Source organism: Clostridium sp. D53t1_180928_C8 (assembly GCF_015667795.1).
In the GTDB taxonomy this organism is placed as follows: Bacteria; Bacillota; Clostridia; order Clostridiales; family Clostridiaceae; genus Clostridium.
Genome location: NZ_JADPEL010000009.1, coordinates 1 through 115,343, shown reverse-complemented (window position 1 = coordinate 115,343; position 115,343 = coordinate 1). Strand labels below are relative to the sequence as shown.

Below are 115,343 nucleotides of genomic sequence, written 5' to 3'. Positions count from 1 at the left end.
ATAGATGAATTAAAAAATATTAAAGAAGAAGAGGATTTTATTTCTATTGGAGCTATGGTAACTTTCAGTGAGTTATATGAAAGTGAAATAATAAGAAGAAATTTTACTTCTTTATATGAATGTAGCAAAGCTATGGGATCTCCTCAAATAAGAAATGCTGCTACTATAGGTGGGAATATTGCAAATGGAGCATCAGCAGCAGATTCAATTCCTTGTTTAATGTCCTTAAATAGTGAAATTGTCTTGGAATCAGCTAATGAAACTAGAGTAATAAAATTAGCAGAGTATTTTAAAAACTATAATATTGAATATTTAAGAAATGATGAAATAATAACAAAATTTATTATACCTAAAGATAATAGTATAAGTGGATATTATAAGCTTGGTAAGAGAAATTCATTAGCAATAGCTAGGATAAGTGTTGCTGTTAGTATATCAATGAATAATTCTATAATTAATGATATAAATGTAGTTATAGGCGCTGCAGGAAAAGTACCATTTAAAGTTGAAAGCATTAAAAATTTAGTTATAAATGAAAATAAGAGTGTTCTATTTGATAATAAAGTTTTAAATCTTTTAGAAGAAGCAGTTTATAATAGCATAAAAGGAAGAAGTACTGTGAATTTTAAAAAGGAAGCTGTTAAAGGTGTATATAAAAATGCTGTGTATAATGCATTAAAGATAGAAGGTGTTTAGTATTAAAGTTTCTATTAATGTAAATGGAGTTAATTATAATAAAGATATTGATCCATCATTAAGATTAATTGATTTCTTAAGAGAAGAATTAAAGTTAAAAGGAACTAAAGAAGGTTGTGGTGAGGGTGAATGTGGTGCGTGTACAGTTATTGTAGACGGTAAAACCATAAATTCATGCTTAATGTTAGCCTCTTCTGCAGATGGAAAAAATGTAATAACAATTGAAGGTGTATCAGATAATAATAAGCTACATCCAATACAAGAAGCATTTATGGAGGTTGGTGCAGTTCAATGTGGATACTGTACACCAGGTATGATACTAAGTGCAAAAGCATTATTAGATAAAAATCCAACTGCTAATGAAGAGGAAATTAAGTCTTCTTTATCAGGGAACTTGTGTAGATGTACAGGATATAAGAAGATAATTCAAGCTGTTATTTTAGCAGAAGAAAAAATAAAAAATAAATAAATCTAATGCTTTTGGAGGTTTAAGGTTGGTTGGTAAAAGTGTAATAAGGCCAGATGCATATGAAAAAGTATTAGGCAGAGCAACATTTCCAGATGATTTAGAGTTTGAAAACATGCTTTATGCAGGAGTTAAGAGAAGTTCTATTGCATATGGAAGAGTTAAATCTGTAAATACACAAGAAATTAAAATGTTAGATGGTGTAATTGATGTTATTGACTATAAAGGGATACCGGGTGAAATTAGTCATGGAGTAGTTTTTAAGGATATACCTATATTAGTTAAGGATATAATAAAAAGAATTGGTGATTGTATAGTATTAGTTATAGCTAAGGATAAGAAGAGCTTAGAAAATGCCTTAGAAAAGGTTAGTATAGAATATGAAGAATATAAAGGTATATTTACAATAGAAGATGCTTTAAAAAGTGATGCTCCTATTTTAGGTGAAAAAAGTAATATTTTATATGACATAGAAATTAAAAAAGGTAATATTGAAGAGGGATTTAAAAAATCTAAGTTCATAACTGTTAACACATATTCTACACAAATGACTGAACATGCCTTTATGCAACCTGAAGTAGCTATTGCCAATTATAAAAGTGATAACACAATAGACTTATATGTTGCAACACAATATCCACATTATGATAGGGAAGAAATAGCAAGATGTCTTAATATTAAAGAAGATAAAGTTAATGTTATTAATATGACTATTGGTGGTGCATTTGGAGGTAGAGAAGATATAAATCCACAATGTCATGCAGCTATTGCATCTTACATTACTAAAAGACCTGTTAAAGTAATTTATTCTAGGGAAGAATCTACTATTTCACATAGTAAGAGACATCCAATGAAAATGTATTATAAAACCGGTGTTGATAGTAATGGGAAATTAACCTTGTTAAAGGCTAGGATATATGCAGATACAGGTGCTTATGCATCTTGGGGTATGAATGTTGCAAGAAAAGCAGCAGTGCATGCAACAGGACCATATGAAATTCCAAATGTAGATATAAAAGCTTATGCTGTTTATACTAATAATCCTTTTTCCGGTGCAATGAGGGGATTTGGTGCTGCACAAGTGCCAGTAGCCCACGAAACTCAAATGGATATTTTAGCAAAAAAGCTTAATATCCATCCACTTAAATTTAGAAATATAAATGCTTTTAAATGTGGAAGTTATACTGCAACAGGACAAAAATTAGAAGAAAGTATAGGGATGAAAAAATGTATAGAGAAATTAGCTTCTATTGATAAGATTGATTTATAAGGAGGAATTGAAATGAAAAAGAAAGGTATTGGATATGCCTCAACTTTTTATGGTACTGGTTATGGTAATGGATTTCCTGATGAATCAAGAGCAACTGCTAAAATAGAAGATAATGGTACCATTTATATTTATGTTGAAGTGTCTGATGTAGGATCTGGTGGGAAAAGTATAATGTGGCAAATAGCATCTAAGACTTTGAATATAGATAAAGCCTTAATTAATATAATTAATACAAATACAAAAGATATGCTAGATTCAGGTACTGCAGCAGCTAGTAGACAAACTTATAATACAGGTAATGCTGTTTTAAATGCTTGTACTAAATTAAGAAATAATATAAATAAAGTAAATAATGAAACAGAAATAATTACCTCTTCTGAAAGAATAAAAGGAATACTTGAAGATATGATTAAAAGTAATATTTCAATATCAGAAGATGGATATTTTAAAGCAACTACCTCAACTATTCATACTGAAAATGGTCAAGGGAATCCTTATTGGCCATATACCTTTGGAGCACAAAGAGCTACTGTTATAGTAGATACTGAAACTGGTAAAATAGATGTGTTAGAAATTATAGCTGTTAATGATGCAGGTAAAATTATTAATCCTACTTTAGCCGAAGGTCAAGTAGAAGGTGGATGTTCTATGGGAATTGGATATGCTCTTATGGAAGAAGTTAATTTAGATAAAGGAAAAATTAAAAACACTAACTTTTCTAATTATATAATTCCAACATCTATGGATATGCCAGATGTGAAATCATATTTTGTTGAAGAAAAAGAGACTACGGGACCTTTTGGAGCAAAAGGATTAGGTGAACCAGTAATGTTACCAACTGCTCCAGCTATTTTAAATGCTATATATGATGCTATTGGTATTAGGTTTTATGAATTGCCTGTAACTTGTGAAAAAGTATTAGCAGCTTTAAAATAGTAAGGATTTATAATTTGAATATAAATTTGTTTTAATATGGATTGTATCTTTATATAAAAGTATAAAGATACAATCCATATTTTGTATTTTAAGGAGATGATTAATTTGTATATGGTATAATATAGAAAATATAAAATTTTATTAAGGATGGGGATTTTATGCTAATTGAAGTTAAAGAATTATCAGATAAAGAAGCAATATTATTGATGTCTATCTATCAAGAAAGTAATAAGAAAAATATTTCTTGCTTTTTTCCGGAGATACAAAATGATGAACAAGGCTTGAAGATGGTTGAAGAATCATATACTAAATGGTTACGTGATGATTTTCTAAAAAGTAAAAATACCTTTTGTTATGTTTGGGAGGAAAATAACGTATGGATAAGTTCACTAAGGTTTCATTGTATAGATAGTAAGGTTTATTTTATAGAAGCACTTGAAACACATCCGGAATATAGAAGAAAAGGATATGCAGAAAAAATGATTAATAGTATTATAGAGGGATTAAAAGAAAATGGTGATTTTGATATTTATAGTTATACTTCAATAACTAATATAGCATCGCAAAAAACTCATAAAAGGTGCGGTTTTTTGACAGTTGAGGAAAAGCCATTTGATTATATAACTCAAGAATATGTTGATAATGCAGTTGGATTTTTATATAAATATAGAATAAGCAAATAAGAATTTAATTAAAATAAAGCAATAAGTGTTAAATGGTATAGATATGCTTTAGAAATATCAATTTAAATGGGGGAAGAATTTATGAAAAATGAAGTCAAAGAATATTATAATGAAAACTTTATAGGGGAATGGGATAGACTTATCAATCCTTATTCAGCTATAGAATTTAAAAGCAATATGTATTTAATAGACAAGTATTTTCCTAAAGCGGGAAGAGTTTGTGATATAGGTGCTGGACCTGGGAGATACTCTATAGAATTATTAAAGAAGGGGTATAATGTTACTTTATTTGAACTATCTGATAATGAGTTAAAATTAGCAGAAGATAAGATAAAAGATTTAGGTCTTAAGGCAGATGCTCTAATTTGTGAAAATGCATTAAATCTACATTTATTAGAAAGTGAATCTTATGATGCAATACTTTTAATGGGACCAATGTATCATTTATTAGAATCTGAAGACAGAGCTAGGGTATTAAAAGAAACATATAGAATACTAAAAAAAGATGGTGTTGCAATAATTGCTTATATTAATTCATGGGGAGTTTTAAAGGCTGGAGTTACTGAATTTAGTGAAGAATTTAATGATATTAAACATGTTTATAATTATCTAGGAACTCAAAGCTTTACTACGGAGACAAGCTTTACTAACTTATATATGTCTACACCACCATCAGCTTTAGAAGAGGTTAAAGGTGCAGGGTTTGAAGTTATTTCTTATGCAGGAGTTGAAGGTTTCTTAGCAGGTATTGAGCTAAGAATAAATCAATTAGCAAAAGAAAATAAGAAAGTATATGATAATTTTGTAAAGGTTGCATCAGAAACTTGTGAGTTACCACAGTATAGAGATTCTACGGAACATATGCATATTGTAGTTAAGAAGTAGGTTATATATTAAAATGAATTGGGAGAAGAATATATTTTAAGTATGGGGATATTGTTTTAACATTAGCTAACTATAAAATAAGTTATATGTAATGCATTAAGGGAGAGTTTATGAGTAAGGAATTAAAATTAAAGAAGATTGATGAAAGTAATTTTATTGAATGTTTCAATTTAAAACTTGGAGAAGGACAAGATAAGTTTGTATCACATCCTATCCGTAGTTTAGCACAAGCATATGTGTATTATAATCAATGTACTCCATTTGGAATTTACAGCAATAATGAAATTGTTGGATATGTTATGGTTATTTATGATTACGATGAAGAAACATATAATATTTGGCATATGATGATTGATGAACAATACCAGGGCAAAGGATACGGAAGTATAGCAATAGAATTATGTATAGATTATATAAAATCAAAACCATTTGACTTATCAAATAATGTTATATTAACATTCAATATAGATAATTCAATTGCAATTCATATTTATGAAAAGATAGGTTTTAAAGCTACAGGAGAAAGTGATGAGGACGAGTTGGTAATGAAGTTAGTAGTTTAATTTAAAGAAAACTTTTTATAAAAAAGCTTATTAAGTTATAAAAGGTAAGGGGGAATTTAAAGTGAAAGCCTATGAGAGATTATCTAAATTTTATAAAAAAGATTGGGGTAAAGATAGTGTTAGATATGTAGACTTAGTTATTAATGTAATTGATAAATTGAGTTTAGATATAAGCTCCATATTAGATGTTGGTTGTGGTACTGGTATACTTGTAAATGAATTAAAAAATATGAATTTTGATGTTAGTGGAATTGATATTTCAAAAGATATGATTGATATAGCAAAAGAAATTACAAAAGGAATTGAATTTTTTGTATCTGATATGAAAAATTTTAAATTAAACAAAGAATTTGATATGATTACCAGAGAGTTTGATGGTATAAAATTTAAACAAGTTTTAGAATATGATAGAAAAAACCAAATAGGTACAACAATTTTTGATTTTGGTAAGGAAGGTATAGAGACTCATATTCAAAGAGCATACTCAGTAGAAGATATGAACAAGTATCTTTTAAATTCAGGATTTCATATAGTTGGAAGATATAAGAATTTTAAAATGGCTCCAATAGAGGATAGAACTTATAAAGTTTTTTATGTAGCAATTAAGAAGTAAATGTAAATAGTTCATTTAGAGGAACTGGTTTATTAGAATATTTAAAAGAAAAAATGAAAAAAGTATAGTTGTTGTTGGACTTCAAACTGATAAATGCATGGATGCTACAATAAAATGTGGTTTTGAACATGGATTTAATATGATAGTACCAAGTCAGACTAATTCAACTATTAATAATGAGTATTTTAGTGGAGAAGAGAGTTACAAATACTATAATCAATTTATATGGAAGGATAGATATGCTGAATGTACTGATATAGATAAAGTAATTAATATGTTAAGTAGTAAAGACTATTAGATATGTTTATATTTGGTATTATAATAAATCCAATTGCTATAATAAATAAAATACAATCAAATAATGATAACTAAGTTTTCGGAGATCTAAAGGGTTTCCTTTTTATTTTGTAAATTTTAGGATATAATTATTAATAAACAGAAAATTTGAGAATATTATAGATATTTGTCGAGGTGAAAAGATAATGAATAGATTAAAATTAGTTTTACCAATACCGGAGCATAAAGAAATGATTATGAATTATAAAAGAGAATTTATTGAAAATGGGGATAGTATGGATGGTACTGCAGGGTTGAAAAATACTGAAACTTTTGAAGAGTGGTATAGTAACTTTTGTGATAATTTAAAAGAAGAAACTGTAAGAGAGGGATTAGTTCCAGCAACAACATATATGGCTATTTCAACTGAAGATAATCGCTTAATTGGAATGATCGATATTAGACATAGCTTAAATGAGTATTTATTAAATTTTGGTGGTCATATAGGATACAGTATTAGAAAGTCAGAGAGACAACAGGGATATGCAACTGAAATGTTATCATTAGCTTTAATAGAATGTTTAAAAATTAATATAAAGAAAGTATTAATCACTTGTAATAAAGATAATGTTGCATCTGCAAAGACTATTGTTAGAAATGGTGGTATATTAGAAAATGAAGTTCTAGATGGAAATCGAATTACACAAAGGTATTGGGTAACTTTAGATTAGGGTTATATTGTAAAAGATATTCAAGAGGTAAGTAAATTGATTAGATTTTATGAGAAGCATGGCTTTGTTTTAAGTAAGTTTACAAATTTTAAAATATAATTATTGTATAAACCAGAAATGAAAGGGAGGAATAAATGTGAGTATTATAAAAAATGAAATTCCAATTTTAGAATTTGATACGGATTATCAATCTGTTATTATGCCAAATCATGAAAAGCTTGATTTACATTTACCACGAAAAGCTGTTTTTGCTTTTTTAGGTGAACATATAGATAAATATGCAAAAAATAATAAATGTGTACAAGTATCTAATTTTATTTCAGCAACAAAAATATATCCTATATATGTAACTAACTATAGAGGAGAAAATATTTGTTTGTGTCAAGCTCCAGTAGGTTCAGCACCAGCAACACAATTATTGGATTGGTTAATAGGTTATGGTGTTAAAGAAATTATTTCGGCTGGCTCTTGTGGAGCATTAGAGAATTTTCCGGAAAATACTTTCCTTATTCCTAAAAAAGCTCTAAGAGATGAAGGTACATCTTATCACTATATGATACCATCACGCTATGTTGATATTAATAAATCTGCATTAAGAGCAATTGAAAAAACATTAAAAGAGCATTCGCTAAAATATACTGAGGTTATATCCTGGTCTACGGATGGATTTTATCGAGAAACAAAAGAAAAGGTATTATATAGAAAAGAAGAAGGTTGCTCAGTTGTTGAAATGGAATGTTCTGCATTAGCTGCTTGTGCGCAAATGAGAGGAGTAATATGGGGAGAAATTTTGTTTACAGCTGACAGTCTAGCTGATATTGAGAAATATGATGCAAGAAATTGGGGAGGAGATTCATTTCAATATGCATTAAAACTTTGCTTGGATACTTTAATCAATATAGAATAGTTTAACATACAAATAATTTTTTATATAATCCAATATCAAAAAGAATAGAAAATAATGCTTTAATATATAAAATTGCGGAAAGATTAAATTATAATTCTACGTACTATTACACATGTCCTTGTACTGGAGAAAAAGCATTTAATAAGATGAAGGAAGTTCTTTCTAAAAGGCTTATTTACTTATCCACTGGCAGTGAAATAGAAGTGCAAATTACAATTATTATTAGAGTAATAATAGTGGTATTCTTCAAAATGAAATTAAAGTTAAAGGGAATATAGTGAAAATGTATTATTAAATTAAAGAATGAAATAAGGTAAGATATAGTCTAGTTAAATATAGACTATATCTTACCTTGTTTTATATATTATCCTATGCTTAGGGTAATATATTATAAGCTTTTATTGAACTAGAAATAATATCGTAACTTTTTAAATGTTCAAAGTTTAAAACTTTCGTTTCAGTTAAAGCACTTATCTCTATAGTGATATTATCAATTCCAATAGTTTTATGTGCACCAACAAATGGAGTTACTTGAATTTTTACAATAAAATTAAATGTACTATCTCCTTCGGGTCTTTGTATATTTTTCTTATTCAAATAATCATCTCATAAATACTTTTTATTAGTATTTACTAACTTTTTTCATTGATTCATATAAAGAGGTATTATTATGTAGAACTAAAAAAATACGTTTTTACTATATTTATAGTGTACAGAATGAATATTAAGTTTGGTAAAACAATATATGGTATAATAAAACAAGTAATACTTATATTAGCATATTAACTAGAAAGATTTTAAGTTGCATAAATAAATTTATTATAATTAGATTTAACATAGGTAGGAGGGAATTATGAGATATAGTATTATGAAAGAAACTGATATTGAAAAGGTTATTCCTATATACATTGATTATTATAATAATCAAGAAGGTAGTATGTGGACAACGGAAACAACTTATAAGCGTATTCATCAAGTATGGAGTAGAGAAGATTCATATTGTTTAATATTAGAAGAAGATGATAATATTTTAGGATTTGTTATTGGATATTTTGAACAATATGATGATATAAAAGCGTATGATTTAATTGAAATTGTTGTTAATCATAAATATCAGAATAAGGGAATTGGTACTGAATTTATGATGGAACTTGAGAGGTAAGTTAAGGTGCTAGGAGCATCAATGATACAATTACAAGCTGTTAATGATAAAATGCATAATCATTTTTATGAAAAGTTTAATTACAAAAATGCTGGAAATTTAATTTTAAAATCAAAGTGGCTATAAAATTAAAGAAATGGAGAAGTATATGGTAAATGGGGAATTAGAGAAACTAAATATTGAACATATTAGAATTTATGAGAGCTTTGAAAAGAAAGAAAAGTGTGCTTTATGTAGATGTATAGAGGATTTTGAAAACCAAGTACTAAATGCTATATCTACAGATTTAGTTATGGATTTAGAATTCTTCCCTAAGTTTGGGAACGAGTATACATTTTGTGATTATCATATGAGTAAAATCGAAGATATGCAAGATAAGTTAGGAATGGCTATAATGCTTAAAAAGCTTATTACATTAGAAATAAGAAAAATGGAAAGCGGACAAATTGAAAATAAAAAAACAAAACTGTTTATGAAAAAATCAAATGACAAAAAGTGCTTTGTGTGTGAGAAGGTAAATCTTAAAGCTATGAATATGGATATTGATATTACTTTAGATTTATGGAAGAATACAAACTCTTTTAGAGAGAATTTTAGATCACAACAATGTTTTTGTTTTAAGCATAATAAGTTACTTCTTAATGGTGCTAAAGATAAATTCAATAAAAATGATTTTGAAATATTTAAAGACGAAATAACTGCAGTTCAACTTAAATATTGTAAAGAGTTAGAAAATGATTTAGAATGGTTCATTAATAAATTTGACTATAGATATCAAAATGAACCCTGGTATAATTCTAAAGATTCTTTATATAGAGCAAGAGAAATATTAAAGAGAGACAATATTTAAAAATGATTGAATAGAAACTAAAGCATCGTATAGAGTAAAAAATATTTTTAAAAATGGTAAAAAATATATTGAAAAGTAGTAATTAATAACTTATAATTAACTTAAGGAAAATTGTGGGGTGAAAATTATGAACGAAAAAATCAACTTGTTTTTAGAAAATGATAATGCTTTAAAAGATATTAAGGGCTCTTGGAATATGTATGAGGTCCAAAAGAAGTGTAGTGCTTTAGCAGTTACTATTAAAAATAATAAAATTGATTCAGATAGAATTAATTTAGCTTTACAAAAAATAAAAGAAAACACATCTGTATTTTCGAATTTTAGGGGCACAAATAGATTAACTACAGCTATAGCTATTTCTCTAGAAGAGGATATGGAAAGTAGTTTAAGGGATATAATTTTTATTTACAATAAATTAAAAGAAGAATTTTCAAGTAGTGAGTACTTAATTATAGCAGCTCAAATAATTTTTAATTCTAAAGATAGAATTAATACTGATGATGCAGTAAGAAATACAAAAATTGCTTATGATTATATGAAGAAAAATCATAGATTCTTAACTGGAAGAGAGGATATTTCTTCAGCAGCTATAATTGCTACTACATCTTCAGATATTGAAAAAACATTTACTGATATTGAAGAATGTTATGAGTTAATAAAAAGAGAAAAGATTTCTTCAAGTAATAATATTCAAGCTTTATCACATATATTATCATTAATAAATTTATCTTCAAAAGATAAGTGTAAAAAAGTAATAGAAATGTATTATGTTTTAAAGGAAAATAAAGTTCCATTAAAGGATTTTTATTTACCTCTATTAGGAATTGTTAGCTTTTTAACTGACAATAAAGAAGGCTTTGCAAAGAATGTAGTTGAATTAAGTAAGGAGTTAAAAACTCATAAGGGATTTGGAAATTTTGCATTAGGAAGTCAATTAAGAAACATGCTTTCTACAGTTTTAGTATCTATGGAGTATTTAGATAATTTAGATAATGATTTAAAAGATAGTCTTATAGATAGTACAAATAATGTAGCATTAACAGTTGTTATAGCTATGCAAACAGCTATAATAGCCGCTTCTTCAGCGGCGGCAGCATCAGCAGCAGCTTCAAGTGGATCATCATCTTAATATATTGATAGTTTTCGGTTATTTATAAAGAGTAGATAGAATTTTAATATATATGATTCTATCTACTCTTTAAATTTTTAGAAGATTTTATAGAGTTATCTGTAAAACGCCATAGTATTGTACCAAATATATAAGTATTTTAAATATCAAGATATTTTTAAGAATCCTTGTATCATTATTGTCTAGATGGATTTTAAATTAAGTATATATGTTTAAAATCATATAAACCTGTTAATAATTACGATTGGTGATAATATGGATAATATTTATAAGAACTTAATTAAAAATATCTCTAAATATAAAGTAATTAATTCTAATATAAATGATAGTAATTTTATAATGTTAAAAAGTAAAACTATAGATAAATGCCCGTACTGTAAAAATAAAGAATTTATTAAATATGGTAATTATAATAAAGCCCAAAGATATAAATGTAAGAATATTAATTGTGGCAAAACTTTTACAAGTGAAATTTATAATGTATTTAGATACTCTAAAAAATTTAAACAAAAGTTTCAAGAGTATTTTTCTTTATTGAATGAAGGACTTACAATAAGGCAATGTGCAGAAAAATTAAATATAACAATTGTTACATCTTTTTTCTGGAGGCATAGATGTTTATTTGATTTAAAAATGAAATATTATATTGAAAAAATAAATAATCATGTTGAATTAAGTAAGATGATAATAACTGAGAATTTTAAAGGCTCTAGAGAACTTGAAAATAAAAAAAGAGACAAAATAGTAGTTGTAAATGCAATAAATAATATTTCAGATTCAATTCCCATTTTTGCAGCACGAAATATTTTTGGTATATATGAAGTGCGTGATAATATAATTCCTAGACTGGAGAAAGGTTCCTATGTTGTAGGACATTTTGATGGAAAGTTAAAAGCTTTTTCTGAAGCGTTTAATGAGATTTATAAAACAAAATTAAAACCACAATGTAATAATATTATAGATAAGTGTTATTCTAATAATACAAAAAGATGGCTTGTTAAATTTAGAGGAGTTGCAACTAAATATCTGGATCACTATTTATATTTTAGATTGTTCAATTATAAAAATAATAGGGAACTAATTGAAGAAAATGATGTTGATTATAAATCAATATATGAAGTGAATAGTTATATATCATGGAAGAATATAAAGTTAAAGAAGCTAAATATATAAATTTTTAAATATATAGTAGGGGTTTAATATTATATAAAATATTAAAAATAACTTGGCCAGTATTTTAAGCGTGTAGTGGCTTGTTTATTATATCTTAATTTACATGAATATAAAATTTTATTAAAAATTTTATATGAAATTAATTATTTCTTTATAAATACCTATTGTAAGAAGTATTCATATTGACTATTATACAAAACTGTTATATTAAATTGTTGTTACCAATATTTTAATATAACAGTTTTGTATAGATAAGAATTAAATAGTTTATATAAGCATCTCAATAAAGATATCAAAATATTGTTCTTGGAAATGTACTAATTCTTGAATTTGTTTTTCGGATAGTTTAGTGCCTGTAGGTACAACAACCCATTTATTTTCAATATCATTTTTTCTATGTATTATAGCAATAACTTCTCCTTCAAACTCTTGTAGGGGGATGTCTACACCCAAAACATAAGCATCTTGTTCTTCAAGATCTCCAGCCATAACTTCTGGAATATAGCCGTAATTTACAGTGTAGTAAATATATTTATGAGTAGGATGATAACTCCCTAAAGGCCTATCTATAATTACTTTTACAAATTTATTCATATAGCACTTCCTCTTAATAATATTAGATAATATATAAATTTAAGCTTATAGTTTATAATTTTTATTGGCTCCCTCTGTTTTATAGTGCATAAGAGAAGTCAATTTTACTACTCATCTCTTTTAACTTCTTCATACTTACACCTAAATATCTCATAGTTGTTTTTATATCAGAATGATTTAGTACATGTCTAACTAATTCGATATCGTGTCCTGATTCTTCATATAATGTATGAGCAAAAAGTTTTCTAAATGAGTGTGTACCAATATTTTTGTATCCTAAATAATCAGTAATAATTTTTAATTGTTGCTGCATGTTTCTTACTTTGTTTGGATAAATAAAATCATCCTTATCTAATTTGTTATTTACTGCATATTCTAATAACTTGTTATACATTGAATCATTTAAATCTCTATTTTGCCACTTACCTGTTTTTATTTCTTTTATGGCAAATTTACTTCTATTAAAATCTGAAACCTTTAAATTAACTATATCTGAAGCTCTAAATCCTAAAGTTGCTTGAAGTGCTAAAGCAAATGCCAAAGATGGATTTGGTCTAAATTTTCTTTCTCTCCCTGTGTTTTTATCATAATAACTAAAGCCTTCCTTACATAATTTGATTATTGTTTCATATTCTTCTACCTCTAATGGTCTTGTTGCTTTATAATTTTTCTTTTTACCTTCTTCTTTTATATTTTCACCAAATTTACTTGAAATTTTATCATTTAAAATTGCTCCCTCTGTTTTTTGAGCTATTTTTTTAGAAATATTGTTTGCTCCCTCTGTTTTGGGTAGATTTTCTTTAGTTTTATTAGTAAACTCATTATTTTCTTCATGTGCTTTCATTTGTTTATAAAATTCGTAGAATTTCATCATCTCTAGCATTTCATTATTTAAATTCATTTAAAATTTCCTTTCTCGTACAAATCGATTTTTACTCAAAATAAAACTGCGTGTTTTGTTTTTAAAAACTGCGTATTTTGTATTTTTATATATTTATGATACCATATAAATGGCTTAATATCAACGCTTCTATAAAAAACTGCGCACATTCGGGAATGTGCGCAGTTTTTTCTCTAGACAATATTGCTAAATTTTTATAGAAATTCATTTTTTTCTATGTTATAATTGAAGTACAAAGTTAACTAAAGTTAACTTAGTTAACTTCAGTTAACTACAATGAAATGAAAGAGGTTTTAGTATGACGAAAAATAATGATAAAATTAGCGAAAATGAAGATAAAATAGATGAAAATAATAGTGAAATAATTATTGAGAATGATGTAAATAGTATTGACTTACGACAAGAAGATAAAGAAAAAATAGAAACTAAAGGGTTAAAATTAAAAAAATCTACAAAAGAAAGATTAAATTTGCTTCAAACAAGTTTTGAAGACGCTGAAAGTATGGTAATTGCATTACTAAATCAGTATGAAATCTTTAAATTAGAGAGTAATGATAAATTTTCAGATAGAAAAGCTGAAATTGAAAGATTTAATTTCCTTATGGAGTCCATAAAAGGTTGTTTTGTTAATTCATTGGAGATGGCTACATATATAGAAGATAAATGTACAGAGAAAATTAAGGGTGAAATAAAGAAAAAGGATAGAGTTATATCTTTATTGCAGGACGAAAACAATTCTTTATTAAAAAGAATAAAAGAAAATGAGATAGAAACCCATAATAAAAGTAAAGAATTAGAAGATACAAAAGAAAGTTTTAGTAGAGTTAACTTAGCGTTAACTACAGTTGAAAAAGAATTGAATGAAAAGTCTAAAATTATTGAAAATCTACAGTTGCATATATCATCTCTTTCAGATGTAACTGCAGAAAATAGATCTTTTAAAGAAGAAAACTCTAATTTAAAGGAAAAGCTAAGAATATTAGAATCACAGTTAACTGAATCTAAAATAGATTCTCAAAGTTTTGAATATTTAAAGAAGGATAATGAAAGATATACTGTTGAAATTGCTGAATTAAGAAAGGAAAGAAATGAGTATAAAGAGTATAGCAATGGATTAAATAAACAAATACAGGAAATATTGCTTGAAAAAGCTAACGAAATAGCAAAAATTAACTTTGAAAAGGATAAAGCTTTAAAGGAATATGATGAAATTAATACTAAGGAATTAAAGGAAGCAAACGATATTATTAATAAATTAAAAGATGAATTATATGAGATGAAGTTAACTATGAATCAAATAAAAAATGGAAAATAGTTTTAATATAAAAACACTAGGGGATTAGCCTAGTGTTTTTTTGTTAACTATACTAGAAAGTCGTAGTTCACCATTATCTAAAACTCTTATAAACCATTTAAAATCTGTATTATTTATACTATTTTCAAAGGTTATTATATTTTTTTGTGGTAATATAGGGATTAGTATTGTTTCGCTTGTACTATTTTGAGCATTTATAAAAATAGAACCTTCATAATCGGTAAAATAAGACCAAAGAGTACTTAAATCAAGGGTTAATGTATTTGGTAAATCAGTTGAAAATGGACAAATTAATTCCTCTCTATTTTTAGTGTTTTTTATTATTATCATAGAAAAGCTTACTTTATCGTAATCTTTAGATGAAAAATAAAGAACTAATTTATTATTATTCTTAATACATTTTTCTAATGAGATTTTTTTAATATATGATGACTTCATATAATTACTCATTGCAAAAGACAAGTTTATTCCTCCTTTTATAATTGTTATTAATAAATATATTATGCAAAAGTTTAAAAATAGACATAAAATATTAAAATTATAAAAATAATATTTATGTGGCAATTATATTGCATAATATTATGTGTAAGGAGTGATTTTTTTGCCTATTGCACTTGTTACGGCTTTAATATCCGCTGGAGGATTAGTGTTAGGTTCGGCAATTGGAGCTATTTGTAGTTGGTTTATAAGCAAATTTTCCTTGCATGAACAAAAGAGGCTTCAAAAAGAAAATTTAAATTATCAACAACAATGTAAATGTGAAGAAAAGTATGTTAATGCAAATATTATTAGATTGGATTTTTGTAATGCAATATACCAAAGTATAAGATATTTACAAAAAGAAGATAATTATTCTTTTTATAACTCTATACCTATTTATAAAGAATACCACAAAATAGTTGCATCTTTATGTGGAGAGTATTCTTTAAAGGAGTTAAGCTATATATATCAACTATATGGAATTTTAGAAGAATGTTCTAAGAAGGTTGAGTTTTACTGGAACAATGGTTCTGTAGATGGTATTATTGTTAGAAATGCCTATAAAAATGTTTTGGAAAAAATTTATGGAAGTAATTATTTAAAAGTTTTATCTAAGAATATTGACTATATAAGTTATAAGGAGCTATATAATGATTCTTTGATGAAAGAGGGATATAGAAATGTTCTTAAGTCTTTAGATGAAATTTGCAACTCGGAACATGAAAAATAAAAGATGATGAATATACTCATCATCTTTTATTTTATTTCAACATCTCAATCATCAAATCTAAAGTGTTTTTTGTTCTTTTTAAATTATCTATATAGTCAGCTATGTGATGCTTATAATAATAAACACCGTCATCAGTAATAGAATAGATTTTTTTACTTCTTTTATTTAAGAAATCATCACCTGTCCATTTACTTATGACATAACCTTTGCTTTCAAGATCGTATAATGTCTCATAAATTGTACTAGAGGATACTGGAAATGGTAAATTTGAACTTTGAAATACATCTTTAAATGCTTCAAGCACCTTATTACCAAATATAACTTCTCCTTTTGATAATTCTTTTAATATATAAAATGAATATAGCATTTTTGTATTAACAACATTTCTAGGTGCTATAAGTCTATTTCGATTGGTATTCATACTTGTATCACTCCTTAGATTACAATATATGATTATAATAACAAAAAATATAAATGATGTCTAATTATAAAGAATATATTCAGATTAGTGAACATAAAAAAGTAAAGTTGAATATTATATATTAAAGTACCAATGATAGGAGATGGGAAACATGTCAAAGAAGTGTTGTTGCAGAAGAAACAATTGCTGCCAAAATAATTGTTGTTGCACTTGTTGTACTCCTTGCAATTATAACAATTGCGGATGCGGCGGTTACGGAGGTTGTGGCGGCTATGGCGGCTATGGTAATTGTGGCGGCTGGGGCGGCTGCGGAGGCTGTGGCTGTGGCGGCTGGGCTTGGTGGATAATTTTATTATTATTCTTCGGTGGCGGTTGCTGGTAATTTATAGCTTAGTGTACCAAAAAGTGTATCAAATTTTTGGTGCACTTTTTTATTTATAATAAATTTATTTGCAATATTAGGGGAAAACTATTTTAGAAAGAAACTCTAGAGGTGTTGTATGATGAAAAAAAATACAGTTCTATTTAGCTTAATTTTAATTATTTTAATAGCTTTAAATTGTAGTATGGCATATTCAGAACCAGCTGACGTTAAAGAAGAAAACGAAAGTGCAGAACAGAATGAAAATATAGAAAATGAGCCATATAAAACTTTAGAAGAGTTGAAAAAGGAATTAAAAGAGGAAAGGAGACAAATAGACCAACAAAGGCTAGAGGAAATTAGGAAAAAAGAACAAGAAAAGAGAGAAGAGTTAGGAGAGAATGAAAGTGAAAATGTAGAAAAAAAGGATGAGGATAATAAGGATGATAAGAAAGAAAAGAAAAGTAAAGAAAGTGAGTATATACCTTCTTTAATAGTAAGATTGAGGGGAAAGCACTCAACTAAATATTTATGCTCATATCATTTTGTTATAGAAAATGAAAATACTGAGAGTGAGCTAGATAAAACTAACTTTGACGATTATCAACTGCTTTTAAAAAAGCCTTCTTTAAAAGTTAGAGCTGGAGAGGTGATAAACTTTGAATTTAGTGAAGAGCCTATAAAAGTTAGAGCTTACATATGGGATGATGAAATTAAAGAATTAGAAATGAAGAGAGGAACTATAAGAGTTCCGGAGTTAGATAAAAAAATAGTAGTTGGAGTTGAAGGGACTTATAAAAATGGGAAAATACTTTATGCTGTTGTTTTAGATATTAGAGGATAAAATCATATTTAAAATACAGTGAAAAATAAATATCTATATGGAGGTAACTAAAGAATTATGAGTAATGAAAATTATGGAAAAGATATTGATCAACAATTAAAATGTATAAGTGTAACTGAAGAAGAAAAACAAGGAGATAATGAAGAAGAAAAACTAAAAAAAGAGCAAGCAAAAGTTTCTGAAATTAAAGAATTAGGAACAAATAATATGACAGGTCCTGATCAAAGCATTCAAATATTACCGATAATAGGTCAAATAGAAGGGCATGTAGTTTTACCACCTCAAACTAAAGCTACAAAATATGAACATATAATACCACAATTAATTTCAATGGAGCAAAATGATAAGGTAAAAGGTATACTAATTGTATTAAATACAGTAGGTGGTGATGTTGAGGCTGGTTTAGCAATAGCAGAAATGATATGTTCTTTATCAAAACCAACAGTTTCAATTGTAATTGGAGGCGGACATTCTATAGGCGTTCCATTAGCAACATCTGCAGATTATTCATTTATTACTCCGTCAGCTACAATGATAGTTCATCCTGTTAGAATGAATGGGTTTGTTATTGGTGTTGCTCAAACATTCCATTATTTTAAGAAAATGCAAGAGCGAATAAATAATTTTATTGTTAGGACATCAAAAATAGATAAAGATGAGTTAGAACGTATGATGTTAAAATCAGATGAATTACTAAACGATATGGGAACAATTTTAATTGGTCAACAAGCTGTTGAATGTGGTTTAATAGATAATGTTGGTGGCATAAAAGATGCCTTAGATAAATTAGATGAACTTATAAGAGAAGATCAATAAAAGATAAATAAAATAAAAGAAAAAGAAATTCCTGTAAAAGGAGTTTCTTTTTTAGTTGAAATGTGTTTAAAATATTTATAAGCTATAATATAATAAAATTTGCTAAAAATGATGTTTTTTTAATATAGAGGTGATTTGATGGGAACAGGGAGTAAAAAAAGAAATTTGAAAAAGAAAGGTAGTGAATCTACTGAAAAGAAGGGCGATGTTAAAGCGGTATTATATATAGCTATAGGAATATTATTAGCATTTTCAACTTATACAGATTTAGCAGGTATTTTATCTGTATTATCCAGAAGAACTATGTATAACGTTTTTGGGGTGGTAGTATATCTTATACCAGTGTATCTTATTTATTTTGGAATAGATACAATAAGGTCTAAGGGGACGATAAAATATTCTAGGAGATTTTTTAGTATTACTTTATTAGCTATTGTTATTTGGTTATTTTGTAGTACAATGTCCATTCAGTTTATGAGTGGATCTGCATATAATAATGAAGGTTTTTTAGAAATGATTAAAAAAATGCATTTTTCGGATAATTATTCTCTTCATGGAGGATTTTTTGGTTTTTTAATTACATATCCGTTATCGAAGCTTATTGGGTATATAGGAAGTTATATACTGTATAGCACCTTGATTTTAATAGGTATGATATTGCTAATGGATATAACTTTATATGATGTTTATATAAAGGTTAAGAAGATGATAACTACATTTATAGGTATTGGATTCTCGAAAAACGAAAATAAGGAAAATAATAAAGTAAATACTAAAAGGAAAAGAGAAAAGGTTATTAGTAATGATACTATTGAAGTTGTTGTTCCGGATGTTGCAAATGAAAAGGAAGAATTTATAAAGGGAATAAATAATAAAATACAAATACTAGACTTTATGAAAAATTCAGAGCTTCAAGATTCTAATCCTCTTCAGGATTTTAATTTAGAAAATACTGAAGTTTATAACAAAAATAATTTTGTAGAAAATGAAAATAATAATTTAAAGAAGCATAATAAAAATTTATCTCATGAAGATAAAGAAGTTTTAAGTAAAGAGATAGAACATTCAATAAATCAAGTAGGTGAAAGTATTAAAAAGGATTATTTGTTTCCTACTATGGATTTATTAAATGTAAATTCTAAACTTAAATTAAAAAATGAAGATAAAAAAGATTTAATTGAAAATGCAAATAAATTAGAAGAAACACTTTCTAATTTTGGAGTAGAAGCTAAAGTAGTACAAGTTACTAAAGGACCTTCTGTAACAAGATTCGAATTACAACCAAGTCCAGGAGTTAAAGTATCTAAAATAGTAAATTTACAAGATGATATTGCTTTGGGGTTAGCTGCTGATGGAGTTAGAATGGAAGCACCAATTCCAGGAAAAGCAGCTATTGGTATTGAAGTGCCTAATAAGAAGCAATCTCCAGTATTTTTAAGAGAAGTTCTTGATTCTAAGGAATTTACAAGTACTAATAAAAATTTAGCTTTTGCATTAGGTAAGGATATCACTGGAAAATGTATTGTTGGTGATTTAAGTAAAATGCCACATATGTTAATAGCTGGGGCAACAGGCTCTGGAAAATCTGTTTGTATAAACTCTCTTATAATAAGTTTGTTATATAAATATTCACCTGAACAAGTTAAGCTTCTTATGGTTGATCCAAAAGTTGTTGAATTAAGTGTTTATAATGGAATACCACATTTATTAATTCCTGTAGTAACAGATCCTAAAAAAGCTGCTGGAGCTTTGAATTGGGCAGTTAATGAGATGAATAAAAGATATAACTTATTTTCACAAATGAAAGTTAAAAATATAGGATCCTATAATAATTTATTTGAAAAAGGTGAAATACAAGAAAAGTTACCTTATATAGTAGTTATTGTAGATGAACTTGCAGATTTAATGATGGCATGTCCAAATGATGTAGAAGATTATATTTGTAGATTAGCACAGATGGCTAGAGCGGCAGGTATGCATTTGATTATAGCTACTCAAAGACCATCAGTAGATGTTATAACAGGGGTTATAAAGGCCAATATACCATCAAGGGTTTCTTTTGCTGTTTCTTCTGGAACAGACTCAAGAACTATACTTGATCAAGTTGGAGCAGAGAAGTTGCTAGGAAGAGGGGATATGCTTTACTATCCTATTGGTGAAAACAAGCCAGTTAGAGTTCAAGGGGCATTCATTTCTGAAGAAGAGGTTGAAAATGTAGTTGAATTTATAAAGCAGGCTGATGAAGATATGGATTATTCAGAAGATATATTAAATCATATAAACAATGAAGTTAATACTGAAGCTGTAATAACTAATGAGGGTGATGAGTTATTGGAAGAAGCAATGAAGATAGTTATTGAATATCAGCAAGCTTCAACATCATTTATCCAAAGAAAACTAAGAGTTGGATTTAATAGGGCGTCTAGGATAATGGATGAATTAGAAGAGCGTGGGGTTATTTCAGAGAAAGATGGAAGTAAACCAAGACAGGTGTTAATTGAAAAAGAAGATGTGTATGATAATCAATAGTATAAAATACTTGTAAATATAATGTAGTTAAATTACAATAAGTATTATTATTTGAACTTAGGAGGAAATTATTTTGGAAAAATATAAAGTTGGAATGGTTAGCTTAGGGTGTGATAAAAATAGAGTTGATTCTGAATTAATATTAGGATCTATAAACAAATATTATGAGATAACTAATGATGCAAAAGAAGCTGACATAATTATTGTTAATACATGTGGATTTATAGAAAGTGCAAAGCAAGAATCTATAGATACAATTTTAGAAATGGCAGAATATAAAAATAAATATAATTGTAAGATGCTTATTGCTACAGGATGTTTAACTCAAAGATATGGAGATGAGTTATTAGAGTTAATTCCAGAAATAGATATATTAATTGGTGTTAATGATTATATGAAATTACACAAGTTAATATTAGATTTTATAAAGGATCACAAAAGAATTTCATCAGCTTCATATAGTGATGAAGGGATAAATGAAGGTATTAGATTATTAACAACTAAAAATCATACTGCTTATGTAAGGATTGCTGAAGGTTGTAATAATTTTTGTACTTACTGTATAATTCCTAAAATTAGAGGGAAGTTTAGAAGTAGATTAGAAAAAAATATTTTAGATGAAATAAAAATGTTAGCTGATAATGGCGTTAAGGAAATAATCTTAATTGCTCAAGATTTAACTGATTATGGAGTTGATATTTATGGCAAAAGAATGCTTCATGATTTAGTATCTAAGATATCTAAAATTGAAGGTGTTGAATGGATAAGACTTTTATATTGTTACCCTGAAGAAATTACTGATGAATTAATTGAAGAAATAGCAAATAACGAAAAAGTTGTTAAGTATTTAGATTTACCAATTCAACATATCAGTAGTAGTGTTCTAAAACAAATGGGAAGAAGAACTAATAAAGAAGCTATTATAAATAAAATAGAGACTTTAAGAGCTAAAGTCCCAGGGATAGCGTTAAGAACATCTTTAATTGTTGGATTCCCGGGAGAAACAGAGGAAAACTTTGAAGAATTAGAGAAGTTCTTAGAGGAATATAAGTTAGAAAATGTAGGAGTTTTTGCTTACTCTCAAGAAGAAGATACTCCAGCAGCTAAAATGGAATGTCAAGTTGATGAAGAGGTTAAAATAAATCGTCAAAAGAATCTTATGGCCCTTCAAAGAAAAGTTGTTAAAGCTCAAAATCAATTGAAAATAGGAAATATTTATGATATTATTATAGATGGAAATAATGGAGAATATTACACTGGAAGAAGCTACGAAATGGCTCCAGAGATTGATGGTCTTATTTATATAAAAAAAGAAAAATCGTTAAATTTAGGTGATATAGTAAAAGTTAAGATTCATGATGTTATGGAGTACGATTTAATGGGAGAGGTTTTAGATGAATTTAGCAAATAAACTGACAATGATTAGAATATTTTTAGTTCCTGTCTTTTTGATTTTTATAACTGTAAAAGATATTCCTTATGGGTCAATAATAGCTACTGTTGTGTTTATCGTAGCATCATTAACTGATCAATTAGATGGTCATATAGCTAGAAGTAGAAATCAAATAACTAATTTCGGAAAATTTATGGATCCGTTAGCAGATAAATTATTAGTAACAGCAGCATTGGTTTCTCTAGTTGAACTTAAATTAGTGCCTGGTTGGGCTGTAGTTGTTATTCTTGCAAGAGAGTTTGCGGTATCTGGATTAAGAACATTAGCTGCTTCAGATGGTATAGTTATAGCAGCTAGCTGGTGGGGAAAAATTAAAACAGTAACACAGATGATAGCAATATTACTATTGTTAATAAAGGTAAATATTAATTCATCTTTAAGTGCAATTAATTTTGTAAATAACAATAGCTTCCTAAGTGGTTTCTTTGCTTATGTACCAGAAACTATTATGTTTATAGCTGTTTTAATAACAATTATTTCAGGTGTTGATTATTTTGTGAAAAATAAAAATGCTATTTCTATGAAATAGATGTTTAAAAGTGGAGTAAATGGATATAATTTTAAAAAAAGGTTCCTTCTATATTTTATAGTAGGAACTTTTAATATATAAAAAAAGATAATAAATGTTGACTATAAATTAAATATAAATTATAATTTATTCATAGAAGAACAAATGTTCATGAAAGGGTGGTTATTTTATGGCAAATATAGATGAAAATAAGTTAAAAGCAATTGAGAATGCGATGAGTCAAATTGAAAAGCAATTTGGTAAAGGTTCTATAATGAAATTAGGTGAGCACAGTACTTTGAATATAGATTCAATTTCAACTGGTTGCCTTGATTTAGATATAGCTTTAGGAATTGGTGGAGTTCCTAGAGGAAGAATAATAGAAGTTTACGGTCCAGAAAGTTCAGGTAAGACAACAGTTGCATTACACATTGCTGCAGAAGCTCAAAAATTAGGTGGAGCAGTAGCTTTCGTAGATGCTGAACATGCATTAGATCCTAGTTATGCACGAAATTTAGGTGTAGACACAGAAAGTCTTATTGTATCTCAGCCAGATACAGGAGAACAAGGTCTTGAGATTGCTGAAGCATTAGTTAGATCAGGAGCTATAGACGTTCTTGTAGTTGACTCGGTTGCAGCCTTAGTTCCAAGAGCCGAAATAGAAGGTGAAATGGGAGACTCTCATGTTGGTTTACAAGCTAGATTAATGTCTCAAGCATTAAGAAAGTTAACAGGTACAATTAACAAATCTAAATGTGTAGTTATCTTTATAAACCAATTAAGAGAAAAAGTTGGAGTTATGTTTGGAAATCCAGAAACAACTACTGGTGGTAGAGCTCTTAAGTTCTATTCAAGTGTAAGAATGGATGTTAGAAGAATAGATTCAATAAAACAAGGTGATGAAATTGTTGGTAACAGAACAAGAGTTAAGATAATGAAAAATAAAGTTGCTCCTCCATTTAAGCAAGCTGAATTTGATATTATGTACAATGAAGGAATTTCTAGAACAGGTAATATTGTTGATGTTGGTGTTAAAGAAAATATTGTTCAAAAGAGTGGAGCTTGGTTCTCTTATGGTGATATAAGATTAGGTCAAGGTAGAGAAAATGCTAAACAATATTTAAAGGAAAATCCAGAAGTTGCATTAGAAATAGAAAATAAGATAAGAGCAAAGCACGAGTTGCCTTTAATGGAAGATAAAAGTAAAAAGATAGATAAAAAAGAAAATAAATAAGTAATAATAAGGACTATATAATTAATATTAATTATATAGTCCTTTAATATATATTATTCAAATAGGAAATACTAAAAATGAAGGATATAGATGTATTTTCTTATATCTATATACCAATCAACTAATCTTGACATAATTTTGTTTTTAAGGTAAAATAATAACAAATACTGGTTTATCATATTCAAAGGGACAGTGAGAATAATATGACACCTAGACGTTCTCTATTCAAATATAAATAGAGATTTTACGAGGAGGTGTTAGTTTGGATAATATATTACCAATGATATTGGTCGATATTTTATTATTAGTAGTATTCGGTTTTATCGTATACAAAGCTATACAAAAAGCCACACAAAAGAAGGTTTTATTTTTAGAAAAAGAAGCAGATGATTTAGTAGAAAAAGCTAAGAAAGAAGCAGAAGCAACTAAAAAAGAAGCTATTTTAGAGGCTAAAGAAGAGGTTCACAGACTAAGAAATGATTTAGACAGAGATTCTCGAGAGAGAAGAAATGAAATTCAAAGGCTTGAAAGAAGAATTCTTCAAAGAGAAGAATCTTTAGACAAAAAGAGTGATCTTTTAGAAAAGAAAGAAGAAACTATCAATAAGAGATTGCAAGAAATTGATCAAATGGAAGAAAACGTTCAGCAGTTATACGTAAAAAGAAGAGAAGAATTGGAAAGGATTTCCAATTTAACAACGGAAGAAGCGAAAGAAATTCTTCTAGGAGAAGTTAGAAAAGAAGTTTCTCACGATGCAGCTTTATTGATTAAAGAAATTGAGTCAAAAGCTAAAGAAGAGGCTGATAAAAAGTCTAGAGAAATTATAACTACTGCGATTCAAAGATGTGCAGCGGATCATGTATCTGAATCAACAGTTCATGTGGTTGCATTGCCAAATGATGAAATGAAAGGCAGAATTATTGGAAGAGAAGGTAGAAACATAAGAACACTCGAAACATTAACAGGAGTAGATTTAATAATTGATGATACTCCAGAAGCTGTTATTTTATCTAGCTTTGATCCTATAAGAAGAGAGGTAGCTAGAATAGCACTTGAAAAATTAATTGTAGATGGAAGAATACATCCAGCTAGAATTGAAGAAATGGTTGAAAGAGCCAAAAAAGATGTTGAAAATGATATTAAAGAAGAAGGCGAACAAGCGACTTTAGAAACAGGAGTACATGGTTTACATCCTGAAATTATAAGACTTTTAGGAAGATTGAAGTATAGAACTAGCTATGGTCAAAATGTTTTAAAACATTCAATAGAAGTTGCATACTTAGCAAGCGTTATGGCTTCAGAACTAGGTCTTGATGTAAATTTAGCTAAAAGAGCAGGTTTATTGCATGACATTGGTAAGGCAATAGATCAAGAGCAAGAAGGTCCTCACGCTTTAATAGGAGGAGATTTTGCTAAAAAGTATCATGAATCACCTTTAGTGGTAAACGCTATTGCAGCTCACCATGGCGATGTAGAAATGATGTCTTTAGAAGCTGTTTTAGTTCAAGCGGCTGATGCAATATCAGCAGCAAGACCAGGAGCAAGAAGAGAAACGCTAGAAGCTTATATTAAGAGATTAGAGAAACTTGAAGAAATTGCAAATTCTTATGAGGGCGTAGATAAGTCATATGCCATTCAAGCTGGAAGAGAAATTAGAATTATGGTTAAACCAGAACAATTAGACGATGCTGGTTCAATAGAGTTAGCTCGTAATTTAGCTAAGAGTGTTGAAGAACAATTAGAGTATCCAGGGCAAATTAAGATCAATGTAATAAGAGAAATAAGAGCTGTGGATTTTGCTAAATAAATAAATAAAAAATACATTTTGTATGAGTACAAAATGTATTTTTTTTATTTATAAAAATTTTTTTGAAATTAAAGAAGGAGATTTAAGTATTTTGTAGAATATATAATCATATAAGTAACTATATGTTATTAGATGTAAACGATTTTAAAATCAGGAGGTAGAAATACAAATGGAAGTATTAAAAGTATCAACAAAATCTAATCCAAATTCAGTGGCAGGTGCGTTAGCAGCAATAATTAAAGAAAAGAATATTGTAGAAATACAAGCTGTAGGTGCAGGTGCAATAAATCAAGCGGTAAAGGCTATAGCAATTGCAAGGGGCTTTGTAGCACCAAGCGGAAGAGACATAGTATGTGTGCCTGCCTTTACAGATATAGAAATTGATGGAGAGGAAAGAACTGCTATAAAACTAATAGTTCAACCTAGATAAACATATAAGAAAACGATTTGAGAATAAAAAATGCTTAACTTTTTTATTAAAAAGTATTTTAGTATTGAAATTCTTTGAAAGACGTTATATAATGTAATCGTTAGATATATAATATATTATACGTAAAGAGGTGTGTTTAATGGTATCTAAAGAAGTAATAGTAAACAATGGAACTGGTTTACATGCAAGACCAGCGACTTTATTAGTTAAAAAGGCTTCATCTTTCAAATCAGATGTAAGCATTGAGTTTAACGGAAAGAAAGCTAATGTTAAAAGCTTAATCGGTGTTTTATCTTTAGGAGTTACTAAAGGAGCTAACATCACAGTTACTGCTAGTGGTGATGATGAAACTTTAGCAGCTGAAGAAATCGCTAAATTAATCGAAACTTTAGAAGACTAAAATAAAAAAAGTGCTTTATGCACTTTTTTTTATTTTGTTAATTTTTATGTAGTGGAATTAATTATTATTTATTGTTTTAAAAATATTACATCTAAATAAAAGTGAAATCAAATCGATTGCGCCGACTAAGATTAAAATATATATTATTCTAAAAATAATAACGTTATTACCTACTAAAGAAGCGATAATATTAGTGCTGAAAAGGCCGATGCCACCACAATTAAATGAACCTAATAAAACAAGAATAGCAGAGAGTTTGTCAAAGAGATTTAATTTACACATAATAATTCCTCCGTATTATATATTTATATAAAATAATATGAAATTTTTTTTGAAATTATAACTTACAAACTAAATAAAAATATGATATAATACGAATTATATTAAATGAATGATAAAAAATATTCGGAGGTATTCAAATGACAAACTTATACAATTCGCCATTAAACTCAAGATATGCATCAAAGGAAATGAGTTATATATTTTCTGATGATATGAAATTTTCAACTTGGAGAAAGCTATGGGTTGCATTAGCTGAAGGTGAAAAAGAGTTAGGCTTAAATATTACTGATGAACAAATAAATGAATTAAAGTCTAATATAGATAATATAAATTATGAAGAAGCTATTAAGAAGGAAAAGGAAGTTAGACATGATGTTATGAGTCATGTTCATGCTTATGGATTACAATGTCCAAATGCAAAGGGAATAATACATTTAGGAGCTACAAGCTGCTATGTTGGTGATAATACTGATATAATAATAATGAGAGATGCTTTATTATTAACTAAGAAAAAAATAGTAACTGTATTATATCACCTTTCTAATTTTGCAATGAAATACAAAGATATGCCAACTTTAGGGTTTACACATTTCCAACCTGCTCAATTAACTACAGTAGGTAAAAGAGCTTCTTTATGGATGCAAGATTTAGTTTTAGATATAGAAAACATTGACTTCTTATTAACTAAATTAAAATTAAGAGGAGTAAAAGGAACAACTGGTACTCAAGCTAGTTTTATGAATTTATTTGAAGGTGATGAAGCTAAAGTTAAAGCGTTAGATACATATGTTGCTGAAAAAATGGGATTTGATAAAAGTTATGGAGTAACTGGTCAAACATATCCTAGAAAAGTAGATTCTATAGTTTTAAATACATTATCTGAGGTTGCTCAAAGTGCATACAAGTTTAGTAATGATTTAAGATTATTACAAAGTATGAAAGAGGTTGAAGAACCGTTTGAAAAGCATCAAATAGGATCATCTGCAATGGCTTATAAGAGAAACCCTATGAGAAGTGAAAGAATTGGTGCCTTAGCTAGAACTGTAATTGTAAATGCGTTAAATCCTGCTATAACAGCTTCTACACAATGGTTTGAAAGAACTTTAGATGATTCAGCTAATAAGAGAATATCTGTTGCGGAAGCGTTCTTAGCTTTAGATGGAGTATTAAACTTATATATTAATATAGCTGAAAATATGGTTGTATATGATAAAGTAATTGCTAGTCATGTTAATAATGAATTACCTTTCATGGCTACAGAAAATATAATGATGGAATCAGTTAAAAAGGGCGGAGATAGACAAGAATTACACGAAAGAGTAAGAGTTCATTCTATGGCTGCATCTCAAAGAGTTAAAGGTGAAGGTTTAAATAATGATTTAATAGAAAGAATTATAGCAGATGAATCATTTAATTTAAGTGAAGAAGAAATTTTAGCTATTATAGATCCACAAAAGTTTGTTGGAAGAGCTCCAAGCCAAGTTGTTGAATTTATAGAAGAGTATGTAGAACCGGTTATAAGAGATAATAAAGATGCTCTTGATATAAAAAGTGAAATAAATGTATAAATATTAACATAAGACTCGTTCAGGGCATAATCATATGTCAGGAACGAGTTTTTTTATTAAAATCATATTCGTAGTAATCTAATTAATTGAGAAAACATATTTATATAGTAATAAGGGTATGAGGAGAATATTACTATGAATAGTGTATATAGACTTATGTTAAATAATAAAGCTTTTGATGATATAGTAGAAAATTTAATAAACAACAAAAAGGTTGCAATAATTAAGCAAGGAAATGACTTAGAGGAACTTATTATATATTTTAAAGAATTTATAATTAATAAATTTGATAAAGATAGTTTGAATATAGAAATTGATAAAATTATAAGTGATACTAATTATAAGAATTTAGAAGTAAAAAAAATGATAGTTCTTAGAAGGCAAATTGTTAATAATGCAGAAAATATTATTAAAATATTCTCTGGATTTATTGATAAAGATTCTATAAAATACTCTTTAAATGATTTATATTCAATAACTCAGAAAAATATTGAATTTAAAGATAAGGAGTTTGAATATTATTCTTTATTAAGTAAAGCTCCTGTAATAAGTGAAAATGATAGTTTAACTATAATAAAAAAGGTAAAAGAATTAATAAAAAATAATTGTGTAAATACCTTTATAAGATATAAAAAATTTAATAGTAATAAGAGATTTGATGTGCTTAGGGATGATATTCAAGAAAATTGTATTGATGATATAATTAAAAAATTAAGTGGAGTGTTAAACAATACCTTTGCATTTATACCACCAATTTATTTTAATGATTATACCAGTGATTTTCAGGAGGATAAAGTTTATTATAAAAATTATAGTAATGATCAGATTAAGGAAATAGCTAAAAATGTGAACTATAAGCATAATAAGAATATATTGGATGATATAGAAAGGTTAAAATGGTATAAGTACATTGGAATAAAAAGATATAAGGAAATGATTAATGAGAAAAAGAAAAGATATGAGGAGTATAATGAGAAGGAAGAGTTAATATATAATCAATATATAGAAAACATAGAAAATTTAAAGCTTTTTTCTAATTCATTCTCTTTCGTAAAAAAGGTATTTAAAAATGAAGTTTTAGATAAAATAAATAATTGTATTATAAATGAAGAAGAGTTATATAATTATATTTTATATATAAAAGAAACGTTATCTATTTATAAAGATTATTTAACGTTAGAAAAGAAGGTGAAGAGGTTAGATGAGGAATTAATTAAAATTTTAGAATATATATATGAAAAAATAGATGATAAGAGAGAGTTAATCAATATATTAGAATTTATAGAAAATTACTATTTTTATAAACAGATAGAATATGTAGAAAATGAAAGAGCAGATACTATAAATTCTTATAATAAAGTATATGAAAAGATAAATAAATTAAATGAATCATTAAAATCCTATAACAAAATTCTAATACAAGCTTTAAGAGAAAGTTGTATTAAGGGGATAAAAGGTTTTTGTGAAAGAAAAAATATAAAACTTGATAGTGTTAATGTAGATAAGTTATGTGATAATAGATATAATGAAGAAAATGGTGAATTGTTATTAAATATATTTCCTATATTAATTTTAGATGAGGATCAATATAAACAATGTAAAGATAAGATAGATGAAAAATTTGATTTAATTGTAAGTCAGTCAGAATTGAATAATCAAATAGAGGAGAAGAATGTTAAAGAAAATAAAAAATGTAATGAAAGATTAGATAGAAATATTTTTAAAATGCTTAATAATTTAGGATATACTATTTTTAGGGAAGATGATGATATTTCAGTAATATATGTTAATTTTAATAAGGAAAAAAATAAAATCATATATATAAATAATAAAGAGTTTTTTGACTATGAAGAACTTATTAAAATAATAGATTTAATTAATTCGGAGGATAAAATAATTTTTGTGTGGTATAGAAATTGGTGGTTAAGTAAAAATGATGAAGTAGAAAAAATACACAAATTAATAAATGAATAATAAAAAAATAAGGGGTATCTAAAATAAGATATCTCTTATTTTTTTATTAAATTTGAACTATATCATTAAAATATGATAAAATTAGTGAATGAAATGAATAATCAAAGGAGAAAAAAATGAATTTATTAAACATTGAAAATATTAGTAAAACTTATAGTGAAAAAATACTATTAAATAATGTATCTTTTGGTATAAATGAAGGAGATAAGATTGGAGTTATAGGTTTAAATGGTAGTGGAAAATCTACTTTGTTAAAAATTGTAACTGGTAAGGATGAATTTTTTGAAGGAACTTTAACTAAGGGTAAAGGTGTTAGGATAGAGTATTTAGAACAAAACTCACCCTTTGATTTAGATGCAACTGTGCTTCAGCAAATATTTAAAGGTGATACTCCTGAAATGAAATTGTTAATGGAGTATGAAGAGTTATTGGAAAAAATGAGTTCTAATGGTTTTAATGAAGAGGATAATAATAGACTGATTAAAATTCAAGAAAAAATAGATACTTTAAATTTGTGGAACTTAGAAAGTGAAGTAAAGGTAATACTAAATAAACTTGGAATAAAGGATTATACACTGAAAATGGGTTCTTTATCAGGTGGTCAAAAGAAAAGAGTATTTTTAGCTTCTGCATTAATCAAACCTTGCGAATTATTAGTTTTAGATGAGCCTACAAACCACTTGGATTCAGATTCTATAGAGTGGTTAGAAGAATATTTAAATAATAGAAAAGGAGCTCTATTAATGATTACTCATGATAGATACTTCTTAGATCGAGTATCTAATAGGATATTGGAGTTAGATAGAGGTAATATCTATCAATATGTAGGTAATTATAGTGACTTCTTAGAGAAAAAGGCTGAAAGGTTAGAAGTAGAATCAGTATCAGAGGAGAAAAGACAAAAGTTAATTCAAAAAGAATTACAGTGGGTTAGAAGAGGTGCTAAAGCTAGAACAACAAAACAAAAAGCTAGACTTCAAAGATTTGATGAGTTAGTTAATCAAGATTATATAGCGCAAAAGCCAAGTGTTGAAATGTCTTTCATAGGTACTAGATTGGGTAAGAAGATTATTGAGATGCATAACATATGTAAGGGTTATGGAGATAAAAATCTTATAAATGATTTTAACTATACCATTTTAAAGGAAGATAGAATAGGTATAATAGGAAATAATGGTGTTGGTAAGACGACTCTCTTAAGTTTAATAAGAGGTTCAATTAATCCTGATAGAGGAGAGGTTGAGGTTGGAGAAACTGTAAAAATAGCAACATTTACTCAAGATGATTCTCATATGGATTTAACTATGAAGGCTATTGATTATATAAGGGAAGGTGGAGAGTGGATACCAACAGAGGATGGTAGTAAAATAAGTGCTTCTCAATTGGCGGAAAGATTCTTATTTGATGGAACAATGCAGTATACTATGATTGAAAAACTATCAGGAGGAGAGAGAAGAAGATTACACTTAATGAGGGTTCTAATGGAGGCTCCTAATGTTCTTATACTAGATGAGCCTACAAATGATCTTGATATAGAAACTCTAAAAATATTAGAGGATTTTATTGATGAATTTGTTGGTGTTGTAATAGTTGTATCTCATGATAGATATTTCTTAGATAGAATTTGTAATAAGATTTTTTCTTTTGAGAATAAAGGATTAATTAATATATATAATGGAAATTATAGTGATTATTTAATAAATAGAGAAATAAAGTTCTTGAAGGAAAAAGGTGAACAGGGGAATAAGGTAGAATCTACTAAGAAAAAAGAGTACGTTAAGAATAAAGATGAAAGACCTAAGTTTACTTTTAAGGAACAAAAAGAATTTGAAAATATTTATAATGATATTGAGGCTATAGAATTAAAAATAGCAGGGATAGAAGAGGAAATGGAGAAAAACTCTAGTAGTTATGGTTTGTTAAATGAATTGGATCAGGAAAAGGGAAAATTAGAAGAGGAGCTGCTAGAAAAATATGAGCGTCAAGAATATTTAGAGGAGATTGCTAAAAGAATAGAGGAATATAATAATAATAGAGTATAAATCGTTGACAAGATAAGCAGTTTCTGATAATCTTGATTAGGTCATAATAAATGTTTCTTAGGAGGAAAAAATGGAAAACACGCAAAAGATAAAAATTGTTACTGCTGATCCGTCAGCATTAGGTTTATTTGGACTAGCTATAATTACTTTAGTTGCTTCATCTCAAAAATTAGGGTGGACTTCAGGAGTATCTTTAGTATTGCCATGGGCTATATTCTTAGGAGCAACAGCTCAATTATTTGCTTGTATTAACGATTTTAAACATGATAATACTTTTGGAGCAACAGCATTTGGTGCTTATGCATTCTTCTGGTACTCAATGGGATTCACATGGTTAATTCAAAATAGAGTATTTGGAGAAAAGTTAGCTCAAGCTACAGATACTAAGCAATTAGGATTTGCTTTCTTAGGTTACTTAATATTTACTGCATTTATGACAATAGGTGCAATGGAAACTCACAAAGTATTATTTATAATATTTGTTTTAATTGATTTCTTATTCATAGGTTTATCATTAAATTCTTTTGGTATTATGCCTGAGTTTTCACATGGGTTAGCTGCATGGTCTGAATTATTAATAGCAATAATGTCATTCTATGGTTCTGCAGCAGCTGTATTAAATAAACATTTTGGAAGAGTATTTGTACCAGTAGGAAAACCGTTTGGGATTTTCAAAAAGTAAATTAAATTCATAAAGATAAGGAAAGGTTTATATAAACTTTTCCTTTTTTCTTTATAAATTTAAAATCATGATGTATACTAAAGGTATAATTGAAACAAAGGAGTAAGTTATGAAAATTAAGATTAATATTAAAGGGCAAAAGGATCCTATAATATATAGTGGTGATCGTATTGATGTTCTTGATTTTGAAATGAATGGAGAAAAATATAAACAAATAAGATGTTTTAGAAAAGGTTTTTCTAAATCAGAATTATTAAAAAGTGATTTAGTTATTAAAATTGTAGAGATTGAAAAATAAAACGTATTTTTATATACGTTTTATTTTTTTTTGTATAGATAAAGATGGCAATTTAAAAAAATAATAAATTTTTTATTTTTCATTGAAGTAAAAATACTAAAGTTAATAAAAAGTTGAAATTAAAAATTTGTACAAATCGAAGTGAGAAATAAAGTAAAAATTGAATAATAATGTTAAGTGAAAAAATAGTGGGTTTATAGATAAGAGAGTTTTGTAAAATATATAAGAATAATAGAGAATAGAATAAAAATAAGAGTAAAAAATCAAAAAAACACCAAAAAAACTCTAAAATTTATTTCGCTAAATAACCATTTAGCGAAATAAAATGTATTGTTAGCATAAAATACCTATGATATAATGAAATTAATGTTAAAGTAGGATTTTAGGGGGATTTAAATGTCTGAAATAGAAAATTCAAATAATAAGAAAACAAAAAGTAAAATTAATATAAATTCAATTATAAATGATGATGAAAAGTATATTAATAATATTAAAAATAGATTTGGTATTGAAGTTCAACAAATAAATAAATTACCTAAAGTTATAATGGATTTTTTAAATTATTTAGAAACCATTAAAGGTAAGTCAAATAATACTATAGAAGCATATAAAATTGATCTATGCTTGTTGTTCAAATATTTAAAGGTCTATAAAGGTTATCATATACCAGATGATATAGAGTTTGAAGATATACCTATAAATGATTTAGGTGAAGAATTTGTAAGGAGTATTGTTTTGACAGATCTTTATGCATTTTTATCTTTTGTTGAAAAGCAAAGGAGTAATGGAAACTATGCTAGAGCTAGAAAGGTAGCTACTTTTAAGTCGTTCTTTAATTATTTACAAGGAAAGGCTAAAATAGTAACATCTAATCCAGCAGCAGAATTGGAATCACCTAAGATAAATAAAAGACATCCAATATATCTTACATTAGATGAAAGTGTTTCACTACTCTCCTCCTTAGATACAAGTAATTGTAATTATTTAAGAGATTATTGTATATTAACTTTATTTCTAAACTGTGGAATGCGTTTATCGGAGTTGTGCTCAATAAAAATAGATAAAATTAAAGAGGATACTTTAACTATAATAGGAAAAGGTAATAAAGAACGAACTGTATATTTAAATGAAGCGTGTATATCAGCCATAAGTAATTACTTAGCTAAACGAAATGATTCTAAAGCTACAGATGAAAATAAAAAGTATTTGTTCTTATCATCTAGAAATACACCAATAAATAAGAGGACTGTAGAATTGTTAGTTAAAAAGCATGTTAAAAATGCGGGATTAACCAATGCTAAGTATACACCTCATAAACTTAGGCATACTGCTGCTACTTTAATGTATAAGCATGGAAATGTTGATATTAGAAGTTTGCAAAGTATTTTAGGTCATGAGAATATATCTACAACTCAAATTTATACACATGTAGATGAAGAAATCTTAAGAGAGGCTGCTAATTCAAATCCTTTAGCTAACATAAAAAATGTTTAAAGAACATATGTTCTGTACTCGTAAAAATAGCATTTTGATATTAAAAAATCAAAAAAATATATAAAAAATTAAAAGAAACTCAAAAATAAAATGAGTTTCTTTTTAATTTTATATTTTCTATTTTTTTATTTTTCTTATACCTGGATAAATTTCTTCTGTTAATTCTTCTAATTCTGTATCGTTATCTACTCCAAGTTCATCAAAGTAAACTATATTATCAAAGGCATCAACATAATCTTCGTTATTATCTAAGTTATTTAAAATATCATTATAATTTTCTAAAGTAAGCCCTTCTTCTTCTGAAGAGTTTTCAGAATCTTGTTTCTCTTCTTTTAAAGCTTCTAAAGCGTTTTTTAACTCTTCTTCAATAAATGCATTTTCTTCAACAGTTTTAGCTATATCATCAATATTGATGGCTCTAATATCGATACCATCTTCCTCTAAGCATTTTCCACAATTATCACAGATTTTCTTAGAAAATAAATCACAATAATCGTCTTCAGTATATTTATAAGTCATAAAATCACCACCTAGTTTTATTAACCTTATTATTCTATCAGTTATTTAATAATATTTCAATAATAAATATTATTATTATAAAGAACATAAGTTTGATATTGTATTTTGTATATGGTATAATATATTTAAATAAGTGAGGTGTTGAAAATGCGTGAAGTAAGCGAAAAACAAAATGAAATATATGAATTCTTAAAAACTTACACCGATAACAAAGGATACCCTCCTTCAGTAAGAGAAATTTGCGAAGCTGTAGGATTAAAATCTACATCATCAGTTCATGGCCATCTTAAACGTTTAGAAAGTAGAGGTTTAATAAAAAGAGATCCTACTAAACCAAGAGCGTTAGAGATAATAGATAATTCAGTAAAAAAAGAGATGGTTAACATTCCTATTATAGGAAAAGTAACTGCTGGTTTGCCGATATTAGCAAATGAAAATGTAGAGGATATATTCCCTATTCCACTTGATTATGTTAGTCATAATAAAGAATTATTTATGCTTAATATAAGTGGTGATAGTATGATTAATGCTGGAATATTTGATGGAGATTTAGCTATAATAGAAGAATGTAAAACAGCAAATAACGGTGAAATAGTTGTTGCATTAATAGAAAATGAAGCTACTATTAAAAGATTTTATAAAGAAAAAAATCATATTAGATTACAACCTGAAAATGATAACATGGAAGCTATCATAGTTGATGATTGCAAAATTTTAGGTAAATTAGTTGGGTTATTTAGGACATATTAATACTTAAGGAGTCATACAATATTGTATGACTCTTTTTATTTTAATTTAAGGTGTGTGATTATATGAAAATAGATTTAGGTAGATTCATAAAAAGAAAGGAAGACTATGATAGTGAAAATATAATATCCCCTATAAAAGATTACAATAGAGACAAATATCTAAATAGAAGGGTTTTTATACGAATACTCTTTACTTTAATTTATGGTTATGGATTTGGATATATGTTAGCTATAGAAGCTACTAATATACAAGAAATTAAAATAACTATCATAAATTTTATTGTTTTTTATATTTTAAGCTTTTATTTAATTCAAATTCCACATGAGTTTATTCATACTTTGTTTTATAAGAAACCATTTAAAAATAGAGGTAATACTTTAGTTTTTTTTAATAAAAAAAGAATTGTAACCTCTGAATTAAATGAAGAAATTCACTCTACTCTTCTATGTATTAGTTTAATTATACCATTTGTATTATTTTCTATTATGCCGTTAATAATAATGCAATATTTAGGACAATTTGATTTATACTTATATTCACTTTCATTTGCTAATGCAATACTATCATCAGATGATTTGCTTAATATAATTTTACAGTTTTTTGTTAAACCTAATGAACATGGATTAAAAAGATTATATGTTATACCTAATAATTATGATTATCTTATTGAAGTTAGTGATAACTTTGATGTTGATGTTAAAGAGGAAAATTTGCCTGAAGAGATTGCAGAAAGTAATTTAGATATTATTGTAAATGATAATTTGATAGATGAACAAGAGTCTATCATTAATACGGTTACTAATGAATTGACTGATGTTAATATTGATAATGAATTAGTTGATATTAATGAAAATGATAATAATCTTAAAGAGGAAATGGAGAATCATGATATTACTGAAATAGATAATAAAGATATTTCTATTGAAATGAATGGCTTACAAATAAATAATACAGATGAAATAAATGAGTTGCAAATAGATAGTACAGATAATGATGATAACTCTATAAATATTAATGTTGTTGATTTAGATCCTAGCAATAATAGTATATAAAAAAATAGGCTATATTTTTTATATAGCCTATTTTTAATAATTAAAGTATGTTATTTAATGAAATTAATATACCTATTTTAGCATGATCGAATGTTAAACCACCTTGTAGATATGCTATATAAGGTTCTCTTATAGGAGCATCAGCAGATAGTTCAATAGAAGAACCTTGAATAAAAGCACCTGCTGCCATTATAACTTCATCATTATATCCAGGCATTGCCCATGGTTCACATTCAACATAAGAATCAATTGGAGATCCTTTTTGAATTCCCTTACAGAATTTTATTAAATTTTCTCTATCATTAAACTTAATAGCTTGAATTATATCACTTCTCTTATCAGTATACTTAGGTAAAACTTCAAATCCAGCAATTTCCATTATCCTAGAACAGAATATAGCTCCTTTAAGGGCTTCCATAACGATATGAGGTGCTAGGAATAGTCCTTGATAAAGTTGTCTCATAACGCCAAATGTAGAGCCGCACTCCCCTCCTATTCCTGGAGTTGTTAATCTGTAAGCAGCTTGTTCTACATATTTTGCTTTACCAGCTACATATCCACCAGTTGGTGCTATTCCACCACCTAGATTTTTTATAAGAGATCCAGCAACTAAATCAGCTCCAACATCTGTAGGTTCAATTTTATCTATTAATTCTCCATAACAGTTATCTACGAAAACACATACATCACTTCTAATTTCTTTTATTTTAGAAATTATTTCTCCAATTTCAGAAACTAAGAATGATTTTCTCCAACCGTATCCAGTACTTCTTTGTATATGTACTAATTTAATTGTTAAATCTTCTTTAAGAACTTCAATAATTTTCTCAGTATCAAAAGTACCATTTTTTAAATCTACTTGTTTATAATTAACACCATACTCTTTTAATGAGCCTATGTTTTCTTTACCACTTATGCCAATTATGTTATGTAAAGTATCATAAGGAGCACCAGTAATACATACCATAGTATCTCCTGTTTTTAAATTACCCATTAGAGCACAACCAATGGCATGAGTACCATTTACGAAGTGAGGTCTAACTAATGCACTTTCTGTGTTGAAAATTCTTGCATATACTTTATCTAAAGTATCTCTACCAATATCATCATATCCATATCCAGATGAATTTGTAAAATGCATATCACTTATTCTTTCTTCTTGGAATGCACTTAGTACCTTTAATTGATTATACTCTCTTATTTCATCATAAATTTTAAATTGTTCTTCTACATCATTTAAAGCCTTCTTATATAATTCAAATACGTGTGGTTTAATGTTGTATGACTCCATCATTAACTTTTCTGTTTCTTTTAACATTAAAGTTCCTCCATTTTATAATATTTCATAATTATTATATATAATTATATATCAAATATAAAGTTTTTTATATCTAAAAATTAGAAAATTAAAAAAACTAGAGAAAAGGAACTGCTATATGCAGTTCCTAAAATGATTCATTATCTGTAAAAGATATAGGTTTTGATGGGGTTATTGTTGTAATTGAATGTTTATATACTAGCATTTGTTTTCCTTCACAATCTAAAACAACAGTAAAGTTATCGAAACATTTAACTGTTCCACGCAGTTGAAAACCATTAACTAAATAAATAGATACTAATGTTTTACTTTTTCTAGCGTTATTTAAGAAAATATCTTGTATATTATTGCTTTGTTTATTCATAATAACCACCTCCATGGCTAATAATTTATTTAAATATAATTATAAACCGTATTATTTATTTAAATCATCCACTATTATTTGAAGTATCTCATCATCAGATAATATATCTTTGTTTAAAAATTTAGCTCTTGGATCCTTTCTAAACCACGTTAATTGACGCTTTGCATAATTTCTAGAACCCTGTTTTATCATTTCTGTAGCCTCTTCTAAAGTTATGGAGTTTTCAAGATACAAAAGAACCTCTTTATAGCCTATTCCTTGCATTGCCTGCATAGAAGAATTATACCCATTTTCCTTTAATTTAATACATTCCTCTAGTAGTCCATTTTCGAACATTATATCTACTCTTCTATTTATTCGTTCATAAAGTTTTTCTCTATTCATATCTAAAACATAATAATGAACGTCATATTTGCCTTTGTAGAAATCTTCACCAGCATTAAAAGAACTAAAAGGTTTATTAGTTACTTTGTAAACTTCAAGAGCTCTAATTACCCTCTTCCTATTATTAGGATGAATTGAATTATAACTGATAGGATCAATTTCTTTTAACATATTGTGAATATAGTCATCACCATTAGATATTGCAAGTTCCTCTAATTCTTTTCTATACTCTTCATCATTTGTTGCATCAGTAAAGTTCATATTGCAAGTTAATGAATTAATATAAAGCCCTGTACCACCAGTTAAAATAGGAAGTTTATCTTCCAATAATAAAGTATCTATTATTGGAAGTGCTAAATCTTTAAAATCTACAACTGAAAATGGTTTATCAGGTGTTGTTACATCTAACATGTGATGCTTTACTCCATCCATTTCATCAAGAGTTATTTTTGCTGAACCAATGTCCATATATTTATATATTTGCATAGAATCAGTTGATACTATTTCTCCATTTAAATTCTTAGCTAATTCTATAGATAAAGCTGTTTTTCCTACTGCTGTAGGCCCAGCTAAAACTAGTATTTTATTTTTCATATTATAAACCTTTCTATACTATTCTTCTAAACTTTTTATCTAATTCATATTCAGTAAATTTAATTATTATAGGTCTTCCATGTGGACAGTTAAAAGGATTATCTATATATCTTAAATCAGATATAAGTTTCTCCATTTCTATTTGTGTTAAATAATCATTTGCTTTTACAGCAGCTTTGCAAGCCATTGTAGCAATTTTATTTAACTTAACTTCTACAGTTCTACCACTACCTAAGTTTTTTAAGTTATCAATTATACTTAATAAGAAGTTCTTAGCATCAAGTTTTCCTAAAAAATAAGGAACCTCTTTTAATGCTATTGTATTCCCTCCGAATTCTTCTATAACAAAACCTGAATTAGTAAATATCTCTATATTTTCTTTATAACACTCATAGTCATCTAAAGATAAATCAATTATACAAGGAATAAGTAATTGTTGTATTATTATCTCTTTAGTTTCAATATCTTTTACATACTTTTCATATAGTATTTTTTCATGAGCAGCATGCTGATCTATTATATAAAGTGTATCTAAATATTCAGCTAAAATATAGGTTTTGCTAAATTGGCCAATAATTCGCAAATCGGGAAACTTAGCTTTTTTCACTTCAGTTCCTTCAATAAATTCATTAGATGATTTTGTTGAAGATATAGATGAATTTGAATTACTAATATTTTCTGTAACAGGTAAAGTAGCTTTATAAGGGGTAAAACTATCTGTTGAGTAAGAATTATTAGTAGTATTTTCATTAATATTTGCATTATTTAATGATAACGGATTAGTATATTTTAAATCTTCTTTATCTATCTTATCATTAGAAGCGTTAATAATTTTATTCTTGTTTAATTCTTTTAATCTATTATATAAATCCTCTTCTTTAGCGACGTCCTGTATAGTAACATTATTATATATATCATTTATAGATGGTTCAATCTTGTTGGAAATAATCGGTTCATCTATAGTTTTACTATTATAAGGGGTATCTAAATCTAATTTTATTTCTTCAACTATATCTTCAACTACAAATCTATCTTCAGCTGAAAATGAATTGAAAATATCCTCTTTTAATGCACCGTGAACAGCATCAAATACTCTCTTATAAATAACCCTTTCATCTTTGAATTTTATCTCTGCTTTTGTAGGATGTATATTTACATCTATAGAGTCTGGCGATAAATCTATAAAAAGTACAAAGAAAGGAAATTTATTTACTGTAGAAAATGATTTAAATGCATTTTCTACAGCTGCTACGATTGTTTTATTTTTTATATATCTATTATTAACAAATATGCTTTCGTTGTTTCTAGAGCCTCTAGCGATGATTTCTTTACCTATATATCCATGAATCTTTAAAGTTTCATCTTCATATTCAAATGGTAATACATGTTCAGATATATTTTTCCCATAAATGGTTCTTATTACATTATTTAAATTACCATCTCCGTAAGTATGAAGTGTCTTTTTACCATTGTTAAATAGTTTAAAAGATATATTAGGATTCGATAAGGCTATTCTTAAAATAATATCATTAATTAAGCTACCTTCTCTTGAAGTAGATTTTAAAAATTTTCTTCTAGCTGGAACATTAAAAAATAAATCTTTAACTTCCATAACAGAACCGTTATTCATACCGATATCACTTAAAGATATTTTTTCTCCTGCTTCTAAAACTATTTCCTTACCAAAGTCACAATCTGAAGGCTTACTTCTAAATGTTAATTTAGACACAGAGGCTATAGATGGAAGAGCTTCACCTCTAAAGCCTAAGGTACTTATTGAATATATATCTTCAACAGTACTAATTTTAGAGGTAGCATGAGGTAGAAAAGCTTTTTCTATATCTAAATTGTGAACTCCAGATCCATCATCAATAACTCTTATAAGAGATATTCCACCCTCTTCTATCTCAATAGTTATATTTTTAGAGCTAGCATCTATAGAGTTTTCTAAAAGTTCTTTAACTACAGAGGAAGGACGCTCTACAACTTCCCCTGCAGCTATTTTATTAGATGTATGTTCATCTAATAGATTAATTCTTTTCATAGAGCACCTCCTATTTTAGCTTTTTTGCATCTTGGACTATTTTAAATAGTTTATTCATTGCATCTAAAGGTGTCATTGTCATAACTTCAATATCAGAAATTTCGTTAAGTAAAGCTTCTTTTTCAAGCATAGTGAAATCAATTTGTAAAATTTCATTGCTTTCCTTAACATGTATAGGATCATTAACTACTTTAATTTCTTCTTTAACTTTTTCTTCAATAATAGGTTTACTTATTGGTTCTTCTTTTGTTTCAACGACTTTACTTTTACTTTGTTCTGTTACTGCAGCTTCAAGAACTTTTTCACTTTCTTTATAATTATTGAATAATTTATCTATTTCAATTGATTTTTCATTTTCTAATTTAGCTAAAATATGCTTTGCCCTCTCTATTACTTCTAACGGTAATCCAGCAAGTTTAGCAACTTCGATACCATAAGATTGGTCTGCTCCACCTTCAACTATTTTTCTTAAGAAGATAACTTGCTCATCTGTTTCTTTAACAGCAACTGAGTAGTTTTTAACACCTTCAATAATTCCTTCTAATTTAGTTAATTCATGATAGTGAGTAGCAAATAAAGTTTTGCATTTTAAATCATTATTTTTAGATATATACTCTATAACAGACCAAGCAATACTTAATCCATCATAAGTTGAAGTACCTCTTCCTACTTCATCTAATAAAACTAAACTATTAGGTGTAGCATTTTTTAATATATTTGATACTTCCCACATTTCAACCATAAATGTTGATTTACCACCAGCTAAATCATCTGATGCACCTATTCTTGTAAATATTTTATCACAAACAGAGATATTAGCCTTTTTAGCGGGTACAAATGAACCTATTTGAGCCATAAGAGTTATTAAAGCAACCTGTCTCATATAAGTTGATTTACCAGCCATATTAGGACCTGTTATTAAAAGTAATCTATTATCTTGTTTATTAATACAAGTATTATTAGATACGAATTCACCGTTACCTATTACTTTTTCTACTACAGGATGTCTACCATCCTCTATTTCTATTACACCTTCATTGTTTATAGCAGGTCTAATATAATCATTATCAACAGCAACCTTAGCTAAAGTGGTAAGAGCATCTAATGATGATATTATATTAGCACTGTTTTTTAATCTTGGAATTTGAGCTTCTACCTTATCTCTTAATTCTACGAATAGTTCATATTCAAGAGCCATTAAGTGTTCATCAGCACCAAGAATTTTTTCTTCTACTACTTTAAGTTCTTCTGTAATATAACGTTCTGCATTAGCTAAAGTTTGCTTTCTTATATATCTTCCTTCTGGTATTAGATTATAATTTGCTTTAGATATTTCTATATAGTATCCAAATACTTTATTGTAGCCTATTTTTAAAGATTTAATTCCAGTAAACTCTCTTTCTTTACTTTCTAAAGAAGCAATCCATTGTTTACCGTTTAATTTGGCTTCTCTTAGCTCATCTACTTTGTCAGAATAACCAGTTCTTATGATATTACCTTCTTTAATAGAAGTGGCAGGATCGTCTAATAATGACTTTGAAAGCAATGTGCTTATATCTTCTAATACATCTAAGTTTTTATACCAATTACTTAATAAATTAGATTTACAAACAGACAATCTTTCTTTTATTTCGGGTAATTTTTTTAATGATATATTTAAAGATACTAAATCTTTAGCATTTACATTTTTATTAGATATTTTTCCTACTATTCTTTCAATATCATAAATATCTCTTAAAGCTTCTCTTAATTCTTCTGTAAAATAGATATTGTTAAATAATTCATCTACAGAATTTAATCTATTATCTATTTCATCTATATTAATTAAAGGTTCTTCTATCCATTTTCTTAATGCTCTTCCACCCATTGTAGTAGATGTTTTATCTAAAACCCAAATTAAGCTACCCTTTTTAGATTTTTCTTTAAGGTTTTCTGTTAATTCTAAATTTCTTCTAGAACTACTATCTATAGTCATATAATTAACTATGTCATAAGTCTCAAGAACATTTATATTAGAAAGGCTCATTTTTTGAGTATCTAATATATATTTTAATAATATAGAAGAGGCTGCTTTACTTCTTAAGTCTAATCCAACAACTTCTACTTCGCTAAATTGATTTATTAGTTCTTCATCAGTACAGTTGAAATTAAGAATATTTTTCTTTGTTATTAAAGCATTACTTATGTTATGAATTTCACTTAGTAATTCTTCATCAAAATTAATATCAACAATTACTTCTTTAGGTAATATTTTAGAAACTTCATCTAACAGTGTTGTTTTTAAATCCTTAAAGAAAGTTGTTTTAAATTCTCCAGTTGATATATCAGATGATGCAATTCCATAATATCCATCTTGATTATATATAGACATTATGTATGTATTTTTATATTCCTCATCTCCATTTCCTTCTGCAAATGTTCCGGGAGTAATAACCTTTATTACGTCTCTTTTAACTATTCCTTTAGCTTGAGCAGGATCTTCAACTTGCTCGCATATTCCAACTTTATAGCCTTTAGAAACTAGTCTAGATATATAATTTGCAGCAGCGTGAAAAGGAATTCCACACATAGGGGCTCTTTCTTCTAGGCCACATTCTCTACCAGTTAGAACTAATTCTAATTCTTTTGAAGCAGTTTTAGCATCTTCAAAGAACATTTCATAAAAGTCACCTAATCTATAGAAAAGGATACAATCTTGATATTTATCCTTTATATCCATATATTGTCTCATCATTGGGGTTAAACCCATGTTAATCACCTCAGTTGTATTTTTAATCTAACAATATAGCATTTTAGCCACTTTAAAGTACTTTTTTAATAATATACTATGAAAATATAGGGAATAAAATGAATATATTTTTTGACGTTTTGTGACGAAATCAAATTATTTTTGACGAATTTCTGACGAATTCAAAATATTAAGAACCAAGGAATAGCCTCAGTTCTTAACTAATAATATAAATATAAAATATATTAATACTAATAAAAATAATTTTTCTATATATCCATCTGTTTTTATTATTCTTATTCCATATCTTATTTTGATAAATGAATATAAAAACGAAACCTTATTTTAGTAAAACTATCTGCTGCAGTATATTTCCTATAAAATAGCCAATGCTTAAATTTAAATATATTATAGCAAAAAATATGCCACTAATAAATAAAAATAATAAACTATGAGCAATGGTTCTATGTTTGAATTTAAATTTAAAATCAAAATCTGGTGTAATTGACTCTAGGAAGGAGCCTATAATGCAAGTTATAGGCTCTAAATAAAATAGTTTAATTATTAATATTACACTTATTACTCTTATGCGTATATGTGTTCTTTTCATCTAAGCTTTCTAATATAGAATCTCTAAAATCATAATGTATATATATTTATCATCTTTTAGTATTGTTGAAATATCTAATTATGGATAATGGAAATTAATTTTAAATATTTTATTATTTTATGGTAAATAATAAAATGAGGTGATTTTTATACTTAAAAATAAATTGTTCAATTTAATAAAAGCATTATCCAAAATTGATTCAGAATCATCAGACTTTAATGAATTACAGGGTACATATACGATACGGTATTCCTTGTTTGATTCAATTGAGTATATATCATTAACCTATAAAGATATAATTATTACGTTTTATGAAGAAAATAAAAGAATTACTGTAAATTTAACTCCTGTAGAAAAAAATATTGTATTAGAAGAAGATCTAATTAAAAATTTATCTAAGCTAGGAATTATTAATTTAGATGATTATGATAAAGAAAGGTACTATGCACGTAAAGATTATTACATTTATGACTATGATATTTACTGTGATTACTGCATTTTAAGTGATTCTAATTATTGTGAAATTCTTAACTTTAAATATACAATAAAAAAAGGATATGAAGATTTAGTAAAAGTTTTAACTACTATTTTTAAAGGCTCAGAATTAGGTACTTTATTAAAAAATACTTAATAAAATATTTTTTTATGTTTATTTTTAATTTTATTGGTCATAATTAAGATATCCATTCCGGTGATACAATAAAATAATTAACAATAGAGCTAGTTACAAATTGTAGCTAGTTTTATTTTGAATTTTGTAGAGCGGATCTTTGGTTGGTTGTAAAAACATGCTATAATTATAAAAACAAACGTTTGAAATTACTATAAATATTAGAAAGTATGTAGTATATAAAATAAAAAATATATTATTCAATAGAAAGATTCTAATGAAAATTATAATTGATGGTGTTATAGTAGTTGATATTATAAATGGTCTACTAAAGATTTAAGACGTGATAATAGTTGTAAGGGTTCTATTTGTAGATAGAAGTTAATGTGTGTTATAAATATATTTACTCCCAAAAAGCTAGATACCAATTAATAGTATCTAGCTTTTTTATTTTTTAGGTATTTTAATAACGAATTCAGTAAATAACTCATCACTATATACTTCTATAGTTCCACCATTCTTTTCTACAATATCTTTCACTATTGGAAGCCCAAAGCCGTTATCCTTATTTTTATTCGCTTTAGTTGAAACTCCTACTTGAAATATTTTATCAATTATATTTTCTTCAATCTTAGGACCATCGTTTTTAATCTTTATTATACTAAAATTTGAACTAAAGTTTGTTTTAATTTCTATAGTTCCAATTCCATTCATAGCTGTAACAGCATTTCTTAATATATTAGATATAATTCTTTGATAATCTAATTCTGATACATCAATATCATTAAAATCTATTTCATCATTAATAATAACATTAATTCCTCTATGCTCTATTCCATTAACTATATCTAATATAATAGAATTAGAATTATTCATTCTTTCAACTTCTGATAATATAATATTATTACCATTAATTATCCCCTTCAAATAATCGCTTAATTTCTCATATTCATTCATAAGATATAATCTATATAAATAAGAAATTTCAGCTTTACAATTATCATTAAATTTCTTAAGTTCATTAATTCTTTCTTCTAAAGAATTATTTAACTTAAGAATTTCTCTAGCTTTTTTATCTATATGTATGAAATAAATGGTAATTGTCAATATAAATATACCTAGTAAAATAAATATTATTTCTTTAAATAGAGGATTGTCTAAATCATGTATAATACCGTTATATGACATTATAAAATCAATTACTATAGAAATAATAATTAACGAAAATATTGAAAAACTTCTACTTCTAATATTTCTATAAACTTTATAGATTTTACTTTTATATTTTAATATAAAATATGTCATTATATATTGTGGTAAATACATAACTAGTACATTTGCTATTTCAGTATAATTTTCGAATATATTATAATTAACATACGTAAAAAAACTGTTGCTACATATTATAAGATTTGATATTATGCATACTTGAACTATATTGAATGCAATTATTGCTCCTAATGAATCTTCATTAAAAATTATTGAAACAGTTATTAATAATATCGCATGCAAGAATATGGCTCCTAAACTTGAATTTCCCATGATATTGGTTGTAATTTGTATTATAATCCATAGTATAAATATACTTCTAATTATTTCTTTTTTGCTTTTTCTATATCGTGGTATAATACAATAGTTTGGAACTAATATAAACATAAAACACTGTAAAATTGAATTTATTGAGTCTACTATATTAAAATTCACTTTAATAAAAACCTATTTATCTTATTTTTTTTATTGATTCAGGCATATCTTCATTTCCTATCATAAATGCTGATGCAGTACCTACATTTACAAAAACAGTTGTTAACATAAGCAAAAACTCACCAATATATTTTTTCATTTTAACCTCTCTCCTTTTACACTTTTATACATTATATCCATAATTATATCATATTACTTTATTTTTTCAATTGTTTTTGCGTATTATTTGTTATTTTTATAATTTTTACCATAGTTATAAAGGAGAAAATAGATATTGTACTGAACTACAAAAAAGCAATAAAAACATTTTTTTTTTAATAAAAAGGCTAGTAAGTAAGATTTTTCCCATCTACTAGCCTTTTCATTATTTAATTTATTTTTATAAAATAAAAGAGGGCTATTGCCTCTAAAGATTACTCTGATTTAATTGACTCTTCCATTGTAGAATATATGGGAAATGAAATCATATTAGAAGATAAAATTACATATTGTGCCAATTCCCATCATATAATTACTTTATTTCTTTTATCTCCCAAAACAGATGAGATTCAAAGATGACATTAAGCATATTGCTTTATAAATTCATAAATTTTATAAGCAATTATTTCGTGACCCTTTTCGTTAGGATGTATTCCATCACCCTCAAGAGACTGTTTACAACTAAAAAACTCCTTATTATTTGACGATATCCAAGGTCTTAAACCACTATTATGATATAAGTCTAAAAATGGTATTGAATAGTTTTCACAAACTTCTTTTGAGGCTTTTAGCCAATCTTCATACCAACCATTTTTACCCCAACAAATTCCTAAATCACTTGTTTGATTTCTAGGTGTAGAGGAACACACTATTATAGGCTTATTAGGGTATTTTTTAATTAATCCCTCAATAAATAATTTCCAAGCGCCATATACAGTATTTCTAGTGGAATCTCCAAAAGTACCCAGTTCTGTCAAGGAACCATTTCCACCAGTACCATCATTCATATTTCCCATATATAAAATATAATCACAGTCAACAGTGAATTCATTTAATCTATCTAAAGCACCAAGATTTCCATCTCTTGGTCTAACTAAACCAGTTCCACTTTTACCTTCGTTTATTACTGCTCCAAATTTTAGCCATTCTTGAATATAACTATGATAGTTTCTAGTGGTTCTAAAATTAACTTCTGTTATGCTATCTCCAATTACTAATAATTTTTTACCCTCAAATCGTGTAAATGGAGTTTCAAAATTTAAGTTAGGGGATTTTATACATCTATTAAAACAAATTTTCCTAATTTCACTAAATACAGTAGGAATAATATCACCTTCAATCATCATATATTCTTTATAATCTATTGTTAATTTAGTTTTTTTATACTATTCTTTCTTTACTTTTAACACTTTTTCCTTGTGCTTTTCTCTATATTTTTTACCTTCTATACTTGTCCCTTCTTTTCTAAAAAAATCTCTTATAAAAGAATAGGTGTAAAATTTCTCCATTTTAAATACCCCAAAATCTATTATAATTGGATTAGATCTATATTTTTATTAATATACTTTAATACATTTCATTCATAGATAAATTAAATTATAAAAGAGGTTGTTATAGTTAATATAGGAATATTATAAAAAGGATAACTCCTATATAGAAGTTATCCTAAAAAATTATTTAATTGCTTCACCAATTAGAGAGAAGTTTTGAGCCTTAGTAACTTTAACATTTACTATGTCACCAACATTTACTCCTTCTCCAGAGAAATTAACTAATCTACCATTTCTAGTTCTACCTGAAAGCTTACTTTCATCATTTTTGCTAGTACCTTCAACTAATACTTCAACAACTTTACCATCATAAGCTTTATTCTTAGCTATAACGCCATTATTAACAGCTTCTACTAATCTATTAAATCTATGATGTTTATCCTCTTCAGAAACTTGATCTAACATCATATCAGCAGGTGTATTATTTCTTCTAGAATATATAAATGTAAAGGCTGAATCATATTGAACTTCCTTTACTAGATTTAAAGTATCTAAGAAATCTTCTTCAGTTTCTCCAGGGAATCCAACAATTATATCTGTTGTTATTGCAACATCTGGAATTTCTTGCTTAATTTTATTTACTAAAGACATATAGTATTCTCTTGTATAGTGTCTATTCATTTTCTTTAATATTCTATCAGATCCACTTTGTACAGGTAAGTGAATTTGCTCACATAGTTTACCACATTCTTTAACAGCTTTAATAACATCATCATTTAAATCTTTAGGATGAGATGTCATAAATCTAACTCTTTCTAAACCTTCTATTTCATTAATCATTCTTAAAAGCTCTGCAAATGAAACTTCTTTTTCAAGACCTTTTCCATAAGAGTTTACGTTTTGACCTAAAAGAGTTATTTCTTTATACCCAGTTGAAACTAATTCTTTTATTTCATTTATTATATCTTCAGGTTTTCTTGATCTTTCTCTACCTCTTACAAATGGTACTATACAATAAGTACAGAAATTGTTACATCCATACATTATAGTAACAAATGCTTTTACATCACTTTGTCTATCTATAGGTAGACCTTCAACTATTTCTTCTTCTTTATTGAATATTTCTTTTATTTGAACACCTTCTGTTCTTACTCTGTTTAAATATTCAGGGAATTTATATGCATTATGAGTTCCGAATATAATATTAACATATGGGAATTGCTTTAATATTTTATCTGCCATTCCCTCTTGTTGCATCATGCAACCACATATACCAATTATTAAATCAGGATTTTTTTCTTTTAATTTTTTTAATTGACCTAAGTTACCAAATACTTTATTTTCAGCATTTTCTCTAACACAACAAGTGTTGTATAAAATTATTCCAGCTTCATTTTTTTCTTCAGTTCTTGTATATCCAAGTCTTTTAAGCATGCCTGAAAGTTTTTCTGAATCCTCTTCATTCATTTGGCAGCCCCAAGTTTCTATATAATACTTTAATGATTTACTATTTAGTTCGTTAGCCATAACTATTTCCTCCATTGTTATTTATATAATCAATTCTCAATGTATTATAACATATAATTTTGTATAAAATAAAGTGTTAAGAGTTATCTATCTATATTATTTAAATTATTAACAAAAAATACCGTATTATTCAAAAATGAATAATATGGTATTTAAATAATTAATCAGTTAATTTACTTATTATGAATAATTTATTATCTCTCCCACCTATTAATTATAGATTTAGGGGTGAAGCCTATCCAATTATATAGTTTTAACGCACTATAATTAGTTTCTTCAACTCTTATAAATAATTCATCAATATTCATATCCTTTGCTTTATGAATTAAAGAATTCAACAAAATTTTACCAAAACCAAAATTTCTAAACTCTTTAATAATTCCAAAGTTAACAACAGTATACATATCCCTGTTGTAAATTATTTGACCATAGCCAATAGCTACATTATTTATTTTAATAAAAATAGATAAATCTTCTATATAATAATCTTGTTGTATATCATTTTCTATATCTTCAATTTCTAATGGAATCCTAGTAGATGCTGAAAAAATAGAGTTTTGTAATTTACATCGTAATTCTTCATCTTTATTTAAAATAACTTTTTCTATAGATATTTTAATATTAGCCATATTAGAATTATATAATATATTTATTTTCTCTAATAAATAAGAATTACCTTTTAATGAAGATAATAGTTTATCTGTTTGTTGTTCTTTAGTATAGTTCTTTAAATCCATACTCATCAAAATTGAAGGTTTAACCTTTTTAAAGCCTAATTTTGAAAGCATTTCATTATTAGTTTCATCATCACAAGTTTCATAAGAGAGAACGCTATTATTAAAGCTATTTAAAATATCAGATGATAATAAGTTTAAATATTCTGGTTTAACATATAATGACCAGACACGGACAGGAATTTCTACAGGAACTTCATACCATATATAACCTATAACTTTTTTATTATAAATAAATAGTTTAACAAATTTTTTTAGAAAAATTTTTAAAAAGAATTTTTCATTTTCATAGTATTCAAAAAAGTTTTTATCATAGCTTTCCTTGCTGAATCTCTCTAAATTTAAAGTTTTAAAATTCTCAAAATTATTACTAGACAACCTTTCTAACAATACCATATTTAACCCCTAATTTTAATTTTCTCATAACCCTTTTATAAAAATAATAACCCTTAATACATAAAAAGATTACACTTATATATATGTGTAATCTTTTCGTTTATTGCTAAATATTATTGAGCATCTTTAATACTTAATGCAATTCTTTTGTTTTCTTTATCAATACTTAATATTATACATTTAACTTCTTCATCTATTTTTAATACTTCAGATGGATGTTTAATGTGATCGTGGCTTATTTTAGAAATATGAACTAACCCATCAATTCCTGGTTCTAATTCTATAAAAGCACCAAAATCATTAATCCTAACTACTTTACCTAAAACAGCTGAGTTAACAGCATATTTTTCTTCTACAACGCTCCATGGTTCTGGAGTTAAAGCTTTTATGCTTAAAGATAATTTCTTTTGTTCTTTGTCTAAGCTTAAGATTTTAACATCAACAATTTCACCAATTTTTAATATTTCGTCACAAGAATTAACATGTTTCCATGAAAGTTGTGATAAATGAATTAAACCATCAATACCATTGATTTCTGCAAAAGCACCAAATTTAGTGAATCTTTTAATTTCAGCTTTTACAACATCACCTTCATTTAATGCTTCCCAAGCTAATTTTTCCTTAGCTTCCTTAGCTTCTTCTAATATTATTCTTCTTGATGCAACTATTTTTGAAAGATTATCTCTAGAAAAATCTATTAATCTTACATTTAAAGTAGTTCCTACTAAACTTTCTTTATTTTCAACATATTTTGTATCTATTTGAGATGCAGGAACAAATATTCTTACACCATTATAATATGCTACTAAGCCTTTTTCTTTAGCATCTTTAATAACAACATCAAATTCAGCTTTAGTATTGAAGAAATCTTCTAATTTAGCTAAAGTTTCCTCTTTTTCATATTCTAATCTAGATAATACTACATAATTATCTTCATTTTTTAATTTAATTACTTTAGCTTTTATTGTATCTCCAACTTTTAAATTTTCTAACACTGAATTAAGTCTATCTTCAGATGTTAATTCTTTAAAAGGAATAATTCCATCAGATTTATATCCAACTAAAGATATTTGTAATTGGCCATCTTTTATTGAAAGTATTTCTCCTTCAATTTCATCACCAATTTTAAATCTTCTATCCATTTCATTCATTAATAATAATTGTTCTTCCATTTTATAATCCCTCCATAATTTTGACTACTTCCTTTATAATCCAATCTGGAGTTGAAGCTCCAGCTGTTATACCAATGTTTTTTATATTTTTATTTTCTAATAAATCTTTAGGTAATTCACTAGCGTTTTCAATATGAATTGTATTAGGACAGTTTTCTTTAGATATTTGATATAGCTTAGTTGTATTAGAACTATGCTTACCACCGACAACAATCATAAAATCAACTTTCTTAGATAAATCATATACACTTTTTTGTCTTTCTTCTGTCGCAGCGCAAATTGTATTAAAAGATTTTAATTCATCAATTGATTCTTTTGATAAATTATCTATTGTTTTGTCCCAATTTTCTTCTTTTTCTGTAGTTTGAGAAACTACACAAATTTTATTAGGAAGATTTTCATTAAAACTTCCATCTTTAGTGATAATAGCATCATCATTACACCAACCATTGATTCCAACGACTTCAGGATGTTTTTCATCACCAAGAATAACAATCTTATATCCTTCATGAGAAAACTTATTAACCTTTTGTTGGATGTTAGTTACAAATGGACATGTTGCATTTATAATAATTAAACCTTTCTCATTTAAATCATCAAAGGTTTTTTTTGATACTCCATGAGATCTTATTAGTATAACATCACCTTTATTTAAAGTATCTAAATTATTCATGTCTATTGCAAATATATTATTATCTTCTAAATATTTTACTACATCACCATTATGTATTAATGGACCTAATGTATATATTTTTTTATTATATTGTTTTTGAGTTTTTATTGCTTCATCTACTGCTCGTTTAACTCCAAAACAAAAACCAGCATTTTCCGCTAATAATACGTTCATAAATTTTCTCCTATATCTTTAGTTTTAAAAGCTATCTCTTAATCTATTGTAAAGCATTTTCTATAAAATTACAAATTATTTCAGTTACTTCGTTAATATTATAGTTTGAACTATCAATTTCTATAGCGTCATCAGCTTTTCTTAATGGATCAACAGCACGAGTACTATCAATATGATCTCTTCTTATTATATCTTCTAAAAGTTTATCATAATTAACATCTAACCCTCTATTTAAAAGCTCTGTATATCTTCTTCTCGCTCTTTCTTCTGGTGTTGCTGTTAAGAAAAATTTAAATTTTGAATTTTTTAAAACTACTGTACCAATATCTCTACCATCCATAATTACATTGTATTTTTCAGACATTTTTCTTTGTAAACTAACAAGCTTACTTCTTACTTCTGGAATAGAAGCATAATTAGAAACTATCTCACTTATTTCTGGCATTGTTATTTCATTTTGAATATTAATACCATCTAAAATTAGATCATCATTTTCAAAATGCATTTCCATATTGTCTATCATAGTCATTAATGCATCAATATTAGTAGTACTAATATCATTCTTTTTAGCTAATAAAGCTACAGCTCTATACATTGCTCCAGTATTGATATACATTAAATCAAACTTTTTTCCTACTAATTTAGCTATTGTGCTTTTACCCGCACCCGCTGGTCCATCTATCGCTACAGATATTCTCATAATAATTTTTCCACCTTTCAAATAAAACCTCTATCTTATGTTCTTATTAATTATATAATTAAATTTAATTTATAACAATATTATAGAAACTTACTGTTTATATTTACTAAATTTAAAATTTTGACTATATATTGCTTCCTGCAATATATCCAGTTGATAATGCTATTTGCACGTTATAACCACCAGTAAATGCATCTACATCTATGACTTCACCCGCAAATGATAAATTTGTAATTAGCTTAGATTTCATAGTAGATGGATCAATTTCTAAAGTGTTAACTCCTCCAGCAGTTACTATTGCTTCAGCGATTGGTCTTAATCCTTTAATCTCCATTTTAATGTTTTTAATTAAATTAACAAGATTTTTTCTTTCATCTTTAGTTATAACATTTACCTTTTTTTCTTCAGGAATGCCACTTAATCTAATTATTAAAGGAATTATCTTTTGAGGTAATAAATCATTTAAAGAATTTTTAAACTCTTTATTTTGATACTTTAAAAAATCCTTTTGTATTCTTTTATCAAGTTCATGAGTTTCAAGAGCTGGCTTTAAATCAAGCAAAGCCGTATATTTTGAGTCGTTTTTTACAAATCTAGAACCTTTTAATACTAATGGTCCAGATATTCCATAGCTTGTAAATAACATTTCTCCTTGTTCTTTATAAACAGTTTTATTATTTTTTAAAATACTTAATGAAATATTTTTAAGAGATAATCCCATTAATTCTTTTAGCCAGTTTTCATTTAATTCTATTGGAACTAATGATGGCTTTAAATCTATTATTGAATGTCCAAGCTTTTCAGCAAATTTTTGTCCTTCTCCCCTAGAACCTGTGAGAGGATAAGAAGCGCCACCAGTGGCCATAATAAAATGATCACCCATTATTTTTTCACTATCATTTATTATAACACCCGATATTTTATTGTTTTCAGATATTATATTAGTAACTTTTGAGTTAAGTTTTACTTGAACTCTACTATCTTTTAATCCGTTAGAAAGTCCTTTTATAATATCAGAAGATTTATCAGATAATGGGAATATTCTTCCGCCACGTTCTGTTTTTAATTTAATACCTTGGTTTTCAAAGAAATTTATAGTATCTTCATTTGTAAATGAATAAAGAGAACTATATAAGAAATGAGGATTTCCATAAATATAATCGAAAAACTCACTTATATCCTTGGCATTTGTAACATTACATCTTCCTTTTCCTGTTATAAATAATTTTTTACCAACTCTATCATTTCCGTCTAAAAGAATAACTTCATGATTTTTAGAGGCAGTAATTGCGGCCATTATTCCTGCAGGGCCAGCGCCTATTACAATGACTTTTGCCATTTAAAATCCTCCTAAAACTTTATTTATAATAACTAAAGGAATTAACAAATGTTAATTCCTTTTCTTGAATAAAATATCCTAATCATCTCCAACATTTCTATTATTATAAGAGTAGACATTGTATTCTTGCCATATTTCTTCAAGACTATTAAATGTAGAAGAAATATTTTCTTTTTCCCTCATTCCAACTGCTATTATTAAAGCATTTATTACTGATAAAGGTGCTACTAAAGAGTCAACGAATGAAGCCATATTACTTTGAGCAATTAGTGCATAATCAGCTCTTGTTGCAAGTGGTGATAAAAAGCTATCAGTTACGGCTACCACTCTTGCACCTCTATCTTGAGCAAAAGCTAAAGCATCTATAGTTCTACTTGCATAACGTGGGAAACCAATCCCAATTACTAAATCGCCTTCACCAACATTTATCATTTGTTCAAAAATATCAGAAATACCGTATCCTACAGTTTTTACATTTTGTAAAATGATATTTAAATAGAAACCTAAAAATTCAGCTAATGCCATTGAACTTCTAAGACCTATGATATATATTCTTTTAGCAGCAAAAATATTATTTACAACATCTTCAAAAGTATTATAGTCTATTTTTTCCATAGTAGATCTTATATTTTCCATATCTGCCTTTAAAACACCTTTTAACGCATGACCTTCAGTAATATAATCACTAGATAATTCTAATCTTTGAACTGTTGTTAGCTTATTTTTTATTAATTCTTGAAGAGATTTTTGAAGTTTAGGATATCCTGAAAAACCTAATTCTATTGCAAATCTTACTACAGTTGATTCTGATACTCCAACTGAAACACCAAGTTTAGCAGCGGTCATAAATGCTGCTTTATCATAATTTTTTAATATATATTCAGCAATTAATTTTTGTCCCTTACTTAACCTAGGAAATCTCATTTGAATTAATTTCATTAAATCCTTTGATTCATCATTGATACTTCGTTCCATTATTGTATTCTCCTAATTTAATTAACTTCAATTATTTTAGCATTATTTATAAATTTAATCAATGTTAGCATAATAAAAAATGCAAGATTTATAAATAGTAATTCAAACAGTTGTTATTTTTTCTCGACTATTACTAATAGAGGAGATGTATTAGATCTATTTATACATTCATGTAACATAACACCAAACTTATTTTTAGGTAAGCCTCTTAAATACTTAAGAATGCAACTTTCCTCTTCTTTACCTTCATTATGCCCTCTATAAATAGCTATAGACATTATTCCGTTTTGACATAACAAATCTAAAGAAAGTTGTATACTTTTAAGACTAGTTTCTGCTAGTGTTGTTACTTCTTTATTTCCACCAGGTAAATATCCAAGATTATAACATATGCAATTAATTTCTTCTTTAACAAATTCATCTATTTTATGATGTGATTCATTTATTATTATTACGTTATTATTTTTATCTATGTATTTTTCACAAGCTTCTCTTTGAATTTCAAAAGCATATACTTTTTTAAAGCAAGAAGATAAAAAGTCACAATCATATCCATTTCCTAGTGTTGCATCTACTGCAATATTTTTATCTTTAACATATTCTTTTATAATATTGTGTGATAATATACTAACATCCGAAACATATTTAAACATGGTTTACCTCACTATAAACTTCTAATATAGTTTAATTCACTATCAGTTAGGTTTCTCCATTCTCCCTTTTTTAGATAACCTAACTTTATATTACCTATTGAAACTCTTTTAAGGCTTATAACTTCATGATTTAATGAAGAGCACATTCTTCTAATTTGTCTGTTCTTACCTTCATGAATGGAAATTTCAACAGTTGATAAAATTTCATCTTTATTAGTTCTTTTATTAAATCTTTTTTCTTCAGATATTACTTCAATATCTGCTTCGGCAGTAACATAACCACCGATATCTATACCTTTTTTAAAATGCTTAATATCACTTTCGGTGAACTTACCTCTACATACAGCTATATAGTTTTTCTTGATTGATACTCTAGGGTGAATTATATTATTATAAATACTACCATCATTTGTTAATAATAGTAATCCAGAACTATCGTAATCCAATCTACCTATTGGATATATTCTTTCTTCAACATTTACTATATCTAAGACAGTTTTTCTTCCCTTCTCATCTTTAGCCGATGTTATGTAACCTTCAGGCTTATTAAGCATTATATAGATCTTTTTTTCTTCTACTTTTATAATGTTATCATTATATTCTACAATATCTTTTTCAGGATCAATTTTAGATCCAACTTCTTTTATTATATTACCATTTACTTTAATTTTTCCTTGTAAAATTATTTCTTCACACTTTCTTCTAGAAGCCACACCACATCTAGCCATATACTTTTGTAATCTTTCTTCCATTTTATTCACTCCGTCTCTTAATATTCAAAGTAATTATATAGTTTATATTTCATTAATACAACTAAATATTTATAGGTTTATGATATTAATATAAATTATTTGTATTAACATTTTTAATTTAGAAAGCAATTATAAAATTAAAATCGATAATTGTATATTTATGTGATAAAATATATATATTAGAAAATCTGCTTAAAGTTACACATTGAAAAGGGAGGCTATATTTATGTATCTAGAAAAAATAAAGGAAGCAAGAAAAAATATAAAAGATGTTGTTACTAAAACACCATTATTATATAGTAATGTATTTAGTAACAGTAGTAATAATGAAGTATACATGAAATGTGAAAATCTACAATTAACTGGTGCCTATAAGCTTAGAGGGGCTTTAAATAAAATTATTTCTTTATCTGAAGAGGAAAAAGCTAAAGGGGTTATTTGTTCATCTGCTGGTAATCATGCTCAAGGAGTTGCATATGCATCTTCTTTAATGGGGGTAAAGTCAAGTATTGTTATGCCTGAAACTACTCCATATCTGAAGGTTGAGTCAACTAAAAATTATGGGGGAAATATAATACTACATGGAAAGTGTTATGACGATGCTTTTGTTAAAGCAAAAACTATAGAGGAAGAAGAAGGAAAGGTTTTTATACACCCTTTTAACGATATTGATGTAATTTGTGGCCAAGGGACAATTGCATTAGAAATTTTTGAAGAAATTAATGATTTGGATTATATACTTGTTCCTATTGGTGGAGGAGGATTAATTTCAGGTATAAGTGTTGCTGCTAAATCTCTAAATCCAAATATAAAAATAATAGGTGTTCAAGCTGAAGGAGCACCTTCAATGGCTTTAAGTATAAAGAGGGATAAAATTTGTACATTAGATAGTGTTAATACAATTGCTGATGGTATTTCAGTTAAAACACCTGGTAGTAAAACTTTTGAAATTGTTAGAGAATATGTGGATGATATTATAACAGTTTCAGAAAATGATATTGTAAATGCATTCCTTTTACTTATTGAAAAACATAAATTAGTGGCTGAAGCATCAGGAGTTGTAACTTTAGCTGCATTAAAGAAATTAAAAGTAAAAAATAAAAAAGTATGTTGCATATTAAGTGGTGGAAATATTGATATGCTTACAATTTCAACATTAATAAATAATGGACTTGTTTCGAAAGGGAGATTATTTTGTTTCTCAATTGAACTTAAAAATGTACCAGGTGAATTGTTAAAAATATCAGAAATTTTAGCAAAAGAAAACGCTAATGTAGTGAAACTTGAACATAATCAGTTTAAGGCAATAAACAGAATTCATAATGTACTATTAGAAGTTACAGTAGAGACTAATGGTCATGAGCATATTGAAAAAGTAATTAATTCATTTGAAAGAGAAAAGTATTCTATTAGAGTTATGTATTAAAATACATTAAAAGTCGGCAATTTAACTTGCCGACTTTATTATTTTATTAAACACCATATTTTGTATAATAATCAGCTATAGCAGCTTTTATTTTATCATCAATATAAATAGTTCCATCAATTTCCCTATTATATAAATATTCAACAACTTCAGCCATTGTAACTATAGGATAAGTTGTAATTCCGAATGCTTCTTTTATTTCGGCTTGTGCAGATTGCTCTCCTCTACCCTTTTCCATTCTATCTACAGATATTACTAATCCAGCAATTTCAACATCTCCTTGAGCTTTTAAAATTGGTGCTGTTTCGTAAATTGAAGTTCCTGCAGTCATAACATCTTCAACTATAACCACTTTCTTTGTGCTATCAAGTTTAGCACCAAGTAAAATTCCACCTTCACCATGATCTTTAACTTCTTTTCTATTTGAACAATATTCAACATTTGCGCCATATAGCTTATTCATAGATATAGCTGTGGTAACAGTTAATGGAATTCCTTTGTAAGCTGGTCCGAATAATACGTCTACATCAGAGCCAATACGCTCATTTATAGTTTTAGCATAAAACTCACCTAATTTTTCAAGTTGTTCTCCTGTAGTATAGTTTCCTGTATTAATAAAAAATGGTGTTTGACGTCCGCTTTTTGTAACAAATTCTCCAAATCTTAAAACATTACTTCTTACCATAAATTCAATAAATTCTTCTTTGTATTTTTGCATAGAAAACAACTCCTCTAAATATGTATATTTTTCTTAAATATTGTAACATTATTCGGAAAAAAAAGCTAATAAATATTTCAAATTATTATTTTATATTTATGGTTATTATACTTTCAATGTGTCAATAATTTTAAAATATAAGTTTTATTATATAAATAATAATTTATTGCTTTATTTTAGGAGGTAACTATGAAAAAAAGAAAAAAAATAGGAATTATCATATGTACTATTACCTTAATATTAATTATTTCACTTACTCAAGCAAAAAAAATGAAATTTTTCTTTGAAATTATAAAATTAAGTAGTAGTTTACCTACTGTATCAAGTGATTTTTATAATGAACCAATAAAAGATATAACATATAAAGATATAGTATATAAAAAAAGGGGCAATAAAGAGTTAAAGTTAGATATATATACAAGTAAAGATTCAGATAAACCTACTCCAGTAATTATATATGTATTCGGAAATGGATGGATGTATGGAGATAAGGTAATTCCATCTGCTATTGAGTCTATTATTGAGTTGCTAAAGGATGAGGGATATGCAGTAATAAGTACATCATATGAGCTAATGGATGATGAAGTAATTTTAGAGGAACAAATATCAGATGTTAAGGATACAATAAGATGGATTTATAAAAATAAAGATAAGTATAATTTTGATGTAAATAATATAGGAATGATAGGTCCTTCAGCTGGTGCTCAACTTTCTATGATGGCAGCTTTTTCAGATGATGGGGAATTTATTGGTGATAGAACATTAAAAAATTATTCTTCTAAAGTGAAATATATAATTGATCTATTTGGTCCCGCTAGATTAAGTAAAGTAAATTTATCTGCTGGTCCAGAAGAGGTTGTTAAAAAGTTTACTGATAATGATATAGAAAGGATATCAAATGAATTTAGTCCTATTGAATACATAAGAAGTGATTTGCCAGATACACTTATAATTCATAGTTTAAAGGATGATATAGTACCCTATGAAACTTCTGTGGAATTATATGAAACTGCATTAAAATATGAAAATAACTTTGAGTTATATACCTTGCAAAATTGTACTCATTATTTAGAGAACTTATCAAGTACAGATGCTCTAAATTTATACATGAAAATTGTTGATTATATATTAAAAGAAACCTCTTGAAAATAGTTTTTAAAATAGGCTGACTTAATAATTTTATAAGTAAATATAATAATTAAAGTATCAACTAAATCTTAGATGTAGAAAATTAACCATATAAACTCCAGTAAGTAACATAATTTCTTACGATGATATCATTAAATTTTATCGAGAACTGTCTTTAAAGCTTAAGTCTACAATTTAAAGTGTACCCTAAAGTTAACGATTTGTCATATAAATTTGTAGCAGGAATCGTTAACTTTAAGGGATGGAACTAAGAAAAATAGTGATTAGTGAATTAGTTTAATTCTCTTTTCATTAGCATCTAGAATAACATTTGAACCTAAAGGAAGTGTTAAAGTTGGAAGACAATGTCCGCAAACTAATTTGCTTATAGTTGGTTTCTTTAATGGTAAAATAATTTCATTAAAAACTTCTTCTAATGATAAACTTTTTTTGTTAGCCGATGCAATACAATTGGTGAATGATCCTAAAATAATACCGCTTGCATCTTTAAATTTACCAGATTGTTTTAGATGAAGTAGCATTCTATCAATTTTGTAGGGAGTTTCGTCTACCTCTTCTAAAAATAGTATTTTATTTTTTGTATTTATTTCATACTTAGTTCCTAATGAAGAGCAAACTAATGATAAATTTCCACCTATAAGTTGCCCGTTAGCTATACCATGACTAATAACTTCAAGATTACACCCAATAGGGTTAAAGATTTCGTTTATATTTTCCTTTGAGAAAAGAAACCTTTTATAATAATCAGCACTATACTCATCTAATCCTTTTATTAGTTCGGTTGAAACCATTGGACCATGATATGTGATAAGTTTACTTTTTTGATTAATAGCAATATGAAGTGCTGTAATATCACTATATCCTACAAAAATCTTTGGATTTTTTTTTATCATCTTAAAATCTATAAGATCTAATAATCTAGCACATCCGTAACCCCCTCTAATTGCAAATATTCCTTTTATATTCTTATCTGCGAACATACGATTTATATCATTAGCTCTGATATCATCAGTACCAGATAAAAATCCGTGATCTGATAGACAGCTCGTTCCAACTACAACTTCTAATCCTAGATCTTTTAATGAGCTAACACATTTATCTATTAAAGTTTTATCAACAGGACTTGCTGGTGCTATTATAGCAACGCTATCACCTTGTTGTAATGGTTTTGGTTTAATCATTATTATCATCCTTTTATAAATAATATACTTTAGTATATTATTTATAGTTATTATTTTAGAATAAATTTAAATTAACATACTTATTGGAATTAAAAGCAGTGCCTCTCCTGGAATTTTAAATCGAGGTTGTTCTGGCAAATAAATACCTAAATTTGATATATTTTCCATAAGAGGAGAACAGCAATTAAGGAAATTTTCATAAAAATTAGGTTGTCCAGACTTCCTTAATAAATGAATACATTGGTTTGAATCACATTTTCTAATGACTTTTCCTATTATTGTACAAGGACAATCTGCACTATCATAAATATTTGCATAGGTGCTGATGAAATTGCTATTATTTACAGTTAATACAACATCCATATCACCACATTTTACAATCATATCTTGACTATTATTATTTGTTAAAAGTGATTGCAAATAACTGACTTGTTTATACATTATATCATAATTTACAAATGAACTATTAGTGCTTTTTATAGATTTACAATATGAGTTTAAATTATCTATTCCAATACATGATAATAAATTTGATAAACTATCTATATAAGAAACCATAGATTCATTAGAAATTTGTCCACTAAGTTTTACATAGTCACCGGAATTTATATTAGAGCCTAAATAACTACTATTATTAAACTCTTTGATTAAGTTTGATTCATTTAGTCCTTGAAGTAATTGTTGATGTATTTCAAAGGTTGTATATATACGAGTTAATTCTTCTTCACGTCTTACAAATCGCCTACCTTCTAAAGATTGATTATCTCTATTTATTGTTGTTACAGTATCAGCCTCTGTAAAGTTTTTACCTTTATAACCATCACGTTCATCCCTTATGCATCTATCTTCACCATAATGTTGGTTAGTTCCTTCAGTTCCTGTTTTGGCATTTAAGGTTCTATCTTCTATAAATCTAGAGGTTCTTTTTTCAATATATCCATCTATAACTAAAGAGTTTAAATTCTTAGTTAGAGCTTCATCAAGATAAATAAGTAAATCAAGAGCATCACTCAAAAGATATTACCTCCTTATAGCGTTTTAGACAATATCATAATGCCTTATAATTATATAGTTAATAAATTTTAGAAAGCTATAATACTTATATATAGTATTCTAAATACACAAATTAATTACTTTTTATTAGAGAAAATAAAATACTACTCAATAAAATAATTGCAATAATTAATAATGATACTACTGTTGAGATATTAATACCCCAAAATGCAATAAATAACTTTATACCAGTAAAAATTAAAATAAAAGCTACACCATATTTTATATAACGAAACATACTATTTAATTTTGCTAGTAAAAAATAAAGACTTCTTAATCCCAATATAGCAAAAATATTTGATGTATATACAATATAAGGATTGGTTGTTATAGAAAATATAGCAGGAATAGAATCTAAAGCAAAAATTATATCAGAACTTTCAATTAATACTAAAATTAGCAATAATGGAGTTGCATGTAGAACTCCATTAATTCTAACAAAGAATTTTTCATGATGTAATTCGTTTGTAACTGGAATTAAACGTTTCATTATATTTAGAATTTTACTTTTTGAAAAATCTACTGCTTCATCTTTATTAAATAATATTTTTAATCCACTACAGAATAAGAAAAAACCAAAAATATATAAAATCCAACTGAATTTACTGATTATTGCAACTCCTAGAAAAATAAATATGAATCTTAATATTACAGCACCTATAATACCATACGTAAGGACTCTTTTTTGATATTCCATAGGTATATTAAAGGATGTAAATATAATTAAAAATAAAAATAAGTTATCCACACTCAAACTTAATTCAATTATGTATCCACCTAAAAATTCAAGTCCATAATCTGCTCCAAAAATAAAATAAATTAATACATTAACTATAAAGGCTAGACTCGCCCACAGTATAAAATTTCTTAATGCACTTCTTGCTCTCAAAATACTTCTCCTTATATTAAATTAATTCACAGAATAATTATATGATTTGATATATAAATTTATTTATAGTTAATGATAATAAAAAAGTAAGATTAAATTTTAAATTTAATCTTACTAGTAAAATATTAGTATAAAGAATCATTTTGAGTAATTTTAACAACTAGCTTTGCTAATACATGTTTATCATGAGAATTTGCTACATTCCAAAGCTCTTTTAATAAATTTTCTTCGTTGTTAGAGGTTTGAATATTGTTAGATAAAAAATAACCTACACTTTCAGTAATTGTATTATGTAACACACCTAGCTTGCTGTTAGCATTTAGCTCTTTGTTTACTGCTTCCTTCAACGTATCGAAATTAGTATTATTCATTTAAAAATCCTCCTCTTAATTATATATTTAGTATTTAAATAACTAAATTTTATATTCACAAATAAACAATTTATATTAATGAATTAACTTTCCAGAATCATTAACTAATACTAAATCTTCAGGATATGGCATAAAAAAGGTTTGATCAACTAGATGATTAAGATCAAATCTAATAATATAACTTTTAACTAAGTATAAAGGGACAGAAAATGGTACATATCCATTTTTATATTTATCTATAGTACTCCAAATGAATTGCATTTCATCTGAAGTTATTTTATCGTTAAACTGATCTAAAGATTTTAATAAAACATTAATATTAGATGTATATCGAGGAGCTTTTTCTAATAATCTATGAAGATAAAATTCATATTCTTTAAATAATGTTTCTAAATTTTCAATATTATCTTTATAAATAAGATCATCAAGAGCTCTAGAATATTTTTGACTATATGATAAAAATAATAAACTATTTTTTAAATGAAATTTTCTTAAACTTTCAAAATTAAGAGTGTTTTTTGATATTCTAAAATCACATAATATAAAAATTCTAGCTAAAAAATGCTCACGTATTTTGAAGTTTGTTAATCTCCCATCATCTTCGATAGGAATATATGGGAAGTGTTGCATGACAGCTTCTGCAAAAATCCCCTTGTCTCTTCTTATAGCTCTACCTTTTTCAATAGTGGTATAAACTTTGGCATCTTTAACTCCACAGGATGGAGATTTGCATTTAAATATAAAACCATCTACAAACTCTAATTTATTTATAAATTTTTTGGAGAAGTTTATCATATCGTTTGTTATATATCTATTTTCATTAGGTTGAATTAACTCCTTTTTATTGTCTATTTCAACTATCCTAACAGGATTTCTTGGAGTACTTAAGCCGCATTCTACCTCTGGACAAATTGGAATAACCTCTACATACTTTTTTAGTTTATCTATAAATTCATTTTCTTCTATATTTCCGTTATATTTACAACTTTCAAACCCTAAGCATTTACTTATTACTATAATTGGTTTATCAGTATTTAGCATTAATATCTATCCTTTCTAGTGCTTGTATAAGTATTTTTTGTTTAATCTATATTATTTATACAAAAGAACATTAGAAAGAAAAGAGCACTATAAAATATTTTATAGTGCTGCTAATAAATAAATTATATATTCATTTTATTACATAGAATAATTATAGAGAATGATTTTAATTTAGGAATTTCATTTAATTTAACTTTTTTTAATATATTTAACCCAGCAGTATTATCATTAGCGATAATGTTCCAATATCCAGTTTTTGAAGGTGGTATATATGCATTAACATCATAATCATCAATACTTGTAGCATTATAAATAACAACAGCTTCACCTTTATCAAATTCACTTAGATCAATATGATTTATTATAACCCCACTGCTTTCATTATTAGCAAAAATAAATTTTGCTTTATTTTTTATAATATCTGAATTTCCTATATTAAAATATGGTAAGCTTTTTCTTATAGATATTAATCCTTTAATATAGTTAAATACTTCTATAAATTTATTTTTATCACTCCATTTTATAGAGTTTATTTCATCATTACTTTTGTAACTATTATGATCACCTTGTTTTGTTTTTAATAATTCAGCACCATATTGAATAAATGGAATTCCTTGAGCTGTAAATAGTATTGATAATCCTAATATATTTTGTCTTACATAGGAATTATTAAATGGATAAATGCTTAAATTTTTTCTATAGTTGCCTCTAGCTAGAGCTTGATTTTGACTTTTTTCTATTTGATCCCAAAGGGTATAGTTATCATGGGCATCAGCATAATTTATACTTTCATTTGGGTTTGAAGTTAAGGTATAAATAGAACCTTTTAATCCCTCAATTATATTCCAATTACAAATTGCATTATGCTGATTTCCGTTTATAAATCCATTTGATGGATTATTATCTCCTCTAATTGAATCCCTAAATGTATCATTAAAAACAGAAAAATTTTCATTTCTTTGTGAGCCTTTAAATGTACCATTCATTAAAGGTGAGCTTCCACCCTTCCATGGTTCGCCATAAATCAAAAAGTTTGAATCAAATTTACGAGATTTACGAACTATTTCTTTAGTAGTATTTATATCTAATAATTCCATTAAATCAAAACGAATTCCATCAATTTTATAATTTTTTATCCAATGCATACATGAATCAATTATAAATTTTCTTACCATTGGTCTTTCAGTTGCTAGTTCATTTCCACAACCAGAGCCATTAGTAAATCTTCCAAGATAATCAGTTCTAAAGTAATATCCAGGTACAATGTTATCCATATTCATAGTTCCCATCATATGATTATAGACCATATCCATAACAACTCTTATTCCTTTTTCATGGAATTTCATAATCATTTCTCTTAATTCAATAATTCTTGTTATTGGATTATATGGATTTGTTGAATAACTTCCTTCTGGCACATTAAAGTTTTTAGGATCATATCCCCAGTTTCTATTGTTTGAACTTGGAAAACGTTCATCTACTGACCCAAAATCAAAAACTGGCATTAAATGAACATGGGTTACGCCTAGTTCTATTAAATGATCTAGTCCGGTTTTTACAGTTTTACCAGTATAAACATCTTTGAATACTGTATTTTCCTGTACAGCACCTAAATAAGTACCTTTTAAGCTATCATTTACTCCAGAGCTTTCATCAATTGTAAAGTCTCTAATATGCATTTCATATATAATAGAGTCATCTTTTCTTTTTAATTCAGGAATATTATGATTAATAAATCCATAAGGTTTTGTAAGCTTATCATTTATATCTATTACATACCCTTTATCGCCATTTACGCAAACAGAAGTTGCATAAGGATCTATTGCATATGTTATTTTATCACATATATTTCCATTCATATCTACATCTTTAAAGTATATCTTATATAAATAATACATTTCATTTGCATCATCTTTATTTACAACAGTAGTATACACTCCTGTTTTATAGTCATATATCATAGGGTAACTAATATACTCATCCTCTTCTTTAATATACCATTCCTTATATAGTAACAGTTCAACTTTATAACTAGTTGGAGCCCAAAGTTTAAAAGAAATTGCATTATTTAAATAAACTATTCCCAAGTCTTCTTTTGAATAATAAAATTTATCTAAATAGTTTCTAAATAAAACTTTATATGGTCTATAAGCATTAGATGCAGAAACCAAAAGTAAATCATTTGCACGTATGTGTCTAGGGATATTAGTTATTATTACTTCTTTTCCTCTAATTATAGAAGAGGTACCTTCAATCTTTTCACCATTTAGATATAAGTGAAAATCAAGTCCTAATAAAGGCTCACTTGAAAGATAAACCTTTACTTTATTATGGTCGTCTATAACTGCAAATTTTATATTTGTTTGATTTGCTATTATTGCTGATTTTAGAGAAGTATATCTTCGTGGATCTCCATATATTATATATACGTCTTTGTATAGTCCTTTTAAATCATAAGTATTAGTTTGCTCAGCCCAATAGTTTATCCAGTTATTTCCCCATTGTTTTTTTCTAATAATTAAATAATCTTCTTTCACATATGATGCAAAGCCGTAATCTGTATTGAAATTAAAATCGCTTTCTTCACCAGAACAATTTTCTCCAAATAACCAACAATTCCAAATGTAATCATGACCTTGATAATTATTATCTTCTAAATAGAAATGTACTAATGTACCAACATATTTATTATCTTCCACTATTATTTTCTTTGTTGCAATTAAATCTTTATCAATAGCTTTTCCACAAATAATTATTTCAGTACCTTCTGGTATATTATTATTTACGATTAAATATCCATTTTCAATTTTTGCTCCATCAATTTCATCTTCTAAATACCATGTCATTTCTGGTAGTGACATTCTTCCGTATAATCCTGTACACACACCTATTAGCTCAACAGGTCTTTTGTAAGTCACTATATTATTTGATGAGTAAATTTTTAATGTATCATTTACCTTTTCCCACATGAAACTAAAGCTGTTTTTTTCACTTCCTTCCGAATCTATCCATATTTCATTTCCGTTACAATCAATTAATATATATTTATATCTATACTTTCCGGGTTTAAGCCCATTTGGAAATTTAATTTCTTTTATCATTTTTAAGGAGCCATCATTTGTATCTACTTGCCAGTTTAATTTATATGCTTCAGATTTTTCCCAAGCATTAAAATCTCCAACAACATATGCATAAATACAGCCATCATATTTTGCTGTGAATCGTATTGTGTTAGATATAGGACATAAATCTACAGAATAAATACCCTTATCATTATTATTTATTTCAAATTTCTCAATAAAATCTGTACTTTTCATATAAACACCCCGCCATATAATTCTAGCCTAAAATTAAATTTATAATACATCAAAAGCAAGAAAATAATATATATTTAACCATAGTATACATTTATTGTAACATTTTTTTGAGCATTTTTCATATTAAAAATCACAAAAAAAACAAGATAAGACACTAAAGGAAGTGTTTATCTTGTTTTATTTTAAAAAAGTTTTTTTAGAAATTTAAGGAAAATACGTTTATCTTTAATTTCTATATCCATAATTTCATTTTTTATTTTATCTAGAGAATATTTAAAGTCATGTTCATAAAAAAGGTTTATTATGTCATCATTATTACATAAAGCCGCATAATGAATAGCCATTAAATTTCTATCATCTTTTATATAAAGATTAGCACCTTCTTCTATAAGCAAACTACATAAATCAATATTGTGTTCTAAAACAGCATAAAATAAAGCAGTTTTACCATCCTTATCTCTATAGTCAATATTAGAAACCTTTATAAGGCTTTTTACCACTTTATAATCATTATTTTGTGTTGCTTTAATAATATCACTTGTTTTCAATTTAAACACTTTTAAACATTCCTTTAATTATTTAATATATTTTATTTACTCAACTTGAGTCAATAATCTTCTCATTACATCTTTAAGCTTATTATATCCTAGCTCTTCGTTAGCCATTACCAAAACAGCTTTTATATCATTATCAGAAGGTTCCCACTTATAAGCTTTAAAATCTATTATAGAGTCCTCTGGTAGGTATTCTTCAAGTTCAAAACCTAATTCCTCTGTAGATGCCATATATTCATCAAATAAAGCATCTTCATCTAACTCATTAATATCAACACTTTCTTCTATTTCTTCATTTAATGTATCGATGCTTACACTTAAATTAAAAGCAACTATATCTTCTCTTTTAGAGCCTTTACTCATATCTTTTACAACTTTAAATTCAGTATTTTCTTCAATTATATTTTTTATATCCTTACTATCTAAAACTCTATTTCCAAATGCAATATACATTATTATGTTTCCTCCTGGGTTTTAATTTACCTTCTACAAAAATCAAGTTGATTTTGTAGAAGGTATTAAATTTAAAAATCTTATTTATAATTTAACAAAATAAATGATAAATATCAACAACAAATGTTAATATTATCATTAATAAAAGTATAACCTGTATTTAGTGCAAGTTTATTTAGGTCATAATATTTAGGTTTTCCATGTAGCTTAATAGAATTTATTAGTGAATCTAGAGGAACTAAATTAGTTAAGTTAATTAAACTTCCTAATAAAATCATATTAGCTAGTGATTTATTTCCTATGCTAGTAGCAATATCATCACAAGGAACTTTTATTATTTTAACATCATCTCTATTAGTATTTATAGTAACTAAATTACTATCTATAATTAGTAACCCATCTTTTTTTAAATATGATTGAAATTTTTCTAATGAGGGATTATTCATTATTATAATAGCATCAGCATGAGTTATTATTGGGGATGCTACTTCATCCTTACCCAATATCACAGAACAGTTAGATGTACCACCTCTCATTTCTGGTCCATAAGAAGGCAACCATGAAACGTTTAAATTATTGTCCATAGCTGAATAGGCTAAGAATTTACTCATAGTTTGTATACCTTGACCACCAAATCCAGCAAAAATGATTTTATACATAGGATTTATTTACCTCCCCTATTAAATATTTTTTTTTATTCCTAAAGGATAAAAAGGAATCATATTATCAGTTTGCCATTTCATTGAATCTATAGGGGTTAGCCCCCAATTGGTTGGACAAATAGAAAGAACCTCTATAAATGAAAATCCTTTTTTGCTTATTGAGTTTTGAAAGGCTTTTTTTATTGCCTTTTTAGTTTTATTTATATTTGCTATACTATTTATTGCAGTTCTTTCTACATAGCAAACTCCATCAATAACTGATATTATTTCTGACATTTTTAATGGATTTCCTTGTGTTTTAACATCTCTTCCATAAGGGCTTGTTTCTGTAATTTGCCCAGGAAGAGATGTTGGCGCCATTTGTCCTCCTGTCATGCCATAAATACAATTATTAACAAATATTGTTACTATGTTTTCACCTCTTGCGGCAGCATGGATTATTTCAGCGATTCCTATAGCAGCTAAATCACCATCTCCTTGGTAGGTAAATACTACTTTGTCAGGATTAGCTCTCTTTATTCCTGTTGCAACGGCAGGAGCTCGTCCGTGAGCTGCCTCAAAAACATCACATGCAAAATAATTATATGCAAGAACGGAACAACCAACAGGTGCAACTGCAATGCTTATATCTAAAATATTTAATTCTTCGAGTGCTTCGCCAATTAATTTATGAATTATTCCATGTCCACACCCAGGACAATAATGTGTTTTTACATCTATTAAGCCTTTAGTTGGTGAATAAATTTTATTCATTTAGTACTCCCCCAATTACAATTAATATAATTTATTATTTCTTCTGGAGTAGGAACTATTCCACCTGTTCGACCGTAGAAGTTTACGTTACATTTCCCATTTACAGCTAATTGTACATCTTCAACCATTTGACCACAGGACATTTCAATGCACAAAAATCCATTTTTTGTTTTAGCAACTGTATTTCTTATTGTTTCAGTTGGAAATGGCCATAATGTAATTGGGCGGATTAAACCTAGATTTAGTCCAAGTTCCTTGGCTTCTTTAATAACTGTTTTACATATTCGTGATGTTGTTCCATAAGCTATTAGTATTAAATCGCAAATTTCATCACAATTATATAATTCAACTTTAACTTCTTTTTCTTCTATAATACTATAAGTCTTTTGAAGTTCAGTGTTTAAGTTTTCAAGCTCTAAAGGATCTAAATAAAGAGAATTTATTATATTATGAGATTTTCTTCCCTTTAAACCATTAGCCTTCCATGATTTTTCAGGAAGAGGTCTTTTAACTCTTTCCTTAAATTCTATTGGTTCCATTATTTGGCCTAGCATACCATCAGCCATAACCATAACTGGAGTTCTATAAATATCTGCTACATCAAAGGCTTCTTGAATTAAATCATAAATTTCTTGCACGCTATTTGGAGCATAAACAGGAATATTAAAATCACCATGACTTAAACCTTTAGTTACTTGAAAATAATCACTTTGAGCAGGCTGAATTCCTCCTAACCCTGGACCACCTCTAACAACATCAATAATTACGCATGGTAACCTTGCACCAACTAAGTAGGATATTCCTTCAGACATTAAGCTTATACCAGGACTAGAAGATGAAGTCATACATCTTACACCAGTTCCTGCTGCTCCATATATCATATTGATTGCAGCTATTTCACTTTCTGCTTGTAAAAAAACACGCCTTCTATTAGGCATTTCTTTGGATAAGTAAGCTAAAACTTCGGTTTGAGGAGTTATGGGATATCCAAAGAAGCATTTGCAGCCAGCTTTTAAAGCAGCTTCACCTATAACTTCATTACCTTTCATAAGAAACTTTTCACTCATTGCTATCTATCCTCCTAATTTTTCTCTATACTTATAGCAGAATCTGGACAAACTTTAGCACAACAAGAACAACCAATGCACATATTTTTATTTTCTTCTGATATTATTGGAGTATAGTAACCACTTTCGTTAACTTTTTTATTCATATCAATTATTTTTTGGGGACAAAAATTAACACAAAGCTCACAACCTTTGCATCTATCTTTTCTAAAAGTAACGTTAAACATTAAATAACCTCCTATATAATTAATCCCATGGAAATTTTACTTTTCTAGTAATTTCAAAAATATCAACAGTGATAAGGTTTTCAACGGATGGTATAAATTCTTTTAAGCAAAGTAAATATGAATAACTTATATTTAATGCTTGTGAAATTAATTTAGATTGAGAATCTCCGTAAATAATGTCAGTTATTCTAGTGTTTGAACCATAATGAGTATTAGAAACTATATCTGTTACCTTCATATTACATAAATTTTCAAATGCTTTTATTTGATAAATAGAATTATTATAGTTTTTAGTTTGAGGTCTTGCGGTATTAAAAATATAATACATTTTATAGTTATCTTTTAATTGGTTTTTTAATTGAATTAGAGCTTTAACTCCATCAAGGTCTCCTCCAACGTCTATAATAATAGAATCAAAATTAGATTTTAAACAAGTAATTATATTAAAAGGCATTATCATAAGTTCAGCGTTATTTAACTTGGGGTTTGGTGCTATAACTGTAATATTATATAAAGATGTGAGCATTTCGATATATTCTCTAGAACAAAAATAAGGATTAACAATATCTATGTCAATAAGAGCTGTCTTTTTGTTTGAAAGGGATTCTTTAATTGCTAAATTAATGGAAAATTCTGTTTTGCCGCTTCCTAAATTTCCTGTAACTATATGAATTGTACTCATAAATCACCTCACCTTATAAAAATAGTTAAGACAAAATATGTTTATATATAATATTATATGCTTAAGTTTTTATAGTGTATTTTTACATGTTTTTTATGTTGATAATACATTGTGGTAATTTTTATCTAATTAAATAAATAGTACCATTATTATTAAAAATATTAGATTTAATATATAAAAAAACACAGAATGTAATAATTTTACATTCTGTGTTTTTAAATTTTAGGCTCTTATAACTCGTTTTAATGATATATTTATTGTTTGATAAAGAATAAATCCACCAATTGTATTTATTATTAAAGCTGGAATTACTATAGTAACAAATAGTATTGAAAATTTAGCAGGTAATCCAACTATATATTGAGCTGATAGTAAAAAGGTACTTCCGCTTATTAATGTTCCAAGTGGAAAACTGATTAATACTAATAAGTTTTTCTTAATACTTTCATTAATTTTTATAGAATCTGTTATTTTATTTATAGATAGTAAAATAACATACATTAAATTTACAGTAACTATCTTATCTATCATATTAGGAAGCTGACCGCCAGGAAATTTAGTTGTTAATGCAGTAAATACACCTGTGATTATTGCAGCAATTATTGAGGCTTTATAATCATTGTTATTAATTATCATTATTATAAAAAGCATGGCTAATGCAAAATCCGGTTGCATTGGTAACCCTAGAGCTGGAGTAATTTGATGTAATATAGCACCTATAGCTAAAAGAAGAGCGTTAATAACCATTTTTTTTGTATTCATATTTCTTTTCATTTTTATTCCTCCTGAATTTAAATAATAATTATGAGTTTTAAATTTTATATTTGATTTAGCTATTGTTCATACCATATTAATCACCTCCTTAAATATTGATTTATTATTATAAATAAAAAAACTCCGTCCTATAATATAGGACGGAGTAAATAATCCGCGGTACCACCTAATTTATGAAAAATAAATAATAAATTTCATCACTTAAAACCAAGTACTATCATACTTGTCCTACTATAACGTGTAGGTTACGGTTTCCGGTACTAAGATATCTTTTCCCTTTACTTCTCTAAGGCCCATTCATATAAAGTCTTCTTGTTAAGATCTCACCATCCTTAACTCTCTTTAATAAAGCTACAATATACTACTATCCCTTGTCTAAGAATTTAAATTTCTTTTATTAATAATATAATATCCATAAATTAGGTAAAAGTCAACATTATTTTTTTATATTATTAATTGTTATATTTGATACTTGTGGAAATAAGTTTTCATAAAATTTATCAAAACCATCATCTTCTAATAATACTTCTTGTTTATCATCAACATAAAATTTATTCATAGTGCTAATTACTAAGTCAAACTTTTTAAGATTATTTTCTTCAAGTAATACTGTATAAAGATAAGCTAAATGATTTTGCATATATGCTTGAATAGTATTCATGTCCTCTTCAGAAATTTTACCATCTTTATATAAGTCTTTTATAGGACCGTTCTTTAATGCAAAGTAAGATGATGCTTTTGCTATATTTGCTATATATTCTTGTGGTTTTTGGTTATTCATATGGTGTATTTCCTTTCATTCGTAAAATAATTAGATTTTCATATAAAATATTTTATATTACTATTAATTTACTTACAATAGTTTTAGTGTATAAAAGCTTTATTTAAAAGTTTAAATTTTCTTCTATTTCTTTTATATGATTTTCTATTATATATTTAAACCAAAAAGTATAATTGTCAGGATTAGTTTTAAGATCAACTTTTATATTATCTAAGGATATCCATTTATAATCTTCAACTTCTAAAGGATTTATTGATATTTCATTAGAGTATCTACCAAAGTATACATGATCAAATTCATGTTCAATAAGATCATTATCGAACTTTATATAGTATATAAAAGAAAATACTTCTTTTAAATCACAAGAAAATCCCATTTCTTCTTGTAATCTTCTTACAGCTGCATCATCAGTATTTTCATCTTTATTTGGGTGTGTACAACAAGTATTTGTCCAAAGACCTGGAGAGTGATACTTTCCACTATATCTTTTTTGTAATAACAGTTCATTCTTTTCATTAAAAACAAATATTGATAAAGCTCTATGAAGTAGTCCTTTTATATGAGCATCCATCTTTTCTATATGCCCTACTTCATTGTCGTTTTTATCAACACAAATTATAATTTCCTTCATTTAAAAATCTCCTTAATAATTTTTTAAAATAAATAGATTTATAGGATTTAGTATATTTAGATAAAATAAGCGTCGTTAAAAATTTACGACGCTTATTTTAAAATATTTATAAATATTTTATCTTCTTTTAAGCAATTTATACAAACCAATAAATCCTATTAAAGCTCCTACTCCAGCCATAATAACAACTTTAGAATCAATGTTTTTTATTTTATCCATAAATAAATCAGAATATCCACATGCACATTCTGAATCACTATCTATAGATTCATTATAATCATCATCTAAATAATCAAAATTATTATCAGTGTTATTATCATCACAATTATATTTATAAAGATTAATATATTCTTCTTCACAATTATCTGAATCCTTATAATATGATCTTTGAGTAATAGCAGGAACTTTTATTTTTTTTGTAGCTGCATCTAATTTTTTGCTTAAGTTTATTCCTATACTTTGGTACATAAGTATCACCTCAACCTTAGTATAATCACTTTTTTAAAACTTAATTCAAAATTATAATTTTTCTATTTCTTTTATTTCATTTATATATGTTTCATTGGTGCTATCAGCATCATGTACTATATATAAATAACTCAAAGCATCATCATATTGTTTTAATGCTTTATAGCACATTGCAATACCAAAGTAAACATCTATGGTTCCTTCTTGTAAATCGATTGCTTTTTCATAATTTATTAGTGAGTTAGTGTATTCTCCAATATTAAAGTAATATTGAGCTAATCCAATATAGGCTCTACCTATATTTTCATCAATATTTATAGCTTTATTAAAGTATTTTAATGCTTCATCATTATTATTAAAGTATTTTAAATTAATCCATCCTAGATTAACTAATATATATGCAGTATCATTACTATCTAGTACATTTGAATTTAAAATATTTTCTCCTAATTTAATAGCTTCTGAGTATTTATTTAAATTAATATTTATATCAATTAAGTAAGCAGTAACAAAAAAGCTATTTGGATTTTCTAATTTTAAGCTTTCAAATATAGATTTACTTTCTTCAAATTTATTTAAATAAAATAAAGATTCACCTAATAAACTTTTAGTATATGTACTGTTAGTACAATTATTAGATAATGCCTTTTCTAATATATTTACAGCTTTATCAAATTCATCTAATGACATATAGCAATCAGCAATATAAGCATAGAAATCTGAGTTGTTACTTTCTTTTAGTGCATTTAATGAAAAGTCTAGAGCTAATTCAACATCTTCATTCATTAAATCATTATATTTTTCTAAAAACTCTTTATTTAATTCCATTAGAGTACCTCTTCTTATTAAATTTTAGTAAACATTATTAAATTTATTCAAATAACCTTAGTATTTCATCTTTTGATAATTCAAAAATATTATTAATATCTAGAGAATTATTATCTAGAATTTTATTTATTAATTGTTTTTTCTCATTTTGTAACTTAATAACTTTTTCTTCAACTGTATCCTTAGCTATAAGCTTTATAACTTCAACAATATTTTTTTGTCCTATTCTATGAGCTCTATCGCTAGCCTGTGCTTCAACAGATGGATTCCACCATGGATCAAAGTGTATAACAATATCTGCACTTTGTAGATTCAATCCAGTACCTCCAGCTTTTAAGCTTATTAGAAATATAGGTATATCACTTTCATTAAATTTGATTACCTCTTCACTTCTTTTCTTCTGTGACAGTGTACCATCTAAATAACAATATTTCAAACCTTCTATTTCCAATCGCCTTTTTATATTACTTAAAACAGATGTAAATTGAGAAAAAACTAGTATTTTATGGCCTTCATCATTTGCCTGATTTAATATTTCTATTAGAGCATCTATTTTACCACTATTTCCTTCATAGTTATCTAAAACAACACTTGGATCAAGTGCTACTTGTCTTAGTTTTGTTATATATGATAGTACTTCTATTTTCCCATTTGAAAACTCATCATCACGTATTTTTTTTTCAATTAAATCAATAACTTTATTATTATAAATACTATATATTTTTTGTTGAGACTTAGGAAGTTCTACTTCAATAATTTTTTCAATTTTAGCTGGAAGTTCTTTAAGAACATCTTTTTTTAATCTTCTTAATATAAAAGGTTTTATCAAATTCTTAAATTCTGTTGATAATTCATTATTATCCATAAAACGTCTATAATACTTTACTATAAAAGTATCTCTATCAAATAAGTATCCAGGCATTATAAAATCAAATATAGACCATAACTCTAATAAGGAATTTTCTATTGGAGTCCCTGTAAGGGCAAATCTACTTTTACATTTAAGCTTCTTTACATATACTGCATTTTGAGATGAGTAATTCTTTATATTTTGAGCTTCATCTAATATGATACAATTAAAATCAATATTTAAATATGCTTCTATATCATTTTTAAATGTTGAATAAGTAGTTATTAGAACATCCAAATTATCAATATTATTAAGTAGTTTCTTTCTATCATCCTTATGACCTGTAACTAGTTTTACATTCAATTCAGGAGCAAATTTACTAAACTCTTGTTTCCAGTTTAATACTAATGAAGAGGGCGCAATAATTAATGATGGTTTATCTTTAATAGAGGCTATAAAGGCAATAGTTTGTATAGTTTTACCTAATCCCATTTCGTCACCTAATATTCCACCAAAACCTAGTTCGTATAAAGTTTTTAAAAAACAGTATCCTGTATATTGATATTTTCTAAGTTCTCCAATAAATTCTTTTGGAATATCATATTTTAACTTATTAATATTATTAAATTGGGTCTTTAGAGTTCTTAAATAACCTAGACCTTTTAAAAACTTAATGTTATTTTCTTTTATAAATTCATTTGCATATAATCCTTTGCTTTTATGAAAATCAATAGTGTTATTTTCTATATCATTACAAGAATTAAGGTTATCTATTAGTTTTAAAAAGTTATTCAATTCTATTGATTCTAGATCAAGATAATCTCCATTTTCAAGTTTATAATATTTTAAATTATCTCTAAAAGCTCTTAAAATATTGCTTATTTCAAAAGCAGGTATATCTTTTATATCAAATTTTAATTCAAAATAGTCATATTTTCCTGCAGATATATTTCCTATTATGCCTTTAGAATCTATTTTACGAATACCTTTAAAATTCTCTGAATAATAAACTTCACCAAACTTTTGAAGTTCATGAATTTTGTTTTTAAAGAAATTATATATGTAATCATCACCTAATGTTAAATAATATTTATTGTTAATATAATCAAAGCCAAGAGCTTTTAAAGCAGACATAATTTCTTGCTCTTTATTAAAATCCCTATATATTATTTTTTCATCAAATTCATTAAATATATTGAATTCATATTTATCATATTGAACTTTTAATGTCATTAATACAAAGTTATTTTCTCTATCAAAATAAAAGTTAAACTTGGGTTTAGCTAAAACAACTTTATTTTTGATATTTGAAGATAATATTAAATTATCACTTATATTATTAAGTGTTGGTATAAGTTCTTTTAACACTCTTTCTTCTTCAGTTTTAGGAATAATAACTTTATTATCTTTTTTGAAAATTTCGTAATATGGTTTTATTTTATTAATAAAGTTTTTTTGTGGTAGATATACAGTAGCACCATTAAATAAGATATTATAATTGTTGTTTAAAATCATAGGCAGATCAGACATAAGTTGTAGCTTATACTCTTTATCTATATATTCTAAATTCATTTCTATATATGGATTATCAATTACAATCTCACAATCAACAGGTCTACTATAGAAGCCTTCATTAAAATAAGTACGGTGATCTTTTATAGTATAAAAAAAATCCTTTATTAGAAATTTAGGTGGATATATGTATTTTCCTTCTATTAATCTATCATTTGATTTTAGATATTTAGGTTTATTACCTTCCATTTCATAAAGTTCATAAATAAAATCAATTAAAGCAATGTCCTTGCTAGAGAAATACTGCTTATTCATATCAAAGGTAAAGTCATTGCTATATTTTAATGTTATATTATTTTCGTAATAAACTAAAAATTGTCTTATATCTCTAATTATATTTAGTTTATTAGATGAAGTGTTTTTTAAACCAATTTTAAATTCTATAGAAAGTTGTCCTTTATAATCTATTTTATTTAAATAGATTTCTATTTTTAACTCTTCTTTATTTCTATCTTTAAGAAGAACATCTAAAACATTTGAATTTTTATTAGTGTACATATTCCCTCTCCTTTACAATTTTTTATTATATCATAGATAAATAAGTATTTAGAAGTATCATAAATGTAAAAAAAGCTATGCTTTTAACAGAGCACAGCTTTTATGTTATTTATTTTCAATTTTATCTAATTTTTTATTATATAAAAACATATATAATGATACAGCAAATATAATTATATAACCAATTACACTTAAGTAATCTGGTAAAACACCAAACATAACTATACTTATTATTGCTGAGAATATGATATTGCTATAATCAAATATAGATATTTCTTTTGCTTTAGCATATTTATATGCAATAGTAATACCAAACTGACCAATACTAGCAAAGATACCTGCTAGAATTAAGTAAATAAACTGAATTAGGGACATTTCCTTATATACCATTAACATAAATGGTAATATTACTATTGTAGAGAAGAATGAGAAATAGAATACTATAGTATAATATTTTTCTTTACCTCCTAATACCCTTAAACAAGTATAAGCCGCTGCTGCACATATAGCACCACAGACCCCTATAAGAGATGGAATTATATCTAAATTAAATTGTGGCTTTATTATAAATAAGGCTCCTATAAAAGCAACTAGAATAGCTAGTCCTTGTTTTAGGTTTATTTTTTCTTTTAAGAAAATAGCACAGAATATTATAACAAAAAATGGACTTAATTTATTTAACATATTTGCATCTGATAATACTAATTTATCTATTGCATAAAAGTTAAATACTATTCCTAATGTACCAAATAGTGAGCGTAAAATTAGAGTTTTTTGATTTTCCAACTTTCCAAAGAAGCTTTCTTTATTAATAAGTATTAATATAAATGCAATCATACAAGATGTTATATTTCTAAAGAATGTTTTTTGAAATGAAGGTAAATCACCTGAAAGCTTAACGAATGCAGACATCATTGCAAAGCCGAATGCAGACATTATTATAAATAAAACACCTTTTGTTCTATTACTTAACTTTATATTTTTCATATATCCTCCTAAATTATTTTTTCTTTTATAGCTTACCATAAATAATAATTATCATCTATATGTAATTATCATTTGTATAATGTTTAAATATGCTATATATAACTATTATATAATAATTTACTTTAAAATAAAAAAGACCTATAATAATAGATCTTTTTTATTCTAATCTAGAATTTTATATTGGAAACTTGTCTAACCATATTTAATTCACTTTCAGATTCAACTTGAACTAATGTCTCATTCCAATCTTTATCAAATGCTATTTTAAATACCTCTACATCACTTTTATTGTTTACTGGAGCCATTGCAACATATTCAGTTTTATTAATTAATTTTTGCTCTAATATAGCATATTCAACTTTATTTCCAGATTCATCAGTAAATTTCATAGTCTTTTCAGTCATATGTAATCTCTCCTTATAAAATTAATACTATTAGTATTATAAAAAGAAGAGGAAATTATTACAGTTTTTAATAAAAATATGTTTAAAGAACACGTGTTCTTTTGTGATGAAAGTATCATTTTGTTATTAAATTAATAATAAAATATATATAAAATTGAAAAAATATTTATTATCATACTATTTCACTTTTGTTACAATAAATGTGCTTATCAATAATTATGCCAGAATCCATAGATACAATTTTATTTGAAACAAGCTTAGCAAATTCCATATCATGTGTAATTATAAGCATAGACATACCATTTTTACTTAAACTTTTAATTAAGTTTGCAATATCTTTAGTTAAAGATGGATCTAAGGCTGAAGTTGGCTCATCAAAGCACATTAACTTTGGATTTAATGCTAAGGCTCTACCTATAGCTACTCTTTGCTTTTGGCCTCCTGATAATTCACAAGGGTAATTATTAGCTTTGTCTTTTAAACCTAAAAATGATAGAATTTCTTTTGCATTATTAATAGCATTTCCCTTTTTTTCACCTAATACTCTTATAGGAGCTTCAATAATATTTTCTATAACAGACTTATGAGGAAAAAGGTTAAAATTTTGAAAAACAAGGCCAATATTTTTTCTAATATCATTAATTGATTTTTTATCAGCATATTTTCCATCTTTAAAGAATAATTTCCCATCAATCTCAATACTACCTTCTTCACATTTTTCTAAGCCAGTTATTGATCTAAGTAAAGTTGTTTTACCTCCTCCTGATGGACCTACTATTACAGTAATTTCTCCTTCATTAATATCTAAATTTATACCTTTCAATACAGTAGTATCACCAAATGATTTTTTTAACCCTCTAACCTTTAGCATAATTTCACCTCTTAATTATAGTATTGATATTTTTTTTCAAGCTTGTCTAATAATTTAGTTAGTATTCCTATAAGAATTAAATAAACTACTCCAATAACTATTAATGGTAATAAAGATGAATCTCTATTACATGCTATCTTACCTACTCTTAATAGCTCATCTAATCCTATAACATATACTAAAGCAGTATCTTTTACTAATGTTACTACTTCGTTTGCTACTGGAGGTAATACTCTTTTAAATGCCTGTGGAAGTATTATTCTAAAGAATGTATCTTTTTTTGATAATCCTAATACGTGAGAAGCTTCATATTGACCGAATTCAATAGAAGATATTCCAGATCTAAATATTTCTCCAAAATAAGCACCATAGTTTAAGGTAAATGCAATTATAGCAGCTGGAAATCTATCAATTACAATATTTAAACTAGGAAGTCCAAAAAATATAAATACTATTTGTAAAAGAAGAGGAGTTCCTCTCATTATTAAAACATAAAAACTTGTTAATTTATTAATAACCTTTATTTTTGATAATCTACCTAATGCTATTATAATTCCTAAAGGAATGGATAATATTAAAGTTAAAATAAATAGTTCAAGTGTTACCTTTAACCCTTCAAGAATTTGAGGTAATAAAGTAAAAATGTAATTTAAAAGTGTATTAATTTCAGCCATTATATTTTCCAAGTTAGTTACTCCTCTCTTTTAATTATTGAACTTTAATAGTAATATCTTCACCAAACCATTTTTCAGATATTTTTTTCAATGTACCATCTAGTTGCATTTCATTATAAGCATTATTAAAAGCATCTACCATTTCTATATCACCTTTTCTAATACCAACACCATATTCTTCTTCACCAAAGTTATCAGACAATATTTTAAATTTATCATCCCCTTTTAAACTTATATAGTATCTTATAAGGATTTCGTCTGCTACTACAGCATCAATTCTACCAGCTTCTAAATCCATTAATGCTTGATTATTATCTTCAAAAGTAACAGCGTTTCCACCATTAAAGTTATTATATAAATCGTCTTCTTTTTCCATTGCAGTAACAGCTGACGACTCACTTTGTGCACCAACTTTTTTACCGTATAAGTCCGACTTTGAATTAATATTACTATCAGATAGTGTTACTATTACTTGTTTGTTTTTTAAATATGGAACTGAAAAATCAACTTTATTTTTTCTTTCATTTGTGATTGTATATCCATTCCATATTAAATCTATATTTCCAGCTTTTAATTCTGATTCTTTCATAGTCCAGTCAATTGGTTGAAAAACAATTTCTTTATTTAACCTTTTACCTAATTCTTTTGCTAAATCAACATCGAATCCAGTTATTTCACCACTTTCATCTTTAAATCCCATTGGAGCAAATGCATCATCCATACCAACTATAAGTGTATCTTTTTTTAAAGTACCTTCTGAAGATGCGTTTGAGCAGCTAACAGTAGATATTGATAGAGATAAAAGACTTACCCCTAAAGCTATTTTTTTTATTAATTTACAGTAATTCATAAATATATCCCCCTTATATAAAAATATACAAATACTTTCCTTGTTTAACACTTTATCACATTAAAGTGTTAAAATCAATACTTTTCCAATATTTTTATAAAAAAAGAACAATGAATAATATACTCATTGTTCTTGAAGTTTTAATTTAATATTTCTGTTAAATATTTTCTAAGTTCAATATCTAAAGAATTATCTCTTAAATATAATAATTTACTGTTTATTTCTTCGTCTTTATTATGTAAAGAATAAAAACTTAATGCAGCTTTAAGTCTTAAGTCTTCAGCTACTGAAGATAAATCAAATTCACCTTTTTCATTCTTTAAAATTAAAGATAAGTCTAATACTTCATCGCTAAGAGCAACAGCTTTTAGAAATATTAATTGTTCTCTTGTAAATGTACCTACGTTATTAATTATACTTAATGTAATATCATATGCAGATTCAATATTGTTATCGTAAATATATTTTTTAAAATATATTTCTAGTGTTTTTAAAACTTTTGCATTATTTTTAACTTGTGATAAAAATCCTAATGTTGAAATTATATTCTCTTCACTAAAGTTTTCCATTATATAAATAATAGAATCTATAATTTTGTTTTCTTCAATGCCTTTAGCAGCCATTTTACATAATAAATTTACAGCTTTTATACTGTTGCTTGATTTATCGTTAGAAATCTTTAATAATTCATCAACACTATTTTCATTAAATGAATATAGTATAGTTAATACAGCATTTTTTACAGCATTTGGCCATGCACCTAAACCATTATATCTTCCCTTTAAAGCAGTTGGTTTAGAAATTCCACCATACAAATATTCTGTTAATGCTGTTATATTTTCTATGCCTATTGCTTTGGCAGCTTCTTTTGCATATATCTCCATAGAATCAAAGTTTTGAGACTTATCAACCACTTTTAATATTTCACCAGTTATTAATGTTTTTAATTCTTCTGGTGTAAGCTCTGCCATGTTATGAAACTCTTCAATATTATCTATTACAAAATTATAATTAAAACTATCATTTTCAGTATTTGTAACAGTATTATTTTCTTCTTCTTTTATTTCTTTTATCTCTAAAGCATCCTCTAAATCTATATTATCTTCATTATCTTTTTTTCGCTTGAAAAAATCAAATATCCCCATTTATACTACCTCCTAATTCTAGTTCACTTACTACATCTATAGACGATTCTTTCAATAATTGTGCTGTCAATCCCATCCCTTTAATTTTAGTTCCATCAAAATTACCATCATATATATAATTAACACCACATGATGGACTACCCTCTTTTAATATTGCCTTTGTTATGTTAAGTTTTTTAGCAATCTTTAATGTTTCTTGTGCGCCTTTAATAAATTGTGGTGTTACGTTTTTACCGTTTTTATCAATTACTAATCCATTATTATTTAATATATCTAAGGACTTACCTAGAATTTCACTTGGTATTCTTGGTGTAGGCAGTCCCCCTAATTGTTCCGGACAAACCAATATTGCTTTTCCAGAAGCAAATAAATTATCACATATTTCATTATAATTGTTTAAACCATTGTATTTACAATTTACTCCACACAAACATGCGCTTATTAAATACATAAAACCCCTCCTTAGTATGCTTTAATTATAGCATACTAGGAAAGGGTTTCAAATGAATTTAATTTATTAATTTAGCTCTATTTTAATTCTACAATCGTTACTCCGTCTCCACCTTCTCCATATACACCAAGTCTATATGATTTTACGTGAGGATGTCTTTTTAACATATCGTTAATGGCCTTTCTTAAAATACCTGTTCCTTTACCGTGAACTATTGTAACTTCACCTAAATTTCCTAAGTATGCTTCATCTAAATATTTATCTGTTCTATAACAAGCTTCTTCAGAATCCATTCCTCTTAAATCAATTCTACTATCCACAGATTTCATATTTAGTTTAACTTCTCTTTTTTTCTTTTCCTTTTTCTTTGGTTCTTCTGGAACTTTTCTTAAATCTTTTAATTTAACATTAATTTTCATTATTCCAGCTTCTACTTGAACTTCTCCTTTATTATCTGGAGTTGATACAATTATTACTCTTTGATTTAAAGAAGGTAAAAATGCTTCCATACCAAGAGTAACTTTAGTAATTATTTCACCAGTGTTTTCTCTTGATTTAACCATAGCAGCTTCTTTTTCTTCAAGACTAGCTTTAAGTTTACGTCTTTCTTCTTCTAATCTATTTCTACCACCTGAAGCTATTCCCATCTTTTCTAATTCACGCATTGCTTTAACAATTTCATCAGCTTCATCTTTTGCATTAGAAATAATTTGTTTAGCTTCCTGACGTGCTTCATCATAAACTTTATCTCTAACAGTATCTAATTTCTTTAGCTTTTCATCATATTTCTTTTTTAAATTTTCAGCCTCATCTTTGATTCTCTTGGCTTCTCTTGCATCACGATTAGCAATTATACTTTTTTCCTGAAGATCTCTAATTAAATCCTCAAACTGTAGATTTTCTTCAGACATAAAATCTTTAGCTTTAATTATAACATCGTCACTTAAACCAAGTCTTTTTGATATTTCAAAAGCATTAGATTTACCAGGAACACCTATTAATAACCTATAGGTAGGTCTTAATGTTTCTACATCAAATTCAACAGATGCATTTTCAACCCCAGGAGTTTTTAATGCATATCCTTTTAATTCACTATAATGTGTTGTTGCTATAATTCTAGATCCTCTTTTATTTAAAGTTTCTATAATTGCAACGGCCAATGCAGCACCTTCAGTAGGATCAGTTCCAGAACCTAATTCATCAAATAATACTAGTGAATCAAAAGAAGCTTCTTCTAAAATTGATACTATATTAGTCATATGTGATGAGAAAGTTGATAGCGATTGTTCTATACTTTGTTCGTCCCCTATATCTGCAAAGATATCTCTAAAGAACCCAATTGATGAACTATCTTTAGCTGGGATTAGTAATCCACTTAATCCCATTAAATGTAGTAGGCCTACAGTTTTTAATGTTACAGTTTTACCACCAGTATTAGGTCCTGTAATCATTAAGGTATTAAAATCCTTGCCTAAATAAATATCAGAAGGAACAACTACTTTAGGATCTATTAATGGATGTTTTCCTCCTAATATATCAAAGCTTCTATCATTTCTAACATTAGGCTTTATTGCATTTAGTGAAGATGCATATTTACCTTTAGCAAATATAAAGTCTAATTCCCTTAAAATATTAGAATTACTTCTTAAAATATCAATATTATCATGAACTTTTTCAGAAAGCTCACTTAGTATTCTTTCTATTTCAGCTTTTTCTTTAAGCATCAACTCTTTAATTTCATTATTTAAATTAACTAAACTTATTGGCTCTATAAAAAGAGTTGCACCAGTAGAACTTTGGTCATGTACAAGCCCAGGTACAGCCCCTTTATATTCTGCTTTAACTGGTATTACATATCTATCTCCTCTCATTGTATAAAGAGAATCTTGTAAGTATTTTGAATTTGATCTAACAATTGAGTTAATTTTTTCTCTAACAGAAGAATTCTTTTCTTTTAAGCTTCTTCTTATATTATATAAAGTGCCACTGGCTTTGTCGCTTATTTCATCTTCTGAAATAATTGCAGAGTCAATTTCATTTTCAAGATTTTTTAGAGGAACTAAAATAGATGATAAATCTTCAAGATGTCTATAGCCAACTTCCTCTTCTTTTCTTGAAATATATTCTTTAAACCTTCTAGAGCATCTAAGCATAGCTCCAATCTTCATTAATTGTCCAGGATTTAATGTTCCACCCTTACCCGCTCTTTCAAGTTCTTCTTTAGTTTCATGTAATCCCTCAAAAGGAGGTGTGCCCTTCTTTATTAGTATATCTAAAGCCTCATTAGTTTCTTCTAATTTATTTTCAACTTCATAAATAGACTTATATGGAGAAAGAGCATCAATGAGCTCTTTTCCACCACTAGTTACAGCATAGCTTCTAAGTTTATTTTTTACTTTATTAAACTCTAAAATTCGTAAAGTTCTTTCCTTCATAAATTTCTCCTATATAAACGCTATTTTTTTATATCTTTTGATAGTTTTTGATTATTAATAATTAAGAAAATTGCTACTACACCACTTACAATTAATATTGAAATATTAATAATATTTTCATAATAATGAGTTTTCCCAATAAAAGAAGAAATTAAAATTAACATTTCACAAACTAATATAGCAAGTAGAATTATACTAGTTTTCCAATTTCCTTTTACTTTTGATGTTGTTTCAAGCTTTTCGTTATAAGATAAGCTTTTAAACCAATCTGTTTTTAATATAGATGACGATTTTCGCATTTGAAAAATACCAAATACAAATACAGCAATTAACACCAAAACATTTAATATTTTCATTATTGCCCCCCTACTCTATTCCTCTTCTAAATTGCCCTTTAGTATAATTACTCTTATCATATTCTTCATTATTTTTATACATAGTAATTACTTTCTTTACTTCATCATAACTTTCATCTCTAAAATCAAATCTAAATGTTTTAACTCCAATTTCCTTTAGAGTATTTACTTCATCAAATAAATTTAATGGTACTGGATTTAAAATATAACTTCTACAGAATAAATCAGTCATTACTCTATTTCTTTCATTAACTCTATCTATAAGCGTAAACTTATCTCTAGTACATATTGCATTACATTCCACATTAGTTTTTCTACCACCAAAGGTACTTCCAATTGGACAGTACTCACTAATCATAAGCTCTGGTTTACCATAAATAACATAGGCATTATTACCTTTATTTTTACGTAGTATTTCTTTAATTTCTGATCTATTTAATTCCATACTTAATGTTGGAATTGCAATTTCTCTTTGATAAAACTCTAAACTTTGAGAGTTCATTATATTAAGCTTATAATCACCAATAATTAAAAGAGAATCTTTATATACATTAATTAATCCTATATTAGATGTTATTATTCCTTTTATATAAGGTTTTACTTTATCTATAAATTTACATACTTTATCAAATTCACCTTTTATTATAGAAGATGTTTTAATATATAGATTTATTTCACCATTTACCTTTTCAAATGTATCAATTATATCAGAAGCTCTAAGTGCACCTAATTCTCTACTAAATATATCAAATGCTATATCTTTTACATTAGAATCTAATAATGCTTTAAGTTGATCTTTTGTTATACAGCTATATATTTCTGGTATTTCAAGAGTATTTCTAATTAAATCAGAATTAGTTTTATCTTCTTTTTTAGGACGTTTTCTTCTAGCTTCTTTACAAATACTTTTAGCAATGCTTTCTAGTGCATCTCTTCTTAAATTATTTAAATCGGCAATACGTAAGAATCCATTTTCAAAATCAGTAAATTCAATTAAGTCTAGTTTATATGGAATTTCACCAGATTTTTTTAATGCTTCTTCAATTCTTTCTTTATCTAAAGGTCTTTTTTCTGCCTTCTGTACAATTTCACCAGTAAAGATATATGCTTTATTATTATGTACTATACTTAATTCTATAGGAGAATCAACAATAAACTTAACTTTTGCATTTAGAGATATTTTTTTATTATAAGGCTTAATATAATTTTCTAACTCATCAAATAATTGCTTATTTAAGCTTTTAAATAATTCATCACCTTTTTTATAATCTATAGGGAATAGTTTAACAACATCACCTCTTTTGGCAGTTGAAACTTCTTTACCATTTAAAAGAATTTTACTTACTGAAAATCCTTTATCTCTATATCTAACACCATCTCCTAGAGCTAAGCTTTCTTTAAGTTTAATTTCACCTGATTTCTCTACTATTCCTAATGGAACACCAGCATTTTTAGGAGAATTAAAACTCATCATATCTTTACCAGTATTACCTTTTAAATATGCATTAGTAAAGCCACTTCTGTTAAATAATTGAAGTAATTGACCTTTAGCCTCCTGTACATTGTATTTTTTCTTAAATAGAACTTTATCTACGGCTTTTCTATAATTATCTACAACTCCAGCTACATATTCTGGTCTTTTCATTCTACCTTCAATTTTTAATGAATGAGTACCACTTTCAACTATGTCATTAACATCATCTATAGTGCACATATCCTTTGGACTTAATAAATGCCCCTTTTGTTCACCAGATTTTTCACCTTTTAATGTGTATTCCATTCTACAAGGTTGTGCACATTTGCCTCTATTACCACTTCTTCCACCTATTATTGAACTCATAAGACATTGTCCAGAGTAGCTAACACAAATTGCTCCGTGGACAAACATTTCGGTTTCTATCATTAAATCTGATGAGATATGCTTAATCTCATCAATTGTCATTTCTCTAGATAAAACTAATCTATGAAAGCCTTTTTCCTTAAAATATATAGCTGCTTCTCCATTATGAATTGTCATTTGTGTTGAAGCATGAAGCTCTAAATCAGGATACTCTTCTTTAATCCTTTTAAAAAGACCTAAATCTTGAATTATAAGAGCATCAGCACCTATTTCATATAAATATCCAACATATCTAACAGCTTCTTCTATTTCATTTTCTTTTAGTATTGTATTTATTGTTACATAAATCTTAACACCATAGCTATGCGCGTAATCAATAGCTTTTTGCATATTTTCATTATCAAAATTTGATGCATAAGCTCTAGCAGAAAATTTGTTCCCACCAAGGTAAACTGCATCTGCTCCTTTATTTATAGCAGCATATAAGCTTTCCATACTTCCTGCTGGTGCAAGAACTTCTATTTTATTCATAAAAATCTCTCCTAAATTTATTAAGTTAATGTAATCTTTTGTTTAAAAGTTATAATGCTATAATTGTTATAGTATAAGCATTATAGCTACTTATTGTTATATCATAATTGTTATTGTTTTTCTATAGTAATTAAGATAAGTCTGTTCATGGATGAACAGACTTATCTTAATAAGGGATTCTTATCTCTTTTTTCTACCGCTAAATTAAATTGGGTATCCATAAGTTTTTTTTCTAAATCTAAAACTTTATACTTATAGTTTTGTAATTGAAAATTAATATCTTTATTACGTAATCTATAAGTTTCTTTTTTGCTTAAAGCATCTTTTAACTCTAATTCTAATGTAGCAATTTTTTTCTCAAAAGAATTTTTTTCTTCTAAAATTTGTTGTGTATTTGCTTCTTTAAATTCTTCTAATTCTGCTTCTTTAAATTTAACTATTTCTTTTAATTTAGTTTCATTTTCTTTTAATTCAGAGTTTTCAACAGAATAATTATTAACCTGACTATGATATGCTGATATTTTTTCTTTTAAATCATCATTTTCATCACTTAATATAAGATTTATTTTTTGTGTTTTTTCTAATTTTTCAACTACTTTTTCATATTCTGAACATAGAACTCTATTATTTATTTCATCATTACAGTTTTTAAGTTTAGTTTCAAGTTGTTCGTTTTTATCTTGTAATTCTAATAATTCTTTATTTAATTCTGAAACTTGTAATTCATTATTATTATTTATTTCAGTTAGATCTTTTACTTTTTCAGTTAATTCTGCGTTTAGGAGTTTAAAATTTTCTAACTCTTTTAATTTTGTTTCCATATCGAATATAATAGATTTTAGAGATTCAACTTCTGATGTCCTTGCTTTTGCAGTCTCGTCTATTTCAACTTTAAGTTCTCTTAATCTTTCTTTTAATGTTAAATGACGTTCTTCAAGAGAATTTTTTTTCTTGGTGATATTTCCAATTTCTAAATCACATTTAAAAAGCTCATCTGCAATATTAACAGCTGTAAGAACTGCTGCAGAACTTGTACTTAACTTTTTATTACTTCCTGAAATCTCTCTTATTTTAGTATCTACATAAGCGGCAACATCAGATAAATATCTTTCGTCTTCTTTTCCTCTTAAATTATATTCCACACCATTTATTATAACCGTTACCGTATTCATTTTGCACCTCTCGAATTTTCATTATGCTATAATTATACCACAATTGACCTAAAATAACTATATGTTACCTTAAATTGATTAATGTAATATATACTGTTATACTAATTTCTGCGAGGTGTTTATATGGATTGTATGAATTTGTTAGAAAGTTGCAATTTATGTATGAGGAATTGTAATGTAAATAGAAATAAAGGGGTAAAGGGTATTTGTAATAGTACTAATAATATACGAATTGCAAGAGCAGCCCTTCATTTTTGGGAGGAACCGTGCATTTCAGGAGAAAATGGCTCTGGAACTGTATTCTTTTCAAATTGTAATTTAAAATGTGTTTTTTGCCAAAATTACGAAATATCAAGTGAAGGATTTGGAAAAGAAATAACTGTTGAGAGATTAGCTGATATATTCATAGAACTACAGGAAAAAGGGGCAAATAATATTAACTTAGTTACACCAACTCATTTTGTTCCACAAATTATAGAAGCATTAAAACTAGCAAAAAATAATGGACTAGATTTACCTATAGTATATAATACCAATTCAATTGATACATTAGATACAATAAAAGCTTTAAATGGATATATAGATGTTTATTTGCCTGATTTTAAATATTTTGAAGATAAGTATGCTATGAAATATTCAAAAATAAAAGGATATTCAAAAAACGTTATTGATGTTATTAATGAAATGATAAAGCAAGTAGGTGCACCTAAATTTGATAAAGATGGTATTATAGAGAAAGGGGTTATTGTAAGACATTTATTATTACCAGGATTGTTATTTGATTCCAAAAAGGTTGTTGATACAATTTATAAAAATTTTGGAGATAATGTATATATTTCTTTAATGAATCAATATACTCCTATGCACAATGCTAAAATGTATCCAGAAATAAATAGATCTATTAATGAAAAAACTTATGATGTTTTAATAGATTATGCCCTTTCTAGAGGTGTAAAAAATGGGTTTATACAAGAGTCTGGAACTAATTCTAAAGAGTTTGTGCCTGATTTTAATAATGAAGGTGTATAAAAAGGATAGTTTAATATTAAACTATCCCCATTTTACTAATAACACCATCAATTATTTGCTTTCTTTTTTGAGTTAAGTATTCACCATAGAAAGTTTCTTGCTCTTCTAAACTTAACTTATCTAAAATTTCAGTATTGATACTATTTAATACTATTTTATTAATATCAAGTCTATACGTCTTTTTAATTTTATTAGTAATTTCATTATACTCTTCTAATGATTTACTCTTTTTATATTTTCTTATTAAACAGTCTAATGATGTATCATATTTTTTTATTTTATATACAATTGAATTAAGAGTTGTTAATTTGTTTTTTAGAAAATGAATTTCATAAGCTTGTTTACATTTAATTAATTCATTAATAGTATACTCCGTATTATTTATATTAAATTTAACAATTCCATCATTAAAAGCTTTTTCTATAATATAATTCAGAATTTCACTGTTATCATCACATAATAAAACTGATTTTCCACCAATTATTTCTAAACCCTTTTTTAGTTGATTAATTTTTTCATTTAATCCTCTATCCTTTATTTCCATGTATTTCCCTCCAGTATTATTGATAAAAGTTTTTTCTTTAGATTTAAAAAAATATGAATAAATTTATTTAGCACTGTTGATTATACAGGATTTGGGGTATCTTTGTAAAATATATTTATGAAATAATAGATTTTTTTACTAAAAAAGCACGTTAAATTTATGTAAAGTTACTATTTTAATTTTCTAAATTATGTTTTATAATGAAGAAAAAGGGTAGGGAGGAATTACCATGATTTTAAGATGTATAAATAATAATTTATGTGCTAGTTTAACTGTAAATAAGGAGTATTATGTAATTGAAGAAACTTCTGAATATTATGTAATAATAGATGATTTACAAAATGAGACAACTTGTAAAAAGTCAAGATTTGTTATTGTAGAAGATAACGATTTATCAAAGAAGTGTAAAGCAACTATTAATGAGCTTTCATTCCAATTAGAAAATGAATTCAAGGATATTAAGAATTTTTCAATTAGAAAAAATTCAAAGGGTGAAATTAAGGAGATTATTGTAAAGTTTAAATATGAATAATTATTAAAACTTTGTATAAATTAAGTAATCCCTAATATAAATGTATATTCTACATTTATATTAGGGATTTTACATTATTTATATTGTTATAATTATATATAAAATTATTTCATTAGTTTACAAATATTATTAGTAAATTCAACAGGATCTGATATTGATAAACCTTCTATTAATAATGCTTGATTATATAAAATATTAGTATATAAGTTTAATTTATCTTTATCATTCTCATATGCATCTTTTAATGAGTTAAATATATCATGATGAACATTAATTTCTAAGACTTTTTGAGCTTTTACATCTTGATTATTAGGCATTGAATTTAATACCTTTTCCATTTCAATTGAAAGCTCACCTTCATTTGATAAACAAACTGGATGATTTTTTAGTTTCTTAGATGCTTTAACAGCACTTATTTTGCCATTTAATATTTCCTTCATAGTATCAAATAATGAGTTATTTTCTATATTATTTTCTTCTTCTTTATTCTCGTCATCATTATTTTCTATGCCTAGATCACTGCTAGAAACTGATCTAAATTCTTTTTCTTTATATTTCATTAACATCTTTATAGCAAATTCATCGATATCATCTGTGAAATATAAAATTTCATATCCTTTATCTAATAAGACCTCAGTTTGTGGCATTTTTTCAATTCTTTCAATAGATTCACCAACAGCATAGTAAATATATTTTTGGTCTTCGCTCATTCTTGTAATATATTCATCTAATGTAACCATCTTCTTTTCTTTTGATGAATAGAACATTAGTAAATCTTGAAGAACTTCTTTTTCAGCCCCAAAATTATCATATACACCGAATTTTAAAGTTCTTCCAAATGCTTTATAGAATTTCTCATAACTTTCTCTTTCATTTTTAAGCATTTTTTCTAATTCGCTTTTAATTTTATTTTTTATATTTTTAGCAATAAATCTTAACTGTCTATCATGTTGAAGAATTTCTCTAGAAATATTTAAAGATAAATCTTCAGAATCAACTATTCCTTTTACAAACCCAAAATAATCTGGTAAAAGATCAGAACATTTATTCATAATCATAACACCATTTGAATATAGTTCTAACCCCTTTTCATATTCTTTAGTATAAAAATCATAAGGCATATTTTCAGGAATATATAATATTGCATTATAGCTTACAGTTCCATCAACACTTAAATGAATATGTTTTAAAGGATTATCAAATCCATAATGCTTTTCTTTATAGAAATTATTATAATCTTCTATAGTTAATTCATTTTTATTTTTTCTCCAAATAGGAACCATACTATTAACTACTTTTTCTTCTATGTAGTCTTCATAATCATTTTCAGTTCCTTCTTTAAGCTTTCTTTCAGTTATATCCATTTTAATTGGATATCTAATAAAGTCTGAATATTTTTTGATTAAAGATTTTATTTTATATTCATTTAAATACTCATCAAAACTTTCATCATCTGTATTTTCTTTTACATGTAATATAATATCAGTACCTACTGTATCTTTAGTACATGGTTCTATTGTATAACCTTCAACACCAGTAGATTCCCATTTATAAGCTTCATTATTTCCAAAAGCTTTAGTGATTACAGTTACTTTATCTGCTATTAAAAATGATGAATAAAATCCTACACCAAATTGACCTATTATGTCACAACCATCTTTAATTTCATTTTCTTTTTTAAATTGAAGAGAACCACTTTTAGCAATAACTCCTAAGTTATCATCTAACTCCTCTTTATTCATTCCAATTCCAGTATCACTTATTTTAATTATTCTATTATCCTTATCTATAGAAACCTTAATAAAAAAGTCATCTTTATTAAAGTTTATAGTGTCATCTCCTAAAGATTTATAATATATCTTATCAATAGCATCACTAGCATTAGAGATAAGCTCTCTTAGAAAGATTTCTCTATGTGTGTAAATTGAATTAATCATTAAATCTAATAGTCTTTTAGATTCTGCTTTAAATTGTTTTGTTTCCATAAAACTCTCTCCTTAATAACATTTATATTTTGTTGTTAGCACTCTATATAGATGAGTGCTAACCTTATATAATTAATTTTACTCATTTATATTTTAATGTCAACATCTTAATATGAGAATTTTTAACAAATCTTTTGTTAATGGTTTCATAAAAATTCTAGCTTAATAATACAACGAATATATTATTATATATTATTTATAATGTGGAGGGATTTTTACGGGAAGGTGGTATGGAGAAAATAAAAATATAAACGAAAAAACTATAGTAACTTCACTTTATATTTTTCCTATTTGTTTACTTTATTTTCCTAATACAAGTTATATTATATGGGCATATCCGCTAATTGTTTATTTCTTATGCATAGAAAGTAACAATGTAAGAATTAATGCAAGGAAAGCATTTATATTACAAGTAACTTATACTATTATAAATATATTATTTATTAAATCTATAAGGAAAATAGTAGGGAAACTTATTTACTATCCTTATCCACAATATGTATTAAACTTGTTTGCATCAATTGCAGGACCATTAATATTTACAGTTACATCTGTATTTATTGCTTTATCTTTAATTTTTATTATAGATAATTATTCATTTAAATAATTTGTGATTTAAAAATAAAAATTAACTCTCTTTCTTCAAAATATTAATGAGAGTTAATTTTTATTTTAGAATTTAAATTCCCTTTAATATCTTACTACTAAATGAATCAATTTTAATATTTAATCTGCTACCTTGACTTGTAACTTTATTATTTTCATCTAATAAATCTATAACTAATTTATTTTTAAATGGATTATCAAGTTCTATATACTCTTCTTTATCATCAAGATTTAATAATATTAATATCCAACTGTCATTTAAATATCGACCAAAAACAAATTGCTTATTTTTAACAATAAATTCTTTATATACTCCATAAGTAAGTTCTTTATTATTTTTTCTTATAGAAATTAAAGTAGTAATAAAATTTTCAAGTTGTTTTGAATCTTCATTTTTATCAAACTCATCTATATTAAGTTGAGGCCTTAGATTAATATCAGTAATACTTCTATCACCTTCTATCCCCCATTCACTACCATAATATATTGATGGTATTCCTGGGATTGTAAATAACAAGGTATATATATTATTTAAATATCTTTTATCATTTACAATAGTAGCTATTCTATTTACATCATGATTATCCACGAAGTTATATAATGTTAAATTTTTATATATACCATACTCTCCAAATTGTCTATTAAGTGAATAAGCTATTTCAAAATAATTTTTATCGTTATGTCCTGAATATAATCCTTTATATAACTCATAATTTGTTGCAGAATGTAACATTTCAGGTGAAACTATAGAGTTATAATCACCATGAATAATTTCACCAATTAGCCAGAAGTTGTTTTTTTTCTTGTTAGTTATAAACCTTAACTGCTTAATAAAATCTTTTTCTAATAAATATGCAACATCAAGCCTTATCCCATCAATATCAAAATAATCAATCCATTCTTCAACAACTTGAAGTAAATAATCTTTTACAGCTTTATTATATAAGTTTAGCTTAACTAAATCATAGTGACCTTCCCAACCTTCATAGTAAAAGCCATCATTATAACTACTATTTCCATTAAAATTAATATTAAACCAAGAGGAATACTTTGAGTTACTACCGTTATTTTTAACATCTAAAAATGCCCAAAATTCTCTACCGACATGATTAAAAACACCATCAATAATAACTTTTATATTATTAGCATGAAGTTTAGATACTATATCCTTAAAATCATTATTTGTTCCTAAACGCTCATCTAGCTTAAGATAATCTATTGTATCATAACCATGATAGCTTGATTGGAATATAGGTCCAAAATAAATTGCATTTATGCCTATATTTTTTAAATGATTTATCCATTTATCATCAAATTTATTAAATCCCACATTTGATGATACCACTTTTTTATTATTAAGAACACCGCAAAAACCTAATGGATAAATGTGATAAAATACTGCATCTTTTATTGAATTTAACATTTAATACCCTCCTAAAACAATTACTTTTTATCATAAATACAACTATTTCCCATATAATATATAATATAAAAAAACTCATAATATTCTCCTATAAATAAAGCCTTTTGGATTTAATTTATTATTTCATCCAAAAGGCTTACATTTTTTGTGATATAAAGTTTAATAGGCAACTCCCCATTTATTATATGCTTCTATAACTTCTTGTTGGCGTTCAAGTGCCCTTTCATAATTATTATTTAACGCATATAAACTTGGGGCTTGTGGCAAGCCGGCTAAAAGAGTTGCTTCATCTTCGGTTAAATCATTTGGTTGTTTATCAAAATATCCATTACAAGCAGCTTTTATTCCTGTAAAACCATCTCCATAATAAACAACATTAACATATACTTCTAAGATTTCTTCTTTAGAATATAGTTTTTCTAGTTCAAAGGCTAAAAAGATTTCATTTATTTTTCTTTCAAAAGTTTGATTCATATCTAAGAAGACGTTTTTTACTAACTGTTGGGTTATTGTACTTCCACCTTCTAGAATTTCCTTATTTTTCATATTAATAAGTGTTGCACGAGCTATAGAGATTAAATCTATTGCTCCATGTTCATAAAAACGATGGTCTTCAATTGCAACAATTGCATTTAAAAATGTTCTATTTATATCTTTAGCTTGTACATAATTAGAGTTTGATTGTATTTCAGTTATTATATTCTCAATTTCAACATCATCTATTACTGACTTATGAATATAAGATGTTATTAACATAAAGCTAAAAAACATTATAATAGTTAAAGCTATTATAATTTTAGGTAATTTAAATTTAACGTTCTTTGACATAGATATAGTTCCTTTTCCTTAACTTAATTATAGTTATATTATACATTAAATTTTAAAAGTATATCTATAGAATCTATTACATTTAAATTACAATTTTGTAATATAAGGATTTTTTTAATTGTATTATTGTGTATAAAATTAAAAAAATGGCAATAATCATTAATGTAAGATACATTTTGTGTATTGAGCTACACACATACCTCTGTATAATTACCTTAAATAAAGGAGCAGGTTTTACTATTTCCTGCTCCTTTATTTTAATTAAAAACTTCTATAACGTAAATAACGTTCATTTAAAAGTTCTCGTACTGTTTTATTTTTCAAAATATTTAATTCCTTTATTAAGCTTTCCTTAATTTCAGTAGCAACAAAATTAATATCACTTTGAGCGCCTCCAGCAGGCTCTTTGATAATTTTTTCAATTACTCCTTTTTCTAATAGATCATAAGAAGTAATTCCCATTATTTCAGAAACTTCTTGAGCTTTTGAGGCATCTTTTAATAGTATAGAAGCAAATCCTTCTGGTGATAAGATTGAATAGACAGAATTTTCAAGAGCCCATACTCTATCACCACAAGCTAATGCAATAGCACCACCACTACCACCTTCTCCTATAATTATAGAGATAATAGGAACAGTAATTTGAGATATTTCCATTAAATTTCTGGCTATAGCTTCTCCTTGACCCCGTTCTTCAGCCTCAATTCCACAATAAGCACCTGAGGTATTAATAAAGCAAATTATAGGTCTTTTAAATTTTTCAGCTTGCTTCATTAATCTTAGAGATTTTCTATAGCCTTCTGGATAAGGAGAACCAAAATTCCTTTCCATATTTTCTTTTAAATTTTTCCCTTTTTGTATGCCTACTACAGTTACAGGAATCTCATTTAATAATCCTATTCCACCAATGATAGATTTATCATCTCTATAGTTTCTATCTCCATGCAATTCAAAAAAGTTATCAAATATTAAATTTATATAATCTTCTGCATTGGGTCTTTCTACCATTCTAGCTAAGGTCAGTCTATCCCATGCTTTAATTTTTTTAGTCAATTGATACACCTCCTTGAGGTTTATGCAACTCTAGTAGTAAAGATAAGGTAGATTTTAATTCTTCTCTTTTCACAATATTATCTACAAACCCTTTTTCTAATAAGAATTCTGCACTTTGAAAGTCATCTGGTAACTTTTCTTTAATTGTCCCTTCAATTACTCTTCTTCCGGCAAATCCTATTAAAGCTTTAGGTTCGGCAAGAATTATATCTCCAAGCATTGCAAAACTTGCAGTGACTCCACCAGTTGTAGGATCGGTTAAGACAGTTATATAAAGTAGCCCTTTTTCACTATGTTTTGCAAGTGCTGAACTAATTTTTGCCATTTGCATTAAGGAAAGAATTCCTTCTTGCATTCTAGCACCACCTGAAGCCGTAAAAATTATTATTGGTAGATTTTCGCTTATTGCTTTTTCAATGGCAAATGTAATTTTTTCACCAACAACTGTACCCATACTTCCCATCATAAAACTTGAGTCCATTATACAAATAATTGATGCATTTCCATTTATATTACACTTTCCAGTTACAACAGCTTCATTAAGATTAGAGTTTTCCTTATTTACTTTTAATTTGCTATCGTAATCAGGAAAGTTCATTGGGTTTTTTGATTCTAGACATTTATTAAATTCAATAAATGTATTTTTATCACAAATGAGTTCTATTCTTTCACGCGCTGCTAATCTAAAATAGTAATTACAATTAGGGCACATTTTATAATTTTCATCTAAATTTTTCTTATATAAAATTTTTCCACAGTGATTACACTTTACCCATGCCCCATCAGGAACACTTGGAATATCATTGCTATCAGTAGGCGATACGTTTATGACACCGTATTGTTTTTTCTTAAAAATCCCCATAATTTCACCTACCTATAAATTGTATTCTTTGCTTATAAAACTTGTATCAAAAGTTCCTAAGCGGAATGTTTCATTATTTAAAATATCTATTTGAAATTCAATATTATTTTCTATTCCTTCAATAATAAATTCATCTAAAGCACGTAACATTTTACTTATTGCTTCTTCTCTGGTTTTTCCATGAGCAATGAGTTTTGCAATCATGGAATCGTAAGTTGGAGGAATAGTATAACCGTTATAAACAGCTGTATCAACTCTAATACCATTTCCACCAGGTATGTTTAAAAAACTAATTTTACCAGGGCAAGGAGCAAATGATTTCCTTGGATTCTCAGCATTAATTCTACATTCAATTGCATGACCTTCTATTTTTATATCATCTTGTGTTATTTGTAATTCATCTCCATTAGCAATTTTTAATTGTTCTTTTACTATATCAATAGAAGTTATCATTTCTGTTACAGGATGTTCTACTTGAATTCTAGTATTCATTTCCATAAAATAAAAATCACCATGTTTATCTACTAAAAACTCAATTGTACCAGCATTAACATAATTAACAGCTTTAGCTGCATTAATAGCTGCATTACCCATTTTTTTTCTTAGCTCATTATTTAAAATATAAGATGGAGCTTCTTCAAGAACTTTTTGATTTCTTCTTTGAATAGTACAATCTCTTTCACCAAGATGAATTATATTACCAAATGTATCTCCTAAAATTTGAAATTCTATATGTCTTGGATTTTCAATGAACTTTTCCATATATACTGAATCATCCCCAAAGTTGTTTTTAGCTTCAGATCTAGCTGTAAAAAATGCATTTTCTAATTCATCTTCATTAGAAACAATTCTTATACCTTTACCGCCACCGCCTAAAGAGGCTTTAATCATTACGGGATATCCAATTCTTTTAGCTTCTATTTTAGCATCTTCAATATTTTCAATAAGACCATCACTACCAGGAATAATAGGCACATTTGCATTTCTCATAATTTCTCTTGCAACTGACTTATTTCCCATAATATTTATAGTATCACTACTTGGTCCAATAAACTTAATGTTACATTCTTCACACATACTTGCAAAACTAGCTTTTTCTGATAAAAAACCAAATCCAGGATGAATTGCATTACACCCAGTTACTACTGCTGCACTTATGATATTACTTTCATTTAGGTAAGAATCTTTAGATTTTGAAGTTCCAACACAAATAGCTTCATCTGCAAGTTCTGTATGCATAGCATCTTTATCAACTTCCGAATAAATAGCAACAGTTTTTAATCCAAGCTCTCTACAAGCCCTTATAATTCTTACAGCAATTTCACCTCTATTAGCTATTAAAACTTTTCTAATCATAAAACACCTCTTCTTTATTAACCTACCATAAAGGTTAATTCTCCTTCACAAACCTTCTTATCATCAACGTAAGCAATTCCATATCCAACACCAGCTTTGCCACGTATTTTAGTAAGTTCAACTTCTAATCTTAACGTATCTCCAGGAACAACTTTTCTTCTAAACTTAGCATTATTTATTCCTGCAAAATATGCTATCTTACCTTTAAATTCATCCTTACTTAAAAGAGCTACAGCACCAGCTTGTGCTAATGACTCAATTATTAATACACCTGGCATAACAGGTTCAGTTGGAAAATGCCCTTGAAAGTAATGTTCATTTGCTGTAACATTTTTTATTGCAGTTATTTTATTTTCCTCAATTTTTATAACCTTATCTATTAAAAGAAAAGGATATCTATGAGGAATTATATTCATAATTTCCTTAATATCCATTTTAAAATCTCCTTAAATAATAGATATTTTAATAAGTGGCAGTAAAAATTATTTATTAAATTTTCACCACCACTAATACCTATAAGTTTATTTATTATTACGAACGAATCTTAAATAATTCCATTCCAAACTCAACAATTTCTTCATCATTTCTTAAAGCTTCAACAATTTCACCATCAACTTCAGATGTGATTTCATTCATTATCTTCATAGCTTCTACTATACATAATACATCACCTTTTTTAACCTTTGATCCAATTTCAACATATGGAGCTCCCCCTGGAGTTGAAGATGAATAATAAGTTCCAACTAATGGTGATTTAACTATAGCTAAGTCTTCTTCTATTACTTCTTCTTTTTCAACTAAAGTTTCTTCACTCAAAGATTCAGATGATTTTATAAATGTTTTTGAGTTTTCAGTTTTATTTATATTAATATCATTTTCTTTATATAAATAATTTTCTTCATTTTTACTTAGTTTTAATTTTATATCATTGTTTTCTAGTTCAAAGACTCTTAGTGAAGATGAGTCTATCTCTTTAATAAGCTCTTTTATTTGGTTATAGTCTAACATTTTAACTACCTCCATTTTTTAAATATAAGAGTTCCGTTATGTCCACCAAATCCTAAAGAGTTTGACATTGTGTATTCTACATCAGTTTCTTTTCCTTCATTCACAACAAGATTTAGATCACACTCTTCATCTTTATTTACATAATTAATTGTGGCTGGAACAAAATTATCTTCTATAGCTTTTATAGAAACAATAGCTTCAATAGCTCCAGCAGCACCTAATAAATGACCAGTCATTGATTTTGTAGAACTAACATATGAGTTCATATAATTATCGCCTAAAGCTTTTTTTATAGCTAAAGTTTCAACCTTATCATTTATTTCTGTAGATGTACCATGTGCATTAATATAAGATATTTTATCACTGCTTATATCAGCATCAATTAATGCATCTCTCATAGATCTATATGCACCATCGCCATCTAAACAAGGTGATGTTATATGATAAGCATCACAAGTTGAACCATAGCCAACTATTTCTGCATATATTTTAGCGCCTCTTTTTAGTGCACTATCTAGATCTTCTAATATTAATGCTCCAGCACCTTCCCCCATTACAAATCCATTTCTATCTTTATCAAATGGAATTGATGCCCTATTTCTATCTTCACTTCTACTTAATGCAGTAAGTGATTGGAAACCTGCAATTCCAAACTCACATATAGAAGCTTCAGCACCACCAGCTACAATAATATCAAGATACCCATCTTTAATACTTCTATAAGCCTCACCAATACAATGAGTTGAAGTAGCACAAGCAGAAGTTAAGCTTAATGTGCTTCCTAAAATTCCATGCTTTATTGCAATAGTACCTGAAGCAATATTTGAAATAGCCATTGGTATAGTAAGTGGTGATACTCTGTTAGGTCCCTTAGCTACTAAAGTTCTTATTTGGCTTTCAATTGTACAAAGGCCACCAATACCAGAACCAAACATTACTCCAATTCTTTCTTTGTTTATTGTATTTAAATCAAGTTTACTATCTTTAATAGCTTCATCTGCTGAAATAACAGCAAATTGAGTATATCTATCCATTCTTTTTGATTCTTTTTTATCTATAAAGTTGCTAGGGTCAAAATCTTTAACCTCAGCAGCCATTTTCACTTTAAAATTTTCGGCATTAAATAAAGATATTTCATCTATCCCATTCTTGTTTTCTTTAATACCGTTCCAAAAACTATCTACATTATGACCAATTGGAGTTATTGCTCCAAGTCCAGTGATTACCACTCTTCTTTTCAATTTAATGCCTCCTTTATGCCATTACCATTCCACCATCAACATTTATAACTTGACCTGTTATATAGTCTGATAAATTTGATGATAAGAACAATACTAAATTAGCAACTTCTTTTGGATCACCTATTTTTTTCATAGGTATACTTTTAATTATTTCTTCTTTAACCTTATCAGGTAGATTTTTAGTCATATCAGTATTTATATATCCTGGAGCTACTACATTAACATTTATATTTCTTGAAGAAAGTTCTCTAGCTACTGATTTAGAAAATCCAATAACACCAGCTTTTGATGCCGCATAATTACATTGACCTGCATTACCAGCTATACCAACTACAGAAGAAATATTAATTATTTTTCCATATTTTTGTCTAACCATAATAGAAGAAACTGATTTTGTAGTATTAAATGTTCCTTTTAAATTAACATCTAAAACATCATCAAAATCCTCCTCTTTCATTCTAAGTATTAATCCATCCTTAGTTATTCCAGCATTATTAATTAAAACATCTATTGTATTATAGTGAGCTTTTACTTCTTTTATAAAATTATCAACTTCATTAGTAATACTAACATCACATTTTATTGCAAATGCATCTACACCAAAGCTTTTAATTTCATTTAATAAATTTTCTACTTCACTATTTAAGTTTCTATAATTAATAGCTATATTAGCTCCATTTTGTGCTAAAGTTAATGCAATTTCTCTACCGATTCCTCTAGTAGCACCAGTCACTATTACATTTTTACCTTTTAACATATAGCTTCCATCCCTTCTAGTGTCTTATTAAGTGATTTTAAATCTTCTACATTGAAGATTTTTACATCAGTTTTCTTTTCTTTACTTATTTCACGAACAAAACTACTTAAAGTTTTTAAAGGTCCTATTTCAATAAATGTATCAATACCCTCATCAATCATTTTTTCAATTGTTTCACTCCATCTTACAGATGATTTAACTTGATTAATTAATAAAGGTTTGATTTCTGTTTTATCATTAATAAAATCAGCTGTTACATTTGTTATTGTTTTTATCTTTGGATCATTAAATTCTATATTTTTAAATTCATTTTCTAATTTAATAGATGCTTCATTTAATAATGAAGTATGGAATGGTCCTGATACCTTTAAAGGAATAACTCTTCTAGCACCGCATTCTTTCAATAAGTCAGTAGCTAATTCTACAGCAGCACATTCGCCACCTATTACTATTTGATTATTAGTATTATAGTTGGCTATCTCAACTATACCTTTTTCACTAGCAACCTTTAATACCTTTTTTATTTTACTTTCGTCTAATCCAATAACAGCAGCCATTGAACCTATACCTTGAGGTACTGCCTCTTGCATGAAACGGCCTCTCTTTTTAACTAAAGAAACTGCAGTTTCAAAATCTAAGGCTTCACTAGCAACAAGAGCAGAATATTCACCTAAACTTAGCCCAGCAACAATATCTGCTTTAATCCCCTTTTCTTTTATAGCTTCCAAAATAGCTATTGAAGTAGTTAGTATTGCTGGTTGTGTGTTTTCAGTAATATTTAAATCTTCTTTATCACCGTTAAATATTAATTCTTTCAAATCAAATCCTAAAACTTCATTAGCTTTATCATATATTTTTTGACAGTTAGGAATATTATTATATAATTCCTTTCCCATCCCTATATATTGTGAACCTTGACCTGAAAAAATAAAAGCTACCTTCATAATTCCTCCATTAATCTATTACTTATAGATTTCTTTTAATTTCTTCGTATTCATTAAACATTTCTTCAATTATATTTTTAACACTTTGAATTTTCTTTACCATTCCAGAGATTTGCCCTGCCATAAGCGAGCCATTATCAACATCACCATCAACAACAGCTTTCTTTAAAGCACCCTTACCTAATTCTTCAAGTGTTTCAAGAGATGCATTACTATTTTCAAGCTTTAAGTATTCTTTTGCAAGTTTATTTTTTAATACCTGTACAGGGTGTCCAGTACATCTTCCTGTAACAACCGTATCAATATCCTTTGATTTTATAACAGCATTTTTATAATTATCATGTATTTGACACTCTTCAGATGCTAAAAACCTTGTTCCAACTTGAACACCACTTGCTCCAAGGACAAATGCAGCGGCAATCCCTCTACCATCACCTATTCCACCTGCACCTATAACAGGTATATTTACAGCGTCAACAACTTGAGGTAATAATGCCATTGTAGTTAGCTTACCAACATGACCACCAGACTCACATCCTTCAGCTATTACTGCATCTGCCCCACATCTTTCCATTCTTTTAGCTAAAGCTACAGATGCTACTACAGGAATCACTGTAATACCAGCCTTTTTCCATTTTTCCATGTATTTCCCTGGGTTACCAGCTCCAGTAGTAATTACCTTTACACCTTCTTCAATTGCCATATCTGCTAATTCATCAGCATTTTCTGATAAAAGCATTATATTAAGTCCAAAAGGCTTATCAGTAAGTTCTTTTGTTTTTCTAATTTGTTCTCTTATATAGCTAGCAGGAGCATTAGCCCCTGCAATAATTCCAAGTCCACCTGCATTAGATACAGCTGCAACTAAAGTACTCTCTGAAACCCAAGCCATTCCGCCTTGAAAAATAGGATACTTAATACCTAAAATACTGCATATATCCTTTTTCATACATTTACCTCCAATACTATTTTGCTGTTGCTTTTTCAATGTAGTTTACAGCATCTGAAACTGTTTTTATATTTTCAACTTCCTCAACTTTTACATCAAAAGCATCTTCAAGCTCCATTATAACTTGGAATAAATCTAATGAATCTGCTTCTAAGTCTTCTATAAATCTTGTTTCTAAAGTAACATCTTCTTCATTAACCCCTAATTGATCTACTACTATTTCTTTAATTTTTTCAAATATCATTTTAATTTCCTCCTAAATTTTAACCAACGTTATTTCTATTTTTTTTACGTTTAAATTCAATTTTTTCTCTTAATTTTTATAAGATACTACCATTCAAGTAGTATTCCAGCCCAGGTTAGGCCACCACCAAAAGCAACTAAAATAATTTTATCACCTTTTTTTATTAAATTTTTTTCTACAATTTCACTAAAGGCAATAGGTACACTAGCTGCTGAAGTATTTCCATATGATTCTAGATTCACATAGAACTTGTCCTTGCTTATATTTAACTTTTTAGCAGCATCGTCTATTATTCTTAGATTTGCTTGATGTGGAATTATATATTTAATATTTGATATATCTTCCCCAGAATTTTCTAATAGCTTATTTACTACTTTAGGGATTATAGATATAGCAAATTTAAAAACCTCTCTACCATCCATTTGTATGTGTTCCTCTCTTTTAAGAGAATTTTCTGCAAATGGTGTATTAATTGTAAATTGATTAGCAGTTAATGCTTTAGCACCTGTTTTTCCATCTGAACCAAAGTAAGTACTTATGATTCTACTATTGTCTGAACTAGCTTCAAGAATAGCTGCACCTGCACCATCACCGAATAATACACAAGTATTTCTATCATTCCAATCTATTATTCTTGAAAGAACTTCACTACCGATAACTAAAGCTTTGCTCCCTTCTCCATTTTTAATTAAAGAGTTAGCAATTATAGATGCATATAAAAATCCAGAGCAAGCAGCACTTACATCAAATGCAGCTGCATTATTACATCCTAATACGCTTTGGACACTACATGCAGTAGAAGGCATAATTCTATCAGGTGAAGTTGTGGCAACTACAATTAAATCTATATCTTCTGGAGTGCAATTTGCCATTTTCATTGCATTAATTGATGCTTTAACAGCTAAATCCACTGTGTTTTCACCAGTTGAAATTTTTCTTTCACATATTCCTGTTCTTTTTACTATCCATTCATGTGATGTATCAACTAAATTAGATAATTGATCATTACTTACAGCATTTTCTGGACAGTAATGTCCAACGCCTACTATTTTTACTACATTCATTTTAACACCTTTGTTTTTAAAATATAATTATTTGATAATCAAATAATACTATTAAAAATTTGAAATATTAAATCTTTTAATATTTCTCTTTAGTTAATCTCATAATAAATAATAAGTTATTAATATATTTAATCTAATAAAATATACAATTTATTAAATAGAGTTTGTTTATAATTTTATAAATAAAAAAAATAATTCCAAAATAAAAATATAATTTTAAAGTTAAATTAATATAAAATAATTCAAATAGCGACTAAACTTCTAAAATTATCCACTCCCCTTTCAAAAATTTTGATTATCAAACATCTTTATAATAAGACTACTTTGGGATTTTGTCAATCTTTTTTTATAATATTGCCTTCCTAGAAGTATATATTACATTTTAAAAATATATTTTAAATATCAAAATATTTCATTTAAGAAAATGATTTTCAGAATTGAAAAATAGAAAAGCTACTAATAATATAAGGGGCGTCGGAGTTAGTATATTGAATTAAATAGTTAGTAAAGAAAATAGAATTCTAATATTTTAGAATTCTATTTTCCTTATATTTATAAGTTAAGTGTTGGTTTTTCTGATGGTTCTAATTCACCTAAGATAAATGGGAGTACTTCATCTACATTAATATTAAGTACTAATGCAAATTCTTCGTGTAATAATCTTTTAGCTTCAGACATTATTTTCTCATCACCTACATAAAGTTTTTTACCTTCATTTTTTTTCTTTTCTTTCTCAAGATATAAAGTTTTTATTAATTTCACTAATGCTACAGTATCTCCCTTTTTCAAAATATCAGTATATTTTTCCTTACGGAGATTTATATCATCAATCCATATAGTCTCATTATCAGGCATTGATTTTATTAATTCATATACGTCTTTTACAGTCATAATTTTTCTTGTATTAATCATAGGATTATCAATAGGAGCATAAATAGTTGAATTAGGATCATAAGCAGGTTTAAGAACGTAATACTCTCTTTCTATATTAGTATTAAACTTCTTTTTCACTATATCAGTTATTTTGCATACGCCTGTTGTTCCATAAATAATATAGTCATTTTTTGAAAACATCATATTCCTCCTTAATAAAAAAAACATGCAATTTATCGACAACTGGACTTACGTTGTATATCGACAAACTACACGTTGTATGTTAAATAATTTATATATTGAATAAATTCAATATTATTTTTCTACCATTATTATACCGTTAAAAAAAATTTTTTTCAAATGATTGTAATTTAAATTAATTACTACTTTTAATATACATAGTTAAATAATAAGTAATTTTATATTTAATGATATCTTTATTTTTCATCAATAAATCTTTATAATAGTATCATAATATACTTTAGGAGAGATTTTTATTTTATGAATAAGATATTAACAGAATCAAATATTAAAAAACTACAAGAAGAGCTAGATTATAGAATGACAGTAAGAAGAGCAGAAATAGCTAAAGAAAAATTAATTGCAGCAGCACATGGAGATAGGTCTGAAAATGCTGAATATAAAGCTGCTTGTGAAGAGTATAGGGAAAACGACAATAGAATTCAGCATCTATTAACTCTTATAACTACTGCTACAGTTATTGATGATGAAAACATAGACAAATCAACTTTAGGGATAAATACAAAAGCTAAAATTAAATTTATAGATGATGATTTTGAGGATACTATAACTTTAGTAACTACATTAGATGCTAAACCAGAAGAGATGTTAATAAGTATTGAGTCAGAACTTGGAAAAGCGTTGTCGGGTAAAAGAGTTGGAGATATAGTTGAAGTTGAAGCACCAGGTGATAATTATTCTGTGGAGATATTAGAAATATTTTAAAAAAGAAATACTTAAAAAAACTGCTATATAAAATGTGAATCTCATATAGCAGTTTTTAATTTATTATAAATATTTAGAGTTATAGTAAGTTTATTTCTTTACATAGTTCGGATATAAATAAGTTTTTATATTCTATATATTTATTTATATCATTAGGAAATAATTTAGAAGCTTTAATTTTAACTTTACTATAATTTTCAGCAGCTTCTTTATTACTATTTAAGTAATTTCTTAATAAGATCTGTTTCTTTAATTCTTTTGATTTTCGAGTATAAACATATAAGTTATGCGTCATGAAGTTTTGAGTACCAATATACTTAAATGCTTCAATTTCTTTAAGTTTCAATGAACCTTTATATGTATACCCAATTTTATCTAATCTTTTTATAACAATATTAAAACAATTATAAGTTGGAATAATAATATCTATATCAATTATAGGATTACCTACTAATCCTTTAACAGATGTACCTCCAACATGTTCAATGCCAATAATAACATCATCTAATGATTTTATTAATTCATCCTTTATTTTTTCAAACTCTAATTCCCAATTTTTATCATAAGGTAAAACTACAACTTCACTAGTCTTCATTTTTCCTCCTATATAAATTATTAAGTGGTTTATATATTATTTATATTTCATTTTATAATAACATATTCAAATTTATATAGCTTATTTTATTATCTTACATTACTTATTATTATTTAATTATCATCTTTTAAAATTGAAACAAATCGTAATAAATCAACTAATAGATTTAAGAAGCTTATAAATATAGAAAATGAAAGATTTACTATTTCTTCTTCTGATAAAAGGCCATACTTACATCTATTTTGAACAGATTTAATAATTATCAAAGCGTAAATAGAATATATAGCAATTCCAATAACTGAAATAATTAAATCATATGTTCCAAATTTGAAGAAAAATATATTTATAAATTCTAAAACTAATAAAACTAGAATACCTATTGTTACAATTGGACCTAATTTGAATATATTTTCCTCACTTTGATTTGAAGCAACTAAATAAGAGATACCAAATATTAAAATTACTCCAATTATTACAGAAATAAATGTGGCAGTTCCTAAATTATAAAAATAATATATATAAGTTGAACCTGTAAGTATTCCTAAAATAAAAGCATATATATTCATACTAGTTTTATTTCTAACAAATCCACCACGTCTACTAAAAGCCGATATTAAAACTAATATAAAAAATGCTATGTTTAAAAAATACCTAAAACTTGCTGGGATAAAATTAACACCTATGAATGCTCCTAATGCTAGAAATAATAAAGCTATAAAAAATGTTTTTAATATTTCTAGATAATTACTCTTAACTATACTTTTCATTTCACAACCTCCTACTACCTTCCATTTTTATTATATCCATATAATATTAAATAATAATATATCTTCTGTTAATTTTCTGTCAATTTTGAAAAATGCACCTATTTTATAGGTGCATTTAAGATTCTAAGATAAATTACTTTTAGTTTTTAACTCAAGGGGTTCTGATATTTCCTTCATAGCCTTTTTGAATTGAATAAAGAATAATATAGCAGTTGTAGAAACAGCTAATATATCAGCTACAGGTTCTGCCATAAATACAGCAGTTGTTTTATCAGTCATAAATAGTGGCATAATATAAATTAAAGGAACTAATAATAATATTTTTCTTAATAAAGCTAAGAATAATGATGTTTTTGCATTTCCCAATGCAATAAATGATTGTTGACAAGCAATTTGTATACCAAACACACAAGAAACAGCCATATATATTCTTAAGGCATGACTTGTAAACTCAACAAGCTCTGGATCATTATTAAATATAAGAACGAAACTTCTAGGTGTTATCATTGCTAGTCCCCATAGAACAAATGAATATACTACACATGATATAAGTAGTATTTTAAATGCCTTTTTAACACGCTCAGCATTTTTAGCACCATAATTATAACTTATAATTGGTTGACCACCTTGTGTTAATCCAGTAAGAGGAAGCATTGAGAATTGCATTACACTTGTAAGAATTGTCATTGCTCCAACTGCAACATCCCCCCCATATTTTAATAGTGATGAGTTAAAACAAACCGCTATTAAACTTTCTGTAGATTGCATTATAAATGGTGCTAGTCCTAATAATATAGAAGGAAGTATTATATCCTTAGATAAACGTAAATTTTTCTTTCTTAATTTTAATGTTGTTTTTTTGCCAGTTAAGAAGAATAATATCCAAATCATAGATAATGATTGAGAAATTATTGTTGCTAATGCAGCACCAGATACTCCCATATTGAATCCAAAAATAAATATAGGATCAAGTATAATATTAAATATTGCTCCTATTAAAACTGTCATCATACTAGTTTTTGCAAATCCTTGTGCACTAATAAATGCATTAAGTCCAAGAGTTAATTGAACAAATATTGTTCCAAGGCTATATATTTTCATATAACTTACTGCAAATTCTATTGTATTTTCACTTGCTCCAAATATTAAAAGTAAGTCCTTTGAAAATAAAGAAAAAATAACTGTAATAATAAGTGATAAAATTATTAATAATGAAAATGAATTTCCTAAAGTTTTTTCTGCATTATCCTTCTCACCTTTTCCTAAAAAAATTGAAGCCCTTGGAGCAGCACCCATACTTACAAGAGCAGCAAAGGCTGAAATAAGCATAATAAGAGGTAAACATACTCCTACCCCTGTAAGGGCTAATTTACCAACATTTTCAATATGGCCAATATACATACGGTCTACTAAATTGTACAATAAGTTAATAATTTGTGCTGCAATTGCAGGAACTGCTAATTTAAAAAGTAGTTTTCCTACACTGCAACTTCCTAATTCTTCAGTTTGATTATGTTGCATAATATCTTTCTCCTTTAATAAAATTGACAAATAATAATAATTTCTATAAAATAGTTTACAAGGAAACAGTTTATGTGTCAACTATATATGGAGGATAATAATGAAAAACAATTTTGATATTACTAAAATACTATATTCTATTAAGAATATAAATGATTTATATTATAATTTATCGGTAAAAGTTGCGGCTGAATGTGGAATTACAAAACCAGAAGCTGATGTTTTAGCCTTTCTTAATAATAATCCAACATGCGATACAGCTAAAGACATAGTTAAATTAAAAGGGTTTTCAAAAGCGTATGTTTCAAAAGCTGTAGAACCACTCTTAGAAAAAGGATTTATAAAAATTGATATTGATAAAAGTGATAGAAGATGCCAACACTTAAAGCTTACTGAAGAAGCTAAACCTATAATAAAAGAGTTATATAATATGCAAAATAAATTTGTAAGTAAAATTACAGAGGGAATAGCAAAAAAAGATATAGAAAAATATCTTGAAGTGATACAATGTTTTTCAGAAAATGCTACAAAATAATAAGAAAGAGAGCATTTGTTAACAAATGCTCTCTTTCTTATTTAATTTACAAAACCAAATTCATCAAAAGGAAATACCTTAATAAATGCCTTTCCTTTTATATCATTAAAGTCTATATATTTATTTACCCAATATCTAGAATCAAAGGAATTCCCCCTATTATCTCCTAAAAAAAAATATTTTTCAGCAGGTACAGTATAAGATCCAGTAAAATAATCTTGATTTTGGATATAATCTTCAGTTAAAACTTCACCATTTATACTTAATACACCATTATCTATTACAATATTATCATTAGGTAGGCCTATTAATCTTTTTATCATTAATTCTTTTTTTTCATCAGAATAAAAAATTATTAAATCTCCTCTATTTAAACTTTCTTCTTTATAGATTCTATTAGCAAATAATCTATCGCCTACTTCTAGAGTCGGAAGCATTGATTCACTAGGAATTTGAATTTGAAATATTAGAAATTTATTTATTAATATCGCTATAAAAATCGCACAAATAATTGGTATAATCCAATCATAAAAAACTTTCAATAAAAAATTTTTTTTCTTCGCTACCTCTGTCATAATACTCTCCCATTATTACCATTATAGATTGTCCAATAAATAAAATTATTTATTGAAATAGTTCGTTATTATTATCATCAAAATATTTAACATCTAAACGAATTCCAGAACTTTCTTCAGGGGTTAAATTTTCTTTTATTAAAACCATAGATTCTTTTCCAAGTTCTAAGTCAGCAGTATATTTATAAATATTGTTTATTGTGATTTCAACCTTCGAAACCTTTTTACCGTTAGAAATTATAACATAACCATATTTTGCATTAGATATATCATTATAATTTTCATAAATTATTCTGTAATTAGAAACACCTAATCCATCTTTAGAAATGTCTAATTTATTTGCCTGATTTAATTGATATTTTCCTTCATTATCTTTTTCATATACAAAAACTCCTTGAGTGGAATCAGTTGAAAATCCTACAATTTTTGTATCTGCAACATAAATTTCATCTATAACTGAAAGACTATATTCATTGACTATATTTTCTAATTCCTCTTTATTAATATCTTTTAATTCCTCATCATTTCTATTTAAATAAATTTTACTTTCCATACAGCTTATAAAAAGTAAATTTAATAAAATAATGGAAATTACTAATATAATTCTTTTCATAGGTTTCCTCCATTTATTATTAAGAAGATAATTAAATTATATTTTATTTCATTATGTATAATTTAATT

Annotated in this window: 117 protein-coding genes, 1 pseudogene and 1 other annotated feature (1 of these 119 running past the window's edge); of the genes and pseudogenes, 41 read left to right on the top strand and 77 right to left on the bottom strand. The window is 26.6% G+C overall.

Going from position 1 to position 115,343, the window contains the following annotated elements:
* The 11 genes and pseudogenes from I4V51_RS08615 to I4V51_RS08565 form a co-directional block, all read left to right on the top strand.
* A protein-coding gene (locus I4V51_RS08615) for an FAD binding domain-containing protein (RefSeq protein WP_195988011.1) crosses the window boundary here: on the top strand, positions 1–696 show its 3' portion. 153 nt of this gene lie to the left of the window's left edge; the window shows 696 of its 849 coding nt (coding positions 154–849); its start codon lies off the left edge, out of view; it ends in the stop codon at positions 694–696.
* Positions 689–1,165 carry a (2Fe-2S)-binding protein gene (locus I4V51_RS08610; RefSeq protein ID WP_195988008.1) on the top strand — a complete coding sequence of 159 codons (477 nt, stop codon included), beginning with the start codon at positions 689–691 and terminating at the stop codon, positions 1,163–1,165. Before I4V51_RS08615 ends, I4V51_RS08610 begins: the two co-directional genes overlap by 8 nt.
* A 25-nt stretch (positions 1,166–1,190) precedes the next feature.
* On the top strand, positions 1,191–2,432 hold the full coding sequence (locus tag I4V51_RS21500; RefSeq protein WP_195988005.1) for a molybdopterin cofactor-binding domain-containing protein: 1,242 nt from the start codon (positions 1,191–1,193) through the stop codon (positions 2,430–2,432).
* Between the two features lie 12 nt (positions 2,433–2,444).
* On the top strand, positions 2,445–3,368 hold the full coding sequence (locus I4V51_RS21495; protein WP_195988003.1) for a molybdopterin cofactor-binding domain-containing protein: 924 nt from the start codon (positions 2,445–2,447) through the stop codon (positions 3,366–3,368).
* Positions 3,369–3,526: 158 nt separating this feature from the next.
* Positions 3,527–4,051: a GNAT family N-acetyltransferase gene (locus I4V51_RS08595; protein ID WP_195988001.1), complete on the top strand. Its 525-nt coding sequence runs from the start codon at positions 3,527–3,529 to the stop codon at positions 4,049–4,051.
* Between the two features lie 81 nt (positions 4,052–4,132).
* The gene (locus I4V51_RS08590) at positions 4,133–4,936 is read left to right on the top strand and encodes a class I SAM-dependent methyltransferase (RefSeq protein WP_195987999.1); all 804 of its coding nucleotides are present in this window, start codon (positions 4,133–4,135) and stop codon (positions 4,934–4,936) included.
* Between the two features lie 110 nt (positions 4,937–5,046).
* Positions 5,047–5,499, top strand: coding sequence for a GNAT family N-acetyltransferase (locus tag I4V51_RS08585; protein ID WP_195987997.1), 453 nt, complete (start codon positions 5,047–5,049; stop codon positions 5,497–5,499).
* A gap of 61 nt (positions 5,500–5,560) precedes the next feature.
* Positions 5,561–6,112 carry a class I SAM-dependent methyltransferase gene (locus tag I4V51_RS08580; protein ID WP_195987995.1) on the top strand — a complete coding sequence of 184 codons (552 nt, stop codon included), beginning with the start codon at positions 5,561–5,563 and terminating at the stop codon, positions 6,110–6,112.
* Between the two features lie 2 nt (positions 6,113–6,114).
* A pseudogene (locus I4V51_RS08575) lies at positions 6,115–6,410 on the top strand (isochorismatase family protein); the annotation flags it as partial.
* Between the two features lie 184 nt (positions 6,411–6,594).
* Entirely contained in the window at positions 6,595–7,119 is a 525-nt protein-coding gene (locus I4V51_RS08570) for a GNAT family N-acetyltransferase (protein ID WP_195987993.1), read from the top strand.
* A gap of 136 nt (positions 7,120–7,255) precedes the next feature.
* Positions 7,256–8,026 (top strand): nucleoside phosphorylase, encoded by a 771-nt coding sequence (locus I4V51_RS08565; protein ID WP_347708651.1) that lies wholly within the window; start codon positions 7,256–7,258, stop codon positions 8,024–8,026.
* Positions 8,027–8,401: 375 nt separating this feature from the next.
* Here the strand turns inward: I4V51_RS08565 and I4V51_RS08560 are convergent, their stop codons facing one another.
* A complete protein-coding gene (locus tag I4V51_RS08560) occupies positions 8,402–8,623 on the bottom strand; it encodes a DUF3888 domain-containing protein (protein ID WP_195987990.1) in 222 nt (73 codons plus the stop codon).
* Positions 8,624–8,879: 256 nt separating this feature from the next.
* Here I4V51_RS08560 and I4V51_RS08555 point away from each other — a divergent pair, with 256 nt between their 5' ends.
* The 4 genes from I4V51_RS08555 (at position 8,880) to I4V51_RS08540 (ending at position 12,340) form a co-directional block, all read left to right on the top strand.
* The gene (locus I4V51_RS08555) at positions 8,880–9,188 is read left to right on the top strand and encodes a GNAT family N-acetyltransferase (protein WP_195987988.1); all 309 of its coding nucleotides are present in this window, start codon (positions 8,880–8,882) and stop codon (positions 9,186–9,188) included.
* Between the two features lie 148 nt (positions 9,189–9,336).
* Complete coding sequence (locus I4V51_RS08550; RefSeq protein WP_195987986.1) at positions 9,337–10,038, top strand: DUF6062 family protein; 702 nt, start codon at positions 9,337–9,339, stop codon at positions 10,036–10,038.
* 127 nt (positions 10,039–10,165) lie between these two features.
* On the top strand, positions 10,166–11,167 hold the full coding sequence (locus I4V51_RS08545; protein WP_207745927.1) for a DUF4003 family protein: 1,002 nt from the start codon (positions 10,166–10,168) through the stop codon (positions 11,165–11,167).
* Positions 11,168–11,422: 255 nt separating this feature from the next.
* Entirely contained in the window at positions 11,423–12,340 is a 918-nt protein-coding gene (locus tag I4V51_RS08540; protein ID WP_195987985.1) for an IS1 family transposase, read from the top strand.
* Positions 12,341–12,607: 267 nt separating this feature from the next.
* Here I4V51_RS08540 and I4V51_RS08535 read toward each other — a convergent pair whose 3' ends face one another.
* Positions 12,608–12,934 (bottom strand): inorganic pyrophosphatase, encoded by a 327-nt coding sequence (locus tag I4V51_RS08535; RefSeq protein ID WP_195987982.1) that lies wholly within the window; start codon positions 12,932–12,934, stop codon positions 12,608–12,610.
* A 79-nt stretch (positions 12,935–13,013) separates the two neighbouring features.
* Positions 13,014–13,835 (bottom strand): tyrosine-type recombinase/integrase, encoded by an 822-nt coding sequence (locus I4V51_RS08530; protein WP_195987980.1) that lies wholly within the window; start codon positions 13,833–13,835, stop codon positions 13,014–13,016.
* 298 nt (positions 13,836–14,133) lie between these two features.
* On the opposite strand from I4V51_RS08530, the gene I4V51_RS08525 reads away from it, so the two are divergent.
* Complete coding sequence (locus I4V51_RS08525; protein ID WP_195987977.1) at positions 14,134–15,150, top strand: hypothetical protein; 1,017 nt, start codon at positions 14,134–14,136, stop codon at positions 15,148–15,150.
* A gap of 24 nt (positions 15,151–15,174) precedes the next feature.
* Here the strand turns inward: I4V51_RS08525 and I4V51_RS08520 are convergent, their stop codons facing one another.
* Positions 15,175–15,612, bottom strand: a complete 438-nt coding sequence (locus tag I4V51_RS08520) for a hypothetical protein (RefSeq protein WP_195987975.1) — start codon at positions 15,610–15,612, stop codon at positions 15,175–15,177.
* Positions 15,613–15,751: 139 nt separating this feature from the next.
* Here I4V51_RS08520 and I4V51_RS08515 point away from each other — a divergent pair, with 139 nt between their 5' ends.
* Positions 15,752–16,360 carry a hypothetical protein gene (locus I4V51_RS08515; protein WP_195987973.1) on the top strand — a complete coding sequence of 203 codons (609 nt, stop codon included), beginning with the start codon at positions 15,752–15,754 and terminating at the stop codon, positions 16,358–16,360.
* A 31-nt stretch (positions 16,361–16,391) separates the two neighbouring features.
* On the opposite strand, the gene I4V51_RS08510 is transcribed toward I4V51_RS08515, so the two are convergent.
* Entirely contained in the window at positions 16,392–16,781 is a 390-nt protein-coding gene (locus I4V51_RS08510) for a PadR family transcriptional regulator (protein ID WP_195987971.1), read from the bottom strand.
* Positions 16,782–17,281: 500 nt separating this feature from the next.
* On the opposite strand from I4V51_RS08510, the gene I4V51_RS08505 reads away from it, so the two are divergent.
* The 9 genes from I4V51_RS08505 (at position 17,282) to I4V51_RS08465 (ending at position 27,163) form a co-directional block, all read left to right on the top strand.
* Entirely contained in the window at positions 17,282–17,986 is a 705-nt protein-coding gene (locus I4V51_RS08505) for a hypothetical protein (RefSeq protein ID WP_195987969.1), read from the top strand.
* Positions 17,987–18,043: 57 nt separating this feature from the next.
* The gene (locus I4V51_RS08500) at positions 18,044–18,802 is read left to right on the top strand and encodes an ATP-dependent Clp protease proteolytic subunit (protein WP_195987967.1); all 759 of its coding nucleotides are present in this window, start codon (positions 18,044–18,046) and stop codon (positions 18,800–18,802) included.
* 138 nt (positions 18,803–18,940) lie between these two features.
* Entirely contained in the window at positions 18,941–21,331 is a 2,391-nt protein-coding gene (locus I4V51_RS08495) for a DNA translocase FtsK (RefSeq protein WP_195987964.1), read from the top strand.
* Positions 21,332–21,404: 73 nt separating this feature from the next.
* On the top strand, positions 21,405–22,742 hold the full coding sequence (gene rimO / locus I4V51_RS08490) for a 30S ribosomal protein S12 methylthiotransferase RimO (protein WP_195987958.1): 1,338 nt from the start codon (positions 21,405–21,407) through the stop codon (positions 22,740–22,742).
* A complete protein-coding gene (gene pgsA / locus I4V51_RS08485) occupies positions 22,726–23,313 on the top strand; it encodes a CDP-diacylglycerol--glycerol-3-phosphate 3-phosphatidyltransferase (protein WP_195987956.1) in 588 nt (195 codons plus the stop codon). The genes rimO and pgsA overlap by 17 nt, the downstream gene beginning before the upstream one ends.
* 169 nt (positions 23,314–23,482) lie before the next feature.
* Entirely contained in the window at positions 23,483–24,526 is a 1,044-nt protein-coding gene (gene recA / locus I4V51_RS08480; RefSeq protein ID WP_195987955.1) for a recombinase RecA, read from the top strand.
* 280 nt (positions 24,527–24,806) lie between these two features.
* Positions 24,807–26,333 (top strand): ribonuclease Y, encoded by a 1,527-nt coding sequence (rny, locus tag I4V51_RS08475; RefSeq protein WP_195988039.1) that lies wholly within the window; start codon positions 24,807–24,809, stop codon positions 26,331–26,333.
* A 169-nt stretch (positions 26,334–26,502) separates the two neighbouring features.
* A complete protein-coding gene (locus I4V51_RS08470) occupies positions 26,503–26,763 on the top strand; it encodes a stage V sporulation protein S (RefSeq protein WP_005212907.1) in 261 nt (86 codons plus the stop codon).
* Between the two features lie 139 nt (positions 26,764–26,902).
* Entirely contained in the window at positions 26,903–27,163 is a 261-nt protein-coding gene (locus I4V51_RS08465; RefSeq protein ID WP_042398687.1) for an HPr family phosphocarrier protein, read from the top strand.
* Between the two features lie 57 nt (positions 27,164–27,220).
* Here the strand turns inward: I4V51_RS08465 and I4V51_RS08460 are convergent, their stop codons facing one another.
* Positions 27,221–27,445 (bottom strand): DUF378 domain-containing protein, encoded by a 225-nt coding sequence (locus I4V51_RS08460; RefSeq protein ID WP_195987953.1) that lies wholly within the window; start codon positions 27,443–27,445, stop codon positions 27,221–27,223.
* 137 nt (positions 27,446–27,582) lie between these two features.
* Between I4V51_RS08460 and purB the strand changes: the two genes are divergently transcribed.
* The 6 genes from purB to I4V51_RS08430 all read left to right on the top strand — a co-directional run bounded on the left by purB (position 27,583) and on the right by I4V51_RS08430 (position 35,503).
* On the top strand, positions 27,583–29,013 hold the full coding sequence (gene purB / locus I4V51_RS08455) for an adenylosuccinate lyase (protein WP_195987952.1): 1,431 nt from the start codon (positions 27,583–27,585) through the stop codon (positions 29,011–29,013).
* A gap of 135 nt (positions 29,014–29,148) precedes the next feature.
* Positions 29,149–30,987, top strand: coding sequence for a hypothetical protein (locus tag I4V51_RS08450; RefSeq protein WP_195987951.1), 1,839 nt, complete (start codon positions 29,149–29,151; stop codon positions 30,985–30,987).
* Between the two features lie 116 nt (positions 30,988–31,103).
* Entirely contained in the window at positions 31,104–33,029 is a 1,926-nt protein-coding gene (locus I4V51_RS08445) for an ABC-F family ATP-binding cassette domain-containing protein (protein ID WP_195987950.1), read from the top strand.
* A gap of 70 nt (positions 33,030–33,099) precedes the next feature.
* Complete coding sequence (locus I4V51_RS08440; RefSeq protein WP_195987949.1) at positions 33,100–33,711, top strand: acetate uptake transporter; 612 nt, start codon at positions 33,100–33,102, stop codon at positions 33,709–33,711.
* Positions 33,712–33,820: 109 nt separating this feature from the next.
* Positions 33,821–34,009 carry a hypothetical protein gene (locus tag I4V51_RS08435; protein ID WP_195987948.1) on the top strand — a complete coding sequence of 63 codons (189 nt, stop codon included), beginning with the start codon at positions 33,821–33,823 and terminating at the stop codon, positions 34,007–34,009.
* 546 nt (positions 34,010–34,555) lie between these two features.
* A complete protein-coding gene (locus tag I4V51_RS08430; protein ID WP_243281459.1) occupies positions 34,556–35,503 on the top strand; it encodes a tyrosine recombinase XerC in 948 nt (315 codons plus the stop codon).
* Positions 35,504–35,620: 117 nt separating this feature from the next.
* On the opposite strand, the gene I4V51_RS08425 is transcribed toward I4V51_RS08430, so the two are convergent.
* Positions 35,621–36,022, bottom strand: coding sequence for a hypothetical protein (locus tag I4V51_RS08425; RefSeq protein ID WP_195987946.1), 402 nt, complete (start codon positions 36,020–36,022; stop codon positions 35,621–35,623).
* Between the two features lie 141 nt (positions 36,023–36,163).
* Here I4V51_RS08425 and lexA point away from each other — a divergent pair, with 141 nt between their 5' ends.
* Both lexA and I4V51_RS08415 read left to right on the top strand, forming a co-directional pair.
* The gene (gene lexA, locus I4V51_RS08420) at positions 36,164–36,772 is read left to right on the top strand and encodes a transcriptional repressor LexA (RefSeq protein ID WP_243281454.1); all 609 of its coding nucleotides are present in this window, start codon (positions 36,164–36,166) and stop codon (positions 36,770–36,772) included.
* A gap of 62 nt (positions 36,773–36,834) precedes the next feature.
* A complete protein-coding gene (locus I4V51_RS08415; protein WP_195987943.1) occupies positions 36,835–37,824 on the top strand; it encodes a DUF3267 domain-containing protein in 990 nt (329 codons plus the stop codon).
* Positions 37,825–37,864: 40 nt separating this feature from the next.
* Here the strand turns inward: I4V51_RS08415 and I4V51_RS08410 are convergent, their stop codons facing one another.
* The 5 genes from I4V51_RS08410 to mutS all read right to left on the bottom strand — a co-directional run bounded on the left by I4V51_RS08410 (position 37,865) and on the right by mutS (position 45,277).
* Positions 37,865–39,142: a methionine gamma-lyase family protein gene (locus I4V51_RS08410; RefSeq protein WP_195987941.1), complete on the bottom strand. Its 1,278-nt coding sequence runs from the start codon at positions 39,140–39,142 to the stop codon at positions 37,865–37,867.
* A gap of 127 nt (positions 39,143–39,269) precedes the next feature.
* Positions 39,270–39,506 (bottom strand): RNA chaperone Hfq, encoded by a 237-nt coding sequence (gene hfq / locus I4V51_RS08405; protein ID WP_195987939.1) that lies wholly within the window; start codon positions 39,504–39,506, stop codon positions 39,270–39,272.
* A 51-nt stretch (positions 39,507–39,557) separates the two neighbouring features.
* A complete protein-coding gene (gene miaA / locus I4V51_RS08400) occupies positions 39,558–40,484 on the bottom strand; it encodes a tRNA (adenosine(37)-N6)-dimethylallyltransferase MiaA (RefSeq protein WP_195987933.1) in 927 nt (308 codons plus the stop codon).
* A gap of 13 nt (positions 40,485–40,497) precedes the next feature.
* Positions 40,498–42,528 (bottom strand): DNA mismatch repair endonuclease MutL, encoded by a 2,031-nt coding sequence (gene mutL / locus I4V51_RS08395; RefSeq protein ID WP_195987931.1) that lies wholly within the window; start codon positions 42,526–42,528, stop codon positions 40,498–40,500.
* Positions 42,529–42,538: 10 nt separating this feature from the next.
* Positions 42,539–45,277, bottom strand: a complete 2,739-nt coding sequence (gene mutS, locus I4V51_RS08390) for a DNA mismatch repair protein MutS (RefSeq protein ID WP_195987929.1) — start codon at positions 45,275–45,277, stop codon at positions 42,539–42,541.
* 842 nt (positions 45,278–46,119) lie between these two features.
* Between mutS and I4V51_RS08385 the strand changes: the two genes are divergently transcribed.
* Positions 46,120–46,497, top strand: coding sequence for a hypothetical protein (locus I4V51_RS08385; RefSeq protein WP_195987927.1), 378 nt, complete (start codon positions 46,120–46,122; stop codon positions 46,495–46,497).
* A gap of 426 nt (positions 46,498–46,923) precedes the next feature.
* Here the strand turns inward: I4V51_RS08385 and I4V51_RS08380 are convergent, their stop codons facing one another.
* The 13 genes from I4V51_RS08380 to I4V51_RS08330 form a co-directional block, all read right to left on the bottom strand.
* The gene (locus tag I4V51_RS08380; RefSeq protein ID WP_195987924.1) at positions 46,924–48,132 is read right to left on the bottom strand and encodes an ATP-binding protein; all 1,209 of its coding nucleotides are present in this window, start codon (positions 48,130–48,132) and stop codon (positions 46,924–46,926) included.
* 64 nt (positions 48,133–48,196) lie between these two features.
* Positions 48,197–48,319, bottom strand: coding sequence for a hypothetical protein (locus I4V51_RS21370; protein WP_279325447.1), 123 nt, complete (start codon positions 48,317–48,319; stop codon positions 48,197–48,199).
* 421 nt (positions 48,320–48,740) lie between these two features.
* A complete protein-coding gene (locus I4V51_RS08375) occupies positions 48,741–49,505 on the bottom strand; it encodes an SGNH/GDSL hydrolase family protein (RefSeq protein ID WP_195987923.1) in 765 nt (254 codons plus the stop codon).
* 39 nt (positions 49,506–49,544) lie between these two features.
* Entirely contained in the window at positions 49,545–49,667 is a 123-nt protein-coding gene (locus tag I4V51_RS21365; RefSeq protein WP_279325446.1) for a hypothetical protein, read from the bottom strand.
* 165 nt (positions 49,668–49,832) lie between these two features.
* A complete protein-coding gene (gene miaB, locus I4V51_RS08370) occupies positions 49,833–51,176 on the bottom strand; it encodes a tRNA (N6-isopentenyl adenosine(37)-C2)-methylthiotransferase MiaB (protein ID WP_195987921.1) in 1,344 nt (447 codons plus the stop codon).
* A gap of 194 nt (positions 51,177–51,370) precedes the next feature.
* A complete protein-coding gene (locus I4V51_RS08365) occupies positions 51,371–52,306 on the bottom strand; it encodes a GNAT family N-acetyltransferase (protein ID WP_195987919.1) in 936 nt (311 codons plus the stop codon).
* A gap of 113 nt (positions 52,307–52,419) precedes the next feature.
* Positions 52,420–53,478, bottom strand: coding sequence for a 30S ribosomal protein S1 (gene rpsA / locus I4V51_RS08360; protein WP_195987917.1), 1,059 nt, complete (start codon positions 53,476–53,478; stop codon positions 52,420–52,422).
* Between the two features lies 1 nt (position 53,479).
* Positions 53,480–54,325, bottom strand: coding sequence for a 4-hydroxy-3-methylbut-2-enyl diphosphate reductase (locus I4V51_RS08355; protein WP_195987915.1), 846 nt, complete (start codon positions 54,323–54,325; stop codon positions 53,480–53,482).
* A gap of 43 nt (positions 54,326–54,368) precedes the next feature.
* On the bottom strand, positions 54,369–55,031 hold the full coding sequence (cmk, locus tag I4V51_RS08350; protein WP_195988038.1) for a (d)CMP kinase: 663 nt from the start codon (positions 55,029–55,031) through the stop codon (positions 54,369–54,371).
* Between the two features lie 118 nt (positions 55,032–55,149).
* Positions 55,150–56,364 carry an NAD(P)/FAD-dependent oxidoreductase gene (locus tag I4V51_RS08345; protein ID WP_195987913.1) on the bottom strand — a complete coding sequence of 405 codons (1,215 nt, stop codon included), beginning with the start codon at positions 56,362–56,364 and terminating at the stop codon, positions 55,150–55,152.
* Positions 56,365–56,442: 78 nt separating this feature from the next.
* The gene (locus tag I4V51_RS08340; RefSeq protein ID WP_195987911.1) at positions 56,443–57,339 is read right to left on the bottom strand and encodes a MurR/RpiR family transcriptional regulator; all 897 of its coding nucleotides are present in this window, start codon (positions 57,337–57,339) and stop codon (positions 56,443–56,445) included.
* Positions 57,340–57,452: 113 nt separating this feature from the next.
* Complete coding sequence (locus I4V51_RS08335; RefSeq protein WP_195987909.1) at positions 57,453–57,992, bottom strand: class I SAM-dependent methyltransferase; 540 nt, start codon at positions 57,990–57,992, stop codon at positions 57,453–57,455.
* Positions 57,993–58,003: 11 nt separating this feature from the next.
* Positions 58,004–58,744: a pseudouridine synthase gene (locus tag I4V51_RS08330; RefSeq protein WP_195987908.1), complete on the bottom strand. Its 741-nt coding sequence runs from the start codon at positions 58,742–58,744 to the stop codon at positions 58,004–58,006.
* Between the two features lie 226 nt (positions 58,745–58,970).
* Here I4V51_RS08330 and ilvA point away from each other — a divergent pair, with 226 nt between their 5' ends.
* Positions 58,971–60,170, top strand: coding sequence for a threonine ammonia-lyase (gene ilvA, locus I4V51_RS08325; protein WP_195987907.1), 1,200 nt, complete (start codon positions 58,971–58,973; stop codon positions 60,168–60,170).
* A 46-nt stretch (positions 60,171–60,216) separates the two neighbouring features.
* On the opposite strand, the gene pyrE is transcribed toward ilvA, so the two are convergent.
* Positions 60,217–60,888: an orotate phosphoribosyltransferase gene (gene pyrE / locus I4V51_RS08320; protein ID WP_195987906.1), complete on the bottom strand. Its 672-nt coding sequence runs from the start codon at positions 60,886–60,888 to the stop codon at positions 60,217–60,219.
* Between the two features lie 189 nt (positions 60,889–61,077).
* Here pyrE and I4V51_RS08315 point away from each other — a divergent pair, with 189 nt between their 5' ends.
* Positions 61,078–62,034 carry an alpha/beta hydrolase gene (locus tag I4V51_RS08315; protein WP_195987905.1) on the top strand — a complete coding sequence of 319 codons (957 nt, stop codon included), beginning with the start codon at positions 61,078–61,080 and terminating at the stop codon, positions 62,032–62,034.
* A gap of 266 nt (positions 62,035–62,300) precedes the next feature.
* Here I4V51_RS08315 and I4V51_RS08310 read toward each other — a convergent pair whose 3' ends face one another.
* The 30 genes from I4V51_RS08310 to zapA form a co-directional block, all read right to left on the bottom strand.
* Positions 62,301–63,218 carry an LD-carboxypeptidase gene (locus tag I4V51_RS08310; protein ID WP_195987904.1) on the bottom strand — a complete coding sequence of 306 codons (918 nt, stop codon included), beginning with the start codon at positions 63,216–63,218 and terminating at the stop codon, positions 62,301–62,303.
* Positions 63,219–63,284: 66 nt separating this feature from the next.
* On the bottom strand, positions 63,285–64,232 hold the full coding sequence (locus I4V51_RS08305) for a hypothetical protein (protein WP_195987903.1): 948 nt from the start codon (positions 64,230–64,232) through the stop codon (positions 63,285–63,287).
* Between the two features lie 112 nt (positions 64,233–64,344).
* A complete protein-coding gene (locus I4V51_RS08300) occupies positions 64,345–65,160 on the bottom strand; it encodes a TerC/Alx family metal homeostasis membrane protein (protein ID WP_195987901.1) in 816 nt (271 codons plus the stop codon).
* 125 nt (positions 65,161–65,285) lie between these two features.
* Positions 65,286–65,531 carry a DUF3243 family protein gene (locus I4V51_RS08295; RefSeq protein ID WP_195987899.1) on the bottom strand — a complete coding sequence of 82 codons (246 nt, stop codon included), beginning with the start codon at positions 65,529–65,531 and terminating at the stop codon, positions 65,286–65,288.
* A 75-nt stretch (positions 65,532–65,606) separates the two neighbouring features.
* Complete coding sequence (locus I4V51_RS08290) at positions 65,607–66,572, bottom strand: DUF523 and DUF1722 domain-containing protein (RefSeq protein ID WP_195987897.1); 966 nt, start codon at positions 66,570–66,572, stop codon at positions 65,607–65,609.
* A gap of 122 nt (positions 66,573–66,694) precedes the next feature.
* On the bottom strand, positions 66,695–69,889 hold the full coding sequence (pulA, locus tag I4V51_RS08285) for a type I pullulanase (protein WP_195987896.1): 3,195 nt from the start codon (positions 69,887–69,889) through the stop codon (positions 66,695–66,697).
* A 182-nt stretch (positions 69,890–70,071) separates the two neighbouring features.
* On the bottom strand, positions 70,072–70,446 hold the full coding sequence (locus I4V51_RS08280; RefSeq protein ID WP_195987894.1) for an ankyrin repeat domain-containing protein: 375 nt from the start codon (positions 70,444–70,446) through the stop codon (positions 70,072–70,074).
* A 36-nt stretch (positions 70,447–70,482) separates the two neighbouring features.
* Positions 70,483–70,896 carry a hypothetical protein gene (locus I4V51_RS08275; protein WP_195987893.1) on the bottom strand — a complete coding sequence of 138 codons (414 nt, stop codon included), beginning with the start codon at positions 70,894–70,896 and terminating at the stop codon, positions 70,483–70,485.
* Positions 70,897–71,009: 113 nt separating this feature from the next.
* Complete coding sequence (locus I4V51_RS08270; protein WP_195987891.1) at positions 71,010–71,555, bottom strand: 2-oxoacid:acceptor oxidoreductase family protein; 546 nt, start codon at positions 71,553–71,555, stop codon at positions 71,010–71,012.
* Positions 71,556–71,576: 21 nt separating this feature from the next.
* The gene (locus I4V51_RS08265) at positions 71,577–72,311 is read right to left on the bottom strand and encodes a thiamine pyrophosphate-dependent enzyme (RefSeq protein ID WP_195987890.1); all 735 of its coding nucleotides are present in this window, start codon (positions 72,309–72,311) and stop codon (positions 71,577–71,579) included.
* On the bottom strand, positions 72,308–73,378 hold the full coding sequence (locus I4V51_RS08260) for a 3-methyl-2-oxobutanoate dehydrogenase subunit VorB (RefSeq protein WP_195987889.1): 1,071 nt from the start codon (positions 73,376–73,378) through the stop codon (positions 72,308–72,310). Before I4V51_RS08260 ends, I4V51_RS08265 begins: the two co-directional genes overlap by 4 nt.
* A 14-nt stretch (positions 73,379–73,392) precedes the next feature.
* Positions 73,393–73,605: a 4Fe-4S binding protein gene (locus I4V51_RS08255; protein WP_195987888.1), complete on the bottom strand. Its 213-nt coding sequence runs from the start codon at positions 73,603–73,605 to the stop codon at positions 73,393–73,395.
* A gap of 19 nt (positions 73,606–73,624) precedes the next feature.
* Positions 73,625–74,287: a hypothetical protein gene (locus tag I4V51_RS08250; RefSeq protein ID WP_195987887.1), complete on the bottom strand. Its 663-nt coding sequence runs from the start codon at positions 74,285–74,287 to the stop codon at positions 73,625–73,627.
* A gap of 222 nt (positions 74,288–74,509) precedes the next feature.
* Positions 74,510–75,061: a tryptophan transporter gene (locus tag I4V51_RS08245; RefSeq protein ID WP_195987886.1), complete on the bottom strand. Its 552-nt coding sequence runs from the start codon at positions 75,059–75,061 to the stop codon at positions 74,510–74,512.
* A 133-nt stretch (positions 75,062–75,194) separates the two neighbouring features.
* Positions 75,195–75,448, bottom strand: a binding site (T-box leader).
* Between the two features lie 49 nt (positions 75,449–75,497).
* On the bottom strand, positions 75,498–75,842 hold the full coding sequence (locus I4V51_RS08240; RefSeq protein ID WP_195987885.1) for a hypothetical protein: 345 nt from the start codon (positions 75,840–75,842) through the stop codon (positions 75,498–75,500).
* Between the two features lie 103 nt (positions 75,843–75,945).
* Positions 75,946–76,473, bottom strand: a complete 528-nt coding sequence (gene idi, locus I4V51_RS08235) for an isopentenyl-diphosphate Delta-isomerase (protein WP_195987884.1) — start codon at positions 76,471–76,473, stop codon at positions 75,946–75,948.
* A gap of 117 nt (positions 76,474–76,590) precedes the next feature.
* Positions 76,591–76,941: a hypothetical protein gene (locus I4V51_RS08230; protein WP_195987883.1), complete on the bottom strand. Its 351-nt coding sequence runs from the start codon at positions 76,939–76,941 to the stop codon at positions 76,591–76,593.
* A gap of 51 nt (positions 76,942–76,992) precedes the next feature.
* Complete coding sequence (locus I4V51_RS08225) at positions 76,993–77,769, bottom strand: tetratricopeptide repeat protein (RefSeq protein ID WP_195987881.1); 777 nt, start codon at positions 77,767–77,769, stop codon at positions 76,993–76,995.
* A gap of 43 nt (positions 77,770–77,812) precedes the next feature.
* Positions 77,813–80,689 carry an SNF2 helicase associated domain-containing protein gene (locus tag I4V51_RS08220; protein ID WP_195987879.1) on the bottom strand — a complete coding sequence of 959 codons (2,877 nt, stop codon included), beginning with the start codon at positions 80,687–80,689 and terminating at the stop codon, positions 77,813–77,815.
* Positions 80,690–80,794: 105 nt separating this feature from the next.
* A complete protein-coding gene (locus I4V51_RS08215) occupies positions 80,795–81,676 on the bottom strand; it encodes a DMT family transporter (RefSeq protein ID WP_195987877.1) in 882 nt (293 codons plus the stop codon).
* 167 nt (positions 81,677–81,843) lie between these two features.
* Positions 81,844–82,080, bottom strand: coding sequence for a DUF1292 domain-containing protein (locus I4V51_RS08210; protein ID WP_195987875.1), 237 nt, complete (start codon positions 82,078–82,080; stop codon positions 81,844–81,846).
* A gap of 172 nt (positions 82,081–82,252) precedes the next feature.
* Entirely contained in the window at positions 82,253–82,951 is a 699-nt protein-coding gene (locus I4V51_RS08205) for an amino acid ABC transporter ATP-binding protein (RefSeq protein WP_195987873.1), read from the bottom strand.
* 11 nt (positions 82,952–82,962) lie between these two features.
* Positions 82,963–83,625 carry an amino acid ABC transporter permease gene (locus tag I4V51_RS08200; RefSeq protein WP_195988037.1) on the bottom strand — a complete coding sequence of 221 codons (663 nt, stop codon included), beginning with the start codon at positions 83,623–83,625 and terminating at the stop codon, positions 82,963–82,965.
* Positions 83,626–83,659: 34 nt separating this feature from the next.
* Positions 83,660–84,475, bottom strand: a complete 816-nt coding sequence (locus tag I4V51_RS08195; RefSeq protein ID WP_195987871.1) for an amino acid ABC transporter substrate-binding protein — start codon at positions 84,473–84,475, stop codon at positions 83,660–83,662.
* A 140-nt stretch (positions 84,476–84,615) separates the two neighbouring features.
* Positions 84,616–85,620: a hypothetical protein gene (locus I4V51_RS08190; protein ID WP_195987869.1), complete on the bottom strand. Its 1,005-nt coding sequence runs from the start codon at positions 85,618–85,620 to the stop codon at positions 84,616–84,618.
* Complete coding sequence (locus tag I4V51_RS08185; RefSeq protein WP_195987867.1) at positions 85,607–86,071, bottom strand: DUF523 domain-containing protein; 465 nt, start codon at positions 86,069–86,071, stop codon at positions 85,607–85,609. The genes I4V51_RS08190 and I4V51_RS08185 overlap by 14 nt, the downstream gene beginning before the upstream one ends.
* 77 nt (positions 86,072–86,148) lie before the next feature.
* Positions 86,149–88,506 (bottom strand): endonuclease MutS2, encoded by a 2,358-nt coding sequence (locus I4V51_RS08180; protein ID WP_195987865.1) that lies wholly within the window; start codon positions 88,504–88,506, stop codon positions 86,149–86,151.
* Between the two features lie 20 nt (positions 88,507–88,526).
* The gene (locus tag I4V51_RS08175; RefSeq protein WP_195987863.1) at positions 88,527–88,862 is read right to left on the bottom strand and encodes a hypothetical protein; all 336 of its coding nucleotides are present in this window, start codon (positions 88,860–88,862) and stop codon (positions 88,527–88,529) included.
* A 10-nt stretch (positions 88,863–88,872) separates the two neighbouring features.
* Positions 88,873–91,233: a U32 family peptidase gene (locus I4V51_RS08170; RefSeq protein ID WP_195987861.1), complete on the bottom strand. Its 2,361-nt coding sequence runs from the start codon at positions 91,231–91,233 to the stop codon at positions 88,873–88,875.
* Between the two features lie 161 nt (positions 91,234–91,394).
* Positions 91,395–92,405 carry a cell division protein ZapA gene (gene zapA, locus I4V51_RS08165; protein ID WP_195987858.1) on the bottom strand — a complete coding sequence of 337 codons (1,011 nt, stop codon included), beginning with the start codon at positions 92,403–92,405 and terminating at the stop codon, positions 91,395–91,397.
* Between the two features lie 123 nt (positions 92,406–92,528).
* On the opposite strand from zapA, the gene I4V51_RS08160 reads away from it, so the two are divergent.
* Complete coding sequence (locus I4V51_RS08160; protein ID WP_195987856.1) at positions 92,529–93,434, top strand: radical SAM protein; 906 nt, start codon at positions 92,529–92,531, stop codon at positions 93,432–93,434.
* Positions 93,435–93,450: 16 nt separating this feature from the next.
* Here I4V51_RS08160 and I4V51_RS08155 read toward each other — a convergent pair whose 3' ends face one another.
* Entirely contained in the window at positions 93,451–93,978 is a 528-nt protein-coding gene (locus tag I4V51_RS08155; protein WP_195987854.1) for a hypothetical protein, read from the bottom strand.
* Between the two features lie 229 nt (positions 93,979–94,207).
* On the opposite strand from I4V51_RS08155, the gene I4V51_RS08150 reads away from it, so the two are divergent.
* A complete protein-coding gene (locus I4V51_RS08150) occupies positions 94,208–94,510 on the top strand; it encodes a hypothetical protein (protein WP_195987853.1) in 303 nt (100 codons plus the stop codon).
* Positions 94,511–94,614: 104 nt separating this feature from the next.
* Here I4V51_RS08150 and htpG read toward each other — a convergent pair whose 3' ends face one another.
* The 15 genes from htpG to I4V51_RS08075 all read right to left on the bottom strand — a co-directional run bounded on the left by htpG (position 94,615) and on the right by I4V51_RS08075 (position 109,904).
* Positions 94,615–96,495: a molecular chaperone HtpG gene (gene htpG, locus I4V51_RS08145; protein ID WP_195987852.1), complete on the bottom strand. Its 1,881-nt coding sequence runs from the start codon at positions 96,493–96,495 to the stop codon at positions 94,615–94,617.
* A gap of 679 nt (positions 96,496–97,174) precedes the next feature.
* Positions 97,175–98,524, bottom strand: a complete 1,350-nt coding sequence (locus I4V51_RS08140) for an alpha-amylase family glycosyl hydrolase (RefSeq protein ID WP_195987851.1) — start codon at positions 98,522–98,524, stop codon at positions 97,175–97,177.
* 159 nt (positions 98,525–98,683) lie between these two features.
* Positions 98,684–99,352 carry a biosynthetic peptidoglycan transglycosylase gene (locus I4V51_RS08135; protein WP_243281453.1) on the bottom strand — a complete coding sequence of 223 codons (669 nt, stop codon included), beginning with the start codon at positions 99,350–99,352 and terminating at the stop codon, positions 98,684–98,686.
* Between the two features lie 261 nt (positions 99,353–99,613).
* Positions 99,614–100,414 (bottom strand): acetyl-CoA carboxylase carboxyltransferase subunit alpha, encoded by an 801-nt coding sequence (locus I4V51_RS08130; protein ID WP_347708650.1) that lies wholly within the window; start codon positions 100,412–100,414, stop codon positions 99,614–99,616.
* Complete coding sequence (gene accD / locus I4V51_RS08125; RefSeq protein ID WP_195987849.1) at positions 100,398–101,267, bottom strand: acetyl-CoA carboxylase, carboxyltransferase subunit beta; 870 nt, start codon at positions 101,265–101,267, stop codon at positions 100,398–100,400. The genes I4V51_RS08130 and accD overlap by 17 nt, the downstream gene beginning before the upstream one ends.
* Positions 101,268–101,279: 12 nt before the next feature.
* Complete coding sequence (locus I4V51_RS08120) at positions 101,280–102,623, bottom strand: acetyl-CoA carboxylase biotin carboxylase subunit (protein ID WP_195987848.1); 1,344 nt, start codon at positions 102,621–102,623, stop codon at positions 101,280–101,282.
* 17 nt (positions 102,624–102,640) lie between these two features.
* Positions 102,641–103,057, bottom strand: coding sequence for a 3-hydroxyacyl-ACP dehydratase FabZ (fabZ, locus tag I4V51_RS08115; RefSeq protein WP_195987847.1), 417 nt, complete (start codon positions 103,055–103,057; stop codon positions 102,641–102,643).
* A 97-nt stretch (positions 103,058–103,154) separates the two neighbouring features.
* Positions 103,155–103,631 (bottom strand): acetyl-CoA carboxylase biotin carboxyl carrier protein, encoded by a 477-nt coding sequence (gene accB, locus I4V51_RS08110; RefSeq protein WP_243281452.1) that lies wholly within the window; start codon positions 103,629–103,631, stop codon positions 103,155–103,157.
* 5 nt (positions 103,632–103,636) lie between these two features.
* Positions 103,637–104,872, bottom strand: coding sequence for a beta-ketoacyl-ACP synthase II (gene fabF / locus I4V51_RS08105; RefSeq protein ID WP_195987844.1), 1,236 nt, complete (start codon positions 104,870–104,872; stop codon positions 103,637–103,639).
* A gap of 13 nt (positions 104,873–104,885) precedes the next feature.
* Positions 104,886–105,629 (bottom strand): 3-oxoacyl-[acyl-carrier-protein] reductase, encoded by a 744-nt coding sequence (gene fabG / locus I4V51_RS08100; RefSeq protein WP_195987842.1) that lies wholly within the window; start codon positions 105,627–105,629, stop codon positions 104,886–104,888.
* Positions 105,623–106,576, bottom strand: coding sequence for an ACP S-malonyltransferase (gene fabD, locus I4V51_RS08095; protein WP_195988035.1), 954 nt, complete (start codon positions 106,574–106,576; stop codon positions 105,623–105,625). The genes fabG and fabD overlap by 7 nt, the downstream gene beginning before the upstream one ends.
* 19 nt (positions 106,577–106,595) lie before the next feature.
* The gene (fabK, locus tag I4V51_RS08090) at positions 106,596–107,522 is read right to left on the bottom strand and encodes an enoyl-[acyl-carrier-protein] reductase FabK (RefSeq protein WP_195987840.1); all 927 of its coding nucleotides are present in this window, start codon (positions 107,520–107,522) and stop codon (positions 106,596–106,598) included.
* 16 nt (positions 107,523–107,538) lie between these two features.
* Positions 107,539–107,766 (bottom strand): acyl carrier protein, encoded by a 228-nt coding sequence (acpP, locus tag I4V51_RS08085; RefSeq protein WP_195987833.1) that lies wholly within the window; start codon positions 107,764–107,766, stop codon positions 107,539–107,541.
* 86 nt (positions 107,767–107,852) lie between these two features.
* Positions 107,853–108,830 (bottom strand): beta-ketoacyl-ACP synthase III, encoded by a 978-nt coding sequence (locus I4V51_RS08080; RefSeq protein ID WP_195987831.1) that lies wholly within the window; start codon positions 108,828–108,830, stop codon positions 107,853–107,855.
* A gap of 552 nt (positions 108,831–109,382) precedes the next feature.
* On the bottom strand, positions 109,383–109,904 hold the full coding sequence (locus tag I4V51_RS08075; protein ID WP_195987829.1) for a CarD family transcriptional regulator: 522 nt from the start codon (positions 109,902–109,904) through the stop codon (positions 109,383–109,385).
* Positions 109,905–110,204: 300 nt separating this feature from the next.
* Between I4V51_RS08075 and greA the strand changes: the two genes are divergently transcribed.
* Complete coding sequence (gene greA / locus I4V51_RS08070) at positions 110,205–110,669, top strand: transcription elongation factor GreA (RefSeq protein ID WP_195987827.1); 465 nt, start codon at positions 110,205–110,207, stop codon at positions 110,667–110,669.
* A gap of 79 nt (positions 110,670–110,748) precedes the next feature.
* Here the strand turns inward: greA and I4V51_RS08065 are convergent, their stop codons facing one another.
* From I4V51_RS08065 to I4V51_RS08055, 3 genes are all read right to left on the bottom strand, one after another.
* Positions 110,749–111,264 carry a GrpB family protein gene (locus tag I4V51_RS08065; protein ID WP_195987826.1) on the bottom strand — a complete coding sequence of 172 codons (516 nt, stop codon included), beginning with the start codon at positions 111,262–111,264 and terminating at the stop codon, positions 110,749–110,751.
* A gap of 113 nt (positions 111,265–111,377) precedes the next feature.
* The gene (locus I4V51_RS08060) at positions 111,378–112,031 is read right to left on the bottom strand and encodes a Bax inhibitor-1 family protein (protein ID WP_195987824.1); all 654 of its coding nucleotides are present in this window, start codon (positions 112,029–112,031) and stop codon (positions 111,378–111,380) included.
* A gap of 123 nt (positions 112,032–112,154) precedes the next feature.
* Positions 112,155–113,552 carry an MATE family efflux transporter gene (locus I4V51_RS08055; RefSeq protein WP_195987822.1) on the bottom strand — a complete coding sequence of 466 codons (1,398 nt, stop codon included), beginning with the start codon at positions 113,550–113,552 and terminating at the stop codon, positions 112,155–112,157.
* A 100-nt stretch (positions 113,553–113,652) separates the two neighbouring features.
* Between I4V51_RS08055 and I4V51_RS08050 the strand changes: the two genes are divergently transcribed.
* Entirely contained in the window at positions 113,653–114,087 is a 435-nt protein-coding gene (locus tag I4V51_RS08050; protein WP_195987820.1) for a MarR family winged helix-turn-helix transcriptional regulator, read from the top strand.
* A gap of 41 nt (positions 114,088–114,128) precedes the next feature.
* On the opposite strand, the gene lepB is transcribed toward I4V51_RS08050, so the two are convergent.
* Positions 114,129–114,662 carry a signal peptidase I gene (lepB, locus tag I4V51_RS08045; protein ID WP_195987818.1) on the bottom strand — a complete coding sequence of 178 codons (534 nt, stop codon included), beginning with the start codon at positions 114,660–114,662 and terminating at the stop codon, positions 114,129–114,131.
* Positions 114,663–114,711: 49 nt separating this feature from the next.
* Complete coding sequence (locus I4V51_RS08040) at positions 114,712–115,275, bottom strand: hypothetical protein (protein WP_195987816.1); 564 nt, start codon at positions 115,273–115,275, stop codon at positions 114,712–114,714.
* Positions 115,276–115,343: the final 68 nt, after the last annotated feature.

What these genes read in the sequence shown, in the direction of transcription:
- I4V51_RS08210 (WP_195987875.1), bottom strand. Translation starts at nt 82,080, where the DNA reads ATGACTGAAAAGACTATGAAATTTACTGATGAATCTGGAAATAAAGTT.
- I4V51_RS08140 (WP_195987851.1), bottom strand. Translation starts at nt 98,524, where the DNA reads ATGTTAAATTCAATAAAAGATGCAGTATTTTATCACATTTATCCATTA.
- I4V51_RS08510 (WP_195987971.1), bottom strand. Translation starts at nt 16,781, where the DNA reads ATGAATACCAATCGAAATAGACTTATAGCACCTAGAAATGTTGTTAAT.
- I4V51_RS08495 (WP_195987964.1), top strand. Translation starts at nt 18,941, where the DNA reads ATGGGAACAGGGAGTAAAAAAAGAAATTTGAAAAAGAAAGGTAGTGAA.
- I4V51_RS08330 (WP_195987908.1), bottom strand. Translation starts at nt 58,744, where the DNA reads ATGGAAGAAAGATTACAAAAGTATATGGCTAGATGTGGTGTGGCTTCT.
- greA (WP_195987827.1), top strand. Translation starts at nt 110,205, where the DNA reads ATGAATAAGATATTAACAGAATCAAATATTAAAAAACTACAAGAAGAG.
- pgsA (WP_195987956.1), top strand. Translation starts at nt 22,726, where the DNA reads ATGAATTTAGCAAATAAACTGACAATGATTAGAATATTTTTAGTTCCT.
- I4V51_RS08545 (WP_207745927.1), top strand. Translation starts at nt 10,166, where the DNA reads ATGAACGAAAAAATCAACTTGTTTTTAGAAAATGATAATGCTTTAAAA.
- I4V51_RS08245 (WP_195987886.1), bottom strand. Translation starts at nt 75,061, where the DNA reads ATGAAAAGAAATATGAATACAAAAAAAATGGTTATTAACGCTCTTCTT.
- I4V51_RS08340 (WP_195987911.1), bottom strand. Translation starts at nt 57,339, where the DNA reads ATGGAACGAAGTATCAATGATGAATCAAAGGATTTAATGAAATTAATT.
- purB (WP_195987952.1), top strand. Translation starts at nt 27,583, where the DNA reads ATGACAAACTTATACAATTCGCCATTAAACTCAAGATATGCATCAAAG.
- mutL (WP_195987931.1), bottom strand. Translation starts at nt 42,528, where the DNA reads ATGAAAAGAATTAATCTATTAGATGAACATACATCTAATAAAATAGCT.
- I4V51_RS08450 (WP_195987951.1), top strand. Translation starts at nt 29,149, where the DNA reads ATGAATAGTGTATATAGACTTATGTTAAATAATAAAGCTTTTGATGAT.
- I4V51_RS08215 (WP_195987877.1), bottom strand. Translation starts at nt 81,676, where the DNA reads ATGAAAAATATAAAGTTAAGTAATAGAACAAAAGGTGTTTTATTTATA.
- I4V51_RS08275 (WP_195987893.1), bottom strand. Translation starts at nt 70,896, where the DNA reads ATGTATATTGCATTTGGAAATAGAGTTTTAGATAGTAAGGATATAAAA.
- I4V51_RS08075 (WP_195987829.1), bottom strand. Translation starts at nt 109,904, where the DNA reads ATGTTTTCAAAAAATGACTATATTATTTATGGAACAACAGGCGTATGC.
- ilvA (WP_195987907.1), top strand. Translation starts at nt 58,971, where the DNA reads ATGTATCTAGAAAAAATAAAGGAAGCAAGAAAAAATATAAAAGATGTT.
- fabK (WP_195987840.1), bottom strand. Translation starts at nt 107,522, where the DNA reads ATGAAAAAGGATATATGCAGTATTTTAGGTATTAAGTATCCTATTTTT.
- I4V51_RS08500 (WP_195987967.1), top strand. Translation starts at nt 18,044, where the DNA reads ATGAGTAATGAAAATTATGGAAAAGATATTGATCAACAATTAAAATGT.
- I4V51_RS08435 (WP_195987948.1), top strand. Translation starts at nt 33,821, where the DNA reads ATGAAAATTAAGATTAATATTAAAGGGCAAAAGGATCCTATAATATAT.
- I4V51_RS08230 (WP_195987883.1), bottom strand. Translation starts at nt 76,941, where the DNA reads ATGTACCAAAGTATAGGAATAAACTTAAGCAAAAAATTAGATGCAGCT.
- I4V51_RS08260 (WP_195987889.1), bottom strand. Translation starts at nt 73,378, where the DNA reads ATGAGTGAAAAGTTTCTTATGAAAGGTAATGAAGTTATAGGTGAAGCT.
- recA (WP_195987955.1), top strand. Translation starts at nt 23,483, where the DNA reads ATGGCAAATATAGATGAAAATAAGTTAAAAGCAATTGAGAATGCGATG.
- I4V51_RS21495 (WP_195988003.1), top strand. Translation starts at nt 2,445, where the DNA reads ATGAAAAAGAAAGGTATTGGATATGCCTCAACTTTTTATGGTACTGGT.
- I4V51_RS08220 (WP_195987879.1), bottom strand. Translation starts at nt 80,689, where the DNA reads ATGTACACTAATAAAAATTCAAATGTTTTAGATGTTCTTCTTAAAGAT.
- accD (WP_195987849.1), bottom strand. Translation starts at nt 101,267, where the DNA reads ATGGGGATTTTTAAGAAAAAACAATACGGTGTCATAAACGTATCGCCT.
- I4V51_RS08135 (WP_243281453.1), bottom strand. Translation starts at nt 99,352, where the DNA reads ATGTCAAAGAACGTTAAATTTAAATTACCTAAAATTATAATAGCTTTA.
- I4V51_RS08315 (WP_195987905.1), top strand. Translation starts at nt 61,078, where the DNA reads ATGAAAAAAAGAAAAAAAATAGGAATTATCATATGTACTATTACCTTA.
- I4V51_RS08265 (WP_195987890.1), bottom strand. Translation starts at nt 72,311, where the DNA reads ATGAATAAAATTTATTCACCAACTAAAGGCTTAATAGATGTAAAAACA.
- I4V51_RS08415 (WP_195987943.1), top strand. Translation starts at nt 36,835, where the DNA reads ATGAAAATAGATTTAGGTAGATTCATAAAAAGAAAGGAAGACTATGAT.
- I4V51_RS08375 (WP_195987923.1), bottom strand. Translation starts at nt 49,505, where the DNA reads ATGATGATTGAAGGTGATATTATTCCTACTGTATTTAGTGAAATTAGG.
- I4V51_RS08590 (WP_195987999.1), top strand. Translation starts at nt 4,133, where the DNA reads ATGAAAAATGAAGTCAAAGAATATTATAATGAAAACTTTATAGGGGAA.
- I4V51_RS08060 (WP_195987824.1), bottom strand. Translation starts at nt 112,031, where the DNA reads ATGAAAAGTATAGTTAAGAGTAATTATCTAGAAATATTAAAAACATTT.
- I4V51_RS21370 (WP_279325447.1), bottom strand. Translation starts at nt 48,319, where the DNA reads ATGAAAAAATATATTGGTGAGTTTTTGCTTATGTTAACAACTGTTTTT.
- I4V51_RS08335 (WP_195987909.1), bottom strand. Translation starts at nt 57,992, where the DNA reads ATGTTTAAATATGTTTCGGATGTTAGTATATTATCACACAATATTATA.
- hfq (WP_195987939.1), bottom strand. Translation starts at nt 39,506, where the DNA reads ATGAATAAACAAAGCAATAATATACAAGATATTTTCTTAAATAACGCT.
- mutS (WP_195987929.1), bottom strand. Translation starts at nt 45,277, where the DNA reads ATGGGTTTAACCCCAATGATGAGACAATATATGGATATAAAGGATAAA.
- I4V51_RS08530 (WP_195987980.1), bottom strand. Translation starts at nt 13,835, where the DNA reads ATGAATTTAAATAATGAAATGCTAGAGATGATGAAATTCTACGAATTT.
- I4V51_RS08555 (WP_195987988.1), top strand. Translation starts at nt 8,880, where the DNA reads ATGAGATATAGTATTATGAAAGAAACTGATATTGAAAAGGTTATTCCT.
- I4V51_RS08595 (WP_195988001.1), top strand. Translation starts at nt 3,527, where the DNA reads ATGCTAATTGAAGTTAAAGAATTATCAGATAAAGAAGCAATATTATTG.
- accB (WP_243281452.1), bottom strand. Translation starts at nt 103,631, where the DNA reads ATGTTAGACTATAACCAAATAAAAGAGCTTATTAAAGAGATAGACTCA.
- I4V51_RS08355 (WP_195987915.1), bottom strand. Translation starts at nt 54,325, where the DNA reads ATGAACGTATTATTAGCGGAAAATGCTGGTTTTTGTTTTGGAGTTAAA.
- I4V51_RS08425 (WP_195987946.1), bottom strand. Translation starts at nt 36,022, where the DNA reads ATGACTTATAAATATACTGAAGACGATTATTGTGATTTATTTTCTAAG.
- I4V51_RS08160 (WP_195987856.1), top strand. Translation starts at nt 92,529, where the DNA reads ATGGATTGTATGAATTTGTTAGAAAGTTGCAATTTATGTATGAGGAAT.
- I4V51_RS08195 (WP_195987871.1), bottom strand. Translation starts at nt 84,475, where the DNA reads ATGAATTACTGTAAATTAATAAAAAAAATAGCTTTAGGGGTAAGTCTT.
- I4V51_RS08175 (WP_195987863.1), bottom strand. Translation starts at nt 88,862, where the DNA reads ATGAAAATATTAAATGTTTTGGTGTTAATTGCTGTATTTGTATTTGGT.
- I4V51_RS08205 (WP_195987873.1), bottom strand. Translation starts at nt 82,951, where the DNA reads ATGCTAAAGGTTAGAGGGTTAAAAAAATCATTTGGTGATACTACTGTA.
- rny (WP_195988039.1), top strand. Translation starts at nt 24,807, where the DNA reads ATGATATTGGTCGATATTTTATTATTAGTAGTATTCGGTTTTATCGTA.
- I4V51_RS08570 (WP_195987993.1), top strand. Translation starts at nt 6,595, where the DNA reads ATGAATAGATTAAAATTAGTTTTACCAATACCGGAGCATAAAGAAATG.
- I4V51_RS08150 (WP_195987853.1), top strand. Translation starts at nt 94,208, where the DNA reads ATGATTTTAAGATGTATAAATAATAATTTATGTGCTAGTTTAACTGTA.
- I4V51_RS08290 (WP_195987897.1), bottom strand. Translation starts at nt 66,572, where the DNA reads ATGCTAAATACTGATAAACCAATTATAGTAATAAGTAAATGCTTAGGG.
- I4V51_RS08155 (WP_195987854.1), bottom strand. Translation starts at nt 93,978, where the DNA reads ATGGAAATAAAGGATAGAGGATTAAATGAAAAAATTAATCAACTAAAA.
- zapA (WP_195987858.1), bottom strand. Translation starts at nt 92,405, where the DNA reads ATGAATACGGTAACGGTTATAATAAATGGTGTGGAATATAATTTAAGA.
- pulA (WP_195987896.1), bottom strand. Translation starts at nt 69,889, where the DNA reads ATGAAAAGTACAGATTTTATTGAGAAATTTGAAATAAATAATAATGAT.
- I4V51_RS08540 (WP_195987985.1), top strand. Translation starts at nt 11,423, where the DNA reads ATGGATAATATTTATAAGAACTTAATTAAAAATATCTCTAAATATAAA.
- I4V51_RS08505 (WP_195987969.1), top strand. Translation starts at nt 17,282, where the DNA reads ATGATGAAAAAAAATACAGTTCTATTTAGCTTAATTTTAATTATTTTA.
- idi (WP_195987884.1), bottom strand. Translation starts at nt 76,473, where the DNA reads ATGAAGGAAATTATAATTTGTGTTGATAAAAACGACAATGAAGTAGGG.
- htpG (WP_195987852.1), bottom strand. Translation starts at nt 96,495, where the DNA reads ATGGAAACAAAACAATTTAAAGCAGAATCTAAAAGACTATTAGATTTA.
- miaA (WP_195987933.1), bottom strand. Translation starts at nt 40,484, where the DNA reads ATGAAAAATAAAATACTAGTTTTAGCTGGGCCTACAGCAGTAGGAAAA.
- I4V51_RS08365 (WP_195987919.1), bottom strand. Translation starts at nt 52,306, where the DNA reads ATGGTATTGTTAGAAAGGTTGTCTAGTAATAATTTTGAGAATTTTAAA.
- fabZ (WP_195987847.1), bottom strand. Translation starts at nt 103,057, where the DNA reads ATGGATATTAAGGAAATTATGAATATAATTCCTCATAGATATCCTTTT.
- I4V51_RS08585 (WP_195987997.1), top strand. Translation starts at nt 5,047, where the DNA reads ATGAGTAAGGAATTAAAATTAAAGAAGATTGATGAAAGTAATTTTATT.
- I4V51_RS08240 (WP_195987885.1), bottom strand. Translation starts at nt 75,842, where the DNA reads ATGAATAACCAAAAACCACAAGAATATATAGCAAATATAGCAAAAGCA.
- I4V51_RS08380 (WP_195987924.1), bottom strand. Translation starts at nt 48,132, where the DNA reads ATGTTTATATTAGTTCCAAACTATTGTATTATACCACGATATAGAAAA.
- I4V51_RS08525 (WP_195987977.1), top strand. Translation starts at nt 14,134, where the DNA reads ATGACGAAAAATAATGATAAAATTAGCGAAAATGAAGATAAAATAGAT.
- I4V51_RS08080 (WP_195987831.1), bottom strand. Translation starts at nt 108,830, where the DNA reads ATGAATGTAGTAAAAATAGTAGGCGTTGGACATTACTGTCCAGAAAAT.
- I4V51_RS08310 (WP_195987904.1), bottom strand. Translation starts at nt 63,218, where the DNA reads ATGATTAAACCAAAACCATTACAACAAGGTGATAGCGTTGCTATAATA.
- I4V51_RS08255 (WP_195987888.1), bottom strand. Translation starts at nt 73,605, where the DNA reads ATGTTTAACGTTACTTTTAGAAAAGATAGATGCAAAGGTTGTGAGCTT.
- I4V51_RS08460 (WP_195987953.1), bottom strand. Translation starts at nt 27,445, where the DNA reads ATGTGTAAATTAAATCTCTTTGACAAACTCTCTGCTATTCTTGTTTTA.
- I4V51_RS08170 (WP_195987861.1), bottom strand. Translation starts at nt 91,233, where the DNA reads ATGAATAAAATAGAAGTTCTTGCACCAGCAGGAAGTATGGAAAGCTTA.
- I4V51_RS08120 (WP_195987848.1), bottom strand. Translation starts at nt 102,623, where the DNA reads ATGATTAGAAAAGTTTTAATAGCTAATAGAGGTGAAATTGCTGTAAGA.
- I4V51_RS21365 (WP_279325446.1), bottom strand. Translation starts at nt 49,667, where the DNA reads ATGGAGAAATTTTACACCTATTCTTTTATAAGAGATTTTTTTAGAAAA.
- I4V51_RS08535 (WP_195987982.1), bottom strand. Translation starts at nt 12,934, where the DNA reads ATGAATAAATTTGTAAAAGTAATTATAGATAGGCCTTTAGGGAGTTAT.
- I4V51_RS08055 (WP_195987822.1), bottom strand. Translation starts at nt 113,552, where the DNA reads ATGCAACATAATCAAACTGAAGAATTAGGAAGTTGCAGTGTAGGAAAA.
- I4V51_RS08440 (WP_195987949.1), top strand. Translation starts at nt 33,100, where the DNA reads ATGGAAAACACGCAAAAGATAAAAATTGTTACTGCTGATCCGTCAGCA.
- I4V51_RS08040 (WP_195987816.1), bottom strand. Translation starts at nt 115,275, where the DNA reads ATGAAAAGAATTATATTAGTAATTTCCATTATTTTATTAAATTTACTT.
- miaB (WP_195987921.1), bottom strand. Translation starts at nt 51,176, where the DNA reads ATGGCTAACGAACTAAATAGTAAATCATTAAAGTATTATATAGAAACT.
- I4V51_RS08550 (WP_195987986.1), top strand. Translation starts at nt 9,337, where the DNA reads ATGGTAAATGGGGAATTAGAGAAACTAAATATTGAACATATTAGAATT.
- I4V51_RS08065 (WP_195987826.1), bottom strand. Translation starts at nt 111,264, where the DNA reads ATGAAGACTAGTGAAGTTGTAGTTTTACCTTATGATAAAAATTGGGAA.
- fabG (WP_195987842.1), bottom strand. Translation starts at nt 105,629, where the DNA reads ATGTTAAAAGGTAAAAATGTAATAGTGACTGGTGCTACTAGAGGAATC.
- I4V51_RS08345 (WP_195987913.1), bottom strand. Translation starts at nt 56,364, where the DNA reads ATGGCAAAAGTCATTGTAATAGGCGCTGGCCCTGCAGGAATAATGGCC.
- I4V51_RS08410 (WP_195987941.1), bottom strand. Translation starts at nt 39,142, where the DNA reads ATGTTAAAAGAAACAGAAAAGTTAATGATGGAGTCATACAACATTAAA.
- lepB (WP_195987818.1), bottom strand. Translation starts at nt 114,662, where the DNA reads ATGACAGAGGTAGCGAAGAAAAAAAATTTTTTATTGAAAGTTTTTTAT.
- I4V51_RS08200 (WP_195988037.1), bottom strand. Translation starts at nt 83,625, where the DNA reads ATGGCTGAAATTAATACACTTTTAAATTACATTTTTACTTTATTACCT.
- I4V51_RS08180 (WP_195987865.1), bottom strand. Translation starts at nt 88,506, where the DNA reads ATGAAGGAAAGAACTTTACGAATTTTAGAGTTTAATAAAGTAAAAAAT.
- I4V51_RS08465 (WP_042398687.1), top strand. Translation starts at nt 26,903, where the DNA reads ATGGTATCTAAAGAAGTAATAGTAAACAATGGAACTGGTTTACATGCA.
- I4V51_RS08250 (WP_195987887.1), bottom strand. Translation starts at nt 74,287, where the DNA reads ATGAGTACAATTCATATAGTTACAGGAAATTTAGGAAGCGGCAAAACA.
- rpsA (WP_195987917.1), bottom strand. Translation starts at nt 53,478, where the DNA reads ATGGAAGAACAATTATTATTAATGAATGAAATGGATAGAAGATTTAAA.
- I4V51_RS08270 (WP_195987891.1), bottom strand. Translation starts at nt 71,555, where the DNA reads ATGTATAAAATCATTTTTGCTGGATTTGGTGGTCAAGGTATACAAACT.
- I4V51_RS08470 (WP_005212907.1), top strand. Translation starts at nt 26,503, where the DNA reads ATGGAAGTATTAAAAGTATCAACAAAATCTAATCCAAATTCAGTGGCA.
- I4V51_RS08190 (WP_195987869.1), bottom strand. Translation starts at nt 85,620, where the DNA reads ATGGGGATATTTGATTTTTTCAAGCGAAAAAAAGATAATGAAGATAAT.
- I4V51_RS08445 (WP_195987950.1), top strand. Translation starts at nt 31,104, where the DNA reads ATGAATTTATTAAACATTGAAAATATTAGTAAAACTTATAGTGAAAAA.
- pyrE (WP_195987906.1), bottom strand. Translation starts at nt 60,888, where the DNA reads ATGCAAAAATACAAAGAAGAATTTATTGAATTTATGGTAAGAAGTAAT.
- I4V51_RS08295 (WP_195987899.1), bottom strand. Translation starts at nt 65,531, where the DNA reads ATGAATAATACTAATTTCGATACGTTGAAGGAAGCAGTAAACAAAGAG.
- I4V51_RS08430 (WP_243281459.1), top strand. Translation starts at nt 34,556, where the DNA reads ATGGATTTTTTAAATTATTTAGAAACCATTAAAGGTAAGTCAAATAAT.
- I4V51_RS08050 (WP_195987820.1), top strand. Translation starts at nt 113,653, where the DNA reads ATGAAAAACAATTTTGATATTACTAAAATACTATATTCTATTAAGAAT.
- acpP (WP_195987833.1), bottom strand. Translation starts at nt 107,766, where the DNA reads ATGATATTTGAAAAAATTAAAGAAATAGTAGTAGATCAATTAGGGGTT.
- I4V51_RS08225 (WP_195987881.1), bottom strand. Translation starts at nt 77,769, where the DNA reads ATGGAATTAAATAAAGAGTTTTTAGAAAAATATAATGATTTAATGAAT.
- I4V51_RS08185 (WP_195987867.1), bottom strand. Translation starts at nt 86,071, where the DNA reads ATGTATTTAATAAGCGCATGTTTGTGTGGAGTAAATTGTAAATACAAT.